This window comes from Flavobacterium ustbae, assembly GCF_003946915.1.
Lineage (GTDB): Bacteria > Bacteroidota > Bacteroidia > Flavobacteriales > Flavobacteriaceae > Flavobacterium > Flavobacterium ustbae.
Genome location: NZ_RPOC01000002.1, coordinates 230685 through 346027, shown reverse-complemented (window position 1 = coordinate 346027; position 115343 = coordinate 230685). Strand labels below are relative to the sequence as shown.

At 33.7% G+C, this 115343-nt stretch carries 107 protein-coding genes (1 of these 107 only partly in view); 65 read left to right on the top strand and 42 right to left on the bottom strand.

Annotation, left to right across the window (positions count from 1 at the left end; translation table 11 throughout):
- The first annotated feature begins 28 nt into the window (after positions 1–28).
- Positions 29–466: an acyl-CoA thioesterase gene (locus tag EG814_RS05460; protein ID WP_125719708.1), complete on the top strand. Its 438-nt coding sequence runs from the start codon at positions 29–31 to the stop codon at positions 464–466.
- Between the two features lie 95 nt (positions 467–561).
- Here EG814_RS05460 and EG814_RS05455 read toward each other — a convergent pair whose 3' ends face one another.
- On the bottom strand, positions 562–1254 hold the full coding sequence (locus EG814_RS05455; RefSeq protein ID WP_125719706.1) for a hypothetical protein: 693 nt from the start codon (positions 1252–1254) through the stop codon (positions 562–564).
- Between the two features lie 281 nt (positions 1255–1535).
- Here EG814_RS05455 and EG814_RS05450 point away from each other — a divergent pair, with 281 nt between their 5' ends.
- The 6 genes from EG814_RS05450 (at position 1536) to EG814_RS05425 (ending at position 6894) form a co-directional block, all read left to right on the top strand.
- On the top strand, positions 1536–2525 hold the full coding sequence (locus EG814_RS05450) for an alpha/beta fold hydrolase (RefSeq protein ID WP_125719704.1): 990 nt from the start codon (positions 1536–1538) through the stop codon (positions 2523–2525).
- Positions 2526–2682: 157 nt separating this feature from the next.
- Positions 2683–3072 carry a DUF1398 domain-containing protein gene (locus EG814_RS05445; protein ID WP_125719702.1) on the top strand — a complete coding sequence of 130 codons (390 nt, stop codon included), beginning with the start codon at positions 2683–2685 and terminating at the stop codon, positions 3070–3072.
- A 14-nt stretch (positions 3073–3086) separates the two neighbouring features.
- On the top strand, positions 3087–3944 hold the full coding sequence (locus EG814_RS05440) for a ThuA domain-containing protein (RefSeq protein WP_125719700.1): 858 nt from the start codon (positions 3087–3089) through the stop codon (positions 3942–3944).
- 3 nt (positions 3945–3947) lie between these two features.
- Complete coding sequence (locus tag EG814_RS05435) at positions 3948–4802, top strand: sulfurtransferase (protein ID WP_125719697.1); 855 nt, start codon at positions 3948–3950, stop codon at positions 4800–4802.
- 131 nt (positions 4803–4933) lie between these two features.
- Positions 4934–6166 carry an ATP-binding cassette domain-containing protein gene (locus EG814_RS05430; RefSeq protein ID WP_125719695.1) on the top strand — a complete coding sequence of 411 codons (1233 nt, stop codon included), beginning with the start codon at positions 4934–4936 and terminating at the stop codon, positions 6164–6166.
- A 116-nt stretch (positions 6167–6282) separates the two neighbouring features.
- A complete protein-coding gene (locus EG814_RS05425; RefSeq protein ID WP_235830915.1) occupies positions 6283–6894 on the top strand; it encodes a family 16 glycoside hydrolase in 612 nt (203 codons plus the stop codon).
- Between the two features lie 214 nt (positions 6895–7108).
- Here the strand turns inward: EG814_RS05425 and EG814_RS05420 are convergent, their stop codons facing one another.
- Positions 7109–8152: an RluA family pseudouridine synthase gene (locus EG814_RS05420; RefSeq protein WP_125719693.1), complete on the bottom strand. Its 1044-nt coding sequence runs from the start codon at positions 8150–8152 to the stop codon at positions 7109–7111.
- Positions 8142–8762, bottom strand: a complete 621-nt coding sequence (locus EG814_RS05415; RefSeq protein ID WP_125719691.1) for a PASTA domain-containing protein — start codon at positions 8760–8762, stop codon at positions 8142–8144. Before EG814_RS05415 ends, EG814_RS05420 begins: the two co-directional genes overlap by 11 nt.
- 308 nt (positions 8763–9070) lie before the next feature.
- Here EG814_RS05415 and EG814_RS05410 point away from each other — a divergent pair, with 308 nt between their 5' ends.
- From EG814_RS05410 to EG814_RS05390, 5 genes are all read left to right on the top strand, one after another.
- Positions 9071–10042, top strand: a complete 972-nt coding sequence (locus EG814_RS05410) for a D-alanine--D-alanine ligase (protein ID WP_125719689.1) — start codon at positions 9071–9073, stop codon at positions 10040–10042.
- A 179-nt stretch (positions 10043–10221) separates the two neighbouring features.
- Entirely contained in the window at positions 10222–10914 is a 693-nt protein-coding gene (locus tag EG814_RS05405; RefSeq protein ID WP_125719687.1) for a DUF421 domain-containing protein, read from the top strand.
- Between the two features lie 305 nt (positions 10915–11219).
- On the top strand, positions 11220–11678 hold the full coding sequence (gene coaD, locus EG814_RS05400) for a pantetheine-phosphate adenylyltransferase (RefSeq protein ID WP_125719685.1): 459 nt from the start codon (positions 11220–11222) through the stop codon (positions 11676–11678).
- 24 nt (positions 11679–11702) lie between these two features.
- Positions 11703–12275: a hypothetical protein gene (locus tag EG814_RS05395; RefSeq protein WP_125719683.1), complete on the top strand. Its 573-nt coding sequence runs from the start codon at positions 11703–11705 to the stop codon at positions 12273–12275.
- A gap of 81 nt (positions 12276–12356) precedes the next feature.
- Positions 12357–12935, top strand: coding sequence for a PhnA domain-containing protein (locus EG814_RS05390; RefSeq protein ID WP_111283621.1), 579 nt, complete (start codon positions 12357–12359; stop codon positions 12933–12935).
- 245 nt (positions 12936–13180) lie between these two features.
- Here the strand turns inward: EG814_RS05390 and EG814_RS05385 are convergent, their stop codons facing one another.
- Together EG814_RS05385 and EG814_RS05380 are read right to left on the bottom strand one after the other, a co-directional pair.
- On the bottom strand, positions 13181–13624 hold the full coding sequence (locus tag EG814_RS05385) for a hypothetical protein (RefSeq protein ID WP_125719681.1): 444 nt from the start codon (positions 13622–13624) through the stop codon (positions 13181–13183).
- A gap of 339 nt (positions 13625–13963) precedes the next feature.
- Complete coding sequence (locus EG814_RS05380; protein WP_125719679.1) at positions 13964–15328, bottom strand: DEAD/DEAH box helicase; 1365 nt, start codon at positions 15326–15328, stop codon at positions 13964–13966.
- Between the two features lie 399 nt (positions 15329–15727).
- Here EG814_RS05380 and EG814_RS05375 point away from each other — a divergent pair, with 399 nt between their 5' ends.
- Both EG814_RS05375 and EG814_RS05370 read left to right on the top strand, forming a co-directional pair.
- Positions 15728–17455, top strand: a complete 1728-nt coding sequence (locus EG814_RS05375) for a M14 family metallopeptidase (RefSeq protein ID WP_125719677.1) — start codon at positions 15728–15730, stop codon at positions 17453–17455.
- A gap of 280 nt (positions 17456–17735) precedes the next feature.
- Positions 17736–18098: a hypothetical protein gene (locus tag EG814_RS05370; RefSeq protein WP_125719675.1), complete on the top strand. Its 363-nt coding sequence runs from the start codon at positions 17736–17738 to the stop codon at positions 18096–18098.
- Between the two features lie 344 nt (positions 18099–18442).
- On the opposite strand, the gene EG814_RS05365 is transcribed toward EG814_RS05370, so the two are convergent.
- Positions 18443–19096: an NUDIX hydrolase gene (locus EG814_RS05365; RefSeq protein ID WP_125719673.1), complete on the bottom strand. Its 654-nt coding sequence runs from the start codon at positions 19094–19096 to the stop codon at positions 18443–18445.
- Between the two features lie 7 nt (positions 19097–19103).
- Between EG814_RS05365 and pyrE the strand changes: the two genes are divergently transcribed.
- Positions 19104–19751 (top strand): orotate phosphoribosyltransferase, encoded by a 648-nt coding sequence (gene pyrE, locus EG814_RS05360; RefSeq protein ID WP_125719671.1) that lies wholly within the window; start codon positions 19104–19106, stop codon positions 19749–19751.
- A gap of 152 nt (positions 19752–19903) precedes the next feature.
- Entirely contained in the window at positions 19904–20296 is a 393-nt protein-coding gene (locus tag EG814_RS05355; RefSeq protein ID WP_125719669.1) for an SRPBCC family protein, read from the top strand.
- A gap of 287 nt (positions 20297–20583) precedes the next feature.
- Here EG814_RS05355 and EG814_RS05350 read toward each other — a convergent pair whose 3' ends face one another.
- Positions 20584–21312 (bottom strand): biotin--[acetyl-CoA-carboxylase] ligase, encoded by a 729-nt coding sequence (locus EG814_RS05350; RefSeq protein WP_125719666.1) that lies wholly within the window; start codon positions 21310–21312, stop codon positions 20584–20586.
- 94 nt (positions 21313–21406) lie between these two features.
- Here EG814_RS05350 and rsfS point away from each other — a divergent pair, with 94 nt between their 5' ends.
- From rsfS to EG814_RS05310, 8 genes are all read left to right on the top strand, one after another.
- On the top strand, positions 21407–21778 hold the full coding sequence (gene rsfS, locus EG814_RS05345; protein ID WP_115886694.1) for a ribosome silencing factor: 372 nt from the start codon (positions 21407–21409) through the stop codon (positions 21776–21778).
- Positions 21779–21793: 15 nt separating this feature from the next.
- Positions 21794–23719 carry an ATP-dependent zinc metalloprotease FtsH gene (gene ftsH, locus EG814_RS05340; RefSeq protein WP_125719664.1) on the top strand — a complete coding sequence of 642 codons (1926 nt, stop codon included), beginning with the start codon at positions 21794–21796 and terminating at the stop codon, positions 23717–23719.
- A gap of 117 nt (positions 23720–23836) precedes the next feature.
- A complete protein-coding gene (locus EG814_RS05335) occupies positions 23837–24445 on the top strand; it encodes a lactate utilization protein B/C (RefSeq protein WP_125719662.1) in 609 nt (202 codons plus the stop codon).
- A 1-nt stretch (position 24446) separates the two neighbouring features.
- The gene (locus EG814_RS05330) at positions 24447–25337 is read left to right on the top strand and encodes a phosphatidate cytidylyltransferase (RefSeq protein WP_125719660.1); all 891 of its coding nucleotides are present in this window, start codon (positions 24447–24449) and stop codon (positions 25335–25337) included.
- A complete protein-coding gene (locus EG814_RS05325) occupies positions 25327–25980 on the top strand; it encodes a phosphatidylserine decarboxylase family protein (RefSeq protein ID WP_125719658.1) in 654 nt (217 codons plus the stop codon). Before EG814_RS05330 ends, EG814_RS05325 begins: the two co-directional genes overlap by 11 nt.
- Positions 25981–26250: an acyl-CoA-binding protein gene (locus tag EG814_RS05320; RefSeq protein WP_125719656.1), complete on the top strand. Its 270-nt coding sequence runs from the start codon at positions 25981–25983 to the stop codon at positions 26248–26250.
- Between the two features lie 8 nt (positions 26251–26258).
- Positions 26259–27038 (top strand): superoxide dismutase, encoded by a 780-nt coding sequence (locus tag EG814_RS05315; protein ID WP_125719654.1) that lies wholly within the window; start codon positions 26259–26261, stop codon positions 27036–27038.
- Between the two features lie 77 nt (positions 27039–27115).
- Entirely contained in the window at positions 27116–28174 is a 1059-nt protein-coding gene (locus tag EG814_RS05310; RefSeq protein ID WP_125719652.1) for a glycoside hydrolase family 130 protein, read from the top strand.
- 153 nt (positions 28175–28327) lie between these two features.
- Here the strand turns inward: EG814_RS05310 and EG814_RS05305 are convergent, their stop codons facing one another.
- The 4 genes from EG814_RS05305 to EG814_RS05290 form a co-directional block, all read right to left on the bottom strand.
- Entirely contained in the window at positions 28328–30187 is a 1860-nt protein-coding gene (locus tag EG814_RS05305) for an alpha-amylase family protein (RefSeq protein WP_125719650.1), read from the bottom strand.
- 70 nt (positions 30188–30257) lie between these two features.
- Entirely contained in the window at positions 30258–31334 is a 1077-nt protein-coding gene (gene gwsS / locus EG814_RS05300; protein ID WP_125719648.1) for a grasp-with-spasm system SPASM domain peptide maturase, read from the bottom strand.
- 149 nt (positions 31335–31483) lie between these two features.
- Positions 31484–32461: an ATP-grasp domain-containing protein gene (locus EG814_RS05295; protein ID WP_125719646.1), complete on the bottom strand. Its 978-nt coding sequence runs from the start codon at positions 32459–32461 to the stop codon at positions 31484–31486.
- 23 nt (positions 32462–32484) lie between these two features.
- Entirely contained in the window at positions 32485–32676 is a 192-nt protein-coding gene (locus EG814_RS05290) for a hypothetical protein (RefSeq protein WP_125719644.1), read from the bottom strand.
- A gap of 290 nt (positions 32677–32966) precedes the next feature.
- On the opposite strand from EG814_RS05290, the gene EG814_RS05285 reads away from it, so the two are divergent.
- From EG814_RS05285 to EG814_RS05255, 7 genes are all read left to right on the top strand, one after another.
- Positions 32967–34628, top strand: coding sequence for an OstA-like protein (locus tag EG814_RS05285; RefSeq protein WP_125719642.1), 1662 nt, complete (start codon positions 32967–32969; stop codon positions 34626–34628).
- Between the two features lie 236 nt (positions 34629–34864).
- Complete coding sequence (locus EG814_RS05280) at positions 34865–36058, top strand: aspartate aminotransferase family protein (protein WP_125719640.1); 1194 nt, start codon at positions 34865–34867, stop codon at positions 36056–36058.
- 264 nt (positions 36059–36322) lie between these two features.
- Positions 36323–37717 carry a tetratricopeptide repeat protein gene (locus tag EG814_RS05275; protein ID WP_125719638.1) on the top strand — a complete coding sequence of 465 codons (1395 nt, stop codon included), beginning with the start codon at positions 36323–36325 and terminating at the stop codon, positions 37715–37717.
- A 2-nt stretch (positions 37718–37719) separates the two neighbouring features.
- Positions 37720–38472: a shikimate dehydrogenase family protein gene (locus EG814_RS05270; RefSeq protein WP_125719636.1), complete on the top strand. Its 753-nt coding sequence runs from the start codon at positions 37720–37722 to the stop codon at positions 38470–38472.
- Positions 38473–38540: 68 nt separating this feature from the next.
- Positions 38541–39287: a lipid A phosphoethanolamine transferase gene (locus EG814_RS05265; RefSeq protein WP_125719634.1), complete on the top strand. Its 747-nt coding sequence runs from the start codon at positions 38541–38543 to the stop codon at positions 39285–39287.
- A 250-nt stretch (positions 39288–39537) separates the two neighbouring features.
- A complete protein-coding gene (locus EG814_RS05260; protein WP_125719632.1) occupies positions 39538–41517 on the top strand; it encodes a DUF349 domain-containing protein in 1980 nt (659 codons plus the stop codon).
- A gap of 206 nt (positions 41518–41723) precedes the next feature.
- Positions 41724–42143, top strand: coding sequence for an OsmC family protein (locus EG814_RS05255; RefSeq protein WP_125719630.1), 420 nt, complete (start codon positions 41724–41726; stop codon positions 42141–42143).
- 62 nt (positions 42144–42205) lie between these two features.
- Here the strand turns inward: EG814_RS05255 and EG814_RS05250 are convergent, their stop codons facing one another.
- Positions 42206–43474 carry a tetratricopeptide repeat protein gene (locus tag EG814_RS05250; protein ID WP_125719628.1) on the bottom strand — a complete coding sequence of 423 codons (1269 nt, stop codon included), beginning with the start codon at positions 43472–43474 and terminating at the stop codon, positions 42206–42208.
- Between the two features lie 35 nt (positions 43475–43509).
- The gene (gyrA, locus tag EG814_RS05245) at positions 43510–46155 is read right to left on the bottom strand and encodes a DNA gyrase subunit A (RefSeq protein WP_125719625.1); all 2646 of its coding nucleotides are present in this window, start codon (positions 46153–46155) and stop codon (positions 43510–43512) included.
- A gap of 258 nt (positions 46156–46413) precedes the next feature.
- Between gyrA and EG814_RS05240 the strand changes: the two genes are divergently transcribed.
- The 3 genes from EG814_RS05240 to EG814_RS05230 all read left to right on the top strand — a co-directional run bounded on the left by EG814_RS05240 (position 46414) and on the right by EG814_RS05230 (position 51089).
- Entirely contained in the window at positions 46414–48960 is a 2547-nt protein-coding gene (locus EG814_RS05240; RefSeq protein WP_125719623.1) for an ATP-dependent Clp protease ATP-binding subunit, read from the top strand.
- A gap of 141 nt (positions 48961–49101) precedes the next feature.
- Complete coding sequence (gene rimK / locus EG814_RS05235; RefSeq protein WP_125719621.1) at positions 49102–50469, top strand: 30S ribosomal protein S6--L-glutamate ligase; 1368 nt, start codon at positions 49102–49104, stop codon at positions 50467–50469.
- Positions 50470–50570: 101 nt separating this feature from the next.
- Positions 50571–51089 carry a DUF421 domain-containing protein gene (locus EG814_RS05230; RefSeq protein WP_125719619.1) on the top strand — a complete coding sequence of 173 codons (519 nt, stop codon included), beginning with the start codon at positions 50571–50573 and terminating at the stop codon, positions 51087–51089.
- Between the two features lie 12 nt (positions 51090–51101).
- Here the strand turns inward: EG814_RS05230 and EG814_RS05225 are convergent, their stop codons facing one another.
- From EG814_RS05225 to hutH, 4 genes are all read right to left on the bottom strand, one after another.
- Positions 51102–52094 (bottom strand): WG repeat-containing protein, encoded by a 993-nt coding sequence (locus EG814_RS05225; protein ID WP_125719617.1) that lies wholly within the window; start codon positions 52092–52094, stop codon positions 51102–51104.
- Between the two features lie 139 nt (positions 52095–52233).
- Positions 52234–53574 carry an inorganic phosphate transporter gene (locus tag EG814_RS05220; protein ID WP_125719615.1) on the bottom strand — a complete coding sequence of 447 codons (1341 nt, stop codon included), beginning with the start codon at positions 53572–53574 and terminating at the stop codon, positions 52234–52236.
- Positions 53575–53605: 31 nt separating this feature from the next.
- A complete protein-coding gene (locus tag EG814_RS05215; protein WP_125719613.1) occupies positions 53606–54250 on the bottom strand; it encodes a DUF47 domain-containing protein in 645 nt (214 codons plus the stop codon).
- 49 nt (positions 54251–54299) lie between these two features.
- Entirely contained in the window at positions 54300–55814 is a 1515-nt protein-coding gene (hutH, locus tag EG814_RS05210; protein WP_125719611.1) for a histidine ammonia-lyase, read from the bottom strand.
- Between the two features lie 645 nt (positions 55815–56459).
- Here hutH and thrA point away from each other — a divergent pair.
- The 8 genes from thrA (at position 56460) to EG814_RS05170 (ending at position 64959) form a co-directional block, all read left to right on the top strand.
- Positions 56460–58907, top strand: a complete 2448-nt coding sequence (thrA, locus tag EG814_RS05205) for a bifunctional aspartate kinase/homoserine dehydrogenase I (RefSeq protein WP_125719609.1) — start codon at positions 56460–56462, stop codon at positions 58905–58907.
- 165 nt (positions 58908–59072) lie between these two features.
- Positions 59073–59993, top strand: coding sequence for a homoserine kinase (locus EG814_RS05200; protein WP_125719607.1), 921 nt, complete (start codon positions 59073–59075; stop codon positions 59991–59993).
- 130 nt (positions 59994–60123) lie between these two features.
- A complete protein-coding gene (gene thrC / locus EG814_RS05195; RefSeq protein WP_125719605.1) occupies positions 60124–61413 on the top strand; it encodes a threonine synthase in 1290 nt (429 codons plus the stop codon).
- 251 nt (positions 61414–61664) lie between these two features.
- The gene (locus EG814_RS05190) at positions 61665–62423 is read left to right on the top strand and encodes a hypothetical protein (protein ID WP_206430286.1); all 759 of its coding nucleotides are present in this window, start codon (positions 61665–61667) and stop codon (positions 62421–62423) included.
- Between the two features lie 520 nt (positions 62424–62943).
- Positions 62944–63306 (top strand): hypothetical protein, encoded by a 363-nt coding sequence (locus tag EG814_RS05185; protein WP_125719603.1) that lies wholly within the window; start codon positions 62944–62946, stop codon positions 63304–63306.
- Positions 63306–63791: a hypothetical protein gene (locus EG814_RS05180; protein WP_125719601.1), complete on the top strand. Its 486-nt coding sequence runs from the start codon at positions 63306–63308 to the stop codon at positions 63789–63791. The genes EG814_RS05185 and EG814_RS05180 overlap by 1 nt, the downstream gene beginning before the upstream one ends.
- 125 nt (positions 63792–63916) lie before the next feature.
- Positions 63917–64348, top strand: coding sequence for a hypothetical protein (locus tag EG814_RS05175; protein WP_125719599.1), 432 nt, complete (start codon positions 63917–63919; stop codon positions 64346–64348).
- Between the two features lie 44 nt (positions 64349–64392).
- The gene (locus tag EG814_RS05170; protein ID WP_125719597.1) at positions 64393–64959 is read left to right on the top strand and encodes a hypothetical protein; all 567 of its coding nucleotides are present in this window, start codon (positions 64393–64395) and stop codon (positions 64957–64959) included.
- A gap of 355 nt (positions 64960–65314) precedes the next feature.
- Here EG814_RS05170 and EG814_RS05165 read toward each other — a convergent pair whose 3' ends face one another.
- Positions 65315–66085 (bottom strand): hypothetical protein, encoded by a 771-nt coding sequence (locus EG814_RS05165; RefSeq protein WP_164515277.1) that lies wholly within the window; start codon positions 66083–66085, stop codon positions 65315–65317.
- Positions 66086–66210: 125 nt separating this feature from the next.
- On the opposite strand from EG814_RS05165, the gene EG814_RS05160 reads away from it, so the two are divergent.
- Positions 66211–66798, top strand: a complete 588-nt coding sequence (locus EG814_RS05160; RefSeq protein ID WP_125719595.1) for a hypothetical protein — start codon at positions 66211–66213, stop codon at positions 66796–66798.
- Between the two features lie 21 nt (positions 66799–66819).
- A complete protein-coding gene (locus tag EG814_RS05155; RefSeq protein WP_125719593.1) occupies positions 66820–67326 on the top strand; it encodes a GNAT family N-acetyltransferase in 507 nt (168 codons plus the stop codon).
- Between the two features lie 322 nt (positions 67327–67648).
- Here the strand turns inward: EG814_RS05155 and EG814_RS05150 are convergent, their stop codons facing one another.
- The 3 genes from EG814_RS05150 to EG814_RS05140 all read right to left on the bottom strand — a co-directional run bounded on the left by EG814_RS05150 (position 67649) and on the right by EG814_RS05140 (position 70185).
- Complete coding sequence (locus tag EG814_RS05150) at positions 67649–68032, bottom strand: DUF3037 domain-containing protein (protein ID WP_125719592.1); 384 nt, start codon at positions 68030–68032, stop codon at positions 67649–67651.
- Positions 68022–68804 (bottom strand): HipA family kinase, encoded by a 783-nt coding sequence (locus EG814_RS05145; protein ID WP_125719590.1) that lies wholly within the window; start codon positions 68802–68804, stop codon positions 68022–68024. Before EG814_RS05145 ends, EG814_RS05150 begins: the two co-directional genes overlap by 11 nt.
- A gap of 535 nt (positions 68805–69339) precedes the next feature.
- On the bottom strand, positions 69340–70185 hold the full coding sequence (locus EG814_RS05140; protein ID WP_125719588.1) for an NAD(P)H-hydrate dehydratase: 846 nt from the start codon (positions 70183–70185) through the stop codon (positions 69340–69342).
- A gap of 445 nt (positions 70186–70630) precedes the next feature.
- Here EG814_RS05140 and gcvT point away from each other — a divergent pair, with 445 nt between their 5' ends.
- From gcvT to EG814_RS05105, 7 genes are all read left to right on the top strand, one after another.
- Entirely contained in the window at positions 70631–71713 is a 1083-nt protein-coding gene (gene gcvT / locus EG814_RS05135) for a glycine cleavage system aminomethyltransferase GcvT (protein WP_125719586.1), read from the top strand.
- 314 nt (positions 71714–72027) lie between these two features.
- Complete coding sequence (locus tag EG814_RS05130; protein WP_125719584.1) at positions 72028–74064, top strand: S41 family peptidase; 2037 nt, start codon at positions 72028–72030, stop codon at positions 74062–74064.
- 227 nt (positions 74065–74291) lie between these two features.
- Positions 74292–75005, top strand: a complete 714-nt coding sequence (locus EG814_RS05125; protein ID WP_125719582.1) for a YebC/PmpR family DNA-binding transcriptional regulator — start codon at positions 74292–74294, stop codon at positions 75003–75005.
- A gap of 125 nt (positions 75006–75130) precedes the next feature.
- Positions 75131–75334 carry a hypothetical protein gene (locus EG814_RS05120; protein ID WP_125719580.1) on the top strand — a complete coding sequence of 68 codons (204 nt, stop codon included), beginning with the start codon at positions 75131–75133 and terminating at the stop codon, positions 75332–75334.
- Positions 75335–75566: 232 nt separating this feature from the next.
- On the top strand, positions 75567–75785 hold the full coding sequence (locus tag EG814_RS05115) for a hypothetical protein (RefSeq protein ID WP_125719579.1): 219 nt from the start codon (positions 75567–75569) through the stop codon (positions 75783–75785).
- Entirely contained in the window at positions 75779–76015 is a 237-nt protein-coding gene (locus tag EG814_RS05110; protein ID WP_125719577.1) for a DNA/RNA non-specific endonuclease, read from the top strand. The genes EG814_RS05115 and EG814_RS05110 overlap by 7 nt, the downstream gene beginning before the upstream one ends.
- A 12-nt stretch (positions 76016–76027) precedes the next feature.
- Positions 76028–76738 carry a hypothetical protein gene (locus tag EG814_RS05105; RefSeq protein WP_125719575.1) on the top strand — a complete coding sequence of 237 codons (711 nt, stop codon included), beginning with the start codon at positions 76028–76030 and terminating at the stop codon, positions 76736–76738.
- An 86-nt stretch (positions 76739–76824) separates the two neighbouring features.
- Here the strand turns inward: EG814_RS05105 and EG814_RS05100 are convergent, their stop codons facing one another.
- From EG814_RS05100 to EG814_RS05085, 4 genes are all read right to left on the bottom strand, one after another.
- Complete coding sequence (locus tag EG814_RS05100; protein ID WP_235830914.1) at positions 76825–77718, bottom strand: LamG domain-containing protein; 894 nt, start codon at positions 77716–77718, stop codon at positions 76825–76827.
- A gap of 411 nt (positions 77719–78129) precedes the next feature.
- Positions 78130–79026 (bottom strand): LamG domain-containing protein, encoded by an 897-nt coding sequence (locus tag EG814_RS05095; RefSeq protein ID WP_125719573.1) that lies wholly within the window; start codon positions 79024–79026, stop codon positions 78130–78132.
- A gap of 342 nt (positions 79027–79368) precedes the next feature.
- Positions 79369–80409: a PLP-dependent cysteine synthase family protein gene (locus EG814_RS05090; RefSeq protein WP_125719571.1), complete on the bottom strand. Its 1041-nt coding sequence runs from the start codon at positions 80407–80409 to the stop codon at positions 79369–79371.
- 71 nt (positions 80410–80480) lie between these two features.
- The gene (locus EG814_RS05085; RefSeq protein WP_125719570.1) at positions 80481–82541 is read right to left on the bottom strand and encodes a S9 family peptidase; all 2061 of its coding nucleotides are present in this window, start codon (positions 82539–82541) and stop codon (positions 80481–80483) included.
- A gap of 144 nt (positions 82542–82685) precedes the next feature.
- Here EG814_RS05085 and EG814_RS05080 point away from each other — a divergent pair, with 144 nt between their 5' ends.
- On the top strand, positions 82686–83006 hold the full coding sequence (locus EG814_RS05080; protein ID WP_125719568.1) for a YbaB/EbfC family nucleoid-associated protein: 321 nt from the start codon (positions 82686–82688) through the stop codon (positions 83004–83006).
- A 763-nt stretch (positions 83007–83769) separates the two neighbouring features.
- Complete coding sequence (gene adhE / locus EG814_RS05075) at positions 83770–86469, top strand: bifunctional acetaldehyde-CoA/alcohol dehydrogenase (protein WP_125719566.1); 2700 nt, start codon at positions 83770–83772, stop codon at positions 86467–86469.
- 50 nt (positions 86470–86519) lie between these two features.
- Here adhE and EG814_RS05070 read toward each other — a convergent pair whose 3' ends face one another.
- The gene (locus tag EG814_RS05070; RefSeq protein WP_125719564.1) at positions 86520–87539 is read right to left on the bottom strand and encodes a threonine aldolase family protein; all 1020 of its coding nucleotides are present in this window, start codon (positions 87537–87539) and stop codon (positions 86520–86522) included.
- A gap of 151 nt (positions 87540–87690) precedes the next feature.
- Here EG814_RS05070 and prfB point away from each other — a divergent pair.
- The 8 genes from prfB (at position 87691) to hemN (ending at position 95577) form a co-directional block, all read left to right on the top strand.
- Positions 87691–88789 (top strand): peptide chain release factor 2 gene (prfB, locus tag EG814_RS05065; RefSeq protein WP_125719562.1). Its coding sequence is split into 2 segments (ribosomal slippage): positions 87691–87753 and positions 87755–88789, totalling 1098 coding nucleotides; the frame shifts between segments, so codons are not numbered across the junction.
- Between the two features lie 90 nt (positions 88790–88879).
- Complete coding sequence (msrB, locus tag EG814_RS05060) at positions 88880–89326, top strand: peptide-methionine (R)-S-oxide reductase MsrB (RefSeq protein ID WP_125719560.1); 447 nt, start codon at positions 88880–88882, stop codon at positions 89324–89326.
- A gap of 311 nt (positions 89327–89637) precedes the next feature.
- Positions 89638–90639 carry a UDP-3-O-(3-hydroxymyristoyl)glucosamine N-acyltransferase gene (lpxD, locus tag EG814_RS05055; protein WP_125719559.1) on the top strand — a complete coding sequence of 334 codons (1002 nt, stop codon included), beginning with the start codon at positions 89638–89640 and terminating at the stop codon, positions 90637–90639.
- 251 nt (positions 90640–90890) lie between these two features.
- Complete coding sequence (locus tag EG814_RS05050) at positions 90891–92519, top strand: acyl-CoA carboxylase subunit beta (protein ID WP_125719557.1); 1629 nt, start codon at positions 90891–90893, stop codon at positions 92517–92519.
- Positions 92520–92641: 122 nt separating this feature from the next.
- On the top strand, positions 92642–93064 hold the full coding sequence (locus EG814_RS05045; RefSeq protein WP_125719554.1) for a DoxX family protein: 423 nt from the start codon (positions 92642–92644) through the stop codon (positions 93062–93064).
- A 96-nt stretch (positions 93065–93160) separates the two neighbouring features.
- The gene (locus tag EG814_RS05040) at positions 93161–93508 is read left to right on the top strand and encodes a hypothetical protein (protein ID WP_125719553.1); all 348 of its coding nucleotides are present in this window, start codon (positions 93161–93163) and stop codon (positions 93506–93508) included.
- A gap of 107 nt (positions 93509–93615) precedes the next feature.
- Complete coding sequence (locus EG814_RS05035) at positions 93616–94092, top strand: hypothetical protein (protein ID WP_125719551.1); 477 nt, start codon at positions 93616–93618, stop codon at positions 94090–94092.
- Positions 94093–94212: 120 nt separating this feature from the next.
- On the top strand, positions 94213–95577 hold the full coding sequence (gene hemN, locus EG814_RS05030; RefSeq protein ID WP_125719549.1) for an oxygen-independent coproporphyrinogen III oxidase: 1365 nt from the start codon (positions 94213–94215) through the stop codon (positions 95575–95577).
- Positions 95578–95621: 44 nt separating this feature from the next.
- On the opposite strand, the gene EG814_RS05025 is transcribed toward hemN, so the two are convergent.
- The 8 genes from EG814_RS05025 to EG814_RS04990 all read right to left on the bottom strand — a co-directional run bounded on the left by EG814_RS05025 (position 95622) and on the right by EG814_RS04990 (position 104243).
- A complete protein-coding gene (locus EG814_RS05025) occupies positions 95622–96323 on the bottom strand; it encodes a sulfite exporter TauE/SafE family protein (RefSeq protein WP_125719547.1) in 702 nt (233 codons plus the stop codon).
- Between the two features lie 5 nt (positions 96324–96328).
- Positions 96329–96778, bottom strand: coding sequence for a FixH family protein (locus tag EG814_RS05020; protein WP_125719545.1), 450 nt, complete (start codon positions 96776–96778; stop codon positions 96329–96331).
- A gap of 12 nt (positions 96779–96790) precedes the next feature.
- Positions 96791–98209, bottom strand: a complete 1419-nt coding sequence (gene ccoG, locus EG814_RS05015) for a cytochrome c oxidase accessory protein CcoG (RefSeq protein WP_125719543.1) — start codon at positions 98207–98209, stop codon at positions 96791–96793.
- Between the two features lie 10 nt (positions 98210–98219).
- Positions 98220–99155: a cbb3-type cytochrome c oxidase N-terminal domain-containing protein gene (locus tag EG814_RS05010; protein WP_125719541.1), complete on the bottom strand. Its 936-nt coding sequence runs from the start codon at positions 99153–99155 to the stop codon at positions 98220–98222.
- 2 nt (positions 99156–99157) lie between these two features.
- Positions 99158–99352 carry a CcoQ/FixQ family Cbb3-type cytochrome c oxidase assembly chaperone gene (locus EG814_RS05005; RefSeq protein ID WP_125719539.1) on the bottom strand — a complete coding sequence of 65 codons (195 nt, stop codon included), beginning with the start codon at positions 99350–99352 and terminating at the stop codon, positions 99158–99160.
- 7 nt (positions 99353–99359) lie between these two features.
- On the bottom strand, positions 99360–101546 hold the full coding sequence (gene ccoN, locus EG814_RS05000; RefSeq protein WP_125719537.1) for a cytochrome-c oxidase, cbb3-type subunit I: 2187 nt from the start codon (positions 101544–101546) through the stop codon (positions 99360–99362).
- Positions 101547–101548: 2 nt separating this feature from the next.
- Positions 101549–101740, bottom strand: a complete 192-nt coding sequence (ccoS, locus tag EG814_RS04995; protein ID WP_125719535.1) for a cbb3-type cytochrome oxidase assembly protein CcoS — start codon at positions 101738–101740, stop codon at positions 101549–101551.
- Between the two features lie 115 nt (positions 101741–101855).
- Positions 101856–104243, bottom strand: a complete 2388-nt coding sequence (locus EG814_RS04990) for a heavy metal translocating P-type ATPase (protein ID WP_125719533.1) — start codon at positions 104241–104243, stop codon at positions 101856–101858.
- A 202-nt stretch (positions 104244–104445) separates the two neighbouring features.
- Here EG814_RS04990 and EG814_RS04985 point away from each other — a divergent pair, with 202 nt between their 5' ends.
- Positions 104446–105129, top strand: a complete 684-nt coding sequence (locus tag EG814_RS04985; RefSeq protein WP_125719531.1) for a Crp/Fnr family transcriptional regulator — start codon at positions 104446–104448, stop codon at positions 105127–105129.
- Here the strand turns inward: EG814_RS04985 and mazG are convergent, their stop codons facing one another.
- The 3 genes from mazG to def form a co-directional block, all read right to left on the bottom strand.
- Complete coding sequence (gene mazG, locus EG814_RS04980; protein ID WP_125719529.1) at positions 105130–105900, bottom strand: nucleoside triphosphate pyrophosphohydrolase; 771 nt, start codon at positions 105898–105900, stop codon at positions 105130–105132.
- Positions 105901–105999: 99 nt separating this feature from the next.
- Positions 106000–106500: a DUF5606 family protein gene (locus tag EG814_RS04975; protein WP_125719527.1), complete on the bottom strand. Its 501-nt coding sequence runs from the start codon at positions 106498–106500 to the stop codon at positions 106000–106002.
- A gap of 62 nt (positions 106501–106562) precedes the next feature.
- Positions 106563–107153, bottom strand: coding sequence for a peptide deformylase (def, locus tag EG814_RS04970; protein WP_125719525.1), 591 nt, complete (start codon positions 107151–107153; stop codon positions 106563–106565).
- 201 nt (positions 107154–107354) lie between these two features.
- Here def and EG814_RS04965 point away from each other — a divergent pair, with 201 nt between their 5' ends.
- The gene (locus EG814_RS04965; protein ID WP_125719523.1) at positions 107355–109577 is read left to right on the top strand and encodes an FUSC family protein; all 2223 of its coding nucleotides are present in this window, start codon (positions 107355–107357) and stop codon (positions 109575–109577) included.
- A gap of 40 nt (positions 109578–109617) precedes the next feature.
- Here EG814_RS04965 and EG814_RS04960 read toward each other — a convergent pair whose 3' ends face one another.
- The 5 genes from EG814_RS04960 to EG814_RS04940 form a co-directional block, all read right to left on the bottom strand.
- Positions 109618–111111 carry a malate:quinone oxidoreductase gene (locus EG814_RS04960; protein WP_125719521.1) on the bottom strand — a complete coding sequence of 498 codons (1494 nt, stop codon included), beginning with the start codon at positions 111109–111111 and terminating at the stop codon, positions 109618–109620.
- 126 nt (positions 111112–111237) lie between these two features.
- Positions 111238–111651 carry a Holliday junction resolvase RuvX gene (ruvX, locus tag EG814_RS04955; RefSeq protein ID WP_125719519.1) on the bottom strand — a complete coding sequence of 138 codons (414 nt, stop codon included), beginning with the start codon at positions 111649–111651 and terminating at the stop codon, positions 111238–111240.
- A 29-nt stretch (positions 111652–111680) separates the two neighbouring features.
- Entirely contained in the window at positions 111681–111959 is a 279-nt protein-coding gene (locus tag EG814_RS04950) for a type II toxin-antitoxin system RelE/ParE family toxin (protein WP_125719517.1), read from the bottom strand.
- The gene (locus EG814_RS04945; protein ID WP_125719515.1) at positions 111949–112191 is read right to left on the bottom strand and encodes a hypothetical protein; all 243 of its coding nucleotides are present in this window, start codon (positions 112189–112191) and stop codon (positions 111949–111951) included. Before EG814_RS04945 ends, EG814_RS04950 begins: the two co-directional genes overlap by 11 nt.
- 135 nt (positions 112192–112326) lie before the next feature.
- Positions 112327–112956 carry a PAS domain-containing protein gene (locus EG814_RS04940; protein WP_125719513.1) on the bottom strand — a complete coding sequence of 210 codons (630 nt, stop codon included), beginning with the start codon at positions 112954–112956 and terminating at the stop codon, positions 112327–112329.
- A gap of 267 nt (positions 112957–113223) precedes the next feature.
- On the opposite strand from EG814_RS04940, the gene EG814_RS04935 reads away from it, so the two are divergent.
- Together EG814_RS04935 and EG814_RS04930 are read left to right on the top strand one after the other, a co-directional pair.
- Positions 113224–114039 carry a 2,3,4,5-tetrahydropyridine-2,6-dicarboxylate N-succinyltransferase gene (locus EG814_RS04935; RefSeq protein WP_125719511.1) on the top strand — a complete coding sequence of 272 codons (816 nt, stop codon included), beginning with the start codon at positions 113224–113226 and terminating at the stop codon, positions 114037–114039.
- 162 nt (positions 114040–114201) lie between these two features.
- On the top strand, positions 114202–115343 hold the 5' portion of the coding sequence (locus tag EG814_RS04930; protein ID WP_125719509.1) for an LTA synthase family protein. 727 nt of this gene lie beyond the right edge of the window; only the first 1142 of its 1869 coding nucleotides appear in the window; its start codon is at positions 114202–114204; the stop codon falls past the right edge of the window.

Below are 115343 nucleotides of genomic sequence, written 5' to 3'. Positions count from 1 at the left end.
GGTTTTTCAATAAAATTTAAAATTAAAAATGGCTTCATTTACAAAAGAAATATCTTTCCGTTGGTCAGACCTTGACCCAAATTTTCACGTTCGTCACAGTGCTTATTACGATTTTGGTGCACAGCATCGTATCGAAATTCTAGAAGAATTGGGTTTAACTTTAAAAGTAATGCAGACACAAGGTTTTGGCCCTGTCTTGTTTAGAGAAGAATGCGTTTTTAGAAAAGAATTAAAACTTTCAGACAAAATATTCATTCATACCAAAACGTCAAAAATGAAAGCCGATGCTTCTCGCTGGTCAATCGTTCATGAGTTTAAAAGAGAAGACGATACACTTTGCGCTACAATTACGGTTGATGGCGCTTGGATGGATACAAAATTGCGTAAACTTGCTTCGCCAACACCAGAAATTGCAATTCAAGCTTTGAGTATTTTTCCAAAAAGTGATGATTTTGTCGGATTATAAACGATCATTATTTATCTCAAACTTATAAAAAATCCCAAAAACAAATTTAAAATTGTTTTTGGGATTTTTTATAAACTAAAGTTTAGCCGATTTTGTTATTGAAACTTTAATCCAAAATTTACTTTTTCGAAAGTTGTACTACAAGAAAGAGCAAAACGTCCAACATTTACAGTTCCGAAAATACCGCCAACCGACTGTCCAGAATAAAATCCTCCAGCTGAAAATCGGCGAACCTGATATTTTAGCGCAATGTCATTTACTCTCGAACTCAACTGTCCAAAAGCTATCACATTTGGAATAATTTCATAACTTCCAAAAACTTTGGGAACCAGTTTTTTGTAATAATCAAAACTTTCATCGGTTTCATAATCAATTATTGACGAATGCAGGTTTTCTAGATTTCCGCCAATGTAAGTGTTTTCAGAAAAATGCCATGAAATACTAAAACCTGTAAAAGTACCCTCATAACCACTCCTAGAATCTACATAACCTATGCCAATTGTAGCTCTAAATTTTTCGCAAATTTTTCCGATATAACCAACATAAGTTCGGTCAATTTCAGACTTATCGATTCCAGCGCCAAAAATCATGTCGTCTTCACACATCGTAAGTGCATACTGAAAATAAGCTGAATATTGATCTTCGTTTGCAGCGACAACACTCCGACCTTTGTCGAGATCGATGTTGGGAGAAATTAAGGTTGAGTTTATAACGGCGAAATCAAAAGTGTTGAGTTCTTGGGCAAATGTGGGGACAGTGAGCAGGAGCAAAAGTAGTGTCTTTTTCATAATACTATTTTTTAAGGCTTACAACATTATACCACTAAATTACAGACATTTATGCTCGTAATAAAAGAAGTTCTTTCAAGTGCTACATTACTCGTCAAAGTGCGTTATTTTCATAATCAGCTACATTTAATCGATAAAATTTCGATAAAAAATCGATTATTAGCATAAAAAACAATGAAATCAGCTGGATCGCTTTTTTTCTGATAATTTTAAGATTTTAAGCTTTGTTTTAATAGTGGTTCAGTTTAACTTTATAAATCATAAATGTAAAAGTGGTTAAAATGAAAATTCTAAAACTATTATGTATTCTAATTCCGTGCTTAAGTTTTGGACAGCAGGGAAATATAAAAGCTCTCGATATTAATTTAAGTAATTACGAATATCCTTTCCCTGTTCATTATATCGAACTGAGCAATCAGCGCCAGTACTTGAAAATGAGTTATATGGATATAATTCCAGAAAACTACAATCAGAAAAATATTATTCTGCTGCACGGAAAAAATTTCAATGGCGCTTATTGGGAAACCACTATTAAAGCCTTAACAAAAGAAGGTTTTCGCGTCATTGTTCCCGATCAGATTGGTTTCGGGAAATCGACAAAACCAGATAATCTTCAATATACCTTTCAGCAATTAGCCGAAAATACCAAAAAGCTTTTAGATCATTTAGGAATTCAAAAAACTACGGTTTTGGGACATTCGATGGGTGGAATGCTGGCAAGCCGATTTGCCTTAATGTATCCAGAAACTACAGAAAAACTGGTGTTAGAAAATCCGATTGGTTTAGAAGACTGGAAATTGGTTGTTCCGTACAAGCCTGTTGATTGGTGGTATGAATCGGAATTGAAACAGAATTACGAAGATATCAAAAAATACCAAATGGCAAATTACTATGACGGAAAATGGAACGCCGATTATCAAAAATGGGCCGAACTCGGAGCTGGTTGGACAACCGTGCCAGATTACGATCGAGTTGCTTGGAATTCTGCCCTTTTGTACGATATGATTTTTACACAACCTGTTTTATATGAATTTAAAAACATCAAATGTCCAACACTTTTAATTATCGGAACAAGAGATAAAACGGCTCTAGGAAAGCCGTTGGTTTCTGAAGAAGTAAGAAAAACAATGGGCAACTATGCTGAATTGGGTAAAAAAACACAGAAAGCAATTCCAAACTCAAAACTGGTAGAAATTCCAAACACGGGACATTTACCACATATCGAATCTTTTGATTCATTTATAAAATCATTAATCGTATTTTTGAAATAATATTTTAGCATACTTTTTTTTGCCACAGATTAAAAAGATTATACGGATTACAAATTGCAAAAAAAATCTTTTTAATCTTTTAATCTGTGGCAAAAAAATATTCTTAAAATTCTGAAGCAAAAAATCTTAAATCAATAATCTAAAATCTAAAATAAATATGTTTACAATCGAACAAATAAAAGAAGCGCATTCAAAAGTAAAAAGCGGTGCAGATTTTCCAAATTACATTCAGGATTTAATTATTCTTGGCGTTAAGGGTTATGATACTTTTGTACATGATGGCAGTGTTGTTTATTATGGGCTAAATAATTATACTGCAGAAGCAGAAGAAAAATATTCTGAGATTAAAGTCGCAGATTTTCCAAATAAAGAACTTTTTATCGAACTTTTGGTAAAACATCAGCATGGCGAAACCGATTATATGACTTTCTGTAATCACTGCGCACAATGCGGAATTGCAAAATGGCGAGTGGATATTATTGAAATGACTTGTACTTATTTTGACAAATCTGAAAATGAAATTTTGATTGAAAAAATTCCTAGCTAACTTTTGCAGCATTGATGACTATTTTTAACCAAAACCACCAAACCTTTTTCAAAAGAAGTTTTTTATTTTTTCTTTTAATTCTTTCTTTTTTTAGCTTTTCACAAAAGAAAAAAGAAAGTCCAAAATTTAAGGTTATTGCTTTTTATACCGCAAAAAACGATCAGGCGCATATTAGTTTTGTGCATGAAGCCAATAAATTCTTTCCGAAACTGGCCGAAGAAAATCATTTTCAATACGATTCAACCAGTAATTGGGATAATTTGAATGCCCGTTTTTTAGCCAAATATCAGGTAGTTTTGTTTCTGGACACACGTCCTGAAAAAAAGGAACAACGAGAAGCTTTCCAAAAATACATGGAAAATGGCGGCGGTTTTATAGGATTTCATTTCTCAGCATTTGCTTTAAATGATTCCAGTTATCCACAAAATTGGAACTGGTATCACAATACTTTCTTAGGTTCTGGCGAATACGGAAGCAATACTTGGCGACCGACTTCGGCAATTTTAAGAGTAGAAAATCAGCATCCAGTAACTAAGAATCTGCCTAAAACTTTTACCTCTGCTCCAAACGAATGGTATCGCTGGTCTAATGATTTAACTAAAAATCCAGATATTGAGATTTTACTCGCTATTGACGAATCTAGTTTTCCTTTAGGAACTGGACCAAAAGCACACGAAATCTGGCACAGCGGTTATTATCCTGTTGTTTGGACCAATAAAAAATATAAAATGCTGTACGTAAATATGGGACATAATGATATTGATTATGAAGGAGGAACCAACAAAACTTTATCATACACTTTTGAAAACAAAACACAAAGTCAGTTAATTTTGAATGCCTTGCTTTGGCTTGGAAACTCAAAGAAAAAATAAAAAATGTCTACAATTTCTCCCTTAATTAGTGTTCAAGAATTAATTGAATTAAATACGTCTTCAAAAATTATATTAATTGATGCTCGAGCTGGCGCAAATGCTTTTCAAAACTATCAAAAAGAACATTTAAAAGATGCTCGTTTTGTTAACTTAAATCGTGATTTAGCCAAAAATCCAGAAAATCCTGCAAATGGCGGAAGACACCCTTTGCCTTCTTCTGAAGAATTTTCAAACACGCTTTCTGCTTTAGGAATTTCACCTTCAGACCATGTTGTCGTTTATGATGATAAAAACGGATCAAATTTCGCCGCGCGATTCTGGTGGATGATGCGCGCCATTGGACATGAAAAAATTCAGGTTTTAAACGGTGGTTATCAATTTGCAATTCAAGCTAATTTTCCAACAAACTCTGGAATTGAAACTTTTGAAAAAGCAGTTTATCCTTCGCAGGAATGGAAATTAGCTATAGCCGATATAGAAGAAGTCGAAAAAGCCCGTAAAAGCGATGAAAGTATCGTGATTGATGTTCGTGATAAAAACAGATTTGATGGCTTGACAGAACCGCTGGATTTAATCGCTGGGCACATTCCTGGTGCCGTCAACGTTCCGCTTACTGAAAATTTAGACGAAAACGGATTATTTAAATCGACAGATGAATTGGCTGAAAAATTCAAAGCCGTAATTGGAGATATAAAATCAGAAAATACAATTGTTCATTGCGGTTCGGGCGTTACAGCTTGTCATACCTTGTTAGCAATGGATTACGCCGGACTTCCGATTCCGAAATTATATGTAGGTTCGTGGAGCGAATGGTCTAGAAATGACCGCGAAATGGCAGTGAAAAAAATTAAAAATTGAGAATTGCGAATTAAAAATTATTTCCAATCTTTATTGCTTTTGATCTGGCAAAAAATATAATGCAGACAAAGTCTTTTTAATTTTTAATTCTCAATTTTTAATTAAACTTAAAGTCAACATAAATAAAAAAAATGCAACACTGGGATATACTCTTATCAAATCAGGTAAATAAAAAAGCTTTTATAGACAATATATTAAACGGAGAAGCCAAAGGAGAATTAGCCGTTTTTAACAATCAAAAAGGAATTCTTTTCTCTGATATTTCCATAGAGAAATTTATCGAAAAAGAATTTCAATACGATAGCGTTGAAACTTCAAACAGACAATTACGAACTTTTTCTTCTGGAGAACGTAAAAAAGAATTTCTAAAATACTGCATCAGTCAAAAACCCGATTTTATCATTTTTGATAATCCGTTCGATCATTTAGATCAGGCTTCAAGAGTAATTTTAGCCGATTCATTAAAAGACTTAACGAAAGATATTGCCATTATCCAGCTTTTAAATCGCGTTGTAGACGTTTTAGAATTTGTTCCAAATAAAGCACAGATTACAGACAATACGTTTGAATTGCATCCGATTTCAAAAATCGAAAATCATTTCAAAACCTTAAACACCGCTTCGATTCCAAAGCCTTTAGAACCGCATTCTTTTAAAGAAGATACATTAATAAAACTCGAAAATGTTTCGGTAAGTTACGAAGAGAGAAAAATTCTGAACAACATTTCATGGACCATCAAACAGGGAGAATTCTGGCAGCTAATTGGTCCAAATGGTTCCGGAAAAAGTACTATTCTTTCTTTAATTACTGGAGATAATCCTAAAGGTTTTGGACAAGATTTATTTTTGTTTGGAAGAAAAAAGGGAACTGGAGAAAGCGTTTGGGAAATCAAAAAGCAAATCGGAATCTTTACGACTTCTATGACCGATTTATTTCAAAAAGGTCACACTTTGGAACAAATGATTCTATCAGGTTTCTTCGACTCAATCGGATTGTATACTGAGCCAACAACACACCAAAAAAATCTTGTAAACCAATGGTTAGAAGTGATCGAAATGACACATCTGCGTAAAAAACGCTTTATAGACCTTTCTATCGGACAGCAACGCGTAGCCTTAATTGTTCGTGCGGTTTTAAAACATCCGCCATTATTAATTCTAGATGAGCCAGTTGAAGGTTTAGATGACGAAAATGTAGATTTGGTAATTCAATTGATTAATACCATTAAACAAGAAACAAACGTCAGCATAATTTATGTTTCTCACAGAATAGAACAGGGCCTCGCTCCTACTTCTGTTTTCGAACTTTTACCTTCAGAAACGGGTTCTATCGGAAAAATAAAGTACCATTCAGAATTGAATTAAAAATAAGTTAAGCACATTTGTAGAGGCGCACTGCAGTGCGTCTCCGCAACCAATATCCACAATACATTAGAAGTACAGCAATGCACCTCTACAGAATACCGGAACCATACCAAATTATGATAAAGCAAATAAGCATTCCATTTATTTTTTTACTGTTTTTAAGTTCGTGTTCAAGCACGATATCCACTTCTAAAAAAGAATATATTTTACAGCATTCAAAAGAATTAAAATCAGATTGGACAATTAATTCTAAAGAATGGATTTTAAAAAATGACACCCTTACAGGAAAAGGTTCTCTTTCGCCTTGGGGAGTTTTGATATCCAAAAAACAGCTTCCAGAGAATTATGAAATAGATTTGAAAGTTAATATGACCAACGAATCTTTATTTGAAATAATGCTCCATTTGGATAAAGGAAAATACATAAGAACCTACCTATATCAAATCGACCAAAACATTGTAATTGGCGACGGAGTTTATGATAAAAAAGACGATTCGTACGGAAAAAGAGGTGGAAAAACGTTGTTTAGAAAACCAATGCAACTAGAAAATAACAAATGGTATTCGGTAAAAATCAAAGTGTTAAATAATCAATTACACTTTTCTGTAGACGATAAAACCTCTCTAGAATGTTCTCTGGAAAAAAGCAATCTAAACCAAAAAGGAAAATTAGGTTTCATAACCAACGGAGAAGTCAAAATAACCGATTTGAAAATCAAGTCTATATAAAAAATTAAACAATTCTGCTTTATAAAGAAACACAAGGCATATCCGTAGAGGTGCACTGGAGTGCGTCTCCGCAACGAATATCCGCAATACGTTAGACGCACAACAGTGCGCCTCTACAGAATATTGGAACGAATAAAATTACATTATAAACAAAAAGCTCCCCAAGGAGCTTTTTGTTTATTTATTTATAAGGTTAGACATAATTATCTAATTATTATTCCTCCTCATCCGTATTATGCGTTTTCACATAATTGCGCCATTTCTCAATACATTCTTTAAAATCATCTGGCAATTCCGTATCAAAACGCATCAATTCTCCCGTATTCGGATGAACAAAACCAAGCGTTTTAGCATGAAGCGCCTGACGAGGCAAAGCTTTAAAACAATTTTCTATAAACTGCTTGTATTTTGTAAAAGTCGTTCCTTTCAAAATCAAATGACCTCCGTAACGTTCGTCATTAAATAACGGATGACCAATATGTTTCATGTGTGCACGAATTTGGTGCGTTCTTCCTGTTTCCAGTTTACAAGAAATAAGAGTTACATAACCAAAACGCTCCAAAACTTTATAATGTGTAATGGCAGGTTTTCCTATTTCTGGATCAGCAAAAACGGCCATTTGCATGCGATCTTTTAAATGTCTTGCTAGGTTTCCTTCAATTGTTCCTGAATCAGCTGTAACATTTCCCCAAACCAAAGCAATATATTCACGTTCAGTAGTTTTAGCTTCAAACTGTTTCGCCAAATGCGTCATTGCTGCTTCCGTTTTAGCCACAACCAAAAGACCAGAAGTGTCTTTATCAATTCTGTGAACCAAACCTGGACGTTCGCTGCTATTCATTGGCAGATTATCAAAATGATGTGCCAAAGCATTTACCAAAGTTCCGGTATAATTTCCGTGACCTGGATGCACCACCATTCCTGGCTCTTTATTAATCAATAAAAGCGCATCATCTTCATAAACAATATTCAACGGAATATCTTCAGGAAGAATATGATTTTCAAACGGAGGATGCGACAACATAACCGTTATCACATCAAAAGGCTTAACTTTATAATTTGATTTTACTGGAATATCATTCACAAAAATGTTTCCATTAGTTGCCGCGTTCTGGATTTTATTTCGCGTGGCATTCGGAATCAAATACATTAAATATTTGTCAATACGTAAAAACGCCTGACCTTTAGGGACTTCAAATCTGTAGTGTTCAAATAATTCGTCTTCCAGATCTAAATTTTCTTCAATATTATTGTTCATCACTTGGAGTTTCTGCAGGCACTGCAGTACTATCTGTTGCCTGACTTTCATCTACATAACTTGCTTTTCCGTCTCCTAAAACTAAATCAATTTTAGAAGCTTTAAGCACACGATCTCCTACCTTTAAGTTTCTGCCTTTCAAACGCATTTCCAAAACCATATCTTTTCCAAGATTTGGAATATAGGTAATCGTTCCTGGCTCAAGTCCTAAAGCTTTTAAAGTTGGCACAGCCTCACGATATGTTTTTTCGATCAAATCTGGAATTTTCACAGAAGAAAAACCAGAAGCATTAATCTTGATATAAATTTTTCTACCCACTTTTACCTTCGTTCCCGGTAGCGGATCTTGCTCTACAACACTATATTTCGGATATTCACTTCTGTAATCAACACTATCCAATAGAACATAATCTAAATCTAGTTCATCCAATTTTTCCTCTACTTGTTCTTCGGTCAATTTAGACAAATTCGGAACCGCGATTTCGTGTCCGTGATCAGTCGTAAAAGTCAACCAATGCATAAATAAATAACCAATAGCCGCAATAATAGCAGCGGCAGCAAGCAATTGCAAGAAAAAAACTCGGCTTGTTAAATACTGACGTAAACTCATAAATTTATTTTTAATAGCGACAAAGATAAAGTATTTCGTTTCAAAAAAAATGATAATTTTGTTTTAAACATAGAACTCTTTGAATTTGGAATTTCAAAATTTGATTTTTATTTACAGGAGCTATTCCTGCTGTCGACTGTATTCCCGATTTAGAAAAACAAGACTTTTTAGCCGTAGTTTTTGTTAATCGGGAGATGCCGCTTCCATCAGGGCTAGGGCTCTCGGTTTCATAAGAACGAATAATTTTAACAATTCGTACAGAAACTTGAAACATTAAACTTGAAACAATTAAAAACTAAAAATATAAAATGAAAAATATTGCCATCATCATGGGCGGCTATTCCAGCGAATACAAAATCTCATTAATCAGCGGAAATGTCGTTTATCAATATCTTGACAAAACAAAATACAACGGATTTCGTATTCACATTTTTAAAGAAAAATGGGTTTATGTAGACGAAAACGACACTGAATTCCCAATCGACAGAAATGATTTTTCAGTAACTGTAAACGGTCAGAAAATCACCTTCGACTGTGTTTTCAACGCCATTCACGGAACTCCAGGCGAAGACGGTTTAATGCAAGCTTATTTCGAGTTAATCGGTCTGCCACAATCTTCATGCGATTATTACCAATCGGCTCTTACATTCAACAAAAGAGATTTATTATCGGTTTTAAAACCATACGGAATCAAAACGGCAATTTCCTATTATTTGAATAAAGGAGATAAAATAAACACAGCCGAAATCATTGAAAAAGTGGGATTGCCTTGTTTCGTAAAACCAAACAAAGCAGGTTCAAGCTTCGGAATTTCTAAAGTAAAAACAGAAGCTGAACTTCCAATTGCAATTGAAGTGGCGTACAAAGAAGACAACGAAATCATCATTGAAAGTTTCCTTGACGGAACAGAAGTTTCTGTTGGCGTAATCAACTACAAAGGCGAAGTTATCGTTTTACCAATTACAGAAATCGTTTCAGACAATGATTTCTTCGATTACGAAGCCAAATACGAAGGGAAATCGCAAGAAATTACTCCTGCGAGAATCTCTGATGAAATGACTAAAAAAGTAGGCGAAACAGCGAAACGTGCTTACGAGGTTTTAAAAATGAAAGGTTTCTCAAGAAGCGAATTCATTATCGTAAACGACGAACCGCACATGCTCGAAATGAACACTATTCCAGGCTTAACAACCGAAAGCTTGATTCCACAGCAAGCAAAAGCAGCTGGAATTTCATTAGAAGAATTATTCACAAATGCGATTGAGTTAGCTCTTTCTTAAAGCTACTAAGACACAAAGGCGCTAAGATTCTAAGGTTTTGGCGCCTTTTTAAATTAAATCTGCCGATCAAGGTTTTCATAATTTACAGATAACATTGTTGCACAACATAGAAATTACGATAAATTTCGAATAGCAAAACTTAGTACCTTAGTTACTTAAAACCTTAGCAACTTCAAAAAATGAAACAAATCTTCGAATGGAACCGAGTACTATTTAATGAACTTCCTGAAATATTCCTCTTTGAAGTAGTATTTCGTTCTACTGTAATGTTTATTATTTTGCTGCTAACGCTAAAATTAGCTGGAAAACGAGGTGTAAAGCAATTATCTATTTTTGAGACTGTAATTATCATAGCGCTTGGCTCTGCAGCCGGTGATCCGATGTTTTATGAAGATGTCGGAATCGTTCCTGCCATTATCGTTTTTGCCGTCATAATTCTTTTATATCGCGTAGTAACCTGGCTGACTGGAAAAAGCAAGAAATTTGAAGAATTCATAGAAGGAAAAACCGAATGCCTGATTAATGACGGGAAATTTTCATTGTCTTCTTTCAGAAAAGAAGCATTGGCTCAAGACGAGTTTTTTGCCGAGCTCCGCGTCAAATCGATTGAGCATTTGGGACAAGTAAAACATGCTTTTATTGAAACCAGTGGTGAAATAAGTGTCTTTTATTATAAAGATGAAGAAGTTGGTTACGGCCTTCCTATTTTACCATTATTGTTTGAATCAAAAAGCAAAATTATTCCAAAAGACGGCACCTATTCTTGTTCTTTCTGTGGAAACACCACAGAACAAAAAAAAGGTACGGCAACTTGCCAAGTATGCCAGAAAGAAGAATGGGTAGAATCTATAAATACGAAGAGAATTACTTAAATTTTAAATTCCAAATTCCAATCTTAAAAACAAAAACTTAGCAGCTTGGCAACTCAGAATCTCAGAATCTTAAATAAAAAACTTTGCGACTTCGTGCCTTTGTGGCATTAACAGTCAAAAGAAAAAACTTAGTAGCTTAGCAATTCAGAATCTCAGAACCTTAAATAAAAAAACTTTGCAACTTCGTGTCTTTGTGGCATTAACCGTCAAAAGAAAAAAACTTAGTAGCTTAGCAACTTCAAAGCTTAGAACCTTAAACAAATCTTAGTAACTTAGCACCTCAGAACCTTAGCACCTCAAAAAAAATGCGCAAAGCCATATTTCCAGGATCGTTTGACCCAATTACTCTAGGACACGAAGATATTATCAAAAGAGGAATTCCTTTATTTGATGAAATTATAATTGCAATTGGTGTCAATGCTGAAAAAAAATACATGTTTTCTCTTGAAGAGAGAAAGCGTTTCATCGAAGAAACTTTCAAAGACGAGCCAAAAGTTTCGGTTATCACTTATGAAGGATTAACAATTGATTTAGCAAAAAAATTAAAAGCTAATTTCATTTTAAGAGGCCTTCGCAACCCAGCCGATTTCGAATTCGAAAAAGCCATTGCACATACCAATAGAAAATTGTCTAAAATAGAAACCGTTTTCTTGCTGACAGCCGCAAGTACCTCATTTATTAGTTCGAGTATTGTGCGTGATGTATTGCGTCATGGCGGCGAATATGAAATGCTGGTTCCTGAAGCGGTTAGAACTATAAAGTAATTAATCATAAATCTTTCAAACCAAATGAATCTCTTAAAAATTACACTTACCTTTTTTTTATTTTCAATTTACACTACTTCTTCAGCACAAGAATATTTTAGTCAAATTGTCACAGTAAAAAATGACACTCTAGATGTAAAAATAAAAATTGATGCTTCGTCTTCTAATGTCAATCGATTATTATATGTACAAGACAAAATTTCGGTAATACATAATGGAGTCACATCAACCTATTTCCCAAAAGATTTAAAAAGTTTTAAAATTAAACTAGAAAAAGAGACAGTAAATTTCGAAAGTGTTGATGATTTAAGCTTTGCACAAGTTTTATACTCCAATAAAGTAAAATTATACAAAGTTTTAAATAAAATATCTCACAGTCATATTGTTCGATTATATGTTATAAAAAAACCAAATAATAGCAACTATTTCAAAATGCCAGCTATGGGGTTAAGCAGATTAATAACTAAAGATGCAATGCTGCCTGCAATTGAAGATTGTAAGCCTTCCTATGATAAAATCAAAAATGATGAAATTAAAATTAAAGACGAAAAAATATTAGTAGAATTCGTTAAAGATTATGAAAGCAACTGTTTTTAATCAAAAAGAAACTAATAAAGTACAACTTGCCTATCAGACAAATTATAAGTAATTTCGCATTTTCAAAATAAACAATAAATAATGAGCATCGAAAGAGAATTAAGCAAACGAAGCGGATCTAAATGTGAGCTTTGTGGTGCTGAAGAGAATTTAAAAGTTTATCAAGTTTTGCCAACTAAAAAAGGCGGAATTGACGAAGCTATATTAGCCTGTAACACGTGTATTGACCAAATAGAAAATCCAGACAACGTTGATTTAAATCACTGGAGATGCCTGAATGACAGTATGTGGAATGAAAATATTCCGGTACAAGTTGTAGCTTGGAGAATGTTAAGCCGTCTACGCGCAGCGGGCTGGCCACAGGAATTACTAGACATGATGTACCTTGACGAAGATACCTTAGAATGGGCAAAAGCAACCGGAGAAGGAGAAGATGATGAAAATAAACTGGTCCACCGCGACAGTAACGGCGTAGTACTACAACATGGCGATTCTGTAGTCTTAATTAAAGATCTTAAAGTAAAAGGTTCTAGTATGGTTGCTAAACAGGGAACTGCTGTTAGAAACATTCGTTTAGACCACGAAAACGCTGAATATATTGAAGGAAAAGTTGATGGACAGCAGATTGTGATTATTACACAGTATGTGAAGAAAATTTGATTTTGAGTTTCAAAGGTTCAGAGTAACAAAGAGACAAAGGCTACTTGTAGTTTAAAAACTTTGACCTTTGATAATACACCTAAACAAAAAAAGCTGTTCTATTAGAACAGCTTTTTTATTATATTTAGAGATAAGCTTAAAAACTTTGTCTCTTTGAACCTTTGTTGCTTTGAACCTAAAAAAGTTAGAGATAAGTTAAAAACTTTGTCCCTTTGTTACTTTGTATCTTTGAACCTTAAAGCAATTTATTTCTGGAATAATTTACTGATTTGGTCTTTTACGAATGGCTCAGAAACGTTGTTTGTAGCAGCATCTCTTTCTTTACCAGAAACCATAAATTGTACAGTCGCTTTATCTGGAACAACATTTCCTGTGTAGTGCAACCAAATGTAGTTGTTAGGTAACTCCAATTTGATATCGTACAACGGAGACGCTGTAAATCCGCCCATGATAATATTGTACAAAGAATTGTAAGCATTATCAATGTTTTTAAATGAAAATTTTCTCAAAGTAGAATCGTCATCACTTTGAATAATAGTGTAATACACTGTGTATTCGTCACCAATTTTCTGAATGTAATTGTTGTTTACTTTTCCTAGTTTTTCAACAGGAACTGTTTCTAGCACCTTAACTTGTGCAAACGAAACAAAACTAAAAAACAATGCGGCAAGAGTAATAATTTTTTTCATGTGGTATTTGGGGTTTACAATTTTACGAACACAAAAAAACACAGAAATATTGAAAAAACAGCTATCAATTCCTTATTTTTTCAACATAAAATTGTAAATTATAGTTACAAAAACACAAACAACTGAAATACAAATAATTGACTTTTAAATTCAAATAAAAAAATCCCAAATTCCAAAGTAAGCTCACTTCTCGTCTTATGTCTTCCAGAGCGGAGTCGAAGGACATGTAAAGTAACTCACTAGATGGATTTAGAGTGAGATCCTTCGACTCCGCTCAGGAAGACAAAATTTGCGATCAGAACTTCAATCAATCTAAAATCTAGAATCAGAAATCTAAAATTAATATCTCCCCTTCTTCTCCTCTTCCTCTTTCTTGATGACATTTCGGGCAACTTCAATTTTAAACTTTTTGCCTTTCATTTTTTCGTCTTTGATATTCTTCAGCAAATCTTTTACTTTATTAAATTTTACCGCAGCAAACGAAACAAAATCTTTTACTTCAATTAATCCTAAATCGTCTTTTTCTAATTTTCCTTTTTGAGAAAAGAAACCCACAATATCAAATTTATTCAGTTTCGTTTTCTTTCCGCCACTGATATAAATGGTTTGAAATTTTGGAGGCTGAGGCAGTGAAACTTTTCCTTCAACATCCAGAACATCCATTTCATAATCGATATAATCCAATTGTTTTTCACTTTCGTGAATGATAATATAAGCCGTTCCCGTTGCCTGCATACGCGCTGTACGCCCATTTCTATGCGTAAACTCGTCTTCTTTTAACGGCAAATGATAATGAATAACGTGCTTCATTTCTGGAATATCCAAACCTCTGGCAGCTAAATCTGTTGTAACCAAATAGCTGACACTTCCATTTCTAAACTGAATCAAAGCACGTTCACGTTCGTCCTGATCCATTCCGCCATGATAATACACCGAATAAATTCCTTTTTCGTTTAAAGTATCACTGATTCTTTCAGCAGCATCGCGATGATTACAGAAAATAATCGCCGATTCTGATTTTAAAGAACAAATCAGATTAAACAAACTCTGCAACTTATCTTTGCCAGGAGAAATCACCATTTTCATGGAAAGGTTGGCTTTTTCTTCTTCCTCTGGAATAAAATCTAAAGTAACCGGATTTACAACTCTGGTATATTTCGGAATTTCGATATCTGAAGTTGCTGAAACTAAAACTCTTTTGTTTACTTTGGGCAATCTTCCGATAATAAAAGACATTTGCTCGTGAAAGCCTAATTGCAACGATTTGTCGAACTCGTCTAAAATCAAAGTCTGAATTTTATCGGTTCTAAAAGTTTCTCTGTCAATATGATCTGCAATTCTTCCCGGAGTTCCAATTAACACCGCTGGCGGATTGCTTAAATTTTTAATTTCGGTGTCGATGGAATGCCCGCCGTAACAAATATTGACTTTGTACTTCGTGCCCATTTTCTTCCAAACCTGTTCGATCTGCAATCCTAATTCTCGTGACGGAACTAAAATAAGACATTGCACCGAAAGAATTTCTGGCTGCAACATTTCTAAAACTGGAAGCAAAAAAGCTAATGTTTTTCCAGATCCTGTCGGAGAAAGTAATAAAACATTGTTTTCGTTTAAAATGGCATCGTGTGCCATTTCTTGCATCTCATTCAGGCTCTTAATCCCTAAATTGGAAAGTATATCGTTGGATTGGTGTTTTTTATTCATTTTGCAAAAGTAGAGAAAATAGTTGGCAGTGTACACTTTTTTAGTGTTCAGGTTTATACCGTAGATTTTTGTTTCACGCAGATTTAAAAAGATTTAAGCAGATGACGCTAATATTTATTTCTCGCTCCCGATAGCTATCGGGATTACAGATCAAGCAGATAAAATCTAAATATCAAATAAAAAAAATCCGTAAAATCTGCAAAATCTGCGGGACACAAAACCACAAAGATTACATTTGACGCAGATTTAAAAAGATTTAAGAAGATTGTGCGAATATTTATTTCTCGCTTCCGATAGCTATCGGGAGCGTGAAACAAAATTATAGACAAAGCGAATCAAACTTCGATGATAAAACTTTAAACAAAAAAACTATATTTGAAAAGCATAAAAACCAAATCCATGAAACGTTTTACCATTCTATTTTCACTTTTCACTATCACTCTTTTCGCTCAAAACAATAAAAAATATGAGACTTTCTTCGAGAAAGGAAACGGAAATCAATCGGCAGATTATTATGAAACCATTCGTTATTTTAAAATGCTGGCCAATGATTTTCCAACGATTCAAGTGAAAGAAATGGGATTAACAGATTCTGGCGAACCATTGCACATGGTCACTTTTAATCCGGACGCAGCATTCGATTTTGATAAAATCCAGAAAACAAAAGCCGTTTTGTTTGTCAATAACGGAATTCACGCTGGAGAACCGGACGGAATCGATGCTTCTATGCAATTCTACAGAGATTTGGCAACAGGAAAAATGAAAGCGCCAAAAAACACGGTTTTGGTTTGCATTCCAGTTTACAATATCGGCGGCGCTTTGAACAGAAATTCGACAACGCGCGCCAATCAGGACGGACCAGAAGTTTACGGTTTTAGAGGAAATGCTAGAAACTATGATTTGAACCGTGATTTAATGAAATCAGATACGCGAAATACGAAAAGTTTTGTAGAGATTTTCCAAAAAATTAATGCTGATGTTTTTATCGACAATCACGTGAGTAATGGCTCTGATTATCAATACAAACTGACGTATATCATGACACAGCATAACAAACTCGGAACGGTTTTGGGCGATTATATGAACGAGGTTATGATGCCTGCTTTGGTGAAAGATCTACAAAACAAAAAAATCGAAACCACGCCTTATGTTGATTCATTTAAAGATACTCCAGACAAAGGTTTCGGGCAGTTTGTTGACAGTCCGCGATATACAACGGGTTATACTTCTTTGTTTAATACGATTGGTTTTGTCGTAGAAACGCATATGCTGAAAAAATATGCCGAACGTGTAAAAGTAACCTATGAGTATATGAAATCGACTTTGGATTTTACTGACGCCAATTATCTAAAAATCAAAGAACTTCGTGTAAAAAATCTGGAACAATTTCAACCAAAGAAAAAATACACGCTGCAATGGGAAATGGACAGCACAAAAGCAACCAAATTTACCTTTTTAGGTTACGAAGCGGGTTACAAAAAAAGCGACGCTACAACAGGCGACCGCTTATATTACGATAGAAACAAGCCGTATAAAAAAGACGTTCCGTATATTAAAGAATTCAAATCGCAGAAAGAAGTCGTTATTCCGTCAGCTTATATCATTCCGCGTGGTTATTGGAATATTATTGACCTTTTGAAAAACAATAATATTCAATTTTCGCAACTTAAAAACGATACCATTATCGAAGTTGAAAGCTACAGAATTGCCAATTTCAAAACCGTTCCATCTGCGTACGAAGGTCATTATTTACATAGAAACACGACAATAACTTCTAAGATAGTTAAAACCGCTTTCGCGAAAGGAGATTACGTTGTTTCAACAAACCAAAAAGGCGTTAAATATCTTTTAGAAGCTTTTGAACCAGAAGGTGTTGATTCGTTTTTTAACTGGAATTTCTTCGATGCTATTTTACAGCAAAAAGAACATTATTCTGATTATGTCTTTGAAGATTCTGCTGCAAAAATCCTAAAAGAAAACCCAGCTCTAAAAGCCGAACTGGAAACCAAAAAACAAAACGACCGCGAATTTGCTAAAAATCCTGAAGCGCAATTAAATTGGATTTATAAGAATTCTGTTCATTATGAAAAGGCTCATATGCAGTATCCTGTTTATCGAGTGCTTTGATTTTTTTTAACGCAGAGTACGCAAAGTTTTTTTGCTATTGATTGAGTTGAAGAAACGTTGGGGTCGCAAAGCTTTTACGCATAGAACTTTGACAAAGTTGAAATAGATATGTTATACTTTGCGGGCACGGATTACAAATCCGCGCTATCGGGTGAAACTGAAACATTTGAAAATAAAATTGGAGATAGTTTAGAGCAAATTCAACAAACCTTTAAAGATTTTAAGATAGATATGTCATTCGGTACAAAAAAAGAAAAACAAAGTAAAAAATTTAAGTAGTATGAATAAGAATCAGGGAATAGCAGTTGTGTGTTTTTTTGTATGTATGGGATTGCTAATTTTTTTTTCAAATAAGTATCAAGAAAAAAAAAACAATATGATTGAAGACAATAAATTTGTTACAGTTGCTAAGGTTTTTTATATTGAGCATAGAAGAGGCTTTACAGATGCAAGATTTTACTTTTACTACAATGAAAAAAGGTATGAATCTGGCAAGTATATTAAGAATTCAGGAGACATTTATTTAAGAAAGTTTTATAAAATTGCAATCGCGACTAATAATCCTGAGTATTGTAAAATATTTCTAGAAAAAGAAGTTAAAGATTCAATAGAAATTGCTAAAGCTGGTTTCAAATTTGATTAGTAACATTTCCAAGACTCATGCTGAAAAGCAATCTACCTTAAATAAATATACTGTTCGATTCTAATTATATAAAAAACGGCAACTTTTGTAAAGTTGTAGTTTTTTCCCCGCTAGCGCGAGCGTCCCGCTCGTGCACGCAACGAGGTCACGAGCGGGACGCTCGCGCCAGCAATAGCTTTGAAAAAACTGAAACTTGAAAACTAAAAACTCATGCATAGTTTGCACGCGTGAGGGATAGAAGCAAGCTACCGAAGTAGCGCGGATAGCCCGACTCCGATGCGATAAGAGGGCGTATATGCGTGTGGTATTTTGCCCTCTTATCGTATGGGGGGCACGCCCAAATATTAATTATTCGAATTTGGAGCCGATCGATAGGCAACGGGCGGTTCCATTTTTTCTGTTGGAGCTTTTTCTTCTTCAAACAATAATTTAATGTTTTCGTAGGAGTTTTTAAGTGCTTCTTTGATTTCTTCTGGATTTAGCCACGCCACTTTTTCAATGCCTTCTTCGGCTTGTCCGTGCGGAATTCCTTCAAAATCGGAGAACATTTCGAACCAATGGGTAATTTTGAGTTTGTATTTTCCGTTTCGTTTAAAAATGTGATAGGTTTTTTCTAGTTTTTTTCCAATTCTTAATTGCCCAACACCTGTCTCCTCTTCTACTTCACGCATGGCAGTATCTTCGATTTCTTCGCCTTTCTCGATTCCGCCTTTCGGGAGATCCCATTTTCCGTTTCTAAAGATAAATAAAACCTCGCCTTTCTTATTATACACCAAGCCTCCGCCCGCTTTGTTTACGGGAATTTTGGCTTTAAGGGTTTTCATCATTACACTTTCGTCGGGATGATATAGAATGGCTTTTTGAATTTTATTTTGAAAAATTTTTATAATAAGATGTTCTATATCAATACTCTCCAACAAGAACAATTGGAAATCTGTTTCTTTCGAGATTTCATTTGTCAAAAAAAGTGGTTTGTCGTTTACAAAAACTTTATACATTTGTACTATGATTTTTAATAAAGATACTGCCGAAAAAACAGCCGAATTGCTTTTGCAAATAAATGCAATTAAATTGAATCCCGAAAATCCTTTTACATGGGCTTCTGGCTGGAAATCTCCTATTTATTGTGATAATAGGCTAATTCTCTCATTTCCAAGCATACGAAATTATGTTCGTGATGAGTTTGCTAAAAACATTGAAAAACAATTTGGAAAGCCTGATGTCATTGCCGGCGTTGCTACAGGCGCGATTGGCGTTGGTATTTTGGTTGCCGAAAGTTTAGGTCTTCCGTTTGTATATGTGCGTCCGGAACCAAAAAAACATGGTAGACAGAACCAAGTGGAAGGTTTTTTACAAAAAGGTCAAAATGTTGTGGTTGTTGAAGATTTAATTAGCACAGGCAACAGCAGTTTGATGGCTGTAGAAGCTTTACGCAATGAAGGCGCTAACATTAAGGGCATGGCGGCGATTTTTACTTACGGTTTTGGTGTTGCTGAAGAAAACTTTAAAAATGCAAACATTGATTTGTTTACTTTGAGTAATTACGAAAACTTGTTAGACTTAGCAGTTCAAAAACAATACATTACAGAAGACCAACAGTCTACTCTATTAGAATGGAACGAGAGTCCGTCTACTTGGGGACAGGGGGAATAATTTTAGATTTCTGTTCTTTACGAACAAATTTTTGGAATTTGGAATTTAAAAAAATTGGAATTTATTAAAGTTTTAGCTTTGCGAACTTTATAAAACCTTGCATATTTAAAAAACTTTGCGCACTTTGCGTTAAAAATAAAAACAAAACTAATATGAACTTAGAAAGTCCAAAAGTTACAGTTCAGAAATCAGCTCAAGATTTGTTTGATCAATTGACTGACGTAAAGAATTTCGAAAAATTAATGCCAGACAACATCGCTAAATTTGAAGTGACTGGCGAAGACGCTTTTATTTTTGGATTGAAAGGGATGCCGGAAATCAAATTAAAAATGAAAGAAAAAGTAGCGCCAAATAAAATTGTTTTAGGTGCTGCAAGTGATAAACTTCCGTTTACGCTAACTTCAAACATTGACAGTGTTTCAGATTCTGAAAGTGCTGTTCAATTGTTTTTTGAAGGCGAATTCAACGCTATGATGGCGATGATGGTTAAAGGTCCAATCAGTAAGTTTATTGAAACTTTAGCAAATAATATGAACAAACTTTAATAATTATAAATTATTAATTGTGAATTATAAATGCCTGGCTTTTGTCGGGCATTTTTTTTGATTTATGGTTTTGTCACCAAGGCACTAAGTCACGAAGTTTTTTTTATTTGATGCTGAAAATTTCTCGCAAAGACGCAGAGTCGCAAAGATTCTTTTCTGTTTCACGCAGATTTTATTGATCTGAGCAGATTAAATTAGATTAAAAAAAAAATTAAAAAAACTTTGCGCCTCTGCGTCTTTGCGAGATTAAAAGCTTAGAATCGTAGCAACTCAGAACCTTAGAAGCTTTAATAAAGCATCTTAACTTCCTTGATTTCAAATTCTGCAACTGAGTCATCTTCGAGTAGAACTTGGAGCTTTCCAATTGGAGAAACCCCTTGAATAATTCCCATAAAATCTCGATTGTTATTGTCCCTAAAAGCTGTTGGAACTCCTTTTTTGAATAAAGAATTAAAGTAATCGTTCCAGAAAATTTCTGAGTTGGTTTTCCATAACAAGATCTTTTCTTTTAGCTTTTTGACAATTAAAACCGCCAATTCTTCTTTGTTGAAAGTTTTTTCCAAAATTACTGCCAATGAGGAAGCACTTGGCAATTCGCTAAAATCGGTCTGATTAACATTGATTCCGATTCCGACAACTGACACGATTCTGCCATCGCTTTTGATGGTATTTTCGATTAGTATGCCAACTAGTTTCTTATTGTATGACAGAATGTCGTTTGGCCATTTTATGCATATATCAGGAATATTTAACGATTTTAATGTTTCTGAAACAGCCAAAGAAGCTGCTACACTCAAGTTAAAAACTTCTTCATTGCTAAGGAGAAAATCTTTCACCAATACACTCATAGTTAAGTTTTTACCCGCTTCAGACTTCCATACGCCTCCTACTTGTCCTTTCCCTTTTGTCTGATTTTCAGCTGTTACGACAGTAAAATTCTCCAGTTCATCCTTACTTGCCATTGCTTTTAAGAAGTCATTTGTAGAATCTATGGCATCGAGTTTGATTAGTTTCATTAAATAATTTAAATAACTTAATTTAATATTTTGTTAAGGTTCAAAAATAATCACAAATTTTGGTAACTTTACAAATTCACATATAAAATAATTCATGGCGAAAAAGACGATTAATAATGATGTTCTACTGGCGAACATAATCAAAGGGATTGAGGAAGTAAAAGGAAATGATATCGATATTCTTGACTTAAGAGAAATAGATACAGCAGTATGCGATTATTTCGTGATCTGTAACGGTAGCTCAAATACCCAAGTAAATGCCATCGTAAACTCAATTCAAAAAACAGTATCAAAAGACTTAAAAGATAAACCTTGGCACGTAGAAGGAACAGATAATGGTGAATGGGTTTTAATGGATTACGTACACATTGTGGTACACGTTTTCCAGAAACATATTCGCGAATATTACAACATCGAAAGCCTTTGGGGCGATGCCAAAATAACTACAATCGAGAACAAATACTAAAGAAACTTTCATTAAATGGCTAAAGATAATAATCCAAATCCGAATAAATTTAAAATAAGTCCTTGGTTAATATATACCGCAATACTTTTAGTTTTTTTATTCATAAGTTTTGCCACAGGAGGATCAAGCTTAAGCGAACCTGCTCAATTAACTTCTTCTAAATTCAACACGCTTTTGGAAAAAGGCCAGATTGAAAAAGTTATTGTTTACAACAAAGCAGAAGCTGAAGTATATTTAAATGCTGCGGCTCTTAAAGACCCAGCAAACAAAAAAGTTGCTGAAGATATTTTCAAACAGCCAAACAAAGGTCCGCATTACACTTTGGAAATTGGTAATGATCAAATCTTTCAGACTAAACTAGAAAAAGCAGTTACAGAAGGAAAATTAAAAGATTTCAACTTTCTACAAAAAAATAACTGGAGCGATATCTTAATCAGCTTACTTCCTATCATCATTATTGTGGGTGTGTGGATTTTCATCATGCGTAAAATGTCTGGCGGAGGCGCTGGAGGTGGCGGACAGATTTTCAATATTGGTAAATCTAAAGCGAAACTTTTTGACGAAAAAACTGATATTAAAACTACGTTTAAAGATGTTGCTGGTTTAGAAGGAGCTAAAGAAGAAATTCAGGAAATTGTTGAATTTCTTAAAAACCCAGAAAAATATACGAATCTTGGAGGTAAAATTCCGAAAGGAGCTTTATTGGTAGGGCCTCCTGGAACTGGTAAAACTTTATTAGCAAAAGCTGTTGCTGGTGAAGCTCAGGTTCCATTCTTCTCTTTATCAGGTTCAGATTTCGTTGAAATGTTTGTGGGAGTTGGTGCATCTCGTGTACGTGACTTGTTTAAGCAAGCAAAAGAAAAATCTCCTGCTATCATTTTCATTGACGAGATTGATGCTGTTGGTAGAGCGAGAGGAAAAAGCAATATGTCTGGCGGAAACGACGAAAGAGAAAACACTTTGAACCAATTACTGACAGAAATGGATGGTTTTGGCACAAACTCTAATGTAATTGTTTTGGCTGCAACTAACAGAGCTGACGTTTTAGACAAAGCTTTAATGCGTGCAGGACGTTTTGACAGACAAATTTTTGTTGACTTACCGGATATCCGCGAAAGAGCTGAAATCTTCAAAGTACACTTAGCTCCTATCAAAAAAGTTGAAGGTCTTGATTTAGATTTCTTAGCAAAACAAACTCCAGGATTCTCTGGTGCTGATATTGCTAACGTTTGTAACGAGGCTGCATTAATTGCCGCTAGAAACAATAAAGCAGCTGTAGACAGACAAGATTTCCTTGATGCTGTTGATAGAATCATTGGCGGTCTTGAAAAGAAAAACAAAATCATTACTCCAGAAGAGAAAAGAGCAATTGCTATTCACGAAGCGGGTCACGCTACTGTAAGCTGGATGTTGGAGCATGCTGCACCACTTATAAAAGTAACTATTGTTCCTCGTGGGCAAAGTTTAGGAGCTGCTTGGTATCTTCCAGAAGAAAGACAAATCGTGAGAACAGACCAAATGTTAGACGAAATGTGTGCTACTATGGGAGGTAGAGCTGCAGAAAAAGTAACTTTTGACAGAATTTCTACTGGTGCTTTAAGCGATTTAGAAAAAGTAACACGTCAGGCTCGCGCAATGGTAACGATCTACGGATTGAATGATAAAATCGGAAACGTTACTTATTACGATTCAAGCGGACAAAGCGAATATAATTTCTCTAAACCTTATTCTGACGAAACAGCAAAAATTATTGACGCTGAAATTTCAGAATTAATTGAAGGTCAATATGAAAGAGCAATTCAAATTCTTGAAGAAAACAAAGACAAGTTAAATCAGCTTGCTGATATACTGATTGAAAAAGAAGTTATCTTTAAAGATGATTTAGAAAACATTTTCGGAAAACGTACTTGGGATAAAAATTTAGAAGAAGTAGTTTCATAAATAATTTACCAAATACGTAATAATTTTTTAAAATCTTAATTCAAAACACCCTTTTGAATTAAGATTTTTTTATCTTTGAACGTTTTCAATTAACATGTAAAGTATTTCATATAAAAAATGAATTTTTTCAAAAAAATATTTGGTTCCAGTGAATCCGCTTCTGACGAAGAACACGAAAGCGAATATGCAGGAACATCTTCTGCCCCGAATAGTCATTTGTCTTTAGATGAACAATTCATTTTTAATTTTAAGAAAAATGGAGGAAAGTTTCTATACTGTGAAAACGGACAGGAATTAGCAGAACAGTTTGAAAACATCTTAGAAGAAAATGATTGGTTTGAAAATGAAGTTTTGTGCTATGAGCCTGCTCTTTATAGTTTATTAGAAGAAAATAAATTATTCTATATTGCGCCTTCAAACCCTAAATTTTTATTAGCAAGCTGTGAAAATCTTATTGCTGATGAAGGTTCAATTCTATTTTCATCAAAACAAATTAGACAAAATAAACCAAACGAATTACCCGCAAATATTGTTATAATAGCAACTACGAGTCAAATCCTTCCGATGAAAAGCGATGGGCTAAGCGCTATTAAACGCAAATACGAAAGAGACATTCCTACTAATATCACTACAATAAAATATTTCGAAAAAGCAAAAGAAGAGGATTTTACACAATACGGAAGTGTTGCAAAGAACCTTTATTTACTGCTTTTAGAAGATCTTTAAGATGAACGAAACACTGAAGAGAACCATTTCTGGTGCTGTTTATATCGCTTTATTATTAACTTCGATATTGTTTTCTACAGAAAGCTTCATTACTCTTTTTGGTGTTTTCTTGATTATTACAATATACGAGTTTTCTAATATTGTAAACTTAAACAAAGTGTTTGCAATTCTATTTGGAATTTTAGTTTATTCTTCCATTATTCTTGTTAGTCATTACAACAAGCAGACGACTAAATTCTTAAATGACAATTTTAATTCTACTATTAGTTTAGAAACCAATATCAAACAACTGGATCTAGTTCTTCTTGCGGTTACAATTGTTGTTTCTATAAAGTGCATCATATTTTTATTTTATGACTCTGTTCAAAAAGTAAGCACTTCTTCAAAATATTTATATCTACTTGGATATATAACACTTCCTTTTATATTTATTGTAAAAATATCTTTTGGAACAAACAATTATAACCCGAAGATTATTTTGGGATTATTTGTCTTAATCTGGACCAACGACACTTTTGCTTATCTAGTTGGAAAATCAATGGGAAAACATAAATTATTTGAACGTGTTTCTCCCAAAAAAACAATTGAAGGATTTATTGGAGGTGCTGTTTTTGCTGCATTTGCTGGTTTCCTGATTTCTAAACTCTACATTCAGCCTAAACCTGAATTTAGCAACATGTCTATCATAATCTGGACTACAATTGCATTGATTGTAAGCATTTTTGGGACTATTGGAGATTTAATAGAATCTAAATTTAAGCGAATTGCCGGCATAAAAGACAGTGGTTCTATAATGCCAGGCCACGGAGGTATTCTAGATCGATTAGATAGTGTTATATTTGTAGCACCAATTATATTTTTATTTTATCAAATTTTATATTATGTTTCATAAAGAAGGAGGCCCATCCATTTTACTAGGTACTGTATTTACAGTAGCTGTACTTTTAATTGCTGATAAATTTATTGATATTGCATGGTTGAGAATGCTTGTTCAATTCGCAGCGGTTGTAATTTTGATTATTATTCTACAATTCTTTAGAAATCCAAAGAGAATTGCAGTTAGAGACATTGATCATATCCTTGCTCCCGTTGACGGAAAAGTTGTGGTTATTGAAGAGGTTTATGAAGGAGAATATTTTAAAGATAAACGTTTACAGGTTTCGATTTTCATGTCTCCAATTAATGTGCATGTAACTCGTTACGCGATGGACGGAATCATTAAATTCAGCAAATACCATCCTGGCAAATTCTTGGTTGCTTGGCATCCAAAAGCAAGCGAGGAAAACGAAAGAACTACAGTTGTAATTGAAAACGAAACTTTCGGCGCTATTTTATACAGACAAATTGCGGGAGCACTGGCACGTAGAATTGTAAATTACGCAAAAGAAGGAATGCAGGTTGTACAAGGAACTGACGCTGGTTTCATTAAATTCGGATCAAGAGTAGATTTATTTTTACCTTTAGGTACACCAATCAATGTAGAGTTAAATCAAAAAGCGATTGGCGGAAAAACAATTATTGCTACAAAAGCATAAATGGCAGATAAAGATTTAGATATGCGCTTTGCTAAAGCTGTGGAAATTGCTATGACAATGACTCAAGCTTCATTGCCGCAAGATGTGCAGTTAAGACTTTATGCTTTTTACAAACAGGCAACTTTTGGAACTGCTGTCTATAATCAGAATGGACATTTTGATTTAAGAGACGCTTTTAAAACGAATGCTTGGATGCAAATCAGTCATCTGTCTGTCGACGAAGCCAAAGAAAATTATATCGAAATCATCAATTCATTAACATCAAAATAAAAAACATTATGAAGAAAAACGTTGTTCTTTTTAGCACTTTAACTTCATTTTTACTATTATTTTCCTGTAAAGAAGACAAGCTGGTTGAAGTAGTTGAAGTTCCTCTTCCTACTAAAGAAGAAAAAATCACTATTGGTTCGCCAAACGATGTTAAAGCCGATCCGGGCTCTTTTGAAATGACAAAATTGCCTTTTAATTATGATGCGCTTGCGCCAGACATTAGAACTTTGACTTTAGAAACTCATTATTCTAAACATTATTTATCGTACACTAACAATTTTAACAAAGAGATTGTTTCGACTGAATATGAAAATATGCCAATTGAGGATATTTTGAAAAAGATGGATTTAAGTAATGCAAAGCTTCGTCAGAATGCTGGCGGTTATTACAATCATACGCTTTATTTTAATATTCTAACGCCAAAAGAGCAGACTCCAAAAGATACGCTTGCTGGTTCAATTGCTAAAGAATTTGGCTCTTTTAACAACCTAACCAATCAGTTTAAAGCACAGTCTGAAAAGCAGTTTGGTTCTGGATGGGTTTGGCTTGTTGTAGACCGATATGGTAAATTGCAAATTACCACAACAAATGATCAAGACAATCCATTAATGAAAAATGCTTTGATTCCTGGAACTCCGATTATGGGAATTGATCTTTGGGAACATGCCTATTATTTAGACTATCAAAACCGAAAAGGCAGCTATATTGATGCTTTTTACAATCATATCAATTGGGAAAAAGTAAACGAATATTACATCGAAGCGCTCAAAAAGGTTAAAAAAGTATAAAACAAAAAAGCTGATATAGAATTCTGTATCAGCTTTTTTTTATACCTTAATTATCTCATAAACAACAACAAAGAGATATGAAAGATATAGCAACACGTTTTATAGAAAATCCACTTTTAGCGCCTTCCGATTTACCGCCAAGTCGAGAAGGTTTAGAAATTACCTGTCTATTAAATCCCGGCGTATTCCAGTTTCAAAACAAAATCTGGCTGGCTGTAAGAGTTGCCGAAAGACCGAAGCAAATTGAAGACATTATTTCTTTCCCTGTATTAACAGAAACTGGAGCAATTCAGATTATCGAAATTTTAAAAAATCATCCTGAACTTATTGCTACAGATGCACGTGTTATAAATTATCAAGGGCTTGATTACTTAACGACTTTATCTCATATTCGATTATTGTGCAGCGAAGACGGAAAACAGTTTTATGAGCCAGAAGATTATCCGCATTTGGTTGGTGAAGGAATATTGGAAACTTTTGGAATTGAAGATTGTCGCGTTTCTTTAATTGAGGGTAAGTATTATCTAACTTTCACTTCTGTTTCGGACAATGGTGTTGGCGTTGGTTTACGAACTACAACCGATTGGAAGAATTTTCAAAAACACGGAATGATATTACCACCTCATAATAAAGACTGTGCCATTTTTGAAGAAAAAATAAACGGTTTGTTTTACGCATTACATCGCCCGAGCAGTGTTGACCTTGGCGGTAATTATATTTGGATTGCTTCGTCTCCAGATGGTATTCATTGGGGAAATCACAAATGCATTATCAAAACCAGAAAAGATAGCTGGGACAGTAAAAGAGTTGGTGCCGGAGCTGCACCAATAAAAACAGAATTAGGCTGGCTTGAAATTTATCATGGAGCAAATGATGCTCATCAGTATTGTCTGGGAGCATTTTTAATGGAACTTGATAATCCTACGAAAGTAATTTCGAGAACCGAAACACCAATTATGTTTCCTAAAACAAACTACGAATTAAGCGGCTTTTTTGGAAATGTAGTTTTCACCAATGGACATATCGTTGAACCTGACGGAGATACTTTAACCGTTTATTACGGCGCTTCTGATGAATTCGTCTGTGGTGCTACTTTTTCAATTAAAGAAATTCTTTCTCTGCTTAAAACAGTTTAAAAAATATTTAAAACACATAGAAACATAGATTTTGTGCAAAAAAAGAATACAAAAGAAACTAGTTTCAACACATAGATAACTATGTGTATTTAAACTAGTGAAACGCCTTTTATAAGTCTACTAAACTATGTTTCTATGTGTTAAAAATAATCTTTAATTCACTTCATAAATCAAAGATTCAGAAGGCTTTATTTTTACTTGAGCCACTCCTTCTCCATTTTTCACATTCAAATAGGTTTTATTTTGCAGATACAATTTATCTACTAAAACATAAGAACCGTCTTTTAAATTCCATTTTGAAATTACTTCAGAAGGAATTTTCAACTCAAATTGGCTTTCTTTTTCAGAAGAAAAATTAGCAATAACAATCAATTTCTGATTATCTGACCAGCGAACAAAAGAATATAGTAGCGGATCATACGCTTGATTTTGACGGTTTATAGACTGAATTTCTTGAAATTCTCCCATTAAGGCATCACTTTTAATTGTGAAATTCAATAAACGTTTGTAAAAGTCACGAAGCTGTTTTTCAGAATCCGAAAGCTGACCGCCATCAAATTTGCCATCATTCATCCAGCGCTGGTGATTTGGAACTCCGATATAATCAAAAATAGATGTTCTTGAGCGTTTTCCGAAACCTGCATCTTCATTCCCTGCCTCTCCTACTTCTTGTCCGAAATAAATCATGGTTGGTGAAGTGCTTATTGTTGCCGAAACTACCATTAAAGGTTTTCCTCTTTCTGGCGTTCCCGCAAATTCTGGACTTGCTAAACGCTGTTCGTCATGATTATCTAAGAAATGAAGCATATTATGCTCAATATCGGCCATTCCGTTCTGAATTTTTGTTAATTCGTCAGGCGAAGATTGTCCACGAATGATATCTTTCAACTTATCATAAGTTTCTACTTTATCATACAAATAATCCATTTTTCCTAAGCGAATGTAATTTCGGTATTCATTCGGATTATATACTTCTGCCAATAAAAACGCATTCGGATTTTTCATTTTAATGGAAGAGTTCATATAGCTCCAGAATTCATACGGAACCATTTCTGCCATATCATAGCGGAATCCGTCAACACCTTTTGAAATCCAATATAAGGCAATGTCTTTAAACTTTTTCCAAGAATCTGGCACGTCTTTATCTTGCCAAAAAGCAAAATGTTCTTGATACGATTTCTGATCGAAAACAGCTGGAAGTTCAGGAAAATCTTTAGTTCCGTCTGGACGCACACCATAATTTACTTTTACCGTTTCGTACCAGTCGTTTTGGTCTGGCTTGAATTTTCGAGATCCATTTCCTGTCCATTTTGCAGGATTTTCGTCAAATTTTCCATCAATCAATGGGTTTTTCTCTCCATTCAAAGGAACATCTCCATCTGGAATTTCAAAATGCTGATTCGGAATATAGTAGAAATTATTGTCTCGCTTGTATTCAACAGTAACATTATCATCTGCGCCAAAATCTTTTACGCCAGCAGGATTTGATTTTCCTTCATATTTTCTAGCGATATGATTTGGTACAATATCAGTAATCACTTTTAAACCTGCAGCGTGTGTACGTTTTATTAGAGCTTCAAATTCTTCTAATCGTTTTGTGGGATCTACAGCCAAATCTGGATTTACATTATAATAATCTTTTACTGCATAAGGTGAACCTGCGCGACCTTTTACCACTTCTGGATCATCATTAGAAATTCCGTATGCTGTATAGTCGCGCACCAGAGCATGATGCGGAACTCCAGTATACCAAATATAATTGACACCTAAATCTTTTATTTCGTGTAAAGCTTTATCTGTAAAATCATTAAATTTTCCAACACCGTTTTCTTCAATAGTTCCCCACGGTTTGTTAGCTGTATTTTTATTTCCAAAAAGGCGCGTAAAAACTTGATACACTACAACTTTCTTTTCTGTTGCAGCAGATTCTTTTGCTGTACTCATTTTTAAATCTTTTGTTTTACAGCCTGAGAAAACAAGCATTACTAATACTACAGAAAGTATCTTTTTCATAAGAACATTTAACATAATTTTGATACTATTTTTTTCTGTAAATAAACAGATCAAAGACCAAGTTAAAACATCATAATTTTGTTCCGTAGAATTCAATTGCTCTTTTTTTTAATGGATTCATACTCCAATCTTCCCAAGTATTTTGATAAGGATCATATCCGCATTTCAAAGGTTTAGAATAATGATCTTCAGGCTCCTCTAGATACGCTCGACAATCCATGCAAACATGCCTAAATTCACAATCCTTACATATGCTAACTTGATCTTTATTTAAATTCCAAAAAAAAATAAAATCAGGATTTCTAATAATGTCTTTAAAATTTGAGCTAGCTATATTGCCAAATTTTTTTTTCATCGATGGGCAGTTCTTGATATTACCACGGCTATCAATTGCGATTTTTTTGTTCAAACATGTATTATTATTTTGAGATTCTAAATAAAACTCCTCATTAAAAACAAAATTACATTTCTTTACAATTCCACAAGAAATTGGCATAATAAGTTTTTCTACTATAAAATCAAAGCTAAGATTATTAACATTATTTTGTAAATCGGAGATATTGTTATCACATGAATGAAAAATAACGTTTATATATTTCTGTATCGAGAGATTTTTTTTAATTAAGTAAGAGTACAACTCGTCACTAAAACTAATTACGAAAGAAATTTCCTCAATAAATGAATCATTTAACAATTCACATTTTTTTAAAACATTTTCCAAAACAGTAACAGAAATATCTGTACAAAATCTTATCTGTAAGTATTTTATTTTACAATCAATAATCTGTTTACAAATAATAGAACTAAGATTAAAATCATTCTCTAAATCAATTATAAGATAATTTATATCATTTGGTGAGGCGAATTCCCGATTATCGTATTCAAAATTTTGAAACTCTTTTAACGAATTACAATAAAAACCTAATTTATTATTTATCAAAAAATCAAGGTACTCTTCTAATATTTTTTTATTATCAAGTGAAATTTCTTGCAACATTTTTTCAATGTTTATACCTAAATTTGACGACAGTAAATCAAACAAGCTATTTGGTACAAACCTTATGAAATCCCTTCTTGAATCAAACATTAATGTTCGATTATAACCTTTTACGATTTTTACAGAACTAAATAATTTTAAATATTTCATAAAAGTGTATATGGTTTGTTTGATCTTACAATTACAACTTTTGTCTTAGAAATACTTTTATTGTCAGATAATAAAACTTGGCTCATGTTTTGTTTCTCGACCTTAATCCACTTTTGCAAACTTGTGACATTTTTTAAAGTTTTCATTTTTTACAATAATTTAGCAATTTCTTTTTCAATATTATAATTTCCATAATAACTAACATTATTAAAAACACCTAGAGGATTAATTTCCAAAAAATAGAAATTATTATCTGTAGAATATATCCAATCAACCGAACCACTATTTAAATTTAATAACGTAGCTAACTTAACAATCTTACTTTCTAAATCAGCAGGTATTTGAAAGTTTGTAATATGATTTGAATTAATAATTCTATTATCAATTATAGAATCTTGATTTTCCTGTGAAAATATTGCAATGGACCAAAATCTGTTTTTTATAAAAAATGTCCTAATTTCGTATTTTTTATCTACTTTAACTTGTAGCAGTGATGGAACAAAATTATCCGACATTTTTTCAAAAAGATTAATTTCCCTAGTATAATTGAGATACAAATCATCTTTCGAATAGAAAGGTTTTATCTCCCCAATAGATTTAGTAATTAATTGCTTCTTTTCGTGTAATAACCTACAAACGTTATCTTTCGAAGATGTAATAAAACTTTCAGGAATTTTTAATCCAATCTCATTCGCTAAAGTTAACACTTCCAACTTATTAACCTCATAATGAGCAATATTTCCAATTAAGCAAATTGCTTTTTTCTCTATTAGGAAGTGCAGAAAAAATCTTAGCTTGTTCCATTCATTTGCATTATAATCAATAATAAATTTACTTTCATCTTTATCTGTATTGATTTGATAATTTAAAGTTCCATTTTTGTAAAAAACACTACTTATAGAATGAAGGTTGATTTTAACGTTATTAATTTCAAATTCATAAAACTCATTTAAAAGATCGAAATTTACTTTATTTATATAACTATTCTCATCAATCCTGATAAATTCTTTTTCATAATACATAAGCCACTTACATATATTATCTGTAGATTGATCTTTTTGTCCATTTATTACTAATATCATATAAAATCCAAAAGATAATGAAAAAACAATTTCATGTCTTTTCATTATCTCGTTTAGATAAACTTATTTTAAACTGCTCTTACATTTGCATACTGAATGTGACCATTTCCAAAATCACAATCTGATGTATATGAAAGTGTTTGACTTCCATATGTAAAAGTACCTGCTCCAGTATTATCAACTGGCGGATAACCACCTTTAACACTCGTTAATTCATCATTATTTAATGAAAAATCTTTAAAGCTTTGTAAATCCTGCATAATTTTGTTTTTAAGTTATTTCTTACTCTTTTGAAGGTTTTTCAGCTACACCTCTTATTATCAAAACAATATTATCAAAAACATTTCTTACAAACAAGCAAAAAAAAAAAAAAAAACATATTAATTTTTTTTTAAATTTCTAGACAAATTCAGTAAATCATGGATAACAACAGGGGGGGATAAAAACTTTATGATTTTAAATTTCTCAGAAAGAAAATGATTTACCAAATTAATCTTAAATCACCTTTAAATTGTAACCTTTTTTATAAATTTGACAAAAATTTAATCAGTTGAAGAAATCACTCTTTTTCATATTTTGTTGTCTGTTTTTAAGTTCGCATTTAATTTCTGCACAAGCCAAAAAGAAGACGCAAACTCCTAAAACCATCATAGTCGAAAATGCTGATTGGTCGTCAGTCGATCAAAATGCTGTACCAGATGCTGTTTTACTATCAGGAAATGTAAAAATAACTCACGATGGTGTGGTTTTAACTTGCAATAAAGCCTATTTTTTTCAAAAAGAAAATTATCTAAAAGCATTCGGAAATGTACAATTAGTGCAGGGAGATACTTTGTTCTTAAATAGTAAATATGCCGAATACAGCGGAAATGAAAAAAAAGCTTTCGCTAAAGGAGATGCAGTTCTAACTTCTCCAGATGCCACTTTACGTACCGATACCATCAATTTTGATCGAAATATCCAAGAAGCATTTTACAATACTAAAGGAACAATTGTAAACAAAGACAATACTTTGGTAAGTAAATCTGGAAGATATTACGTGAAAGAAAAGAAATTCCAGTTTTTGACTGAAGTTACAATTACAAATCCAAAATATGTGATTAAGTCCAATCACTTGGATTATTATAGTAATTCTGGACATACGTATCTTCTTGGCCCTTCAACTATTACGAGTAAAGCCAATTATATTTATACCGAAAAAGGTTTTTATGATACGAAGAAAAATTTAGCACATTTTCTGCGAAGATCTTATATCAAATACGACGACCGACTTATAGAAGGCGATAGTTTATATTACAATCGAAATATTGAATTTGCATCGGCTACGCGAAATGTAAAAATTACCGATTCGATTAATAAAGGAATTGTAAAAGGACATTATGCAGAGCTTTATAAACTGAAAGATTCGATGTTTGTAACCAAAAGAGCGGTAGCGATTAATTTGGTTGAAAATGATTCGGTTTACATTCACGGAAAAAAATTATTGGTAACAGGAAAAGAGGGCGAGCGAATTCTGCGTGCTTTTAACAATGTTCGTTTTTATAAAACGGATATGAGCGGTAAATGCGATTCTATACATTCGGATTCTAAAATCGCTTTGACAAAATTGATCGGAAATCCGATTTTGTGGAATGGCGAAAACCAAATTACAGGAGATGTAATGCACTTAATTGGCGACAATACAACAAGAAAAATTGACTCTTTAAAAGTCCTCAATAATACTTTTGTTCTCTCCAAGGATACGCTCGGAACGGGTTATAATCAGGTCAAGGGACTCAATTTGTTTGGAAAATTCCGGGATGGAAAACTCCATGATGTTGATGTAATCAAAAATACTGAAGTCATTTATTATATGCGAAATGATACCAATGAACTAATCGGAATCAATAAAAATGTTAGCAGTAAAATCAATATGATTTTGGAGAATAATGCTATAGAAACCATTACTTTCTTCAATAAAGTTGATGGTGATATTTTTCCAGAAGACGAACTCCCAGAAAATGCTAGAAAACTGCGAGGAATGAACTGGCGAGGTGCCGAAAGAATAAAGTCGAAAGATGATATTTTTACCGATGAAGATAACGAACTGAATGAAAAACTGATTAAAGAAGGAAAAGAACAGGAAGAAAAAGGTAAAAATATTCCGCTAAAAGTCAGGAAGGAAACTTTGAATTACGACAAGAAGAATCCAGCTGCTAAGAGTAAGAAATAGTGGTCAGTGTACAGTTTTTTTTAGTGTTCAGCTTAAACTTAAATAAGTAAATACTGTACGCTAAAACCTTAGGATATTAGCAACTTTAAAAAAGTCAACCTAAGCATAAAGTAAAAAAAAAATTAGTATCTCAGAACCTTAGTGCCTTTGAAGCTTAAAAAAAAAGTTAACCTAAGCGTAAAGTTAAAAAACCTTAGATCCTTAGTACCTTTGCGACTTTGAACCTTTAAGAAAAAATGAATCCAGATTTTATAAAATACCAAGCGCAAACTTCTCCTTACCCACTCGGAATGGAAGTTTCGCATGCCATTGGCTCTTACATATACGACACAAACGATAAGAAATATTTAGATTTTGTTGCCGGAGTTTCGGCTTGCACTTTAGGACATCAGCATCCGAGAGTCAATCAGGCGATAAAAGATCAGTTGGACAAATATTCTCACGTAATGGTTTACGGAGAATATTCACAAAGTCCAGCCGTTCAATATTGTAAAATGATGGCTTCACTTCTTCCAGAATCTTTAAATAAAACCTATTTGGTAAATTCTGGAACAGAAGCGATTGAAGGCTCGCTAAAACTGGCAAAACGAGTTACAGGCCGTAGCCAGCTTATTTCTTGTCACAACGCTTATCACGGAAACACAATGGGATCTATGAGCGTTATGGGATTTGAAGAACGAAAACAAGCTTTCAGGCCTTTGCTTCCAGATGTTGATTTTATCACTTTCAACAGCGAAGAAGATTTACAGAAAATAACCACTCGAACTGCAGCCATTCTTTTAGAAACCATTCAAGGAGGAGCTGGATTTATTCAGCCAGAAAACAATTTCTTGGAGAAAGTTCGCAAACGCTGCGATGAGGTTGGAGCTTTAATGATTGTCGACGAAATTCAGCCTGGTTTTGGAAGAACAGGAAAACTTTTCGGTTTCCAAAATTATGACGTAGTTCCAGACATCGTTGTTATGGGAAAAGGAATGGGTGGCGGAATGCCTGTTGGAGCGTTTACAGCTTCTTCTGAAAAAATGGATCTTTTAACAGAAAATCCGAAATTAGGACATATTACGACTTTTGGAGGTCACCCTGTCATTGCGTCAGCTTGTTTGGCTACTTTGCAAGAATTAACTGAAACAAATTTAATGGCAGAAGCGCTTGAAAAGGAAAAACTCTTCAGATCACTTTTGGTACATCCTTTGATTACAGAAGTTAGAGGAAAAGGATTAATGCTTGCCGCGATGACAGAATCGGCAGATATTACAAACGAAGTCATTTTAACCTGTCAAGACAGAGGACTTATTTTATTCTGGCTTTTATTTGAAGGATGCGCGATACGAATCACACCACCTTTAACGATTTCTGAAGAGGAAATTAGAGAAGGCTGCGCTATTATTTTAGACGTTATGGATGAGATAATAAAAAAGAACAACAAATAGAATTCAAAATTATTTTGAGCGCAGTTTCAACAAAAACGACAGAAAATAATACTCAATTTATATTTCATTAAAATCTTTCTGCCTAAATAAAAAAAGAATAAAACTGAAGTTAATCCTTTAATAATAAAGGATATTTCTTCCTAAAATAGAATAAAAAACGCCATATTTTGTTAATTAAATTGTTCAAAACAATTAATTTCTTATCCTTACAACAATTATATGGTTGCCTAAATTTATAACAGGCTAATTTCAAATATACGAAGTATGCAATTAAGCAACGAAGAAGAAGATTATAACCTATCCCTATCCAAATTTGAGTCGATGTTAAAAACCAACAAAGTACTCTTTTTTGATTCTGAAGAATTCGAAGAAATAATTCTTCATTATTTAGACATAGGCAAGGCTAATTTAGCAAAAAAGGCCTTAAAACTTGCATTAGACCAGCATCCAAAATCTACAGGCTTAAAATTAGTACAAGTAGAAATGCTAGTTTATGATGACAAACTCGATATCGCTGAAAAGCTTTTGAATGAGTTGTACGCAATTGAACCCAACAACGAGGAAATCTACATCCAAAAAGCCAATATCTGTTCAAAAAGAGATCAGCATGAAAAAGCAGTTGAACTGTTAAAAATTGCACTTCAGTATACTGATGATTATGCAGATGTATACAATTTGATTGGTATGGAATATCTTTTTATGGATAATCTAGAATTGGCAAAAGAAAGTTTCATCAAATGTCTTGAAGAAGATTTAGAAGATCAGTCTGCGCTTTATAATGTAGTGTACTGTTTTGAATTTTTAGATCAAAATCAAGAAGCGATTGTTTATTTGAATGAATACATCAACAGAAATCCTTACAGCGAAATTGCTTGGCATCAGCTTGGACGTCTTCATTATGGCGTAAAAGAATATGAAAATGCTATTCGCGCTTTTGATTATGCAACGCTGATTGATGATGAATTTTTAGGCGCTTTTATGGAAAAAGCAAAAGCTTATGAGCGTCTGAAAAAATACAACGAAGCAATTGAAAGCTATAACAGAACTATCGAATTGGATGATGCGACTTCGTACGCGCTTCTTCGAATTGGAAAGTGTTATGAAAAACTTGGTAATTTAGCGAAAGCAATTCAATACTATAACCAAACGGTGCACGAAGATCCGCTTTTAGACAAAGGCTGGATTGCGATTACAGATTTTCATCTTCGCCAGAAAAACTATCAGAAAGCTTTGTTTTTTGTGAATAAAGCTTTGGCAATCGACAATCAGAATCGTTTGTACTGGAAAAGATATGCTACGATCAACAAACAAATGAATTTCTTTGAAGAAGCCGAATTTGGTTTTAGAAAAGCAGTTGAATTTGGAGATTACGCACTAGACACTTGGTTATTCTGGGTTGATATCCTTCAGTTTTTAGGTGAATTTGAAACGGCTATCCAAACTTTATTGCAAGCGACAGAATATTTTCCAGAAGAAAATGAAATCGAATATCGTTTGGCTGGATTGTATTTTATGATTCAAGACAACACAAAAGCTAAATTTCACTTAAGCAATGGTTTACGCCTAAATTTTGACAATTATATTTTAATAGAAGATTTGTTTCCTGTAGTTTGGGCAAAAAAAACAGTAAAAAATTATATAGAAAAACATCGTAAATAAGAATGGTTGATATTTTATTAAGAAGACGTTTTGGATTATTAGGACGCAACATAAGCTACTCTTTTTCAAAAGGTTATTTTACAGAAAAATTTAATAATGAAGTTTTTGCTGGCAACAGCTATGAGAATTTTGACATATCTGAGATTAATTATTTCACTGAGTTAATTAAAAACAATCCTGATTTAAAAGGATTAAACGTTACAATTCCGTACAAAGAACAAGTTATACCTTTTCTAGATAAACTATCAAAAAAAGCTGCTCTAATTGGCGCTGTCAATACTATCAAATTTACTAAAAGTGGCAAGTTAAAAGGTTATAATACTGATTATTACGGATTTAAAAAATCGCTAAAACCACTATTAGAACCACATCACAGAAAAGCACTTATTTTAGGAACAGGCGGAGCTTCTAAAGGTGTTGCTTTTGCTTTGGATGAATTGGATATTCCGTATACTTTCGTTTCTAGAGAAGCTAAAGAAAACATAATAGATTACGATTTGATTAATGCTACTACTTTTGACAATTTTCAAATTATAATCAATTGCACGCCAGTTGGAACAAGTCCAAATATCGAAGCTTGTCCAAACTTACCTTATGAGTTTTTTACAGAAAAGCACATTGCATACGACTTAATCTATAATCCGGCAGAAACTACTTTCTTACGAAAAGCAAAAGAAAAGGGAGCTGTAATTAAAAACGGGCACGATATGCTTATTTTTCAGGCTGAAAAAGCTTGGAAAATATGGAACAAATAAAATAAATAGCAAAAAATAAAATGTTAACGTATTTTTTGTATTTTTAATCCACTAAATAACAGGTGGTTATGAATAAAATACAATTACTTAGCATTTTATTTTTTTTGATTACCGGTAGGCTCTTTGCACAAGATACTATACCTAAAAATAGTCCTTTCTCTGAACCGCGCTACCATTATTTCCTCAAAACGCTTCTTTTTTTTGATGAATATCTAGACACAGACAATGGCTCTTTTAACACCACTCAAGTTCGAGTCTTACTTCCTGTGGGTAACAAAGCTTGGAATTTACGTTTTGATCTTCCGCTAATTTCTGCCAATACCAATTCGATAAACAAAACTGCTATAGGCGACGTTGGTATGGGAGTAAGTTATATACCGTTTATGAAAAATAATAACGGAATTGCACTACGTACTAGAGTTTATGGCAATACTGCATCTGACCCGAACTTTGGATCTGGAAAATGGGTCGTTATGCCTGCAGTAATTTACGGAAAGTATCTTTACCCCAAAAAGCTTTTATGGCTCTCTACGTTAGAATATCAAGCGAGTTTTGCCGGAGCAAATAGCCGCAACGATATAAGCGTCACAGTATTAGAAAATGTTGTTCTATACTTTTTTGGCAAAAACTGGATTGCAGCAGATGTAGCATTTCGTTATAATGATGTTTTGCAAGGTTTTCAGAATAATGCTTTCGTTGAATTTGGACGAAAAATTACACCTACCAATTTGGTTTACATTCATCCAAGTGCTGCTTTTGGAGGTCAAAAAACATACAATTTAGGTCTTGAAGCAGGAATTCTGGTTTTGTTCTGAATTTCATTTATACTACTTAAAGGCTATATATACTGCGATATTAAAACACATTGTCTAAAAAAAATAGCAATCCAAAATTTAAATTTATAATAATAAATCATCCTAAAATCGTTTAACCTATTTTCAAATGGTTCTCAATAATAAGAATTTGATCGTAAAAAGAGCATAAACAAAGGATTTATTTTGTATTTAGAAACACCTTTACTATCTTTCGCACTGTTTAAAATAAAAACCTTATACATTTTTAAAGATGTTAGAAGAAAAGAATGATAACCTGCATGAAGCAGACGGAAAATCTGGAATCGAAATAAATGATTCTGTAACAAATGAAGCAATTGAAATATCAGATTCTGAAATTTTGACCGAAGATCTAGTGTCAGAAACTGAAAATGAATCTGAAGAACAAGAAAATGCTCATCAAGAAGCATTAGATGTTATTACCAATTCAAATGCTGCTGAAAGTGAAGACGAAACGCTGAAGGAACGTCACGACATTCCTATGCAAGATTACAACACATTTTCGTTGGACGCTCTTGTTGATGAACTTAAAAAACTGGTTAATACAGATGCAGTGATGTCTGTAAAAGATCATATTGAAGAAATCAAAAAAGCTTTCTTGCTACAATATCATCATCTTATAGAGGAGAAAAAAGAAGAATTTTTAGCTTCTAATCCAGATCCAAATGAAGAGTTTGAATATCATCTGCCTCTAAAATCTAAATTTGACGAATATTATAATGTTTTTAGAGAAAAAAGAAATGCTCATTTTAAACATTTACAAACCAATTTAAAAACCAATTTAGAAAATCGTCTGGCTATTGTTGAAGAATTAAAAGAATTAATTAATCCGCAGGAAAACATAAAAGATACTCTTAAACATTTTAATGAATTAAGAGAAAGATGGAAAAATGCTGGAGCAATTCCGAAAGATAAATACAATCACGTTTGGAATAATTATCATTTTCACGTAGAAAACTTCTATGACTATCTTCATTTAGATCGTGAAGCTAGAGATTTAGATTTTAAACATAATTTAGAATTAAAGCAAAAAATAATAGCTCGTGTAGAAGAATTGGTAAATGATGCCGATGTAAATAAATCTTTCCGTGAATTACAGGATTTACACAGAATTTGGAAAGAAGAAATTGGACCTGTTTCTAAAGAGCATCGCGACACAATCTGGAATCAATTTAGTGAACTGACTAAGAAAATCCACGATAAAAGAGAAGTCTTATTTGAAAACCAAAGAGCAAACGAAGGCAGAAATCTTGAAATCAAAAAAGAGATTATTGCTAAAATCGAAACTCTTGGAACAGAAAAAGTAAATTCTCATTCGCAATGGCTACTACAAATTCAGAAAGTAGAAGATTTAAGAAATGAGTTTTTTGCTGCAGGAAAAGTACCATCTGAAGTAAATGAAGAAACTTGGGCCGCTTTTAAAACTGCTGTTAGAAACTTTAATGCCTTTAAAAATTCGTTTTACAAGGATATTAAGAAAGACCAAAACGACAATCTAAATAAAAAACTTGCTCTAGTTGCTAAGGCTAAAGAATTACAAGAAAGCACCGATTTTTCGGCAACAACTCCTGTAATGAAGCAGATCCAGGAAGAATGGAAACAAATTGGACATGTTCCTAAAAAATATTCAGATAAAATCTGGAAAGAATTTAAGGATGCATGCAACCATTATTTTGATAAGTTAAAAGAGCATAAGTCAGAAGAAAATGGCGAAGAAGTTGCTGCTTTTGATAACAAAAAAGCATATTTGGATGTTTTGAGAGCTTTCCAACTTACTGGAGATCACAAAACAGATTTAGATGCCATTAAAGCACATATTGAAGCTTGGAAAGCATTGGGCAAAGTTCCTTTCTCAAGAAGACATATCGAAGGAAAATTCAATAAAATATTAGATGCTCTTTTTGAAAAATTGAGTCTAAGCAAAAAAGAATCAGAAATGATGCGTTTTGCCAACCGTATTGACTCTTTATCTGATAGTAACGATACACGCAAATTAGATAACGAGAAAATCTTTATTATGCGTAAAATTGAAGAAGTTCAAAATGAAATTTTCCAATTAGAAAACAATATTCAGTTCTTTACCAATACTAAAAATGCTAAAAAAGAGAATTCAATTGTTACGGAAGTACGTAAAAACATTGCAATTCACAAAGAAAGTCTTGAGGTTTGGAAAGATAAATTGAAACAATTAAGAAACTTAGGACAGGAATAAATATAGAAAATTCCAAATTTTAAAAATTCCAAATTCCAATTGAATAAACGCAATTGGAATTTGGAATTTTATTTTTTTGTAAGTTTTAATTTCAAAGCTAACAAATTGATAAAGCTGAAATGCAAAATTTTAGGTATATTTGATAGATTACTACTATTTGATAATCACCTAATAACAAATCAATTATTAATTTTAATAGCTAAAAAATGAAATTTACAAGAAAAGCACACGCCAACTGGAAAGGAACCGGTATGGAAGGAACAGGAAAAATTAGTACACAAAGCACTACTTTAGATAATGCTCAACTTTCTTTTAAAACAAGATTTGCTGATGGTGTTGGGACAAATCCAGAAGAATTGGTTGCGGCTGCGCATTCGGGCTGTTTTACCATGCAATTAAGCTTTTTACTGAACGAAGGTGGTTTTACTGCAGATGATTTAACCACAGAAGCAACAGTAACTTTTGAAGACGGAACCATCACTTTAATTCATTTAGATTTAAAAGGTAAAGTTCCATCAATTTCTGCAGAAGAATTTGCTTCTACGGCAGCTAAAGCGAAAGAAATCTGTCCGATTTCAAAACTATTGAATACTACAATTACACTATCTGCTGAATTAATCAGTTAAAACCATAAAAAAACCATCAGCCCGCGGCTGATGGTTTTTTTATGGCTTTGAAACAAGAAGTATTACATTTTTGCTTTCAAAGCTTTAGCTTCAGCAGTCATTTCAAGAGCGCTGTAAACTCCAATTAGTGTTTTAGAAACATCCTCGTTTTTAGGATCTAACTCATTAGCTTTTTTAAGGTAAGGAATAACTCCTTTGAAAACAGCTTCTCTCTGTGCTTTTAAAACATCGTAACGTTTCATATCTTTAGCAGAAGTACCCAATTTGTTCATTTCGTCAATGATTGGTTTCTCAGCTTCCAATTTCAATGCTGCAAGATTCAAGTAAGCATTTGTATAGTTAGGATTGATTTCGATTGCTTTTAGATAATATTTCTCTGCATCAGCATTGTTTTTAGCTCCAGCACTAATTACTCCTAAGTTGAATACTAAATCAGCGTTGTTTGGATCTTTTTGTAAAGCCTCTCCAACTAATTGTTTGTATTTTTCGAAGTCTTTAGTTTCTAGGTACAAATTAGCTTCAGTCAAGATTAAAGAAGTATCTTCTGGGTTTGCCTTTCTAGCATCAGCGATTGCTTGCTTAGCATCTTCTGTACGCCCTTTTTGAACTAAAATCAACGCTAAGTTTTTATAGATTTCACCTCTTTTTGAAGGAACAGCTTCTGTTTTAGGTTTTTCGTGCGTTCCTAATTTAACAGCTAAATCTCTTTCTTTAGCATTAGCAAAATTATCATCGTTTCCGTTTGCTTTATTTGTAGCTAAATACGAAGTTCCTTTTCCAGAAAAGTTTATTTTTTTCAACTCTTCATACATAGGTAATGCAAGATCATAATCTTGTGAATTTACAGCTGTAGATGCTGCATAATACAAGTTGATAGTATCTTTTTTATCTAAACCATACGCTTCGTATAATTTTTTTGCCCCTTCTGCATTTTTATTTGCTTGTGTATCAGCAATTGCAGAATTAATCAACAATCCTTTGATGTTTGTAATTGATTCTGCTGCTTGAGTTGAATATTTTTGTTTTCCAGAAGCTTTTTCTACTTCAATTAATTTTTTGTAGCTATTTGCTGCAGCTAATAGATTTTTACTTTCTTCAACCTTTTTATTTGCTAGGTCAAGAAAAGCATTACCTTGAACAAAATAATACTGTGCCTGCTCTGCTTCTTTAGCATTTGCAACTAAGCTCTCAGCATCTTTTAGTATCGTAATAGCTCCTTGAGCATCACCACTTTTCAATGCCTTTTCAGCACTTTTAATTTGATCTTTTTGAGCAAACGTAGCTACAGAAATCAGTAACGCTGATGCTAGTATAACATATTTACTTTTCATAATAATATTTATTTGTATTTAATTTTCTCTTTTAATTATTCTTCAGATTCCTCTTCCTCTTCATCGGCATCTTCTTCATCCTCTACAACTTCATCATCAGAATCATCCTCATCCTCAACAACTGTGTCATCTTCTAAAACTTCCAAATCAGGCTTAATCCTTTCAATCCCAGATTCAATAACATTACCGTCTTCATCGACAACCACTTCTTCAACATCATCTTTCATTACAGTTGTAACAGCAGCAATAGAATCTTTTCCTTTTAGGTTAATCAATCTAACACCTTGAGTAGCACGTCCCATAACACGTAAATCTTCAATTGCCATTCTGATCGTTAATCCCGATTTATTGATAATCATTAAATCATCTGCATCTGTCACAGCGTTGATTGAGATTAAGTTACCTGTTTTCTCGGTGATATTAAGTGTTTTAACTCCTTTACCTCCACGGTTTGTAATTCTGTACACATCTTCTCCATCGTCATCAACTAATTTGGTACGTTTTCCGTATCCGTTTTCAGTTACAACAAGAATTTGTGATGTCGAAATATCATTTTTATCAACCGTAACCATTCCGATTACTTCGTCTTTATCATCTTTTAAGGTAATTCCACGAACTCCAGAAGCTGTTCTTCCCATCGGACGTGTTTTAGTTTCTTCAAAACGAACCAATTTACCAGATTTAACTGCTAATATAATTTGGCTTTCTCCGTTTGTCAATTGAGCACCAAGTAATTCATCACCTTCTTTAATTGTAATAGCAGCAACTCCATTTGCTCTTGGTTTAGAATATTTCTCTAAAGAAGTTTTCTTCACCTGACCTTGTTTGGTTACCATTACAAGATTGTGCGTATTGATATAGTCTTTGTCTTTTAAGTCTTGCGTACAAATGAAAGCTTTTACTTTATCATCACTTTCAATATTTACCAAGTTCTGAATTGCTCTACCTTTTGCGGTTTTACTTCCTTCCGGAATTTCATAAACACGCATCCAGAAACATTTTCCTTTTTGGGTAAAGAACATCATATATTGGTGATTAGTCGCAACGAACATGTGCTCTAAGAAATCCTGATCTCTTGTTCCGGCACTCTTCTGTCCAACTCCACCTCTATTTTGTGTTTTGTATTCTGATAAGTTAGTACGTTTGATATAACCTGCATGAGAAATGGTAATAACTACACTTTCATCTGCAATTAAATCTTCTATACTTACATCTCCTCCAGAATATTCGATTTTAGAACGGCGATCATCACCATATTTATCGCGAATTTCTGTAAGCTCTTCTTTTATCAAATCAATTCTTAAATTAACGTCTGCTAATAAAGCCTTCAAATGCTCAATTAACTTCATTAATTCTTCATACTCCGCTCTTAATTTATCTTGCTCCAGACCTGTTAACTGACGTAGACGCATCTCAACAATTGCACGAGCTTGAATATCTGATAATTTAAATCTTTCGATTAATTTCTCTCTTGCTTCGTCTGTGTTTTTAGACCCTCTAATTAACGCAATTACTTCGTCGATATTGTCAGAAGCAATGATTAACCCTTCTAAAATATGCGCTCTTTCTTCGGCTTTACGCAATTCAAACTGCGTTCTTCTTACTACTACATCATGACGGTGCTCAATAAAATAGTGAATCATATCTTTTAGATTCAACAATTGAGGACGCCCTTTTACTAATGCAATATTATTTACACTGAAAGAAGACTGTAACTGAGTGTATTTGTATAAAGTATTTAGAACTACGTTTGGCGTAGCATCACGCTTCAGGATGTAAACGATACGCATACCGCTTCTGTCAGACTCGTCACGAATATTGGCAATACCTTCGATTTTTTTATCGTTAACCAAATCAGCAGTACGCTTGATCATTTCGGCTTTGTTAACCTGATATGGAATTTCAGTAACGATAATACATTCTCTTCCGTCAACTTCTTCAAAACCAACTTTAGCACGCATTACAATACGCCCTCTACCGGTTTTAAAAGCTTCACGAACGCCCTCATATCCATAAATAATACCTCCCGTTGGAAAATCAGGAGCTTTGATATGAGTCATTAATTCATCTACTTCAATATCATTATTATCAAGATACGCCAAAGTACCATTGATAACTTCAGTTAAATTGTGTGGTGGCATATTAGTCGCCATACCAACTGCAATACCTGTTGCTCCGTTTACTAATAAAGTAGGAACTCTTGTTGGCATTACTTTTGGCTCATATATTGTATCGTCAAAGTTCAATTGAAAATCAACTGTTTCTTTTTCGATGTCGGCCATAATCTCTTCAGAAATTTTGCGCATTCTGGCCTCCGTATAACGCATTGCTGCAGGACTGTCTCCATCGACAGAACCAAAGTTACCCTGTCCGTCAACTAACAAATAACGCATACTCCATTCCTGCGCCATACGTACCATTGCATCATAAACAGAGGTATCACCATGGGGGTGGTACTTACCAAGAACCTCCCCTACGATTCTCGCAGACTTTTTGTGGGCAGATCTCGATGTTACACCTAAATCATACATTCCGTAAAGAACTCTTCGATGCACTGGTTTCAAGCCATCTCTAACATCAGGAAGTGCTCTCGATACAATTACTGACATCGAATAATCGATGTAAGCTGACTTCATTTCATCCTCTATGTTAATAGGAATTAACTTTTCTCCTTCAGACATAAGTTGTTATATTAAATAATTATATTAGTTATCAAAGCGTGCCAAGATACGTTTTTTTGAAATTTTTTCAGCTATTTCCTTACACTTATTTCAATGATTTATTAACAACTTTATTTTGGCTTTTAGTTAATAAATTAAGCGTTTTTTAACTGTTTTATTGTCTTTTTTTTCGTCTATTAGCTGACAGGAGATTCTGAAGGGTACGGTTTTTGTTTTTAAAACTGTAATTCACTAAATTTACAATACCAATTATATATTATGGATGATAATTTTTCACCAAGAGTAAAAGATGTTATTACGTACAGTAAGGAAGAGGCTCTTCGATTGGGTCATGACTTTATTGGTACAGAACATCTTATGCTAGGTATTTTAAGAGATGGTAACGGAAAAGCTATTCATATACTTAACAACCTAGCTGTCGATTTAGATCATTTACGCAGAAAAGTAGAAATACTGAGCCCAGCCAACTTGAGCGTTGAAGTAAATGCAGAAAAGAAAAACCTTCATCTTACCCGACAGGCCGAAAGAGCCCTGAAGACCACTTTTCTTGAAGCAAAAGTATTTCAAAGTTCATCGATAAGCACGGCACATTTGCTATTGTGTATCTTACGAAACGAAAACGATCCAACAACCAAGCTATTGAATAAACTGAAAATAGATTATGACGTAGCTAAAGAACAGTATTTAAATATGACTCCAAACGAAGAAGAATTCTTAGAAAACTTGCCAAGAAACGAATCGTACAATGACGATTCAGGACAAGATGACAGTCTTAAAGAAAGCAGTTTTAATAATCCCGCCAATAAGTCAAACAAAAAATCTAAGACACCAGTTTTAGATAATTTTGGGAGAGATTTAACAGAAATGGCCGAGGAAGGAAAACTAGATCCAGTTGTAGGACGCGAAAAAGAAATTGAACGTGTTTCTCAAATTCTAAGCCGTAGAAAAAAGAACAATCCGCTTCTTATTGGAGAACCTGGAGTTGGTAAATCTGCTATTGCAGAAGGACTTGCTTTACGTATTATCCAAAAGAAAGTTTCTCGTATTCTTTTCAACAAACGTGTTGTAACTCTAGACTTGGCTAGCTTAGTTGCCGGAACAAAATACAGAGGACAATTTGAAGAAAGAATGAAAGCCGTGATGAACGAGCTGGAAAAAAACGATGATATTATTCTTTTTATTGATGAAATCCATACTATTGTAGGTGCTGGAGGAGCAACAGGCTCACTTGATGCTTCAAACATGTTCAAACCTGCTTTAGCAAGAGGAGAAATTCAATGTATTGGCGCTACTACTCTTGATGAGTACAGACAGTATATTGAAAAAGACGGAGCTTTAGAAAGACGTTTCCAAAAAGTAATTGTAGAACCAACTTCTGTTGAAGAAACGATTGCAATCTTGAACAACGTAAAAGACAAATACGAAGATCACCATAACGTAACGTATACGCCAGAAGCTATTGAAGCCTGCGTTAAACTGACAAACAGATATATGTCTGAGCGTTTCTTACCAGACAAGGCGATCGATGCAATGGACGAAGCTGGTTCTCGCGTGCATATTACTAACATTGATGTTCCGAAACAAATTTTGGATTTAGAACGTCAGCTGGAAGAAGTGCGCGAAATGAAAAATATGGTTGTTAAAAAACAAAAATATGAAGAAGCAGCCAAACTTCGCGATGATGAAAAACGTATTGAAAAAGATCTAGCTTTAGCTCAAGAACAATGGGAAGAAGATTCTAAAAACAACCGTATTGAAGTTACAGAAGATAATGTAGCCGATGTTGTTTCAATGATGACTGGAATTCCTGTAAACAGAATTGCGCAAACAGAAAGCAACAAATTGGCACATTTACCTGAATTAATTCAGAATAAAGTAATTGGGCAAAATGAGGCAGTTCTAAAAATTGCACGTTCTATTCAGCGTAACAGAGCTGGACTTAAAGATCCAAACAAACCAATTGGTTCGTTTATTTTCTTAGGGCAGACTGGTGTTGGTAAAACACAATTGGCTAAAGTTTTAGCCAAAGAATTATTTGATTCTGAAGATGCTCTTGTTCGTATAGACATGAGTGAATACATGGAGAAATTTGCGATCTCTCGTTTAGTTGGAGCGCCTCCAGGATATGTTGGATACGAAGAAGGAGGTCAATTGACTGAAAAAGTTCGTAGAAAACCATATTGTGTGGTTCTTTTAGATGAGATCGAAAAAGCACATCCAGATGTATTCAATATGATGCTTCAAGTTTTAGATGATGGATATTTGACAGATAGTTTAGGTCGCAAAATTGACTTTAAAAACACTATCATTATCATGACATCTAATGTTGGTGCGCGTCAGTTAAAAGATTTCGGACAAGGTGTTGGATTCGGAACAGCTGCAAGAACAGCTCAAGCTGATGAAAACTCAAAAAGCATTATCGAAAACGCTTTGAAGAAAACTTTTGCTCCTGAATTCCTAAACAGAATTGATGACGTAATTGTATTTAATGCATTAGAAAAAGCTGATATTGATTTGATTATCGAAATCGAATTGAAAAAACTATATTCTCGTATTGCAGAGTTAGGCTACAAATTAAGTTTAACTGACAAAGCAAAAGCATTTATCGCTGAGAAAGGTTTCGACAAACAATTTGGAGCACGTCCTTTAAAAAGAGCAATTCAAAAATATGTTGAAGATTTGTTAGCTGAAGAAATCATTACTTCGAAAATACATTCTGGTGATGAAATCTGGATGGATTTAAAAGAAGATTCTCAAGAATTATCTGTTGAAATTCATAAAGCTGAAGAACCGACTAATCAATAAATTAGTCAAAAATTATAACACTAATAACTTGCCCGTTACGTTTTCATAACATAACGGGCATTTTTTTTTGTAAAAATCACTATCTTTAGTAAAAGCAAATAGCTATTTTTGAATTTTAATACTATAATAAAGAAACAATATATGCTTCAAAACAAAGTCATTTTAGGCAGCGAAGAATGGTGCTCATTTCCAGAACTAGGAATCCCGACAATCAAGGCTCGTGTGGATTCTGGCGCTAAAACTTCGGCAATGCACGCATTAAACATAGCTCCTTTTATAAAAAATGATGCCAATTGGGTTAAATTTGATATTAATCCGATTCAGAATAATATTAAAACTATTATTCACTGCGAAGCTCCGCTGGTCGATAAGAGAATTGTGAAAAGTTCTAGCGGTTTTAGAGAGCATCGCTACGTCATTCAGACCAGTTTAAAAATTGGCGATGCAAAATGGCCTATCGAAATGACTTTAACCAATCGCGATTCTATGGGTTTCAGAATGCTTTTAGGGCGCGAAGCTATGAGCGGAAGGGTTTTGGTAGATCCAGAACAGAAATACCTATTAGGACAGCCTACAGCAGAATCACTTAAAGAATTATATCAGAACTCTGAAAAAGCAAGTTCTGGCTTAAGAATTGGTGTTTTAGCCAGCAATCCAGAGCTTTACAGCAATAAAAGAATTATGGAAGCCGGCGAAATGCGCGGACACGAAATGCATTTTTTGAATATCAAAGAATGCTATATGAAATTGGATGCCAAAACTCCAGAAATTCATTATAGAGGCGGAAAGATTTTAAATCAATTTGATGCTATTATTCCGAGAATAAGACCGAGCATTACATTTTACGGCTGTGCGCTTACCCGTCAGTTTGAGGCTTTGAAGGTTTTTTGCTTGAATTCGGCAACTGCTATTACGCAATCTAGAGACAAACTATATTCCTTACAGTTACTTTTAAATAGCGGTATCGACATTCCGACAACGGGATTCGCCAATTCTCCGCTTGATACAGACAATTTAATTAAAATGGTGGGCGGTTCACCTTTAATTGTAAAATTATTAGAAGGAACGCAAGGAAAAGGCGTTGTTTTAGCCGAAACCAAAAAAGCTGCAGAAAGTGTTATTAATGCTTTTAAAAGTTTAAATGCTAACATCTTAGTTCAGGAATTTATTAAAGAAGCCAACGGAAAAGACATTCGTTGTTTTGTGATAGATGGAAAAGTAGTTGCAGCAATTCAGCGTGAAGCTATGCCAGGCGAATTTAGAGCTAATATTCACCTTGGTGGAACGGCTTCTGTTATCAAAATAACTCCTGAAGAGAAAAAGATCGCCATAAAAGCCGCGAAAGCAATGGACTTAAAAGTGGCCGGAGTAGATATTATTCGCTCTTCTAAAGGCCCGCTATTATTAGAAGTAAACTCTTCTCCAGGCCTTGAAGGAATCGAAGGCGCAACCAATAAAGATGTTGCCGGAGAAATGATTAAAGCGATTGAAAAGAATTTCAAATTATAATTAAGTTCATTTAAACTTAATTCAGCATAAATATTTTAGCAGCTTTGTCAAAGTTTTAAAACTTTGACAAAGCTTTTTTATTTAACTTTAAAATAAAAAATATGGCTTTTCCCTATCTAGATATTGTTTTAAGAAGTATCGCTGTTTATTTTTTCATGACAATTGCTTTGAGAGTATTCGGCAAAAAAGAGCTTTCCCAATTAAACACCGCCGATGTAATTCTGATTTTACTTATTAGCAATTCCGTTCAAAACGCTATGGTTGGCCCAGACACAAGTTTAATTGGAGGCTTGGTAGCCGCTTTGGTTTTATTCATCATCAATTACATTATAAAAAAACTGATCCGCAGATATAAAACTATTAGCGATTTACTATTAGATAAACCTCAAGTTCTAGTTCATGATGGGAAATTAGACTTTCAAACCTTAAGCAGACTCGATATTTCTGACGAAGAATTAAAAGAAGCTATGAGAGAACACGGCATCGAATATTTCAAAAATATAAAACTGGCCATGCTCGAAATTGACGGAACAATAAGTATTATTTCTGAAGATCAAAAAAATCTAAAACAGACGCATTATAAACGCAAGCATAATCGTAAAAACCTTCAAAAGTCTTGATACGGTATGCGATTAATTTTTAATAACCCTAACAGCTGCCATTCCATCAATAAAATTATCTGCTTTATCGTATTTTGGTTCAACAATTTCTTCGCCTTCTTTATTAATAAAACCGTATTTTCCATTTAGTTTAATTGCTGCAATTCCATCTTTAAAAGATTCGATCCAATCATATTTAACTGGAGAAATTTCTTTTCCTTCTTTATTAATCAGACCGTATTTATTATTCAATTTCATTTGAATCAGGTCATTATTTACAACCATGAAATCATATTTTACTGGCGCTATTTCTTTTCCTTCATTATCCAAAACGCCATATTTATCACCTAGCTTTACAATCGAAACACCATTCATAAAATAAAAATTCATATCGTACTCAACAGGAATTACCATTTTACCATCTTCATTAATCACTCCGTATTTACCATTAGATTCTACAATTGCAACGCCTTCTTTAAAATTCTGCACACGATCGTATATTGGTGGAATAATTTCTTTTCCGATCTGATCCACAATTCCATATTTAGCATTCAATTTTACAACAGCAAATCGATCCGAAAAATTACTTATCTCCTCATACTTTGGATTAATCTCATCACCTACAACATCTATAAATCCCCATTTTTCATTCTTTTTTACGGCAATTATTTCTGGAGACAACGTTTTTGTTTCTTCATATTTTTTAGTCAACAACACATCAGATGATTTAACCAAATAGTGTGGCTTGGTATTTTTATTATTGATTATAATCCAACTTTGTTTGTTTATTATCTTATCATTCGTACAGCGAACAACTTCTTTGCCTGTTTTGTCGACTAAACCAAATTTACCATTGAGCTGCACTACAGCAAAACCATTTATAAATGTCTCAAGACCGTCATACTTGCAAGGAACTATCTCTTTACCAGTTTGATCTACAAAACCATATTTAAAAGATGTATTATTAGATTGAGCAAAACTGTTTTGTACAGCCAGCAATAAAAACAGCAGGATTAATTTCTTCATACTAAAATATTAACTTCTTCAAAAATCGACAAAATATACTGTATTTACAAAAGCTTTTGTCGTTTCATTTTAAAACAAATTAAAATAAAAAAACCGATTTCAGATTGAAATCGGTTTTATATATTGGAATATGATTTATTTAAATAAACACACTTAAAATAAAGTAAACTAAACCTGCTAATAAAGCTGAAATTGGAATAGTCAAAATCCAAGCCCAGATTAAACTTACGGTAACTCCCCAGCGAACTGCAGAAACACGTTTTGTTAATCCAACACCAATAATAGATCCTGTAATGGTGTGTGTTGTACTTACTGGAATTTTTAAGTGTTCTGTAAAGTAAAGTGTTAAAGCTCCCGCAGTCTCTGCTGCAACACCTTCAAACGAACTTACTTTTGTGATTTTAGATCCCATTGTTTTTACAATTTTCCATCCACCGCTTAAAGTACCAGCTGCAATTGCAGAATAACATGCCAACGGAATCCATCCTGGCATAACACCTTTAATTCCAGCATCTTCATTTGGTAAAACCACATCAAGCCATTCAGCCATGTGTACACCTGGATTTGTATTGATATAAACTGCTACAGCTGCAGCAATAATACCCATTACTTTTTGAGAGTCATTTCCTCCGTGACCTAAACTAAATGCCGCAGAAGATAACAATTGCATTTTCTTTAAAGCAGCATCCGCCTGATGAAGATTTAAACTGCTGAATATTAAACAAAATGCACTAACAGTTAGAATAATAAAGGCTACTAAAAACCATTTAATATTATGAGAATCAAACACTACGCTCCAAAAATGAGATTCAAAACGAGGTTTACCATGCTCTAAAATTTCTTCGTAAGAAACCATTTGGTAGTATACGAAAACAATCGTAGCGATCATTAAAGCTACAGTAAAGATTTTAGGCCAAATATTTTTACGAGAAGCATTTAAAAGCCAGATCGAAATTAAATAAGAGGCTAATGCTCCAATTAATGGTGCCAAAACAATAAACGCAATAATGATAAGAACCCCAGACGGCATTCCGCCATCTTTTCCGGCTTTATACCAGCTTACAATTTCATACCAATAATGTGTTGCGCCATCTTCTCCAACATATCCAGAAAAACCATGAACTGCGATAGCATGCGCTACAGCCGCTCCAGCAAAACCTCCAATAAGTGTATGCGAAGAACTTGAAGGAATTCCTAACCACCAAGTCAATAAATTCCAACAGATTGCGGCAATAACTCCGGCTAAAATTACAACTAGGTTAATTTCCATGGTATGCGCTGTTTTAGCAACAGTATCCGCAACACCAAATCCGAAAACCCAATAAGCCAGAAAGTTAAAAAATGCTGCCCAGACCACGGCCTGAAAAGGTGTCAAAACCTTTGTAGCAACAACAGTCGCTATAGCATTTGCCGCATCATGAAAACCATTGATGTAATCAAAAATTAAGGCTAATACTATAATTAATATAAGTAGCGTCATAAAATTATAACTTCAGATTGAAAAAATTGAATTAAGAATGTTTTACAGAAATAGATTCTAGTATGTTCGCAACACTCTTACATTTGTCTGTTGCTGATTCTAAAACAGATAATACTTCTTTATATTTAATAATATTTTTAGCATCTGTTTCGTTTTCAAAAATTTCAAAAACTGCTTTGTTATATACGTTATCAGACTTGTTTTCTAGTTTGTTGATTCTAGCACAAGCTTCTTTAATAACATTGATATTCTTTAAGTTGCTCAACTCTTTTACCGCACTGTCAATGTTTTGACAAGCTTCAAGATTGATTTCTGTCATCTTTCTGATAGATTTTGTAATCTTATCTACTTGATACAGTTTCATACGGCTTGCAGCTCCGTGAAGGTAATCTGCAACGTTATCAATAGAAGTAATTAAAGTGTGGATGTCTTCTCTATCGAATGGAGTAATGAAATTTCTACTCAATTCTAAATTGGTCTGACGTGTAATGTCTTCTCCTTTTTGCTCTAATTCGTCAATTTTTTGAAAAAGAACTTCTCTTTCCTTTAATGGTAAATTTACAGCTTCGTGTAAGTTAGAAGCTAATTCAATTAAATTGCTTGAAGCTTCTTCAAAAAGTGGAAAGAATTTTTTGTCTTTCGGCACTAAAAATTGGAAAATACTGTTTATTGACATTGTTTTATTTTTGATAGCGCAAAATTACCTTCAATAACACGTTTCAGTGTTAAGCCATTGTTAACAAATCGTTTTCAATTTGAAAACTCTTTAAAAATAAAACCGTATTTTCTATGTCATTATGTAAGATTCTATCTTCTTTTACCAAAGGCACGATTTCTCTGTAGCTATTCAAGAACATTTCGATAAAATCGCTCGATTTTAGTGGCTCTCTATATGCAATTGCCTGTGACGCATTTAATAATTCTATTGCCAAAATACGTTCTAAATTGTCTAAAATTCGTAAGGCTTTTGTAGCACCGTTTGCTCCCATGCTTACATGGTCTTCTTGGCCGTTGCTAGAGACAATACTATCAATACTTGCCGGAGTTGCCAATTGCTTGTTCTGACTTGCGATACTTGCCGCTGTGTATTGCGGAATCATAAATCCTGAATTCAATCCTGGATTATCTACTAAAAAGGCAGGAAGATTACGCAATCCTGAAATTAATTGATACGTTCTTCTTTCAGAAATGCTTCCTAATTCTGCCAAAGCAATTGCCATAAAATCAAGCGCTAAAGCCAAAGGCTGTCCGTGGAAATTTCCTCCAGAAATAATCTGATCGGCTTCAATAAAAATATTAGGATTATCGGTAACCGAATTGATTTCTGTTTTGAAAACTTTTCGAACATAATCAATGGCGTCTTTTGAAGCGCCATGAACTTGCGGCATACAACGGAAAGAATACGGATCTTGTACGTGTTTCTTTTCTTGAGTGATAATTTCGCTTCCGTCCAAAAATTCAGTAATGCGTTGTGCGGTTACGATTTGCCCTTTGTGCGGACGAATATAATGGATCAATTCATTAAAAGGTTCGATTCTTCCGTCAAATCCTTCCAACGAAATAGTTCCGATTAAATCGGCTAGATACGAATATTTGTAAGCTTTAATTAAAATATGCGCTCCATAAGCACTCATAAACTGCGTTCCGTTTAATAAAGCCAAACCTTCTTTTGACTGCAAAACGATTGGTTCCCAGTTAAAATGTTCTAAAACTTCGGCAGAAGCTACTTTTTTTCCTTCAAAAAGTACAATTCCTTCACCTATTAATGGCAAAGACAAATGTGCCAAAGGAGCTAAATCTCCAGAAGCTCCAAGTGAACCTTGCGTATAAATAATAGGCAGAATATCATTATTATAAAAGTCAACTAAACGCTCCAGTGTTTGTAACTGAATGCCAGAATGTCCATAACTTAAAGATTGGATTTTCAGCAAAAGCATCATTTTCACAATCTCAGCTGGAACTTCTTCTCCTGTTCCGCAAGCGTGTGATTTAACTAAATTTTCCTGAAGTTTAGATAAATTTTCATTAGAGATTTTCACACTATACAAAGAGCCAAAACCAGTATTGATTCCATAAATTGGCGCTGTGTGCGATGCCATTTTTTTATCTAAATAATCACGGCATTTCTGAACATTGACTTTAGCCTCTTCAGACAATTCTAATATTTTATTCTGACTTAGAATTTCTTGTAAGGTTTCTAAAGTAATAGTTTCTGAACTTATATAATGGATCTCTCTCATGATGATTTGAAATTTTAAACGCCAAAATTCAACAAATCAATATTAAAAAGCAAAAAATTATCACAATAATTAAGATTTTAACAAAAGCCATTTAAATACTTTAAATTTCTTTTTGAACTAAAACTTTGTCTTTCGTTCCATTTTTAGATCATTTTGAATTAAAATTCAGTCTTTTGAACGGATTAAATCTTTAAAAACTACATTCCAAAATATATCAAAACATCAATTTAACATATCCTCTTTTAACAAATGCTCAATATTAAATTACGCAGATTTGAATTATTAAAATATTCGTAAAAAAGCTTTTCAAGTTTTTAACTCTTATAAAAAGCTGTACTTTTGAAAAATCAAAAATGAAAAGTAACAGCATAAAATATCATTCTACAATTATTACAGCTCAAACACGAGTTGCAATTGCTGCTACCATTATTTCTACTACAACAACTACTACCCCTTAGGGGTATACATTTTTACATATAATCCAGGTTGTCTATACTTTTTTCGCAAAAGAAGAAAGTTAATGGATACATAGAAAACATTTACAAAAAGAAAAAAAAACAATAGTAACCGTTTTCAGTTTCAGTTCACAGTCTATAATCTTTGAACCTTAGCAACTCAGAACCTTTACACCTAAGAAAAAATAAAATGAAAGTATTAAAATTTGGCGGAACTTCTGTAGCCAATGCTCAAAATATAAAACTCGTTCTCGAAATTGTTAACCAAAAAGCAAAACAAGACCAATTGGTCGTTGTTGTTTCTGCTCTTAGTAAAGTAACCGATTTATTGCAATCCGCAGCCGCAAAAGCAGCCGCAAACGACGAAAGCTTTAGAGAGGTTGTAGCCGAAATTGAGAAAAAACACCTTGATACTTTAAAAGAACTGATTCCGGTGAGCGAGCAAAGCAGTCTTTTAAGTCATGTAAAAAGAATCATCAACCATTTAGAAACTTTACTGGACGGCTGTTTTCTTTTAGGCGAATTGTCTCCAAGAACAGCTGATACTATTTTAAGTTTCGGAGAATTACTTTCTTCATTCATTATCGCTCAGGCATTTCAGCAATCTGAAAAAGAGGCTGTATACAAAGACAGCCGCGAATTAATAAAAACGGATAATAATTTCGGAAAAGCTGCTGTAAACTTCGAAGTTTCAAATCAGCTGATTAAAGAATACTTTGCTCAAAATAAAGCAAAAATCAATATCCTGCCTGGATTTATTGCACAGACAATTGACGGAATCACTTCGACCCTAGGACGTGGAGGATCTGATTATACTGCTGCCATTATCGCTGGAGCAATCGACGCAGAACAATTGGAAATCTGGACAGATGTAAACGGAATGTTTACGGCAAACCCGAAAATTGTAAAACAAGCGCAGCCAATTGCAAATATCTCTTACCAAGAGGCAATGGAATTGTCGCACTTTGGAGCAAAAGTTTTGTATCCGCCCACAATTCAGCCCGTTTTAAGAAAAAACATTCCGATTTTAATCAAAAATACTTTTGAGCCAGAAGCAGAAGGAACTTTAATTTCTGATGTGGTTTTATCAAAAGATACTGTTGTAAAAGGAATTAGCCATATTGATCATATTTCGCTTGTAACACTTGAAGGTCCGGGAATGATTGGAGTTGCGGGTTCGTCTAGACGTTTATTTGAAGTATTATCTCAGGAAAAAATCAACGTAATTTTTATTACTCAGGCTTCTTCTGAACATTCAATTTGTATCGGAATCCTGAATTCTGATGCCGATAATGCCGAAGCTGCGATCAACAAAGCTTTTGAAATCGAAATTTCGCAGAACAAAATCGATCCTTGTTATGTAGAAAAAGATCTTTGCATTATTGCTTTGGTAGGTGAAAACATGAAAAATCACCAAGGTTTAAGCGGAAGAATGTTCAGCACTTTAGGAAAAAACAACGTAAACATTCGTGCGATTGCGCAAGGAGCTTCTGAACGTAATATTTCGACTGTAATTAACGAAAGAGACGTTAAAAAAGCGTTGAATACCTTACACGAAAATTTCTTTGAAGAAAACACTAAACAGCTGAATTTATTTGTAATGGGAGTTGGAAATGTCGGTGAAAAATTCATCGAACAGATTCACAATCAGAGAAAATTCTTAAAAGAAGTTTTAAAAATTAACGTTCGTGTAATTGCTTTATCAAACTCTAGAAAAATGATTTTTGATGAAGACGGAATTTCTCTTAAAAATTGGGATGCCGCTTTAAGCGAAGGTGAACCAGCAAGTATTGAACAATTCATCAAAAAAGCGAAAGAATTGAATTTACGTAACAGCATTTTCGTAGATATCACTGCAAACGCAACAGTTTCTGAAGCTTACGAGAAATTCTTAAAAGAAAGTATTGCCGTTGTAACTTGTAACAAAATTGCGTGTTCTTCTGCTTACGACAATTATAAAAAATTGAAAAACTTATCTCGTCAATACAACGCTCCATTTTTATTTGAAACGAATGTTGGTGCGGGATTGCCAATTATAGATACTGTAAAAAATCTGATTGCATCTGGAGATAAAGTGCATAAAATCCAAGCGGTTTTATCGGGAAGTTTGAACTTTATTTTCAACAATTTTGACGAGAATAATTCTTTCCACGATGTCGTAAAAGAAGCGGGAGTTCAAGGTTTCACAGAACCAGATCCGAAAATCGACTTAAGCGGAATTGACGTGGCACGTAAAATCCTGATTCTAATTCGCGAAAGCGGTTACGAAATGGATATTGACGCTATTGCAAACGAATCGTTTTTACCAGCTGAATGTTTAGCAACAACAAACAATGATGACTTTTTTGCTTCGTTAATCAAACACGCTTCTCATTTTGAAAACATTTATAAAGAAGCTTTAGCAAAAGATTCAAGATTGAAATACGTAGCGCAATTCGAAAACGGAAAAGCAAGCGTTGGTCTTCAGTTTATTCCAAAAGATCATCCTTTCTATAATTTAGAAGGAAAAGACAATATCGTGCTTTTCTACACCGATCGTTACGTAGATCAGCCTTTATTGATCAAAGGAGCCGGAGCCGGTGCAGCCGTTACCGCTTCAGGAATTTTTGCTGACGTCATCCGTATCGGGAATGTGTAATATTATTGGCCACTAAGACACGAAGGCGCTAAGTTTTTAAGTTTTTTAAGCTCAGAAACTAAAATCTTAGAGCCTTTGCAATAAAAAATCTTAGTGTCTTTGAGCCTTCGTGGCAAAAAAAACAAAACTTTGTGACTTTGTGCCTTCGTGGCAAAAACCAAAAATATGGAAATAAAACTTTTTTGTCCTGCAACTATCGCCAATCTCTCATGCGGATTTGACGTTTTGGGACTTTGCTTAGACAATGCGGGTGATGAAATGATCGTTCGAAAATCAGATCAGAAAGGCGTTCGTATTACTAAAATCGTTGGTGCCGATTTACCGCTTGAAACCGAGAAAAATGTTTCGGGTGTGGCGGCTTTAGCGATGTTAGCGACTTTGGATGAATTGGATTTTGGTTTCGAAATCGAAATCTATAAACATATAAAAGCTGGAAGCGGAATCGGAAGCAGTGCGGCAAGTTCTGCCGGAGCAGTTTTCGGAATCAACGAATTGTTAGGAAGACCATATTCTCGTAAAGATTTGGTTCAATTTGCGATGCAGGGCGAAAAACTAGCCAGCGGAAATGCGCACGCCGACAACGTTGCTCCTGCCCTTTTAGGCGGATTCACTTTGGTAAGAAGTTATGCTCCGCTAGATATTATCAGAATCGACAGTCCGGAAGAATTATTCGCAACGGTGGTTCATCCGCAGATTGAATTAAAAACTTCTGACGCTCGTTCGGTTTTGAAACAAAATGTTTCCCTAAAAAGCGCCATCACGCAATGGGGAAATGTAGGCGGACTTGTCGCAGGTCTTTATACCAAAGATTACGAATTAATTGGACGTTCGCTTCATGACGAAATCGTTGAACCTCTTAGAAGTGTTTTGATTCCAGGTTTCGACCAGATCAAAAAAACCGCTTACGAAAACGGCGCTTTAGGTTCTGGAATTTCAGGTTCTGGTCCGTCGATTTTCGCTTTAAGCCGAGGAAAAAACACCGCCGACCAAATCGCCAAAGCCATGAGTGAAGTTTACGAAAAAATGAATTTACCGTATGAAATTCACGTTTCGAAGATTAATCCAGACGGTGTAAGAATTCTTTAATAGTAGTACTTAGTCGTTAGTCCCTAGTCCTTAGTCTGAAAGCTAAAGATTAAACTAAATACTAAAAAACTAAGCACTAAACAAAAAAAACTAAGGACTAAGGACTAAAAATCTAAGAACTAAAAAAACAATGAAATACTACAGTTTAAACCATAATGCCCCAAAAGTTTCTTTTCAGGAAGCTGTAATACAAGGATTAGCGAGTGACAAAGGATTATATTTCCCCGAAAGCATTACGCCACTTGATCCTTCATTTTTTGATAAAATCGAAAGTTTAAGTCACGAAGAAATTGCTTTTGAAGCGATTAAACAATTCGTAGGCGACGAAATACCAGAAGCAAAACTAAAAGAAATCATTGCCGAAACTTTGGTTTTTGATTTCCCGGTTGTGAAAGTCGAAGATGGAATCTATTCGTTAGAATTATTCCACGGACCGACAATGGCTTTTAAAGACGTTGGAGCGCGATTTATGTCACGCTGTTTGGGTTATTTCAACAAAGACAAAAAAGACGCTAAAAATACCGTTTTAGTAGCAACTTCGGGCGATACGGGCGGAGCCGTTGCAAGCGGATTCCTGGGTGTTGACGGCGTAGATGTTGTCATTTTATATCCGTCTGGAAAAGTGAGCGATATTCAGGAAAAACAATTGACTACTTTAGGGCAGAACATTAAAGCACTGGAAGTTGACGGTGTTTTTGACGATTGCCAGGATATGGTGAAAAAAGCGTTTTTGGACGAAACTTTGGCGCACAAAAACCTGACTTCGGCAAATTCTATTAATATTGCGCGCTGGTTGCCACAGATGTTTTATTTCTTCTTTGCTTACAAAGCGTTGAAGAGCCAAAACAAACCATTGGTTTTCTCTTGCCCAAGCGGAAACTTCGGAAATATCTGTGCCGGAATTATGGCAAAAAAATTAGGTTTGCCAATTGAGCATTTTGTAGCGTCTACAAACGTAAACGACACCGTACCAAGATTCTTAGAAAACGGAAAATACGACCCGAAACCTTCTAAAGCAACAATCTCTAACGCAATGGATGTTGGAAACCCAAGTAACTTTATTAGAATTCAGGAATTATACAATAATGATTTAAAAGCTTTCGAAAAAGATTTCTCTTCTTACAGCTACACAGACGAACAAACTCTTGAAGCCATGAAGAAAATCTACAAAACCGACGGTTATATCGCAGAACCTCACGGCGCTGTGGGTTATTTAGGTTTGAAAAAAGAGCTTGAAAAATTTCCTAATGCCCTTGGTATTTTCTTAGAAACCGCTCACCCAATTAAATTCTTAGACGTTGTTGAACCAGCGCTAGGAATTACGCTTCCGATTCCAACACAGATTGAGAGTGTTATTAATGAGGAGAAAGTTAGTGTGAAGATTGAGACTTATGAGGAGTTGAAAGAGTTCTTGGGGTAACTCTTAATTATATATCAAACGACTGAAAATTATTTCAGTCGTTTTTTTATCCAACAATATCTATTTTTCAAACAAGAAATTTCATTTTAATTATTTGACACAAATTAAAAATTGGCAAGAAAAATACATATATTTGAAAAGTAGGAAAAACAAAAATAGATCTTCGCATATCAATCTGACTTAATATGCATGAAGGTTTCTCTAGCCTATAAATTAGCAGATGAAGTATAAAAAGTATTTCACAATAAATAATGAACGATAGAATTCACAAAATTGAAAACGATGTACAGGATAGAAACTCTTATGCATGGAAAAAACTTTGCGAATATGTAGACAAAGTTGCCTACGAAAATAGAGAAGAATTTTCGCCATTCGATGAGCTTGGAAAAGAACTATTTTCTCAAATTCATACTTTACCAGAGAGTATATCAAAACTTAAAAAAGTAAAAAAGGTTTGGCTTTATGGAAGCAAATTAAAACGAATTCCGCCTGAAATTGGACAAATGGAATCACTTGAATACTTCGATCCATACACTTCTTATAACTTACATTGGTTTCCTTATGAAATTAGTAACTGTAAAAAACTAAAAGACAGTCGTGTAAGCACAAGAGCATTATTTGGAAACTACAAGAACCGAATGAGATTTCCTTTACTTACACATAATCCTGTTAGATACTTTGGAGATACTCTAAAATGTAGTATTTGTAATAAAGAAATCACTTATCAGCAAACAAATCAACTTTGGATAACTCTTCGTGTTGGGACAGACACTTTACCTTTACTCACTAATTTGTGTTCAAAGGAATGTGAAGACAAACTTCCTCAACCTGAAATTGGTTACGTCCACTTTGCACATAAAGGTGGGGCTGACTTAAAACAGCCGACAAATAAAGAATGGGAGAAACTTATGCAACAAAAGCAAGAGCAGCAAAAACAAAAAATTCAAAACGATAGTACACAAAAAGAAGAACCAAAACTATTAAGACTAATAAGAAAAATATGGGAGTGATAAAAATTTCTCTCAGCTAGCGCAAGCGCTTGCAAGGAAAAGTAAAAAAGTTTTACTTGAAATACCCGTTAGCGCAGATTTGCAATCTGTGCCCGTATAGTTGAATAAGCGCAATAGTTTAAGAGTTCAAAATAATTATTTCTTATTCATTTTCTAAGTCTGCACAATTCTTTGTCAAACTAAATAAAAGTAAAGTATAAAACTAAACTTTTTGTTTTTTGAGTTGTTAAAAGAATTACTTTACGGGCACGGATTGCAAATCCGCGCTATCGTTGCGGAGATAGATCTGCGCGATCGGGAACTTATGAGGAGTTGAAGAGTTTCTTGGGGTAAAAAACATATAAAGAATGATTAAAGCGAGTAAAAGTATTTTTACTCGCTTTTTTTATTGTATTACCATTAATTATTTTGAATTAATAAGTAAAAATATCCAGTACGGAAATCCATAAAAAATGGCAAGAAAAAATACATATATTTGAAAAGCAAGCAAACGAGTTAATAATAAACTTAAAAACCAATAATGAACTTAGAAGAACAAACTGAAAAATATGTAATAAAACTTATTTCCTTCAAATTTAAACCTGCTGTAGTTATTGGAGCGGAATATAATGGTAAGCGTGTTTTCTCGTATAGTAAGCCTTGTGATTCTAATATGAGAAATTCTTTGAGAAATAAGTTAAGAGAATTAGGTGATTTATACATCCAAAAAAATGGAAAGGGAAATCCAATTGGTAATTGTGCAGAAGTTAATGTCAGCCAAAAACTAATGATTGGAAATTCAACTATCCCTTTAGATAAAATAATATTTTCAACTCCAATTAGACCAAGAACAAAACAACCTGTTCCGATTTGCGATAATTGTAAACACACATTTGATAAATAATGAGTTACACAGTACTTGAACAATATAGTAGAGATATTGATTACTATATTTATAACGTTACATTGGGATTATTACATTTTGCCTCTGCAGGAGGAAGATTACCAAGAGTAATTGAGGCAAATGATATTGCAAATGAGCAATTACATGAAAATATTTCACAACTTCCATCTGATTTTAAATATATTACAAATCCTAATTTAAGTGAAATACTTGGATTAAATCAGTTACAATTAGAATCATACCTAACTGATTTTGTTGAAATTGCTAAAAAAGGAATATGCTCATTTGATAAAACTAATATTAATAATCCAGAAGACCAAACTTATCATTTGGTAGCTTGGCCTGAAAATGAAAGTGATAAGTTTTGGTGGCCATTTGATCTTCCCTTTCAAACTAATATCAATAATATTATTCTAAATAGATCAAAAATACCTTTTAGTGAAAATCCAAAAGAAAATTGGACATTTACATTGAAACTTGACTAAACTATAATGATGATACTTGCCTTCTTTAGAGCGATCGTCCCGCTCGTGAACGTAAAGTAAATCAAACCATTAAGCGAGCATAAGCGAGATACTCATGCTAGCACAACATCGAAAGACATCCAAATATGTGTATCTATCTAACATCGAAAGAAAAATTAAATTATAAGAATGCGGAGCACATTATTTCAGCTGGCTTAGGAGGAAAACTTAAGTTGCCTTTAGGGTATGTCAGCGATGAATTCAATAATATAATTTCTAAATCTGAGCAAGAATTTTTACGATCATCAATCATTTCTCTTCCGAGGCAAATTTCTGGACCTGGTAAAAGAGGAAGTCTAAATCCTAAAAGAGAAACAAAGTCCAAAATTTCAGTTTTTAGCGAACCTACGAAAGGTGAATGTTTTTCACTTGGTTATATTCAAATGAATAAACCATTTGAAATTCCTCATGTAATATTTAATCAAATCACTGGAGAAGTTATTTTTAATTTTCCAAAACAAAATTCTGAAGAAGAATTAAAGTTCTTTTTGAGAATATATCAAAAGCTAAAAACTTAAAAACTAGATTTATTAAATTTGCAACGCTTGAAAAGCATAAATTCATGTTGGGAATTAAAAGCGGAATTGAAGAAAATTATTCATGTTTTATTGCCAGTTATGATGGTAAAACCAATCCTTTCACACAAACTTTGGTAAGTGAAATTTCTAATGCTTTAAATAACTCGATTAGTCCGGTATTAGTAACTTCTCAAGTCAGAACACATCAATCAGCTAAAATAGATTCGAATTATTACAGATGTTGCGCTAAAATTGCTTTTAATTTTTTAGCCTTTTGTTCAGGGAAAGATTTCGTGCTAAATTCAAAATTCAATCCATTAAGAGATTGGATTGTTAATGGTGGTAAAAATGAATTTGTACACATTCTACATCCAAACAAAACCTCTACACTTAAATTTCCAGAAGATTCACATCAAATTATAATTTTTGTGCTTGATGGAAATTTAGTTGCAAGTGTTAAACTCTATGACAACTTCAATAATTTGGTAATACTATGCAGAAATTTTGATAAAAAATTTACGATCCAAGGACTAATTTGTGATTGGAAAAATGAGAAAGAATATGAATTTTATGAATATATCGCGTCATCAATTAAAGATGCTCCCCGCTAGCGCGAGCGTCTCGCTCGTGACCGCAAAAATAGGCAAAAGTGAACACTGAAACGGGCACGAGCGGGACGCTCGCGCTAGCATACGTGGAAAACAAATTTTTATTTTTTAGTCCCCCGCTCTACGAAGTATTGCGATCGCTGTGCGAAGTCTCCCGACTTTGCACCCGTTCCAATTGGACATAAAGCATCTATATTGGAAAGGAATATAGGTGCGAGTACAAAGTCAGGAGACTTCGCACAGCATAGGGTCCCCGCTAGCGCGAGCGTCTCGCTCGTGAACGCAAAGATTGGCAAACGTGAATATTGAAACGGGTACGAGCGAGACGCTCGCACTAGCATACGTGGAAAACAAATTTTTACTTCTTCGTCCCAACCAAATACAAAATCTTCGCAGGCCCGGATTTTACTTTTCCAACTTCCCAATTAAAACTTTCTTTATTATTAAGCTTAGAAATCAATTCGTTCATTTCATCAACAGAATAGGTTCTTAAAGACGAAACTACGCCATCCCACAAAACCAAAAGCGGTACGATGGGAATGAGATACGTAAAAATGATTCTGCCAATTTTAAACGGTCTGATAAAAGGCGTTGTCAGCAAAACACTAATCGGCGAAAAGATCATCGCCACAATACTCGGAACGCTTCTCTCCTGCCCTTCAAAAATTGCAATCGAACTGTTGCTGTCAATCGCATTCTGCAGAATCTGCTGTGCGTCTTTGGGTTTAAAATGATGAAAAGACAAGAATTGAGTTCTTAGTCCGTTGAGGTTTTGGGGAACGTTTCTCGCATCGACAGAAGTTTTGATGAAATCGAAATTATCAGCTTGTTTTTTCGTGTGTTCAAAAGCAGGAATGTTCGGGTAATAATCGGTAAGCAGAATTTTTAAATCGGGATTGTTTTTTCGCAATTCATTGTTCAGCCAAATCAGTCCGCCACCGCCACCCGAAGCAAGATCAGTAATCTGATTGGTTTGGCTTTCTTTTAAAGCTTTTTCAATTATGGGAACAATTCCTCGGTACAGCGCAGTTTTATTAGAAAGAAACTGCAAAAAGTCGGTCATGTAATTTCTAATGAATTCCCGAAGCCATTGCTGATCTTCAAACTCGAATAAATGTATTCTGCTCATACTTTATTGATTTTCGATTTAATACAAATTTCAATATTTTTTTTCAGATATTTCCTTAAAATTTCAGCATCTGCTGATTACTTTTTTTTGTAGTTTAGTTTTAATATTAAACTCAAAATAAAACCATGAACAAAATATACATTTTATTTTCGTTAATTGCTTTAACATCTTGCAAACAGGAAAATACAAACATCAAAGAAAATGAAGAACCAAAAGCATTGCAGGAAGAAGGCATAGGCTTAGGAAGATTTAAAAGCAGAGATAATTTAGTAGATAATTTATATCAGGAACTTGTAGATAAATCTCCCAAACTAAAAGCTTTAGAAGATGAATTGCACGCTTTAAATCCTAGAGATACTACTGCTATTTTTCACAATTATGATAATAAATCTTATAATTATTATGGTTCTGCCAAAGGTCAAATGGAAGGTATTAGAGACAGTATACTAAAAAAGAAAATTAAAAGTTTAATAGATAAAAGTTCAGACCAATATGGCTCTCAAAAAGCTGAATTAGAAAGTCTGGTGTCGACAATTGACGAGAAAAGAACTGAAATAACTAATTATCATACGGCTTTAAAAATTGTTTTAACCCTTCCTCTTATAGAACAATATCAAAAAGAAAATCTTCCAGAAAAATCTCCTTTTGAAAAAGTAATTGAAAAAGAAAATCAATTGCTTGAAAAAGTAAAACAAAATACTCCAAATTATTAATTGGACAACATATTATAACACATGATTACAAAAGCATTACTCGAAGACATTCCAGCATTAGTAACCTTAATTAATTCGGCTTACCGAGGCGAAACGTCTAAACAAGGCTGGACAACCGAAGCGCATTTACTAGAAGGAAAAAGAACCGACGAACCCGAAATGACCGATATTTTCCTTGATCCTAAAAATACAATACTCAAGTTTACTGAAAATGATAAAATTATTGGTTCGGTTTTATTGGTTGAAAAAGAAAAGCAATTGTATTTGGGGATGTTAACGGTTTCGCCAGAACTTCAAAACAGCGGAATCGGGAAAAAGCTTTTAGCCGAAGCCGAAAATCATGCTCAATCTTTGGGTTTATCGAGCATTGTTATGACGGTAATTTCGGCTCGTGAAGAATTGATTGCGTGGTACAAACGTCATGGTTATGCAGATACGGGAGAAAGAGAGGCTTTTCCGGAAAGCGAAATTCATGTTACGATTTCTGATACGCCTTTGGAGTTTATATTTATGGAGAAAAAGGTTTGAAGTTATGTCACAAAGATTCGCAGAGAATTACACAGAGATTCGCAAAGTTTTTTTTAATCGCGCAAAGTCGCGAAGACGCAAAGTTTATTAGTACGGTTACCGTATAGTTTGTCATCCCGACGAACGAGGGATCTCCGCGACAATATTCTACAAAGATTAACAATACTTTGCAGAGTTACTTGCGGAGATCCCTCGTTCCTCGGGATGACAAAAATGAGAATATAAATCTGTGAAAGAAAACTTGGCGTCTTTGCGACTTTGCGAGATTCTTTTAAGCACCAAGCTTAAATTATCTTATATAACTTATATGGTTTAAAAAACATCACAAAACAAGCTCCTCAAACAATCGATGAATAGTTTTCTCCAAATCCTGACACAAACCCGGATGAGGTCTTGAGGTTTGAATTGCAGAACTTCGAATGGCCGTTAACCATCGAAAACGTTCCGGAATTTCGAATTCAGCGATTGGACCGCCGTCTTTGGCTCCGTTGGCGATTTTTTGCAATGACGTTAAATTACATTCTAATTGTTCGATGTCAAAATCGGCAGAAAGGGCTTGTATTCTTTCTTTATTTAAATGAAAAAGGACTTTTATAAATTTGGCTCTTTTGCAAAACAAAATGATTCCGATATTTAGGAATTCTTCGCGCTCTACCCTTGGCACAACACGAATCACAGCATATTCGTATAAGTGATTATCTTGCATTTTTCGCCTGATTTACAAATATTTCTGAATTGGCTAATCGTGTTTTTAAAAACTGTAAATACACATTTCTTAAATTTTCCGGAGTTTCATCTGCATCTTCCCACTGCAGCCAGTCTAACGGAATCGTATTTACAATTTCTTCTAAAATTTCTGGAGTTAAAATCGCTTTAAACTCGGCATCAACTTCTTTTAAAAGTGACGCTTGTGGCAATAAAACGTGATCTTTTATCAACGCAAACGGACTTTTAGCGTGCTGTTCCCAGTTGTTCCAGGAATGATGAAAATACAAACACGCTCCGTGATCGATCAGCCATAATTCTTTATGCCAGATCAGCATATTGGTGTTTTTGAATGTTCTGTCAACGTTCGTAATATAGGCGTCTAACCAAACGATTTGCGAAGCTAGTTTGGCATCGACAGTCGTTACGGCAGGATCAAAAGTAATTGCGCCAGATAAAAAATGTAGCGCCAAATTTAATCCCTGACTTCCTTGCAGTAAATCTTGAATTTCTTCGTCGGCTTCGGTTCTTCCGAAAGCTTCGTCGAGATTGGCGAAAACTAATTCTGGCAGTTGCAGTTTTAAGGCTTTTGCGATTTGTCCGCCTACTAATTCGGCGATTAATGCTTTTACGCCGTGACCGGCTCCTCTGAATTTTAATACGTATTTAAAGTCGTCATCGGCTTCTGCTAAGGCTGGTAAGGAACCGCCTTCACGCAGTGGCGTTATGTAACGCATGACGTTTACTGTTCTTAGATCGAAGTTGTTTTTCATTTTTTTTAAAGGTTCAAAGATGCTAAGGTACTGAGTTGCTATCCCGAAGCTTCGGGACTAATCTTTGACATTACAAACTTAATAAATTTAACCGCAAGGGACGCTAAGGTTTACGCAAAGAGCGCAATTTTAAACCATATAAGTCATATAAGAAAATTTAAAAAGAACTAAATAAATCACGCAAAGTCGCGAAGTTTTTGTTTTTATGCTAGGAGCGCAATTTTAAACCATATAAGTTATTTAAGAAAATTTAAGCAGAACTAAATAAATCTCGCAAAGACGCGAAGTTTTGGTTTTGCCACAGATTAAATGGATTAAAATGATTTTTTTATTTCACACTCCCGATAGCTATCGAGATTTCAAATTAAAGCAGATTAATTAAAAAATTATCTGTTCAATCTGCTTAAATCTTTTTAAATCTGCGTGAAATAAAACTTTGCGTCTTTGCGACTTTGCGAGATTAAATCGTCTAGTATTAAAAAAAACTTTGCGAACCTTGCGTTCCCGATAGCTATCGGTATTGCGTGCTTTGCGGTTAAGCTAAACTCAGAAAAGCTTTTCCTAAATACTTAATAATCGTCGAAGCTGTAAAAGACTCATAACCAAATTTTGGTAATGCCAAATCTGCTGTTAAACCGTGGAGGAAAACCCCGATTTTAGAAGCGTATTTAGGTTCGTAACCTTGTGCCAAAAGGCTCGTCAGGATTCCGGTTAAGACGTCGCCGCTTCCTGCTGTGGCGAGGGCTGCGTTTCCGCTTGTGTTTTCGTAAACTGATGTTCGGTTTATAATGTAGGTCGGTGCGCCTTTCATGACGACAATGACTTTGTATTTTTCTGAAAATGCGATTGTTTTCTGGAATTTCTCGGATTCTGAATTCCATTTTCCGATTAAGCGTTCTAATTCTTTTAGATGCGGTGTGAGAATGGTGTCTTCGGGAACTAATTCTAACCAAGAAATATTTTCTGAAATAATGTTTAAAGCATCGGCATCTAAAACTAATGGTGCTTTGTTTACTCTTAAAAATTCAAATAAAGCTTTTTGTGTGCCGAGTTCTTTTCCTAGACCAGGACCGATTCCGATGGCTTGCGGAATTAACGGAAGATGAATATTGGTGATGAAATTGGTATTTTCATCGGTTACGGTCATAACTTCCGGAATCGAGATTTGAAGGATTTGATAACCGCATTTTGGGATGAAAGTCGTTACGAGTCCGCAGCCTGTTTTTAGGCAGGATTTTGAGGCCAAAACTGCTGCTCCTATTTTGCCGTAACTTCCCGCAATAATAACGGCGTGACCTTGTGTTCCTTTGTGTGCTTTGGAATCTCTAGGTTTATAGAGTCTTAGAATTTCTTCTTTGTCGATTAAATACGGTTCTTTCATTTTTTTATTTTTTTTAAGTCCCAAAGATTTTTTAAGCTAATGCTTGTCTTTTTTAATCGCGCAAAGTCGCAAAGACGCAAAGTTTTTTCTTCTTTTTTATAAGGTCTTTCGTAGAAAACTTTGCGTCTTCGCGTCTTTGCGAGAAATTTTCAGCACTACAAATTAAAGTTACATAAAAAATTGAAATACTAATTCTTCTTTTTGAAACCGTGTACTCTAGCCCAGATTGAAGTGAAAAGCCCGGAGTAAAAAAAGCAAAAGTTTCTTGTTCTAAAAAAGCGACCAAAGGAAGCTCTTTTTAGAGCATTAGAAACTTTGCTTTTTTTATGAGGACTTGTAACGAAAAGCTGGAATAGCTCCTAATTATTGCGAAATTTATAATTTAAGACATTCTAATTCGATATTTTTTGAATAAATTTGCAAAACAATTTTATAAAACAACACAATGAAAAATACTGCGCTTACGCACATACATGAAGGTTTAGGGGCTAAAATGCTTCCTTTTGCGGGTTATAATATGCCTATTACTTATGAAGGGGTTAATGCTGAACACGAAACAGTTCGTAACAGCGTGGGAGTTTTTGACGTTTCGCATATGGGTGAATTTTTGTTGACGGGTCCAAATGCTTTGGCTTTGATTCAGAAAGTGACTTCAAATGATGCTTCTACTTTGACTGTTGGAAGAGCGCAATATTCTTGTCTTCCAAACAACGAAGGCGGAATTGTGGACGATTTGATTATTTATAAAATGAAAGAAGAGCAGTATTTACTGGTTGTAAATGCTTCGAATATTGAAAAAGACTGGAACTGGATTTCATCTCACAATGATCTGGGTGTTGAAATGAAGAATATTTCTGATGATTACTCTCTTTTGGCAATTCAGGGACCAAAAGCGGTTGAGGCTATGCAGTCTTTGACTTCTGTTGATTTGTCTGCTATTACGTATTATCATTTTGAAGTGGGTGATTTTGCAGGAATCGAACATGTAATTATTTCTGCTACAGGATATACTGGTTCTGGCGGATTTGAAATTTACTGTAAAAACAATGAAGTAGAACAAATCTGGAACAAAGTATTTGAAGCTGGAGCATCTTACGGAATTAAACCTATTGGTCTTGCTGCACGTGATACTTTGCGTCTAGAAATGGGATTCTGCCTTTACGGAAATGATATTAATGATACTACTTCTCCACTTGAAGCTGGTTTAGGATGGATTACAAAATTCACAAAAGATTTTACGAATTCTGAAGCGCTTAAAAAACAGAAAGAAGCTGGCGTTACAAGAAAATTAATTGCTTTTGAAATGCAGGAGCGCGCGGTGCCAAGACATGATTATGAGATTGTTGATGCTGACGGAAATGTAATCGGAATTGTAACTTCTGGAACTATGTCGCCTTCTATGAATAAAGGTATTGGCTTAGGGTATGTTACTGTTGCAAATAGTGCTGTAGATAGTGATATTTTTATCAGAATCAGAAAAAATGATGTTCCTGCTAAAGTGGTAAAACTGCCTTTTTATAAGAAATAATTCTTTTTAGATTATAATTGAATGCGTTGCAGCGAAAAGTTGTGACGCATTTTTTTTGCCACGAATTACACGAATTTCCGCTAATTTTTTTGCCACAGATTACAGAGATTAAAAGGATTATTAAAAAAATCTTTCTAATTCTTTTAATCTGTGGCTAACTAAAATAAAAATTAGTGCGAATTCGTGTAATTCGTGGCAACTCTCAAATATGTATTTTATAGTAAAAAACCTTTTTGTCGTCGATATTTAAAGGAATTACTGTTTTTTGTAAAAAAATTAGTGTAACTTTAATCATGAACCATGAATTTCCATTTATGAAAAAGATTTCACTACTCCTTTTTTTGCTGACATCAACTCTCTCTTTTAGTCAGAACAGCGCAGAAACTTGTGAAATATTAAACAAAATAAATGCGCTTATTCAAGCTGAACATTTAAGGCCAAAACCAGTTGATGACAGCTTATCTGTGTTTGTTTTTGACAACCTGATTAATGAACTTGATCCTTCTAGAAATATCCTTTTTAAGAGCGAATATGACGAATTAGCTCAGAAATACCGATATAATCTAGATAATCTGATCCTTAAAAACGATTGCAGTTTTCTTTCCGATATAAAAGCACAATATGTAAATGGCCTTTTGCGTACTAAAAAAGTTTTAGAAAAGATTCAGACGCTTCCGATTGATTATATAAAAAAAGATACTATTCGTTTTTATAAAAAATCTTTTGCTTTTTATCTAAAGGAAGAAGATCTGGAAAAGGTTTGGACAAAGAAGCTACGCTATCAGATCTTGGATGATATTGCTGAAATGAGTAATAATTTAGATTCTTTAAAAACCAATTTTAAATCGATTGAACAGGTTTCTAAAAATCAAATTCTGACGAATGAAATTTGCCGTTTTAGCACGTTAATAGACTCTAATACTAAACTAGAAGAGAAACTTTACAATTTCTTCTGCACCTATTTTGATCCGCATACGGCTTATTTTAGTGACGATTCTAAAACGAGTTTTGTTGCCTCATTATCAAAAGAGCATTTGTCGCTTGGAATGACGGTTAACTTAAATGAGAAAAACGAAATCATTATTGATGAGGTAGACCCAAACGGACCTGCGTATCAAACGGGTCAGATAAAAAAAGGCGATCAGATTATTTCTATTTCCAATCAGAAAGAAACTCTTCAGGTTTCCTGCGCTTCTTTAGAATCTATTTCAACGATGATTTTGTCTGAAACCAACAAACATATTACACTTACTTTAAAACGCAACTCAGGTAAAAGTTTTGATGTTTACATTGAAAAACAAGTCATGAAGGATGAGGAGAATTCGGTTTTTAGTTTCATCATTGGTAAAAATAACAAAGTTGGATACGTCAAAATTCCGAGCTTCTATGCAGATCTTGATGGCAATAGTAGAAAAGGATGTGCAGATGATGTTGCGCGAGAAGTTATAAAACTGCAGAGAGATAGTATAAAAGGACTTGTTATTGATCTTATTGACAATGGTGGCGGCTCTATGGAAGAAGCTATAAAACTGGCCGGAATGTTTGTTGATCATGGTCCGCTTTCTATTGTAATTGACAGCAAGAAAGAAAAATCGGTTATTAATGACCCTCTCAGAGGCGTTATATACAGAGGCCCAATTGTGGTTTTAGTCAATAGCAATACGGCGTCGGCAAGCGAGTTTTTCTCTTCTATTATGCAAGATTATAACCGTGCACTTTTGTTAGGAAGCAATACGCTCGGAAAAGCGACGATGCAGACTATTCTTCCGCTTGAAGAAGAAAAAAATACAGATTACTTGAAAATTACAATTAATAAGTTTTACAGAATTACAGGCAAAAGCCATCAATTTATTGGGGTAAAACCAGATGTGGTGCTTCCCGAATTCTACGAAGATGTTTATCAAAAAGAAAGTGATTTTCCGACGGCGATTAAAAATGATAGTATTGAACCTTTCTTAAAATACAAAACGTATGTTAAACGAAATTTGATCGATAAAATTGCAGCTAATAGTTCTGCGAGATTGTCTGACAATTACTTTTTTAACAATATTAAAAAGATCAATCTTAAAATAGATCAGCTTGTAAATAGCCCAAAGGCTGAAATCCCGATGACATTAGACTCCGTTTTTAAGCAGAAAAAAATTCTGAATACGCTTTGGACAGAGATCAATACTTTTAATGACGAAAATAATCCGCTGGATGTTTATAATTCGAGTGTGAATCAGTTTCTTCTGGGCGCCTATCCGAATGAGAAAACGATTAACCAATATCAAATGGATAATCTGAAAACAAATCCGTACCTGAACGAAGCCGTAAATATCATTAATGATTTTAATGGAGGGAGTAAGTGATTTTAGTCCCGATAGCTATCGGGATAGATTTTAGATTTTAGATTTTAGATTTTAGATTTTAGATTTTAGATTTTAGATTTTAGATTTTAGATTTTAAAAAAGCTTCGCTTTTTTTTGGAATTTGGTCCCGAGGCTTCGGGATAAAAATTGGAATTTATTTTTTTTATTTTGTTTTTGTAAAAATTAGGAAAACCGTATTTTTGCATCACAAAAACTAAAAATTAGAAATGGGAAGAGCGTTCGAATTTAGAAAAGGAAGAAAAATGAAACGTTGGTCTGCAATGGCCAAAACATTTACCAGAATTGGTAAAGATATTGTAATGGCTGTTAAAGAAGGCGGACCAAACCCAGACGCCAATTCTAGATTAAGAGCTGTTATACAGAATGCAAAAGCCGCAAACATGCCTAAGGACAACGTGGAGCGCGCGATTAAAAATGCAAGTAATAAAGATACTGCCAACTATAAAGAAATTTTGTTTGAAGGTTATGCGCCTCACGGAATTGCAATCTTGATTGAAACTGCTTCTGATAACAATAATAGAACGGTAGCTAATATTCGTAGTTATTTCAACAAATGCAACGGAACAATGGGAACTCAGGGTTCTGTTGAATTTATGTTTGATCATACTTGCAATTTCAGAATTGCAAAAGATGGTATAGATCCTGAAGAATTAGAATTGGAACTTATTGATTTTGGTGCTGAAGAGGTTTTTGAAGACGAAGACGGAATCTTAATCTATGCTCCTTTTGGAAGTTTTGGTGCTATCCAAAAAGAATTAGAAAACAGAGGTCTTGAAATTTTATCTTCTGGTTTTGAGCGTATTCCGCAAATCACTAAAGAATTAACTGAAGCGCAAATCGCTGACGTTGAAAAACTAATCGAAAAAATTGAAGAAGATGATGACGTAATGAACGTTTATCATACTATGAAAGAAGAATAATCTTTCTATAAAATATATTTTAAAAAGCTCTTGATTTTTCTGGAGCTTTTTTGTTTTAGTGAACTTACGCTTAATTCAAATAAAAAATTATATTTGCATCACCTCAAAATAAATTTAAACTAAAAATGCAAACATCTAAAATCACACGAATTGCTGTAGTTGTACTAGTTCTTTTGTTCTTAGTATTAAGCGTAATCAGTTGCAGTACTCATGTTCACACTCAAAACCCACCAAGTTCTGGTAAAAAAATACCTCCTGGGCAAGCTAAAAAAATGAACGGAGACAAAAGTGCAAAAGGGTACGCTCCTGGCCAGCAGAAAAAAAGATAATTTACAAGCCTTCTGAATTTCAGAAGGCTTTTTTTATATCAATATAGTTTTAACTTAGCATTTATAAGATGCTAAGTCATATCTACTGAAAAAAGCGGCTTGGTAAATACTAATAATTAGATTTTTTTTAAATGGAAGTAAAAACTCTTCAAAAATATTTAGGGATTGCGGTTCATTTTATTTATTATCATCATCATAGATTGAATAATGAAAAAGTATTTGAAGATGATTATTGGGAGCATTATTAGAAATAGGAACCTTGGAATATTGGGAAATGTTATATAAATGTCTTGGCTTTGCTTTAACTCAAGATGATTATTGTTTATCAATAGTTGATTCCCCTTTTAAAGAGCGTTATTCTGAGGCTGATATCAAATTGTTTTTCGAGAAATTTCACAATTATTTAAGAGGAAGTTTGCAAGTTAAATTTGATGATCTTACTCCATTATAAATTATTTTTCTCAAAACGCTGTGCAAAATAGAGCCGGTGGAGACTGGTATAAGATGGAAACTTCTATTTCTGATTTTAAAAGAGCAAATCCTAATAAAAAAATAAAAGTAGAAATGGAATTTTATTTCGATGGAACATCAAAAAGACCAACATCTACTAGAGTAGATGTTGGTCTTTTTGATGGCGTTAAAGATAACACACTAAGTAAAAGAGCAATTACTAATCCATAAAACAAAAGCTAAATGAAAGAACAAGAAATAGTTAAAGCATTCTATGACTACTACAAGGAATTTCCTTACGATACTTTAGAAGTAAAATTTATTTTTACACTTGGGGGAAGTTATGATATTTATACGTTCTATTATAAGGACAATAATAAAAATGAAGGCACTTTAGATGGAAGAGAGCTTTATACTTATGAAAGACAAGTTCATGAATATTTTGAAACAAAAATTGATTCAATCGATCAATTTAATATAGTATTATATACAATTAAAGAAGATGGTTCATATTCTATCTCCTGTAAATGGGAAAGTGAAAATGCAAATCAAAATCTATTAGATTATGCTGAAGTTTTCTATCGTTGGGTAAACGATAGAATGATGTCAATGATTTTTGAATTTGAAAAAGATAACAATCTTGTTCCTACTCAATATGATTCAGATGGCGATTTAGAATATCTAAGTTCATGGGATAGTGGTATATTTACTTTTCATATTAATGAAAAAAATAATTTAGAATACAAAGTGGTTCTCACACAAGATGGAAAAGAAAGAATTCTAGATCTTCCCTTAAAAGATTATTTTGTAGAAGGAATATTAGACCATTATTTAGTAACTAATAATGAACTTTCTAATGAATGGAAACCTTGGAATACTATGATATTAAAATCTAATCATAATGATATTCCTCATTATAAAAGAGGAGAATTTGTAAGCTATATTCTTGAATAATTCTCCAAACATATTAAGCTCATGCTACCAAACAAAGCCTTCCGAAAATTATCAGAAGGCATTGTTGTTTAAAAAACCTAAAAATCTTATTTCTTAGCAGAAGTATTTATAACCTTAATCAAATAAGTCCCTTCCGGTAAATCACTAATATTAGAAGCATTGGCACTCATTATTTGTCTTCCCTGCGAGAAAACCTCAACAGTTTTACCACTTTTACTAGTTTCGACTGCAGCAGCAGGTGCAGATGTTTTCACGGGTGCTGTAACCGCTTTTTTCTGAGTATTAGAAGCTGAAACTGGTATTGTCTGTACTGCAGCACCATTTGGTTTTGAACTATTGTAAGCCTCCAAAACCTGTTCGTCTGTCATAGCAACACTGTATAATCGCAAATCGTCAATATCTGCATTAATACTTGTGGAGGTATTTAGTTTTCCTATATTTAAAATATAACCTTTTGCCGAACGCTGAATTCCTTCTACAGACTTTAATAAAACACCATTTCGGTAAATTTTAGAAACATTTCCGTCAAAAGTAACACTATAAAAGTACCAAGTTTCTTTTGCTAATGGCACAGAAACTACTACATTATTGTTATCTCCCCAGCCTACTAAACTGACATCAGAATTTCCTCCTGATACTGGTTGCTGTGCCAATCCAAAATATTGTCCGTTTATGGCGGCACCATATCCAAAAATATAATTCGGAATATTGATAGCATTAAATTTTACCCAAACTGATATTGTTTTTGGCTTATTATCCTGCGGAAGCTCGCCTACTACTGCTTGATAAGCTTTGTTTGTGAGTCGTAAGGCACTTTTAGGGCTTCCCATTCTATCGTTTACAAAAAGTGGGGTACCTAAAAAAGAAATAGAATTGTCGGCACTGTTTAGATTTCCGTTGAATTTAAATTCCTGCACCGGATTTTGTGCATTGGCAGTTAAAAAATTTACAAACATTAAAGTGAGTAATATTTTTTTCATAGTTATAACTTTTATCAGAATGTTTATTTTAAGGCAAATAGAAATTGATTGTTAAATTGAAATACTTTAGATTTTTCAATTCTAAAATTTCATTTATTATTTTTAGAAATTTTGTTAAAACTATAATTTAAATTCATCACAACCAAGTAATTCTTACATCCAAATACATAATTCTCACAAAAAAACTTTTTCAGTCAAATAGCATTCCGTTTGAAATACTCTAAACCTAATCTGGGCTATTTTAAAGGTTTTGACTTCAGTAAAATCAATTCCATATCAAATCGATTTTATATTAATCTTGCAATAAAAAAAGCCTCCTGATACAGAAAGCTTTTCTTACTATTCCAAAAAACCAATTGCTTGCGCAATAAAAAAACTAACTAACATTTAAAACAAACTAAAAAAGATCTTTTATTTTGAGGTAATTTTTTTTGACGGAGTGCTGGTAATTTTTAATAAATAAGTCCCTTCAGGAAGATCGTTTATATTCGTGGCATTACTTCCTACAATTTTTTCTCCTTGCGAATAAATTTCAATTTTTTTTGTCATTCCACTAACATCGCTTGTGGTAATAATCGTTTCATTTGCAGTCTTTGATTTAACTACAGTTTTTGACTTCGTTTCAGCAGGAGCTTTTACTAGCAAATCATTGCCTTTTTCGCTTTCATATAATTCTTTTACCTGATCTGGAGTCAAAGCCACATTATAGATCTTTAAATCATCTATATCAGCATTTATTCCTACCATAGTATTGATTTCTCCCAATCTAAAAATATTTCCGTTAGTAGATCTTGTCATTCCTTCCAGAAACTTTAATAATTTACCATCGCGATAAATTTTAGAAGTAGTACCTTCGTAGGTGATGGTATAATTGTACCAAATGCTCTTCTCCAGCGGTGTAGATACAATAACATCATTTGAAGCTCCCCAGGCAGCCAAACTCAGATCAGAGTTTGAAGAAGTAGTACCTTGTTGTAATAAACCGCAATATTGCGCATTTAAAGCATTTCCGTAGCCCCAAATATAATTCGCATTGGCAATATCATTGAATTTTACCCAAATACTAATTGTTCTTGAGCTTTTTCCTTGAGGCAAATTATCAATTACAGCTTCTAGAGCTTTATTATTTAATCGCTGAGCTCCTTTTATAGCTCCTGCTCTATCTGCTACAAAATTGTTGGTGCCAATAAATGATATTGTATTTGCAGTATTATTTAAAGTGCCATTAAAGTTAAATTCCTGAATCGGTGTTTGTGCATTCGCATTCAAAAAACTTACAAACAATCCTGTTAGTAGTATTTTTTTCATAATAGTAGATTTTAGGGATTAATAACTATGTTATTTTATATCGCTAAACTATATTTTTACTACTTGGAGCTAAAATTTTTCCGACAACTTACCAAAATACTCGTTCAAATAACGTTTTTTATGCATTTTGTCCGTTAAGTAATTTTTATATTTTTCATTGTTATTATTAAAAAATTAAATTAAAAATATCTTAAACAACAATTTCTTACGTATAAATACGGCATATTCAATAAAACGATAGATTTTAACTTTTGAAGAAAACTGAAAGGAGATGATATTAGGAAATAAAAAAACTCCATCCGAAAATACGAATGGAGTTTGTATATTTTGAAAAGTATTTTATTACTTTACGAATTCAATTTTTTGAGCTTCTTCTTCATTAACACTATCAAAGAAACCTTGCTCGTTCATCCAGTCATCGCTGAATACTTTACTCATGTAACGAGAACCATGATCTGGGAAAATCGCAATAATATTACTATCTTTTGTAAATTCTCCTTCTTCTGCATATTGCTTGATAGCTTGCATTACTGCTCCAGAAGTATAACCAACAAATAAACCTTCTTTTCTAGTAATCTCTCTTGCAGAGTGAGCACTTTCTTCGTCGGTTACTTTCATGAATTTATCAATAATATCAAAATCTGTAGCAGACGGAATCAAGTTTTTACCAAGACCTTCTATACGGTAAGGATAAATTTCTTTACTATCAAATTCTTTTGTTTCATGGTATTTTTTCAAAACCGAACCAAAAGCATCTACACCTAGAATTCTAATATTTGGATTTTTTTCTTTTAAGAATTTTGCAGTTCCAGAGATAGTTCCTCCTGTTCCACTGCATGCAATAAGATGCGTAATTTGTCCTTTTGTTTGTTCCCAAATTTCTGGACCTGTAGTGTTGTAGTGGGCATCAATATTTAATTGGTTGAAATATTGATTAATGTAGACTGAACCTTTTGTCTCTTCGTGCAAACGTTTTGCTACATTATAATAAGATCTTTCATCATCTGCAGAAACGTGAGCCGGACAGACATACACTTTGGCGCCTAAACTTCTCAACATGTCAATTTTGTCCTTAGATGATTTTGAACTTACCGCTAAAATACAATTGTAACCTTTAATAATGCTTACCATTGCTAAACTAAAACCTGTATTACCAGATGTGGTTTCTATAATGGTATCTCCCGGAGATAGAATTCCTTTTCTCTCGGCTTCTTCAATAATATATAATGCTATTCTATCTTTTGAGGAATGACCTGGGTTGAAAGCTTCTACCTTTGCGTAGAAATTTCCTTCTAACTCTTCGGTAATTTTATTTAGCTTAATAAGGGGGGTGTTTCCTATTAACTCTAAAACATTATTATAAGCAGTTATTTCTTCTTTCATAAAAAAATAGTTAATCAAAGGCATTTTCAAATTAACCTTGATAGGTTGCAAATTTAACAAAAAATTTCTAATTAGCTTTTAATTTTTTCTAAATCTAATAAAAAACTAAATTCCTTTGCTAAGTCTTTTAAAGCCTCAAAACGTCCCGAAGCCCCGCCATGACCTGCATCCATGTTCGTATCTAAAAACAAAAGTTTATTATTTGTTTTTAAATCTCGCAATTTTGCAACCCATTTAGCTGGCTCCCAATATTGTACCTGCGAATCGTGTAATCCAGTGGAAACATACATATTAGGATATTCCTGCGCTTTTACGTTATCATAAGGCGAATACGACAACATATAATCGTAATATTTTTTATTGTTAGGGTTTCCCCATTCGTCATACTCTCCAGTTGTAAGCGGAATACTATCATCCAACATTGTAGTAATTACGTCTACAAAAGGCACCTGAGCAATAACTCCGTTATACAATTCGGGAGCTTCATTTACAATTACTCCCATTAAAAGTCCGCCAGCAGATCCTCCTTCTGCATACAAATGTTCTGGAGAAGTAAACTTTTGGTCAATTACAAATTTAGAGCAATCGATGAAATCTGTAAAGGTATTTTTCTTTTTTAACAGTTTTCCGTCTTCATACCATTGTCTTCCTAAGTCCTCGCCTCCTCTAATATGGGCAATGGCGTAAACAAATCCGCGGTCTAAAAGCGATAATCTTGTCGATGAAAAATAAGTATCCATTGTAATTCCGTACGAACCGTAAGCATAAAGCAGCAATGGGTTTTTACCATTTTTCTCCAACCCTTTTTTATAAACCATAGAAATTGGCACTTTTACACCATCTCTTGCTGTTGCCCAAACTCTTTCTTCTACGTAATTGTTTTTATCAAACTTTCCGCCTAAAACCTCTTGCTCTTTTAAAATCGTTTTGGTTTTAGTCTTCATATTAAAATCAATTATAGAAGACGGCGTTGCCAATGATTGATAGCTGTAACGCAATATATCGGTATCAAAATCTACATTGGTTGTCGTGTAGGCATTATAAGTCTCACTGCCAAAAGGAAGATAATAATCTGGTTCATCGTTCCAAGGCATGATTCTAATATGATTCAATCCATTTGAACGTTCTTCTACAACTAAATAATTCTTGAAAATCTCTATATCTTCTAACAAAACATCTTCTCTGTGCGGAATAAGATCTACCCAGTTTTTCTTTCCTGTTTTATCTTCAGGCGTTTTCATTAATTTAAAATTAGTCGCCTTGTCTTTATTGGTTAAGATATAAAATGAATCTTCGTAATGAGAAATACTATATTCTAATCCGCGAACACGTGGCTGAAAAACAGTAAATTCTCCTTCTGGATTATTAGAATTCAAAATTCTATATTCGGTTGTCAAAGTACTTCCGGAACCAATAACAATATATTTTCTCGATTTTTCTTTACTTATCGACACATTAAAAGTATCGTCTACTTCATTATAAACCAAAACATCACTTTCTGAATTGGTATTTAATTTATGTTTAAAAACTTTATCAGCTCTTAAAGTTGTCTGATCTTGTCTAACATAAAAAATAGTATTGTTGTCATTTGCCCAAACCGAAGCACCAGTAACATTTTCTATTTTATCTGCTAAAATTTCACCTGTTTCTAAATTTTTTATTTGAATAGTATAAATTCTTCTACCAACAATATCTACTCCAAAACTTGCAAATTTGTTGTCTGGACTAATACTTAAACCTCCTAATTTGAAATAAGCATGTCCTTTTGCCATTTCGTTACAATTAAAAAGAATTTCTTCTTCTGCAGAAAGGCTTCCTTTTTTTCTAGCAAAAATTGGATAATCCTGACCGGTTTCGAAACGCGTTATATAAAAATATCCATTATAGAAATAAGGAACAGAAGAATCGTCTTCTTTAATTCTTCCTTTCATTTCTTCAAACAAATTTTTCTGTAACTCTTTCGTATGAGAAGTCATATTCTCATAATAAGCATTTTCTTGATTTAGGTAATCAATTACTTCAGAATTTTCGCGGTCATTTAGCCAAAAGTAGTTGTCAATCCTAGATTCTTTGTGTTTTTTTAATGTTTTTGGTATTATTTTAGCCTTTGGGGCCGATATATCATTTTGCATTGATTAAGCATTAATTTTTAAATATGAAGACGCAAAAATAGCACAAACCCAATAGAACAGAATTAATTTTTTCTTAAATTATTCTATTGAATTCACACAGCAATATAGTAATTTTGTCTGAAATAATTTAAAAAATCAACAAAAATGGATTTAATGGGAATGATGGGTAAACTTAAAGAGACCCAGCAAAAAATTGAAGATACAAAAAAGCGTCTTGATACTGTTTTGATTGATGAACAAAGCGCTGACGGATTATTAAAAGTTACTATTACAGCTAGTCGAAAAATAAAAACAATTTCTGTTGACGATTCTCTATTAGAAGACAAAGAGCAGTTAGAAGACTACTTAATCGTAACTTTAAACAAAGCCATAGAAAAAGCTACAAATGTAAACGAAAGAGAATTAGACGCTGTAGCCAGAATGGATATGCCTTCTATTCCTGGAATGGATAATCTTTTTAAATAAAATTTACTGCTATTTAGGTAGAATTTTGAGCTTCAAAAAATTCAATAAAACGTACTTTACGACCTTTTTTGTTTTTTTTTGAAGCTCATTTTTTGTTTACAAGACTATTTTCTTTAATTAAAATATTTTTTTTAGGCCCTTTTTTTTCATTTTTAATACTTTTTACATCGAAAAGTAAATTAAAATCTGTTAAAATTTCTCGCAAAAAAATCACTTTTCGCATAATTACTATTGCATATTGTCTGTTTTTTTGCTTTCAAAAAATGTCAAAATTCATTCTTTTTATCTCATTGAATAGCGCTAAATAATGCAGATTATTTTTTGTTGCTAATAACTTCTTCAATCGAGATAGTTCTACAGATATGCATTTTTTAGCCACCTTCTTTTTACAAATTTCCCAACTTTATTTCTCCCATAATTTTCTGTGATAATAGGAGTTTTTTTCCTTTCTAAAAAACGTAAAATATTAAAAATCAGAAGAAAACGTTTGCGTAGATTTTTCAGTCATTCCTGACAAATATCAGTTTTATTCTTTGAATAAGTCTTGAAATTTGATACAGATCAAAACCAAAAACAGAGTTGTTTTAATAAAAAGCATCAAAAAAATGACTGTTTTTTTTGTGCAGAAACATCTTTACACCAAAAAAGATTTCCAATCTGCTGCTAAACGCTTTTCAAAAATAAGCGTCAGTTTTTTTAGGTGTCATTTAGAATTAAAACAACAAGATTATTCAATCAAAATATTAATATAAATCTAATTATTATGAATGAGAAAACTGTAAAACCGAATGAAATTGAACACAAATTGGCAGATAAGAACAATTTTAGTTCAGCAAAAGATTCTAATAAGGAAATTCAAAAATTAGACGCTATTGCACACGTTGACGAACTTGCTAAAAAAGCTGCAAAAGCGCTAAAAAAATTCCTAGAACTTAATCAAGAACAGGTAGATCATATTGTAGCAAAAGCATCTGTGGCTGCGATCGACCAGCACGGTAAACTTGCTCTGCATGCCGTTGAAGAAACTGGACGCGGTATTTTTGAAGATAAAGCCACAAAAAATATGTTTGCTGCAGAAAATGTTACCAATAGCTTAAAGAATCTAAAAACGGTTGGGATTATTGGCGAAGATCATTTATCTGGAATTGTCGAAATTGCAGAACCTGTTGGGGTAATTTGTGGTGTAACTCCAACTACAAACCCTACTTCTACTACAGTTTTTAAAGCTCTAATTGCTTTAAAAACTCGTAATCCAATTATTTTTGGTTTTCATCCATCAGCTCAGCAATGTTCTAAAGCTGCGGCTATTGTGGTACGAGATGCAGCAATAGAGGCTGGAGCACCAGAAGATTGTATTCAATGGATCGAATATCCGTCTGTAGATGCTACTAACTCTCTTATGAACCATCCTATTATTTCGACAATTTTAGCAACTGGAGGAAATGCAATGGTACGCGCCGCTTACTCTTGCGGTAAACCTGCGCTGGGTGTGGGAGCCGGAAACGTTCCTGCTTATATAGAAAAAACAGCTAATATAAAACAAGCTGTCTATGATATTGTTCTTTCAAAATCGTTTGACTGGGGCATGATCTGTGCTTCTGAACAGGCTGCAATTATAGATAAAGAAATTTACGAAGAAACAAAAGCAGCCTTTAAACGTCATCATGTTTATTTTGCAAATGAAAATGAAAAGGCAAAACTGGAAGAACTTATGTTTGGCGTAACAGCAAAAGGAATAAACTGTGCTGGCGCAAAACTTAATCCAAATATTGTTGGAAAATCACCTCAATGGATTGCAGAACAAGCTGGATTCTCTGTTCCCGAAAATGTGGTTACTATTGCTGTTGAAGTATCTGAAGTTGGCGAAAAAGAACCTTTAACACGAGAAAAACTATCGCCTGTTTTGGCTGTTCTAAAATCAAACTCAACCCAAGAAGGCATAAAATTATCTGAACAAATGGTTGAATTTGACGGATTAGGACACTCAGCCGCAATTCATACTAAAGACGAAAAAATCGCCAAAGAATTTGGAATAGCGGTCAAAGCCATCCGAGTAATCTGGAATTCTCCCGCTACTTTTGGAGGTATTGGTGATGTATACAACTCCTTTATTCCTTCTTTAACTCTTGGCTGCGGATCGTATGGAAGAAACTCAGTGTCAGGAAATGTCGGAGCTGTAAATTTAATTAATATTAAACGAATCGGAAGAAGAAACAATAATATGCAGTGGTTTAAAGTACCTTCAAAAATCTATTTCGAGCCAAACTCGATTCAATATTTAAAATCAATGCCAAAGCTAGAAAAAGTTATGATTGTTACCGATACAAGCATGCTCAAACTTGGTTTTGTACAAAAAGTTATCGACGTATTAAATCGTCGCGAACACAAAGCAGATGTAAGGATTTTTTCTAATGTTGAGCCAGATCCTAGCATAGAAACTGCAAAAGCGGGTGCCGAAACTATGGTAGAATTTCAGCCGGATCATATTATCGCTATCGGAGGAGGATCTGTTATGGATGCTGCCAAAGTGATGTGGCTTTTATACGAACAGCCGAATGCCTCTTTTGATGATGTAAAACAAAAATTCTTAGACATTCGTAAACGCGCTGTAAAAATTCCGGCACTGGGACAAAAAGCCAAAATGATTTGTATACCAACAACCTCTGGAACAGGTTCTGAAGTAACACCTTTTGCGGTAATTTCAGATCATTCTGTTAACAAAAAATATCCGCTGGCAGATTATGCTTTTACGCCAACTGTTGCCATAATTGACTCAGAATTAACCAAAACCGTTCCTGCTTCTATCACCGCAGATACAGGTATGGATGTTCTTACCCATGCAACAGAAGCATATGTATCTATTGTTGCCAATGATTATACAGACGGACTGGCCTTGCAGGCTATCAAAATGGTTTTTCAATATTTAGAAAGAACTTATCTCAATGGTAAAAACGATGACGAGGCACGAGATAAAATGCACAACGCATCTACAATTGCCGGAATGGCTTTTGCCAATGCTATGCTCGGGATTTCACATTCTATGGCTCACAAAATTGGCGGAATGTTCCATACTCCCCACGGACGAACTAATGCAATTTTACTTCCTTATGTAATTAAATATAATGGTGAGGTTCCTGGAAAACTTTCGGTTTGGCCTAAATATGAAACTTACAAAGCCGATCAAAAATATTTTGAAATTTGCCAAGTATTAGGACTTCCTGCAAAGGGACCTAAAGATGCTCCGCAGATTTATGCTCAGGCATGTTGGGATTTAGCTAAAAAAGTGGGAATAAAAATGAGCTTTAAAGAGCAAGGAATTGACGAAAAAGAATGGCTTGCAAAATTAAACACACTTGCCATCAACGCTTTTGAAGATCAATGTACTCCTGCAAATCCACGTTTACCTTTAATTAAGGACATGGAAGAAATTATGCGAAAAGCTTATTACGGAGAAAAAATTTAATTATTATCTAAATTATCCAAAACCGCCCATAAAAGGCGGTTTTTTTATGATTAAAACTTAGAAAGCGTATCAATTACATACGTATGCATCACTTCTTTATAATCTAAGTGCGTCACGATACGAAGTTTATTATGTCCTAAAGAACTTATCAGAATATTTTTCTGTTTTAATTTTTCGATTAACAATTGGTCACTGTAACCTTCTGCAAGCGAAAAAATCAAAATATTAGTTTCTACAGGTTCTATTGATGCGATCCAAGGTTTTGTGCTTAAGATTTTGGCAATTTCTTTTGCTCTGCGATGATCTTCTGCCAATCTTTCAATATTATGAGCCAAAGCATATAATCCAGCTGCTGCTAAATACCCAACTTGACGCATTCCTCCACCTAATATCTTCCTGATTCTCAACGCTCTGTGAATGTCAGCTTTACTTCCTAAAAGTACAGAACCAATCGGAGCGCCTAATCCTTTAGACAAACAAACTGAAATAGTATCGAAAATTGCTCCAAACTCTCTCGGATTCTGTCTTTTAGCTACCAAAGCATTCCAAATTCTTGCTCCATCCAAATGAAACTTCAAATTATTAGCGTCGCAAACTTTTTTTATTTCTCTTAAATCTTCTAATTCATAACATGCACCGCCTCCTTTGTTGGTTGTATTTTCTACACAAACCAAACTTGTCAACGGACTATGGTAAAACTCAGGATCATTGATCGCAGCTTTAACTTGCGCTGCTGTTATCATGCCTCGGTTTCCATCTATCAGACAGCACGAAACACCGCTGTTAAAAGAAACACCTCCACCTTCATAATGATAAACGTGAGCATATTTATCGGCAATTAATTGTTCTCCAGGCTGCGTATGAAGTTTAATTGCAGTCTGGTTTGCCATAGTTCCAGACGGAAAGAAAAGACCAGCTTCCATACCAAAAAACTCTGCTGTTCTATTTTCCAATTCAATCACCGTTGGGTCCTGTTTGTATACATCGTCGCCAACATGAGCGTTAAACATATACTGCAGCATTTCATAAGTAGGCTTTGTTATGGTATCGCTGATTAAATTTATTTCCATATTCTAAAAACTATATCTTATTTTTGTATGCAAAATTACGTATTACAAATAGTTATTCTCAGCAAGTTTAATAAAATTTAACTCGCAAGTTTCTATAGACCAAATTAACGTAATAATTCTAAAAAACATATAAAAACCTATTAATTAATTTATGACAACAGCCGAACAAGTAAAAGGTATTGTGGAGCGCCTTGGTGCGTTGAGGAGGTATCTTTGACGTTGATGCCAAGCTTATCGAAATTGCAAACGAAGAAGAAAAAACTTTTGCTCCTGATTTTTGGAACAATCCAAAAGAAGCAGAACTTATTGTAAAAAATCTTCGAAATAAGAAAAAATGGATTGAAGATTATGACAAAGCTGTCTCTCTTACTGAGGAATTACAGCTGGCGTATGATTTTTATAAAGAAGGCGAACTATCTGTTGAAGAACTAGATGAACAATACAATGCAGCACAATCGCATATAGAAAACATCGAATTCAAAAACATGCTTTCTGACGAAGGAGATAGTTTAAGTGCCGTTGTACAGATTACGGCCGGAGCCGGCGGAACGGAAAGCTGTGACTGGGCAGGAATGCTGATGCGTATGTACATGATGTGGGGCGAAAGTTATGGTTATAAAATCAAAGAACTTAACTTTCAGGAAGGCGACGTTGCGGGAATTAAAACCGTAACTTTAGAGTTCGAAGGAGATTATTCTTTCGGATATCTAAAGGGAGAAAACGGAGTTCACAGATTGGTTCGTATTTCGCCATTTGACAGTAATGCTAAACGCCACACCTCTTTCGTATCTGTTTACGTTTATCCGTTAGTTGATGATAGTATCGAAATCGACATTAACCCTGCCGATATCGAAATTACAACTTCTCGTTCGAGTGGTGCTGGAGGACAAAACGTAAATAAGGTAGAAACTAAAGTTCAGTTAGTTCACAAACCGACTGGAATTCAGATTCAATGTTCTGAAACACGTTCACAGCAAGATAACAGACAGCGTGCTATGCAAATGCTTCGTTCTCAATTGTATGAAATTGAGTTAAAGAAACAGCAAGCACAACGTGCAGATATTGAGGCTGGGAAAATGAAAATCGAATGGGGTTCACAGATTCGTAATTATGTTATGCAACCTTATAAATTAGTTAAGGATGTTCGCACAGGATACGAAACAAGCGATGTCGATGGCGTGATGAACGGAAACATTGATGCTTTCTTAAAAGCCTATCTGATGATGATGGGTCAAAAGGAAGAGGAATAGTATTTAGTGGTCAGTCCCGAAGCATCGGGATAGTGGTCAGGCGCAACAAACTTGAAACCTGAAACTTTTTTTAAACAAAAAACAAAAGTTATGATAAAATGGGCAGATGTAATTCATTTTACAAATAAAGGAAATCCGACTCCAGATAAAAAAGTGGAGAAAACGGAGGAAGAATGGAAGCAAATTCTAACTCCAGAAGAATTTCAGGTGACACGTTTAAAAGGAACAGAAAGATCTTTCAGCTCCGAAATGTGCAGTTTATTTGAACCAGGAATTTACGAATGTAAATGCTGCGGAACATTATTGTTTGATGCCAGCGAAAAATTTGAATCTGGAACAGGATGGCCGTCTTTTACACAACCTGTAAAAGAAAATGCTGTTGGATATCATGCCGACAGATCGCACGGAATGATTCGTGTTGAAGTCACTTGTAATGTCTGCGAGTCTCACTTGGGACATATTTTTCCTGATGGTCCGCCTCCAAGTGGTTTGCGTTATTGTATTAATGCTTTATCTTTAAATAAAGTAAAAGAATAGACTAACATCACTCTATACAAAAAAGCGATTCTCTTAAAAAGTGAATCGCTTTTTTTTGTCTTAAATAAAAATTACAAATTATTAATAATCAGCACTTTTTAAAATTAACAAACAGATCTATAAGAAAATAAATACTAAATAAAAAGACTAAAATATAAAAAAATCAAAACTTTAATAGGTAGAATGTTAATTTTGTAATATTCGAACTGTTATTTTAAATATTTTTTAAAAAACGTCAAAACAACAATTTGTTTATTCAAATCTTATTCATTTTATTTGGCAAAAATTAACCCTAAATCTATTTAGCTAAATTGACGAAATCCTATTCAATTCAAGAAATTAACGAAATAATAAATGGCGTAATTTATGGCGCAACAACTCAAAATATAACCGCTACTGAGCAGCTTGAAAAGGCTACAACTTCAGAAATTTCGTTTATAGGAAACAAAAAATATGAAAAATACTGGTTAGCTTCCAATGCTTCTGTAGCTGTTGTTAACGAAGACATTTCTATAGAGCCTGGCGAAAATCGCGCCTTCATTAAAGTAAAAAATGCCGATTTGGCAATGTCTCAAATTTTAGCCCTTTTTGCTCCACCCGCTCCTCTATTTCGCAATGACATTCACAAAACAGCCATTATTGATGAAACAGCCATTATTGGCGAAGGTGTCAAGATTGGTCCAGGATGTTATGTAGGTCCAAAAGTTGAAATTGGTGCAGGTTCAATATTATATCCAAATGTTACTATTTTAGATGAATGTACCATCGGAAGAAATACAACGATTTGGTCAGGAGCAGTTATACGCGAGCGTTGTCACATCGGAAATGACTGCATCATTCATCCAAATGCTACTATTGGCGCTGACGGTTTTGGCTTTAGACCTTGTACAGAAAAAGGGTTGGTTAAAATTCCTCAAATCGGAAATGTAATTATAGGAAATTGTGTAGAAATTGGAGCCAATACTTGTGTCGATCGCGGTAAATTTAGCTCTACGATTCTTGGAGATGGCTGTAAAATAGATAATTTAGTTCAAATTGGGCATAACAGTAAATTAGGCAAGTTTTGTATTATGGCTGGAAATAGTGGCCTCGCAGGATCTGTAACATTAGGAAATGGCGTTATAATTGGCGGCAGTGCTTCTATAAAAGACCATACAACAATTGGCGACGGTGCTGTAATTGGTGCTGGATCGGGCGTGACAGGAGATGTGACTGCGGGAAAAACAATGCTGGGATATCCAGCTGTTGAAGCTCGTGATGCTTTAAAACAATGGGCAATTTTAAAAAGAATGGTTTGTGATTCAAAGAAATGATCTAAGGTTCTAAGGTTCTAAGGTTCTAAGGTTCTAAGGTTCTAAGGTTCTAAGGTTCTAAGGTTCTAAGGTTCTAAGGTTCTAAGGTTCTAAGGTTCTAAGGTTCTAAGGTTCTAAAAAAAACTGAAGCTTTGCTTCAGTTTTTTTTATGACTTTTGTCAAAATTCTTATTTTCAAAATAATCTTATCCCTTTTATTTCAATTGATTTTGTAAATTAGCCACTACTATTTTACAAAATCAATATTCTATCATGGATTTAAACTTCAATAAAAACGAAGATCACAATAAATTACTTCTTTCTGATTTAAAACAAAAATTTGCCAAAGTAAAATTGGGCGGTGGAGAAAAAAGAATCGAAAAACTGCATGCTGAAGGCAAAATGACCGCTCGAGAAAGAATTGCTTATTTATTGGATGAAAATTCTAAAAGTATTGAAATTGGCGGATTTGCAGGCGAAGGAATGTATCTAGAACATGGTGGCTGTCCTTCAGGCGGCGTAGTAGTTAAAATTGGTTATATAAAAGGAAAACAATGTATTGTTGTAGCCAATGATGCAACGGTAAAAGCCGGTGCCTGGTTTCCTATAACCGGAAAGAAAAACCTTCGTGCTCAAGAAATCGCAATGGAAAACCGACTACCTATCATTTATCTTGTAGACAGCGCAGGAGTTTATCTGCCAATGCAGGATGAAATCTTTCCAGACAAAGAACACTTCGGACGAATATTTAGAAACAACGCCCAAATGAGCAGCTTAGGAATTACCCAAATTGCTGCCGTTATGGGAAGCTGTGTTGCTGGAGGCGCTTATCTTCCTATCATGAGTGACGAGGCTTTAATTGTTGATAAAACGGGTAGTATTTTCCTTGCAGGAAGCTATCTGGTAAAAGCTGCAATTGGCGAAACTATTGATAATGAAACTTTAGGCGGAGCCACAACACATTGTGAAATTTCAGGCGTTACCGATTATAAAGCAAAAGATGATAAAGATGCTTTAGACAAAATCAAAAATATTGTAGACAAAATTGGTGATTTTGACAAAGCAGGCTACAACCGAATAAAAGCAGAAAAACCAGCTTTAGAACCAAATGATATTTACGGAATACTGCCAAAAGCCAGAACGGAACAATATGATATGATGGAAATCATCAAACGTTTGGTCGATAATTCAGAATTTGAAGCTTACAAAGAAAGCTACGGTCAATCTTTAATTACAGGTTACGCTAGAATTGATGGCTGGGCAGTCGGAATTATTGCGAACCAAAGAAAAGTGGTAAAAACTAAAAAAGGTGAAATGCAGTTTGGTGGTATTATTTATTCTGACAGTGCCGACAAGGCCACACGCTTCATTGCCAACTGCAATCAGAAAAAGATTCCGCTAGTATTTTTACAAGACGTTACAGGATTTATGGTAGGTTCAAAATCTGAACATGGTGGCATTATAAAAGATGGTGCCAAAATGGTAAATGCGGTCAGCAATTCTGTTGTTCCGAAATTTACCGTAATAGTTGGAAATTCTTATGGAGCAGGAAATTATGCCATGTGCGGAAAAGCGTATGATCCTAGACTAATTTTTGCTTGGCCAAGTGCCGAACTTGCCGTAATGGGCGGAACTCAAGCTGCAAAAGTACTGGCTCAAATTGAAGCTTCTTCGCTTAAAGCGAAAGGAGAAAACGTCGATGAAGAGAAAGAAACAGAACTATTCAACAAGATTAAAGCTCGTTACGACGAACAGACTTCTCCGTATTATGCCGCTTCAAGACTTTGGACAGATGCCATTATTGATCCATTAGAAACTCGTAATTGGATTTCTATGGGAATCGAAGCGGCAAACCACGCTCCTATTCAAAAACCATTTAATTTAGGAGTTATTCAAGTTTAGTGATTTAAGAATTCTCAAAAACACGTTAAATAAAAAGCAAAAAACTAATTTTCAAGGTGTTAAAAATAAATATCTGATTAAAAATTAGTACCTTAGTATATAATTTTTAATCACACAGCATCATGGAAAATGTAAAAAGTTTGAATAAATGGGCAAATTCGCACACTTATTTACCAGTTGATTTAGTACGTATTGTTTTGGGTGGATTTTTATTTATGAAAGGAGTCTCTTTCGTCACCAATATTCAATACCTGCATGATTTAATTTCCCCGATTGACAAGTTTGGAGGAGGTATGTTTATGCTGCATTACATTGCTCCAGCTCACATGATTGGTGGTATAATGATTATTTTCGGCCTTTTGACCAGATGGGCAATCGCAGCTCAATTACCAATTTTATTCGGTGCAGTCCTTGTTAACTTTATGGGACAAATGCACTCTGAAAGTTTAATTCTAGCATTAGTCGTTTTATTAGTCTGTATATTCTTCCTCTTTTATGGAAGCGGCAAACATTCTGCAGACTATTATTTTAAAATGCAACAATAACCTCTCAAACCCCAGTCTAAACTGAGGGCTTTTTTTGAGTGTTAATTAATTCTATAAAATTTCTTTAATTGCGTTTTATGACTTAAATTCGCCGTCATGAATTGGATTCATAAAACCGTTATTTTTATTACGCTCTTACTTGCGGGATTGTTTGCTTATCAAGCGAACCAGACCTCTGTAAGCGTAATTGAAACGGAAAAGTCGGACACCAATTTTGGCAAAGACATTCTCGATTCATCAGCATTTATTCAGCCTCAGGGCAGCTATCAGTTTGTAGCAAACATCAAAACTAATCCGATTGGAATAATTAAATGTTTTGATACACTTTTGCCGCTAATACCACAGCATCAAACCGTTACAAACACTACAGCTTATACTAAACTCTTTACAACTCAATGTAAAAAGGTTTCAGTCATACTCTATGCTTTCCATTTTTTCTGGTAAATAAATACTTGATTTTCATTTGAAGATTTATTCTTCACTTATCTAAGAAACCGTTTTCAATCTGAGAACCGTTTATCTCTATCATTTATTTATTTCATTAAAACATTATGGAAACTACTACCACAATTATGGGTATTGTGATTCTAATTATTGTCGCTATCCCAGTATATTTTTCTGCACGTTCGTCTGCAGCAAGCAAATCAAGAATTCTAAACATCAAAAAAAGATTCAATCCAACTCATCCAGAAGATTTTGATTTGACAGAATCAATCAATAATAAAACCTTAACGATTGATCAAAAAAACAATAAGTTCATTTTAATGAATTTCAATCCAAATCAGCAAGAATCAACTTATGTGGATTTAAATACAATTGCATCATGCAAATTAATTCCAACAACAGATGCTGGTTCTGACACAATTATTAAAATTGATTTTGAATTTCAAGAAAAAGGAACTTCAAAAAAAATAATAATTCCATTCTATGATTTTGATGACGATCGTATTAAACAAATCAGCGTTTATCAAGATCATCAGTTTGCGAAAAAATGGCTTAAAATCATCCAAGATTCTATATCACGTTAGTTATTTAATTCAATAAAAGAGGCTCAATTTGAGTCTCTTTTTTTTTACAAGTTTTATGACATTTGTCATTTTATGTCTTAGGTTGAAGTTTTAATTTTGAGGAAAACTAAATCCGTCGTTATGAAAATTTCTTTGACTCAAAAATACAATGTCCCAGGTCCAAGATATACTAGTTATCCGACAGTTCCTTATTGGAATGAAGCTGGCTTTACAACAGAAAAATGGATTACTACTTTGAAAAAATCATTTTCTGAAAGCAATTCAAAAAACGGAATCAGTTTATATATTCATCTTCCTTTCTGTGAAAGCATGTGTACTTTTTGCGGATGCAATAAGCGCATTACCAAAAATCACTCCGTTGAGGAAAAATACATTCAGGCTGTTCTAAAAGAATGGACTATGTATTGTAATTTACTATCCGAAAAACCAAAAATTAAGGAAATACATTTAGGCGGAGGAACCCCAACTTTCTTTTCTAAAGAGAACTTAGAAAGTCTTATTAACGGAATTTTCGATCATGCAGTAAAAGCAGAAAATCATGAATTTAGTTTTGAAGGGCATCCAAATAATACAACTTACGAACAGCTTAAAAAATTATACGATTTAGGATTTCGTCGCGTAAGTTTTGGAGTTCAGGATTATTCGGCTACGGTTCAAAAAGCTATCAATAGAATCCAGCCTTTTCATAATGTTGCTAAAGTAACCTTTTGGGCAAAAGAAATTGGCTATACTTCAATTGGACATGACATCATCTTTGGACTTCCTTTTCAAACCATAGAAGATGTAATTGATACGGTTGAAAAAACAAATTCATTAAAACCAGATCGATTAGCTTTTTACAGCTACGCACACGTACCTTGGATAAAAGGAAACGGACAACGTGGTTTTAACGAAGAAAATCTCCCAAAAGATGCTGAAAAAAGAAAACTATACGAAACTGGGAAAAAACTTCTTATACAAAACGGTTATCACGAAATTGGAATGGATCATTTTGCATTAGCAGAAGACAGTCTATATAAAGCCGCTCACAACGGAAATTTACACAGAAACTTTATGGGCTACAGCGCCTCAAAAACTCAAGTGATGATTGGTCTTGGTGTTTCCTCCATAAGTGACAGCTGGTACAGCTTTGCGCAAAACACAAAAAGCATCGAAGAATACTATGAAATTTTAGAATCAAATCAACTTCCTGTTGTAAAAGGTCATATTTTAAATGATGAAGATCTTATCATTAGAAAACACATTCTCAATTTAACGTGCGAATTGGAAACTTCTTGGACCGCAGAACATTTAAGTTTTACTGAACTCCCAGAAGTTCTAAATGCTTTACAAGAAATCGAAAACGACAACTTAATTGTTATTGAAAATAATAAAATAAAAATTACAAAAGAAGGAAGGCCTTTTGTCCGTAATATTTGTATGGCTTTTGATTTACATCTAAAAAGAAAGTCACCGGAAACAAATTTGTTTTCGATGACTGTCTAAGGGTAGTTAGTTTTAAGTTTAGTTTAGTTTAGTTTAAGTTTTACTTAGTGACAGTTTGGAGTCTGTTGCACAAATAAGCTCATATTTGAAGGAGAAATATACGGAATTCCTAATCCTAGTCCTCGAAGGATAAATAATACTCCAATTATAACTGCTACATACGGAATTGCCTTTTGAATTTTATTTCGAAATGGCAATCGCAATAATGTATTCACATAAACAACAAAAGTCATTAGTGGAATAGTTCCTATTCCGAATAAAAACATGTAAAGAATACCATAACTTGCGCTTTGCATTGCAATTGCTCCAAATAAAGCTACGTACACCATACCGCATGGTAAAAATCCGTTTAACAGACCAATTGTAAATAAAGATTTGTAGCTCTTTTTTTTAAACTGGCCTCCAAGATTGGTTTTAATCTTTGAAATGATTTTGTAAACAGGTTTAGAAAAATTATACTGAGCAAATTTCTTTTCCGGAATCAAAACTACAATAATCATAATTACTCCGATAATTATGGACATTTTTTGCTGTAATCCCGCAAGAAAGAAACCTCTTCCGAGTAAACCAAATATTAGCCCAATTATAGAATAAGCAGCTAATCGCCCGAAATGATAGGTCATAATCTGCGTTACCTTTTTGGCTTCATTTTGCCTGTCAACAGGAAGCATCATAGCAATTGGTCCACACATTCCAACACAATGCAGACTACTGATTAAACCCAAAAAGAAAGCTGAAAATAACATTTTATTTAGTTTACGTAAATAACTTCTTTAGTAAGATATTTTTTGCCTTCATACTGCCACTCCATGTTAACATCCCAACGCCCTTTTAATAATTTTTTCTGCGGAATAATTATTTCAGAATTGGTTAAAGCAATTTGAGTATTAAAGTCAAATTTTTTATTTGATGGTCTATACAATTGAATATTCCCTTTCACTTTATCACTTTCAAATCCTGCAGGAAAAGTTACAGCTACGCCGTTATCTGTATATTTAATTATTGGCTTATGTTGCAAATCATGTGCATTTTGAATTCTGGCCATTTCTTCCTGAAAATGTGTATCGTGTTTGTAATATTCTTCTACAACCAAATCGTTATCGTATTTAGAATTTGACTGCACTTCAAAAACAAAATATAATATAAATGTCATAAACAATCCAAATGCAATGACAATTCCAGTTCCCCAATTAAATTTCATAATCTAATAATTTTAGTTAAAACTTCGTGGTCCTAAGAAATTTGTAGTTGTTGTTTCCAGGAGTTCAGAACCGTTATAAACTCCTATTTTTACTTTTGTTTTATCACTTTCTAATAAAACTTCCTCTATTTCGATAAACAATGTACCTTGAGAAATTCCTTCTTTATTTATTTTAAAATGTTTCTTTCCGACATTTTTTATTTCTCCCTTCTGATCAATTAATTCAAAATGAATATCGTTGTAATCTTTCATTGTTTTATTTACAATTTTATAAGTGTAAACATTACTGATTTTTTCCCCATTATGCTGAAATAACTGACCTGGCAAACGTAAAATTACTGCCTGAACATTTGTTCTTAAAAACAGCATTCCAACAAAAATACTCAATAGAATAAAGAGAACTGCTGTATAACCTTTCATTCTTGCTGTAAACTTGAAAGGCTCTTTTTTTACAATTTCGTCCTCAGAGGCATAACGAATAAGACCTTTTGGCAATCCTACAGATTCCATAATATGATCACATTCATCAATACAAGCTGTACAGTTTGTACATTCCAGTTGTGTTCCATTTCTAATGTCAATTCCCATTGGGCACACATGAACACACTGAAGACAATCTATACAATCTCCTTTACCTGTTAATGCTCTATCTTCTTTTTTATTAAATTTTGCACGGCCTTCTTCTTTTTCACCTCGAACAAAATCGTAAGCAACATTTATAGATTTATTATCTAAAAGAACTCCTTGTAATCTTCCGTATGGACAAGCAATTATACACACTTGTTCGCGAAACCATACAAAAACAAAATAGAAAACACCAGTAAATATTAGCAATGCGATAAAATTGCTTGATTGCTGTATTGGTCCTTGCTCAATCATTAAGAATAATGTGTCGCTTCCTACCAAATAAGCCAAAAAGACATTTGCAATAAGAAAAGAGATTAAGAAGAAAATAAGCCACTTGGTTACTCTTTTTCTAATTTTTTCGGCATTCCATTCCTGTCTTGCCAAACGGGTCTGAGAACCTCTGTCTCCATCAATCCAATATTCGATTCGACGAAAAACCATTTCTAGAAAAATAGTCTGCGGGCAGATCCAGCCACAAAAAATTCTTCCAAAAACAACAGTAAATAAAAGTATAAATACAACGCCGATAAGCATTGAAATCACGAAGAGATAAAAATCCTGAGGCCAAAAAGGAAATCCAAAAATATTAAAGCGACGTTCCATGATATTGAACATCATAAATTGGTTTCCATTTATTTTTATAAACGGATTTATGAATAAAATTGCCAACAAAACATAGCTGACAATTTTTCTATAATCATAAAATTTACCAGACGGTTTTTTAGGAAATATAAATTTTCGTTTACCACCTTCATCTATCGTTCCAATGGTATTTCTAAAAGCTTCGTCTGGTAAATTTGACATGATATTCTAATTATTTTTTAACTTCTGTGGTATCTTTTGCAGTTGCAGCGGCATCGATTTTAGGAGCACTATCGTCTACCCAAACCTCCCCTTCTGCATCCTTAGGATCTTTTGGATTACTTCCTTGTAAAGACAGAATATAACTTGCTACTTTTTGTATCTCTTTTGGTTTAAGAGTTCCTTTCCAAGCAATCATTCCTTTTCCGTCTCTACCTCCATTTGTGATGGTATGGAAAAGATTTTTAATACCTCCACCTAAAATCCATTTATCATCTGTAAGGTTTGGTCCAATCTGACCTCCCCCGTCGGCACGGTGGCATGCTGCACAATTAGTTGTAAAAATTGTTTTACCTTCATCTAAGCTTGGCGCATCAGTTAGTAAAACAACTGTTTTTTCGTCCATTAAATCTGGCGCTGTTTTCATGTATTCAGCCACATCAATTTTTGCTTGAGCTAATTCTTTTTTTAGCTCCATCTCTTGATCGTCAGCTCCTAAAACGTCATAACGAACCACATAAATTACTCCAAAAATGATACAGATATAGAACAGATACACCCACCAAGGCGGTAAATTATTATCCAGCTCTTTGATGCCGTCATAATCATGATCCATCAACAAATCGGCTTCTTTTTCAATTGGTTCCGATTTAGTCAATTTATGCATTAGGTTTTTAAACCAAGTGCTTTCTTTGAAACTTAAACTTTCTTCAAGTTCTTTTTGTGCTTTTTCTTCTGGCGTTAGCAATTGATACATTACTCGATTTACAGCACTAAGAGTAATTTCGATAGCAATCAAAATGAAAAGAAATGCAAATAAAAAAACCGATATCATTGGGTACTTTATAAATGCTGGCCTGTCGCCCGAGTCAACAAAATACTCCATCAATCCGAAAACGATGAAGAAAATCACTGGTACTCTAACATATACTGGGAAAAACTTTTTCATTTTTATCTATCTTTTGCAATTACACTAAGTCCTTCATCTAAAGGTATATTACTCATTTCTTGAATTTTTTCTTTTCTATAAGAGAATACCCAAATACCTAATCCTACGAAGAATAAGAAGAAAATTAAGAAGGAAATAATCGGGTAAACTTCTATACCCGATATGGTTTCCATATTGTGTTTTATTTGTTCAAACATAATGCTGTTATTTTGAAGTTTCTTTTACTTTAATATCAGTACCAAGTCTTTGTATATAAGCAATCAGCGCCACGATTTCTCTTTCATTCATTGGAATGAATTTTTCGCCTTTTGCTGCTGCTTTTTTACGGCTGTCTTCATAACTCTTAACAAAATCAGGATCGCTTTCTAAACTTTTCTCAATCTTAACAGCCTGTTCTCTTAAACTTTTCTGTGCATTAGCAACATCTTCTGCAGAATATGGCACACCTAATGAAATCATTGCCTGCATTTTCTTTTGAGTCAATGAAATGTCCATCGGTTTATTATCGAATAACCATTTGTAACCTGGCATAATAGATCCCGCAGATGTACTTTGCGGATTCCACATGTGGTTAAAATGCCAATTGTCATTATATTTACCACCTACTCTTAATAAATCTGGACCTGTACGTTTTGATCCCCATAAGAATGGATGATCATAAACAAATTCTCCAGCTTTTGCTTGAACTCCATAACGCTCTACCTCACTTCTAAATGGGCGAACTGATTGAGAGTGACATCCAACACAACCTTCTCTGATATATAAATCACGTCCTTCAAGTTCCAGTGGTGTATATGGTTTTACGCTAGAAATAGTCGGAATATTTGATTTCACCATTATCGTTGGAACAATCTGAATAATACCTCCAATCAAAATAGCAATCGTAGCTAGTATTGTTAACTGAATTGGTTTTCTTTCTAACCAAGAGTGGAATTTTTCTCCTCTTACCCTACTACTGCTGATTCGTTGTAAAGCTGGAGCCTGAGCCAATTCATCTTCGATTGTCTGACCTGCTTTTACAGTCATAATAATATTATAAACCAATGTAAACATACCAATCAAATACAAACTACCTCCAATAGCTCTCATCCAATACATTGGCATAATAGCAGTAACTGTTTCAAGGAAGTTTCCATAAGTTAACGTACCATCTGGATTAAACTGTTTCCACATAGAAGCTTGTTGAAAACCAGCTACATATAATGGAATTGTATATGCAATAATACCTAAAGTACCAATCCAGAAATGGAAGTTTGCTAATTTTTTAGAGAACAACTCTGATTTTGTCATTCTTGGAATCAACCAATAAATAATACCAAATGACATAAAACCATTCCAAGCTAAAGCTCCCACGTGTACGTGCGCTACGATCCAGTCCGTGTAATGCGCAATGGCATTTACATTTTTTAAAGATAACATTGGCCCTTCAAAAGTTGCCATACCGTAACCAGTAATCGCTACAACGAAGAATTTTAAAACTGGTTCTTCACGAACTTTATCCCAAGCACCTCTTAAAGTTAAAAGACCATTGATCATACCTCCCCAAGACGGAGCAATTAACATTACTGAGAATGCAACACCTAAATTTTGAGCCCAGTTTGGCAATGCAGAATATAATAAGTGGTGTGGTCCTGCCCAGATATAAATAAAAATTAAAGACCAAAAGTGAATGATAGATAATCTATAAGAGTAAACAGGTCTATTTGCAATTTTCGGTACAAAATAATACATTAATCCCAAAAACGGAGTTGTAAGAAAGAAAGCAACTGCATTGTGTCCGTACCACCATTGCACAAGCGCATCTTGTACACCAGCGTAAACAGAATAGCTTTTTAAAGCTGAAACTGGAATTTCAATATTGTTAAAAATATGCAGTACCGCTACTGTAACAAATGTTGCTAAATAAAACCAGATTGCCACATACAAGTGACGCTCTCTACGGCGCAGCATTGTACCAATCATATTTATTCCCATTACCACCCAAATCAAAGCGATTGCAATGTCAATTGGCCATTCTAGCTCTGCATATTCTTTAGAAGAAGTATAACCTAACGGAAGTGTAATTGCAGCAGCGACAATGATTAACTGCCATCCCCAGAAATGAAGATTACTAAGAAAATCGCTAAACATTCTGGCTTTTAGCAATCTTTGCAGCGAGTAGTACATACCCGCAAAAAAGGCATTACCCACAAAAGCAAAAATAACTGCATTGGTGTGTAAAGGTCTTAAACGGCCATAACTAAGCCACGAAATCCCATCAGTGATGTTGGGAAAAAGGTACATTACCGCTAAGGTAAGCCCCACTAACATACCAACAACACCAAAAAGTATTGTGGCGTAAATGAATTTTTTTACAATTTTGTTGTCGTAATAAAACTGTTCCATTTCCATAATTATACTTGTTTTTCTTCGATTGGTAAATTATTATTTTGGGAATTAATTTTGGTTTCGTCGTCGAAAAGGATTCTGACTGAAGGCGTATAATCATCATCATACTGTCCAGATTTAACAGCTGCGATAAAGGCAATAAAGAAACAGATTGCCACAAAAATACTTACTGAAATTAATAGATAAATAACACTCATACCTTAAATTTATTTTAACAAAATTAATTCGTTAAGGGCGCATAAAATATGATAATTATCATATACAAAAAGATATGTTAAATTTACAAAAAATATATTCTTGAACAACTAAAAATCATTCTAAATTTCTGCTACTGAAATAGTTAGACATAAAAGTTACAAAACTCACAATCGTAATTGTACTCAATGGCATAATAATCGCCGCAACTAGCGGAAGTAGATTTCCCGTAACTGCAAAGGCAAGCCCTATAACGTTGTAGAGAAGAGATAACCCGAAGCTCATTTTTATGATAAAAATGGCCTTATGCGAAAGCTTTAAAAAGTAGTTTAGCCGTGAAAATTCTGCCGCATCTAAAATGGCATCGCAGGCAGGCGAAAAGACATTGACATTTTCTGATATAGAAATTCCAACGTTACTTTGAGCCAATGCCCCAGCATCATTTAGTCCATCCCCCACCATCATTACATTCTGACCTTTTTCTTGAAGTTTTTTTATGTACTCCAATTTTTGTTCTGGTTTTTGATTAAAAATCAATTCAGTACCTTTTGGCAAGATAGCCTCTAGATTTGACCTTTCGCCATCATTGTCGCCCGAGAGCACTTTGATTTGATAATCTTTACTCAAATCAGCAAAAAGCTTTTCTAAGCCCTCTCTATACTGATTTTGAAAAGTATACTTTCCTAAGTAAACTTCTCCAATTTTAATATGTAATGCTGTTTTTTCGATTTCTGAACCATCTGGAACTATATCATCGACAAATTGCCCTGAACCAATTTTAATTTCCTTTCCATCTACAGATGCCAAAAGTCCTTTTCCGGTAATTTCCTGAAAGTTTTCTATAGCTGCACGCTTACCTTCTGGCAGAAAATCATAAAGCATTCGGCTCAAAGGGTGATTTGATCCTCGCAATACATTCTTAATCACCAGAATATCTACATCAGAAATAAAATTTCCTTCGTAAATTATATTCGATTTTTTGTTCGTCGTGATTGTTCCTGTTTTATCAAAAACAATAGTATTGACTTTAGCAAGCTGTTCAATTACAATAGCATTTTTTAAATAAAATTTCTTCTTGCCTAAAATTCGCAATATGTTTCCAAACGTAAATGGAGCTGTAAGAGCCAATGCACATGGGCATGCTACAATTAGTACCGCTGTAAAAACATTAAAAGCAGTATTAGCATCAATAAAAATCCAATAGCCAAAGCCTGCAAATGCAATTAATAGTAAAATTGGCGTAAAATATCGGCTTATTGCATCTGTTATGGTTTTGTGTTTCTGATCTACTTTTTTCTGAAAAATTTCGTTACTCCATAATTGAGTTAAATAACTCTGCGAAACCGAATGCAAAACTTCCATTTCGATTACTTTTCCAATCTGCTTTCCTCCTGCAAATACTTTATCTCCAGATTTTTTAGTAATCGGTACTGCTTCTCCTGTCACGAAACTATAATCTATTTCTGCGCTTTCGCTAATTAAAATTCCATCAACCGGTATCAGTTCTTGGTTTCTAATTAATAATCGATCTCCCTTTAAAACATCATAAATAGCAACGTTTTCTTCTGAAGCATCTTTGTTTATTTTGGTAACAGCAATTGGGAAATAGGATTTAAAATCCCTTTCAAAACTTAAAAAACTATAGGTTTTTATTTGAAACATTTTTCCAAGAAGCATAAAAAACACCAAACTTGCTAAACTATCAAAAAATCCTGGACCGTGATCCATAACCATATCATAAGTGCTTCGAATAAACATTACAATAATTCCTAAAGCAATCGGAATATCTATATTTAGCATTCTAGTTCTAATGCTATGATATGCCGAAATATAATAACCGCTTGCTGAGTATAAGAAGCTTGGCAATGCTAAAAGAAAAATGAGTAATCTGAAAAATGGTTTGTAGCTATCGAGCCAAAACTCTTTCATTTCAAAATATTCTGGAAATGAAAGCAGCATGATATTTCCGAAACAAAAAAATGCGACACCTAATTTATAGGTAAGACTTCTATCTATTTTTGCTTTTTCGGTTCCGTAATTTTCTAAACTAATATAAGGTTCATAACCGATCGAACTCAAGAGATAAGCGATTTCTTTTAAAGAAACCACCTCTGAATTAAAGGTAATTCTAACTCTTTTTTCGGGAAAATTAACCTGAGAAATACTGATTCCAGGCTGTAGGCGATTAAGGTTTTCTAATATCCAGATACATGAACTACAGTGGATATGAGGAATATTCAGTGAAACAATTGATGTGTTTCCTTCCTGAAATTCTAATATTTTTGAAAGTATGGCTTCATTTTCTAAAAAATCATACTTTCCTTTAATGTCTTGCGGTGTGGCACCCGGAGACTTTTCAAAATCATAATAGGATGTTAGATTATTGCTGCTGAAAATTTCGTAAACTGTTTTACAGCCTGTACAACAAAACTTCTTATCATCAAAATCAATTTCTTCATTTTGTTCAATAGATAAACCACAATGAAAACAACTTTGCTCCCTCATAAACTTGTTTTTATATGCCGCAAATTTCCAATTAAAGCACAATTATTAAGATGATAATTGTCATATAATATTGAAATTGAATTCTAAATTAATAAAATAAAATAGCCTAAAATAAAGTTCGTTTTAATTTATAATAATTTTACGATATAATACTGGCTAAAAACCTTAAATATGCTTATTTTTGCAGCAAACAACTATTGTCATGAACAAATGTGATCAATGCATAGTACGCCAGCTAAGCTCTTTAAAAGCACTTAATAAAGACGAAGTTATTAAATTGGCCAGCAGTAAAACCTCTTATAAAATTAAAAAAGGTGAAGCCATTTTTGAAGAAGGCGAAGTGACTAATGGAGTTTTCTGTATAAAAGATGGTGTTGGCAAGCTTTCTAAACTGAGTGCAAACGGAAAAGATCAAATTGTAAAGCTGGTAAAATCTGGAGAACTTCTTGGACAGCGTTCTATGATTAGCAACGAGCCAGCAAACTTAACGGCAAAAGCAATTGCTGACATGGAAGTTTGTTTTATTCCTAAAACAGAAATCATAAATTTCTTTAATAATAACAATCAGTTTTCTTTAAATCTGATGCAGTCTGTATGCGAAGATTTGAAAGAATCTGAAAACGAAAAAATCGCCTTAGTTCAAAAAACAGTAAAGCAAAGACTTGCTGAAACTTTACTGCATCTTCATGATGAATTTGGCGAAGATACCGATAAAACACTAAGAGTGCAATTGACAAGAGAAGAACTTGCCGGCATTATTGGTACTGCCACAGAAAGCTGTATTCGTTTATTGTCTGATTTTAATAAGTTGGGATTAATTGAATTAGTCGGTAAAAAAATTATGCTTAAAGATATTCGCGCTCTAAAAAAATTAGCCGATAATTAATTAAAGCTTTTTAGCTTCATTCCAGAAAACATCCATTTCTGTTAGCGTCATATCCATCAATGGTTTTCCTAATTCATTTGCTTTACTTTCTAAGTATTGAAAGCGTTTAATAAACTTTTTATTGGTTCTTTCTAAAGCATCTTCTGGATTTACATTTAAGAATCTCGCATAATTGATCATAGAAAACAAAACATCTCCAAACTCGTCTTCAATTTTATCTTGATTTCCGGTTTTTACTTCGTCTTGTAATTCTTGCAGTTCTTCCTGTACTTTATCCCAAACTTGATGAGGTTCTTCCCAGTCAAAACCGACACCTTTTACTTTATCTTGAATTCGGCTTGCTTTAACCAATGCAGGAAGACTTCTTGGAACTCCTTCTAAAACCGACTTTTTACCTTCTTTCAGTTTTAGTTTTTCCCAATTTTGTTTTACTTCTTCTTCATTTTCGACCTTTACATCTCCATAAATATGAGGATGACGATGAATTAGTTTTTCGCAGATTTCATTGCACACATCAGCAATATCAAAATCGTTTGTTTCGCTACCAATTTTAGCATAAAAAACAATATGCAACAATAAATCTCCCAGTTCTTTTTTTACTTCATTTAAATCATTGTCCAAAATAGCATCGCCCAGTTCATAAGTTTCTTCGATTGTTAAATGTCTTAAGGTCTGCAGAGTTTGTTTTTTATCCCACGGACATTGCTCACGAAGTTCATCCATGATATTTAATAATCTTTCAAATGCTTTTAACTGGTTTTCTCTGCTCATTTTGAAGTTCTTTTGATTTAAACTCGATTCTGTAAAAGTAAAAAATCCTGTTGAGTAAAACATCTCAACAGGATTTTAAATTTTGAATATCTAAAAATATTATTCTTCTTTTTTAGTTGCCGCTTTTTTTGCCGGAGCTTTTTTAGCAGCTGGAGCTTTTTTAGGTTTTTCTTCAGCAATTGGAGCTTCTTCTTTTGGCTCCTCAACTGCAGGAGCTAAATCTGTTACAAGCCCTTTAGCTTGAAGTGTATTGTACCAGTTTAATACTTTTTTAATATCTGAAGGATAAACTCTTTCTTCATCATAATCTGGAAGAATTTGTTTGAAATAAGCAGACAAAGTAGCATTATCTTCTTTGTGAGAGATAGCTTGTCCTTTATTTTCTTTAACGGCAATCTGCTGCATTACTTCAGTTAACGGTTTTTCACCTTCATAAGTATAAATCGAAATTTCAGACAATAAACTTACATTGCTTTTTAGATTTACAGTAATCTTCTTTCCATCAATTAATGATTCCGCCACAAAACCTGTACGAGTTTGTACTTTTAATTCGTATAACCCTGGTTTTCCTGAAATGGCTAAAATTTTCGCTAAATTCATTTTTATTAAAATTAGTATTAAGAATTTGATTTATTTTTTGTTTCTAAATAGTATTAGAAAACTTATCTTGCTTTTTTAGCAGCAAAAAATTTCATTCTATATTCCTGAAACGTTTTTCCTTCGGTAATATTTTTCAATTTCTTTTGGATTAAGCGTTTTTTTAGAGATGAGATTTTATCTGTAAATAAGATTCCTTCAATATGGTCGTATTCGTGCTGGATCACTCTTGCGATTAATCCGTCAAATACTTCCGTTTTCATTACAAAATCTTCTTCACAATATTCGATTGTCACAGTTGGTTTTCTGTAAACGTCTTCACGCACATCAGGAATACTCAAACAACCTTCATTAAATCCCCATTCTTCTCCTTCTTCTTTAACGATTTTAGCATTGATAAAAGTCTTTTTAAAACCTTTCAAATCTTTTTGTTCCTCTGAAGGCAGATCCTCATCATCACTAAAAGGCGTTGTATCTATAACAAACAAACGAATTGGCAGTCCAACCTGCGGTGCTGCAAGTCCCACTCCATACGCATTGTACATCGTCTCGTACATATTTGCGATCGTTTCTTTTAGATTTGGATATTCTGGTGTAATATCCTGCCCTACTTTTCTTAAAACAGGATCACCGTATCCTACAATTGGTAAAATCATTTGTTTTTGTTTATGTTTTATGTGCTTCAAAAAACAGAATTAAAGTTCTGATATTTCAGCTGGCAAAAATAGTAAAAAATAGTCAATGAATAATTCTTATACGCCATTATATCATATTTTTTACAAGCTACTAAAAATCTCAGCTATAATTATGCCAAAATCACTCCTACAATTCTTATCTTTGTTAGTAAACCTTTCTTTATGATTGATAGAATTTCAAAATTTACAAACAGCACTTCATTTCTTAATGCCTCTAAAGTAACTATTGCTTCTGTTGTACCTGTTTTAGTTTTAAATTTTTTAGGTCATTTTGAAATTGGCTTTACTATTGCACTTGGTGCTTTTTATACCTATCCCAGCGATATTCCGAGTTCTCTCGGTCATAAAATAAAAGGGTTAATCGCGGCTTCTTTTATTGTTTCTGGGGTTAATCTTTTGGTTAATCTCGTTTATCCGTATCCTTTTTTATTTTACATCTTTTTAGGTTTTCTGCTGTTTTTATGTTCTATGATTTCAGTTTACGGACAGCGCGCAACTTTAATCTCTTTCTCTGCATTATTATCAATTTCTCTGTCTTTTGGGCATTTACATGAAGGTTGGGAAGCTTTTCAATATTCTGGTTTTATTTTTATTGGAGGAATTTTATACCTTATAGTATCTCTTGTTTTTCATTTTGTACAACCTTATAAATATGTAGAATTACAAATTGCAGAAGGAATTAAACTTACTGCCAAATACCTTAAATTAAGAGGTGATTTGTGGAGTCCAGAAGCTAACAGAAGAGCCATTATAGAAAAACAATTGGCCTTGCAGGTTGAATTAAATCTTATTCACGAAGATTTAAGAAAAATGCTGATTGGCAATCAAAATGCATCTGGAATTACGAGCCAGAACCGAAAAATGCTTTTAGTTTTTATCACTTTAGTTGAAATTCAAGAACTTGCGCTGTATACTTCTTTTGACCACAGTAAAATTCATGAAAAATTTGCTGGACATCCTGATGTTTTAAGAACTTATCAGAATGTGGCTTATAAACTGGCTTCGACTTTAAAAAAACTTTCAAAAAATGTGAGTCATATAAGTGTTTATGTAGACAAACACGATTTGAAAAATGAATTGGACGCTCTTGAATTTGCCATTTTTGATTATGAAAAAAGATTAGGAAAAGAAGAAGCGGCAGAAGGTGTTCTAATGCTGACCAATATGCTAAAATACGCCAAAAACCAAGTTGGAAAAATCAAAACTATCCAACGCGCGCTTTCTTTGGCAATGCAGTCTTATAAATTGAAAGATAAAGATAAGGAGCTTGAAAAATTCCTTACTCCGCAATATTATCCGATTCGAACTTTAATTGAGAATCTTAGTTATTCTTCTTCTATTTTCAGGCACTCGATACGATTGACTATCACTATTCTAATTGGCTTTTTTCTCGGGCAAGTACTGCCATTTCAAAACGTATATTGGATTCTGCTGACCATTGTAGTAATTATGCGTCCTGGTTATGGCTTAACCAAAGAGCGATCTTACAATAGAATGTTCGGAACTGTTTTGGGAGGAATTTTAGCCTTCGGAATTGTTTCTATTATTCAAAATCACGTTGCACTGAGTATTTTCTCTATTATATGTATGCTTCTTGGAATTTCATTTACCCAAATTAATTACAAAATAAGCGCAACATTTGTTACGATGTACGTGGTGTTTATTTACGGAATTCTGACACCAAACATTAATGAGGTAATTCAATACAGAATATTAGATTCGCTTGCTGGAGCTATTTTAGCTTTTATTGCTAATCAGTTTTTATGGCCGGCCTGGGAATTTATCAATACGCCTATACATATAGAAAATTCGATTCGTGCCAACAGAAATTATCTCAAAGAAATTGCTGATTTTTATAATAAAAAAGGAGAAGTTCCAACTTCTTACCGTCTTGCTAGAAAAAATGCTTTTGTTGAAATAGGAAATCTAATGACATCCTTTCAGCGCATGATGCAAGAACCAAAATCGAAACAGAAAACAATGCCTTTGGTTAACAAATTGGTCGTTTTAAATCACTCACTATTATCCGCTTTGGCATCGCTGTCGACTTATATTCAGTCGCATCAAACTACTTCTGCCTCAGATTCTTTCAATTATATAATCAAGACGATTCTTGCCAATCTGGACCATTCTATTTCTATTTTAAGAAATGAGGTTATTATACAAGATACTTTTTTTGAAAAAGAAGATGTGACTTTACAGTTTGAAGAACTTAAGCGAAAACATTTTACGCGCTTGGCCGAAGATGATGATCTCGATAAGGAAACACGTCAAGCTAAAATGCAAGAAGCTCAAATGGTTATTGAACAATTAATTTGGATGAGCAATCTGGCAGAAAAAATTCTAAAAAACACAACCGACCTAAAAGCAACAAATCCAGATTAATTCATCTGGATTTGTTTTTTATATTCAATTAAGGAGAAGCTTATTTTAATTTTAAAACTTCTGCTGTTTGTTTTCTAAGTTCTTCTAAAAGTTCTGGCTTATCATTTAAAGTCTGACCGTAAGAAGGAATCATTGTTTTTAATTTTGCTTGCCACTCAGGTGTTTTAACTTGATTTGTAAAACATCTGCTGATTAAATCAATCATAATTGCTACAGCTGTAGAAGCTCCTGGAGAAGCACCTAATAAAACAGCTAAAGTTCCGTCATGCGTATTGATTACTTCTGTACCAAACTCTAAAACTCCGCCTTCTTTTTCATCTTTCTTAATAACCTGAACACGTTGACCTGCCTTTTCTAATTTCCAATCTTTTGAGCGCGCAGTTGGAAGATATTCGCGTAAAGCTTTCATTCTGTCTTTTGGAGACTGACGCACCTGCTCGATCAAATACTTTGTTAATGGAATATTGTGATATCCAGCAGCCAGCATCGGAATTAAATTGTTACGTTTAATAGACAATGGCAAATCTAAATAAGAACCATTTTTTAAGAAACGAGTTGAAAATCCTGCAAACGGTCCAAAAAGAAGCGCTTTTTCTCCATCGATTACACGTGTATCAATATGTGGAACAGACATTGGAGGAGCTCCAACGCTTGCTTTTCCGTAAACTTTTGCCTGATGTTTAGCAATTACTTCTGGATTTGTACATTTCAGCCATTGTCCGCTTACCGGGAAACCTCCATATCCATTACCTTCAGGAACATTCGCCTTTTCTAATAAAGGTAGAGAACCTCCTCCTGCGCCAATAAATACAAATTTAGTATAGGCTTTACGAGTTTTTCCGGTTGATAAATCTTTAATTTTAATTCTCCAAGATTTATCCTCACGCTGTCTTAGTTTTTTAACTTCATGGTTAAAGAACAAAGAAACGCCGTCTAATTTTCCTAAGTAATTGAACATACTTCTTGTTAAAGCACCAAAATTAACATCGGTACCAATTTCCATATATGTTGCAGCTAACTTTTCATCAGCATTTCTTCCTTCCATTACCAATGGCATCCATTTTTGAAGCTGTTCAAAATCGGTACTGAAAGTCATATCAGAGAAAATCGGGTTGCTTTGCAACGCCTCAAATCTCTTTTTTAAATAATCTACGTTTTTATCTCCCCACACAAAACTCATATGAGGTACGCTTTTAATAAAATTATCCGGAGACGGCACTTTATTTTGCTGCACTAAGTAAGACCAAAACTGGCGAGAAATCTCGAATGATTCTGCAATACTTATTGCTTTTTTAGGATCTATGCTACCGTCTGCCTTTTCTGGAGTATAATTCAATTCACAAAAAGCAGAGTGTCCGGTTCCTGCATTGTTCCAAGCATCAGAACTTTCGGCTGCGGCAATATCTAATCTTTCGTAAATTTCAATTTTTATATCTGGTTGTAATTCTTTCAAAATTACTCCGAGAGTGGCACTCATTATTCCAGCGCCAATGAGTACTACATCACTATTTGAACGTATGGTTTCGTCAGGCATAACAGTATTTTTATTTAAAGTGCAAAGGTACTTTTTTAATTGCAAAAAAAAACTAATTTTTACATGATAAAAGTTAGGATTTTCTAAAAACCATTAAATTATAAATAAAAAATACGACGAACAGCGTTATTTTTTTGCGGAAAGATAATCTTGAAGCAGAATTGTGGCAGAAATTTCGTCTATCAAACTTTTGTTCTGACGCTGCTTTTTACTTAAACCGCTGTCGATCATAGTTTGAAATGCCATTTTTGAAGTAAAACGCTCGTCAACACGAATAACTTTCATGTCTGGAAAAATATTTGAAAAGTGAGTCACAAAGCCCTTAATCACAGAAGCACTTTCAGATGGAAGTCCATTCATTTGTTTTGGTTCGCCAATCAAAACCGCTTCGACTTTTTCTTTAGCAAAATAATCTTTTAAAAAGTCAATTAAAGTATGGGTCGGAATAGTTGTTAAGCCCGAAGCAATAATTTGCATTTCGTCTGTCACTGCAATTCCTGTACGTTTTTGTCCGTAATCTATTGAAAGGATTCTTGGCATTTTGTTTTGTATTTAATCAGCAAATTTATCTAATAAAGACGATGTTTCAATATACCCAGAACATGTACTAAATCTAGTTCCAAATCAATCTTTATAATCGTTGTGTATCCTTTAAAAACACAATCCCGATAATTACTATCATCAAAATATATAGATTTTTTAAAATGAAAAGGATTTAGAAGATCTTTTTTTAAATGCTTTAATAAATCATTTTTAAATTTCCTCGCCGCAATAGGTTTGTCTTTTGCTATGAAGTTAATTATTTCTTTTAAATCATTGTTAAATTCAACAGTTAATTTAATCTTCATATTTTTTTATAGTATCCTCCAACAACATATCCAACTCTTCAAACGTACTATACTGAGCAGTTTTATTGTCAATTTTAACAGCTCTTTCTCTTAAGATTTCTTTATTTCTCTCAAAATCAGAATCCTCAAAATCGTCTTCAACAATTCTCAATTCCTCAGACGAAAATTCACTAAGTAACTTTAGAATTTTCTCTTTAATCTCTGGCTGAAACTCTAATCTTATCGCTTCCATAATTCTGTAAGTTAAAACACAAAGATAGACTTTTCTACATTGATTTCTTGAAGTTTTAACAAACCATAAAAAATCCGCCTTGAAAGATTCAAGACGGACTTTATCCAAATATTCAAACCTAAAAAATAACTCAATTTATCTCCCGAACAATCTACTGAAAAAACCTCTATGTTCTTCTTCATCTGCATCCTCTTCTTCTGTGTAAGTTGCAAACTTAGATTGCGATTTTTCGTGTTCAAAAATCAACTCCTTAATATACTCAACATAAGTTCTCTTTTTCTCTTCTAAGAAACCTATCAAGTACTTTTCGCTAAATTCAATTCCGCTTGCCGCCTCTATCTGTAATAATTTTTTATACAAAGGCTCAATATGCATCGCAATTACTTCTTGTGGCACAGCTTGCCTTCTTGCGAAGTAATTTACAATAACATCATTTTCATCTCTAGCGATTTCAAAATCTGTAATTACCCAATAATACCTTCCAGACTTTGCAAGATTTTTTACAATAGCGTGAAAGTTTTTTCCGTTTTTAATATTCTCCCAAAGCACTTTAAAAATTACTTTTGGCATATCCGGGTGACGTATGATATTATGAGGCTGCCCCATTAACTCATAGTCTTCGTAACCACAGACATCTACAAACACTTCGTTGGCATATTCTATAATACCGTAGGCATTTGTTTTACTCATAATAACCTGAGTTTTATCCCAGCTTACTTCTTTATCTATAATTACTCTGTTTTGAAGGTGATTTTCTTGATTCATATTTTACTGCTTATATGATTTATTTATGGAATGGAATGGAATGCTGATCAACACTGCGAAATTAGTCCGAAGAAAAAACACAAAGCCTGACTTTTGTCATATTTTGACATAAAAAAAACTTTTAAAGGATGTTTTATAAAATCATTATCTTAATACGTTTACTTATTTTACAAATAAGAAACAAAAAGTTAAACCTGTAACATTTTCAATTAGTTTTGCTTTTTTGCATTTCTACAAATACGTTATCTTTGCCAAAAAATTAAACGTATGAATTCTTTACAGACTATAATTGAACAAGCTTGGGAAAACAGAGCTTTATTGCAAGAAACTACAACTACTGATGCCATTAGAGAAGTTATCGAATTGGTAGACGCAGGAAAATTACGTGTTGCTGAACCAGTTGGTGACAAATGGCAGGTAAACGAATGGGTTAAGAAAGCGGTTGTAATGTATTTCCCGATTCAAAAAATGGAAACATGGGAATCTGGTATTTTTGAATACCACGATAAAATGTTGCTAAAAAGAAATTATGCTGAAAAAGGAATTCGTGTGGTGCCAAATGCTGTTGCTCGTTACGGCGCTTACATTTCTAGCGGTGTAATCTTAATGCCAAGTTATGTAAATATTGGTGCTTATGTTGACGAAGGAACAATGGTTGACACTTGGGCAACTGTAGGAAGCTGTGCTCAAATTGGAAAAAACGTACACTTAAGCGGTGGTGTTGGTATTGGTGGTGTTCTTGAGCCATTGCAAGCTGCTCCAGTTATTATCGAAGACGGCGCTTTTATCGGTTCTCGCTGCATTGTTGTTGAAGGTGTTCACGTTGGAAAAGAAGCCGTTCTTGGAGCTAACGTATGTTTGACAGCATCAACAAAAATTATCGACGTTACTGGTGATGAGCCTGTTGAAATGAAAGGTTTTGTTCCTGCTCGTTCTGTGGTAATTCCAGGAAGTTATACTAAGAAATTTGCTGCTGGCGAATTCCAAGTTCCTTGTGCATTAATTATTGGTACTCGTAAACCATCTACAGATTTAAAGACTTCTTTAAACAATGCACTTCGTGAGTATGATGTTGCTGTTTAATCAACGCTTATAAAATATATTTGTAAGAGGACGTATAATACGTCCTCTTTTTTTAATAAAACCAAAAAATCTTACAAATACATAAAAGTAAGAAAATTATATTAAATTTGCGCACTAAAAAAATCTCTAAAAAAAAAGAGTCTTAATATTCGCATACATTTAATGAAAAACTACACATCTAGCCTAAAATTATTTCTTTATAGATACTTTTTAATTTTTATACTTTATCAAATTTGTAATATTTTATTTTATAGTTTAAACTCTCAATACTTTGATAGTATAGCAATAAAAGATATTTTAGGAAGCCTTTTATTTGACTTTTCAGCAATTTCGTATATTACTTTAATTTTCTTGATTGCACATGCGATTCCTGGAAATTTTAAATATCGTCGACTCTATCAGACTACTTTAAAAATTTCTTTCTTTACCCTTAATCTTTTGTTTATTGCATCAAATCTTATAGATATTGTGTATTTCAAATTTACAGGAAGAAGAAGCACATTTAGCATGATTACTGCAAAAGGAATGGAAAAAGAAGCATTAGGATTGCTTTTTTCTTTTATAAAAGAATTTTGGCACATCCCTTTATTATTTATCATCCTCAGTATTGCTTTTTGGAAATCAATACCTGATTTTAAAAATAGAAATGAAATAAAAAGATTTACATCAGAAAAGTTCTTAAAACAATCTTTTTATCTTCTCACCTCCGTTTTTTTACTCTTAATAATTGCTCGCGGAGGATTTCAAAAAAAACCTCTCAGAATTGTAGATGCAGCTAAATATAGTTCTCTAAATAACGCTCCACTTATTTTAAATACACCTTTTTGTATTCTAAAAACAATATCACAAAAGGAAGATATTGAGAAAGCTAATTATTTCAATAAAAACGAACTTGATTCTATTTATAAACCAGTTCTATCTTTTAAAGAAACAAAATCAACTAATAAAAAAAATGTTGTAATAATTATTCTGGAAAGCTTTGGTCATGAAAACATTAGCAAAAAGCAAACACCTTTTTTAGATTCTTTAATAACCAAATCTTATTATTTTAAGAACGGATTTGCTAACGGAAAAGTTTCTATCGATGCAGTTCCATCGATTATTTCCAGCATACCCAGTTTAATGAATAATTCTTTTATAATTTCTAGTTACTCTTTAAATAAAACAAATAGTTTATCTAAAATTCTTAAAAAAGAAGGATATAGCACTTCTTTCTTTCACGGCGCTTTTAACGGAAGCCAGAATTTTGATCAATATACAAAAGCCGCAGGATTTGAAAAATATTACGGCAAAGATGAATATGT

Coding starts and splice junctions, on each gene's coding strand:
- EG814_RS05010 (WP_125719541.1), bottom strand. CDS start 99,155: ATGAAAAAGTTTTTCCCAGTATATGTTAGAGTACCAGTGATTTTCTTC.
- EG814_RS05190 (WP_206430286.1), top strand. CDS start 61,665: ATGAACGATAGAATTCACAAAATTGAAAACGATGTACAGGATAGAAAC.
- rsfS (WP_115886694.1), top strand. CDS start 21,407: ATGGCGAAAAAGACGATTAATAATGATGTTCTACTGGCGAACATAATC.
- EG814_RS05275 (WP_125719638.1), top strand. CDS start 36,323: ATGCAATTAAGCAACGAAGAAGAAGATTATAACCTATCCCTATCCAAA.
- EG814_RS05430 (WP_125719695.1), top strand. CDS start 4,934: ATGCAACACTGGGATATACTCTTATCAAATCAGGTAAATAAAAAAGCT.
- EG814_RS05180 (WP_125719601.1), top strand. CDS start 63,306: ATGAGTTACACAGTACTTGAACAATATAGTAGAGATATTGATTACTAT.
- EG814_RS05450 (WP_125719704.1), top strand. CDS start 1,536: ATGAAAATTCTAAAACTATTATGTATTCTAATTCCGTGCTTAAGTTTT.
- EG814_RS05445 (WP_125719702.1), top strand. CDS start 2,683: ATGTTTACAATCGAACAAATAAAAGAAGCGCATTCAAAAGTAAAAAGC.
- pyrE (WP_125719671.1), top strand. CDS start 19,104: ATGATTTTTAATAAAGATACTGCCGAAAAAACAGCCGAATTGCTTTTG.
- EG814_RS04940 (WP_125719513.1), bottom strand. CDS start 112,956: ATGAATCAAGAAAATCACCTTCAAAACAGAGTAATTATAGATAAAGAA.
- EG814_RS05215 (WP_125719613.1), bottom strand. CDS start 54,250: ATGTCAATAAACAGTATTTTCCAATTTTTAGTGCCGAAAGACAAAAAA.
- hutH (WP_125719611.1), bottom strand. CDS start 55,814: ATGAGAGAGATCCATTATATAAGTTCAGAAACTATTACTTTAGAAACC.
- EG814_RS04935 (WP_125719511.1), top strand. CDS start 113,224: ATGAATTCTTTACAGACTATAATTGAACAAGCTTGGGAAAACAGAGCT.
- EG814_RS05005 (WP_125719539.1), bottom strand. CDS start 99,352: ATGTTTGAACAAATAAAACACAATATGGAAACCATATCGGGTATAGAA.
- EG814_RS05310 (WP_125719652.1), top strand. CDS start 27,116: ATGAAAGATATAGCAACACGTTTTATAGAAAATCCACTTTTAGCGCCT.
- coaD (WP_125719685.1), top strand. CDS start 11,220: ATGCGCAAAGCCATATTTCCAGGATCGTTTGACCCAATTACTCTAGGA.
- EG814_RS05330 (WP_125719660.1), top strand. CDS start 24,447: ATGAACGAAACACTGAAGAGAACCATTTCTGGTGCTGTTTATATCGCT.
- EG814_RS05090 (WP_125719571.1), bottom strand. CDS start 80,409: ATGAAAGAAGAAATAACTGCTTATAATAATGTTTTAGAGTTAATAGGA.
- EG814_RS05410 (WP_125719689.1), top strand. CDS start 9,071: ATGAAAAATATTGCCATCATCATGGGCGGCTATTCCAGCGAATACAAA.
- adhE (WP_125719566.1), top strand. CDS start 83,770: ATGAATGAGAAAACTGTAAAACCGAATGAAATTGAACACAAATTGGCA.
- EG814_RS05250 (WP_125719628.1), bottom strand. CDS start 43,474: ATGAAAAGTAAATATGTTATACTAGCATCAGCGTTACTGATTTCTGTA.
- EG814_RS05365 (WP_125719673.1), bottom strand. CDS start 19,096: ATGTATAAAGTTTTTGTAAACGACAAACCACTTTTTTTGACAAATGAA.
- EG814_RS05165 (WP_164515277.1), bottom strand. CDS start 66,085: ATGAGCAGAATACATTTATTCGAGTTTGAAGATCAGCAATGGCTTCGG.
- EG814_RS05140 (WP_125719588.1), bottom strand. CDS start 70,185: ATGAAAGAACCGTATTTAATCGACAAAGAAGAAATTCTAAGACTCTAT.
- EG814_RS05395 (WP_125719683.1), top strand. CDS start 11,703: ATGAATCTCTTAAAAATTACACTTACCTTTTTTTTATTTTCAATTTAC.
- EG814_RS05265 (WP_125719634.1), top strand. CDS start 38,541: ATGAATAAAATACAATTACTTAGCATTTTATTTTTTTTGATTACCGGT.
- EG814_RS05460 (WP_125719708.1), top strand. CDS start 29: ATGGCTTCATTTACAAAAGAAATATCTTTCCGTTGGTCAGACCTTGAC.
- EG814_RS04985 (WP_125719531.1), top strand. CDS start 104,446: ATGAACAAATGTGATCAATGCATAGTACGCCAGCTAAGCTCTTTAAAA.
- EG814_RS04965 (WP_125719523.1), top strand. CDS start 107,355: ATGATTGATAGAATTTCAAAATTTACAAACAGCACTTCATTTCTTAAT.
- EG814_RS05105 (WP_125719575.1), top strand. CDS start 76,028: ATGAAAGAACAAGAAATAGTTAAAGCATTCTATGACTACTACAAGGAA.
- EG814_RS05020 (WP_125719545.1), bottom strand. CDS start 96,778: ATGAAATTTAATTGGGGAACTGGAATTGTCATTGCATTTGGATTGTTT.
- msrB (WP_125719560.1), top strand. CDS start 88,880: ATGATAAAATGGGCAGATGTAATTCATTTTACAAATAAAGGAAATCCG.
- EG814_RS05325 (WP_125719658.1), top strand. CDS start 25,327: ATGTTTCATAAAGAAGGAGGCCCATCCATTTTACTAGGTACTGTATTT.
- EG814_RS05185 (WP_125719603.1), top strand. CDS start 62,944: ATGAACTTAGAAGAACAAACTGAAAAATATGTAATAAAACTTATTTCC.
- EG814_RS05405 (WP_125719687.1), top strand. CDS start 10,222: ATGAAACAAATCTTCGAATGGAACCGAGTACTATTTAATGAACTTCCT.
- thrA (WP_125719609.1), top strand. CDS start 56,460: ATGAAAGTATTAAAATTTGGCGGAACTTCTGTAGCCAATGCTCAAAAT.
- EG814_RS04960 (WP_125719521.1), bottom strand. CDS start 111,111: ATGCCTGACGAAACCATACGTTCAAATAGTGATGTAGTACTCATTGGC.
- EG814_RS05305 (WP_125719650.1), bottom strand. CDS start 30,187: ATGAAAAAGATACTTTCTGTAGTATTAGTAATGCTTGTTTTCTCAGGC.
- gyrA (WP_125719625.1), bottom strand. CDS start 46,155: ATGTCTGAAGGAGAAAAGTTAATTCCTATTAACATAGAGGATGAAATG.
- EG814_RS05200 (WP_125719607.1), top strand. CDS start 59,073: ATGGAAATAAAACTTTTTTGTCCTGCAACTATCGCCAATCTCTCATGC.
- EG814_RS05170 (WP_125719597.1), top strand. CDS start 64,393: ATGTTGGGAATTAAAAGCGGAATTGAAGAAAATTATTCATGTTTTATT.
- EG814_RS05255 (WP_125719630.1), top strand. CDS start 41,724: ATGAAATTTACAAGAAAAGCACACGCCAACTGGAAAGGAACCGGTATG.
- rimK (WP_125719621.1), top strand. CDS start 49,102: ATGCTTCAAAACAAAGTCATTTTAGGCAGCGAAGAATGGTGCTCATTT.
- EG814_RS05335 (WP_125719662.1), top strand. CDS start 23,837: ATGAATTTTTTCAAAAAAATATTTGGTTCCAGTGAATCCGCTTCTGAC.
- EG814_RS05375 (WP_125719677.1), top strand. CDS start 15,728: ATGAAACGTTTTACCATTCTATTTTCACTTTTCACTATCACTCTTTTC.
- gcvT (WP_125719586.1), top strand. CDS start 70,631: ATGAAAAATACTGCGCTTACGCACATACATGAAGGTTTAGGGGCTAAA.
- EG814_RS05425 (WP_235830915.1), top strand. CDS start 6,283: ATGATAAAGCAAATAAGCATTCCATTTATTTTTTTACTGTTTTTAAGT.
- EG814_RS05100 (WP_235830914.1), bottom strand. CDS start 77,718: ATGAAAAAAATATTACTCACTTTAATGTTTGTAAATTTTTTAACTGCC.
- EG814_RS05040 (WP_125719553.1), top strand. CDS start 93,161: ATGAATTGGATTCATAAAACCGTTATTTTTATTACGCTCTTACTTGCG.
- EG814_RS05175 (WP_125719599.1), top strand. CDS start 63,917: ATGTGTATCTATCTAACATCGAAAGAAAAATTAAATTATAAGAATGCG.
- EG814_RS05295 (WP_125719646.1), bottom strand. CDS start 32,461: ATGAAAAGACATGAAATTGTTTTTTCATTATCTTTTGGATTTTATATG.
- EG814_RS05220 (WP_125719615.1), bottom strand. CDS start 53,574: ATGACGCTACTTATATTAATTATAGTATTAGCCTTAATTTTTGATTAC.
- EG814_RS04990 (WP_125719533.1), bottom strand. CDS start 104,243: ATGAGGGAGCAAAGTTGTTTTCATTGTGGTTTATCTATTGAACAAAAT.
- EG814_RS05085 (WP_125719570.1), bottom strand. CDS start 82,541: ATGCAAAATGATATATCGGCCCCAAAGGCTAAAATAATACCAAAAACA.
- EG814_RS05225 (WP_125719617.1), bottom strand. CDS start 52,094: ATGAAGAAATTAATCCTGCTGTTTTTATTGCTGGCTGTACAAAACAGT.
- mazG (WP_125719529.1), bottom strand. CDS start 105,900: ATGAGCAGAGAAAACCAGTTAAAAGCATTTGAAAGATTATTAAATATC.
- ccoG (WP_125719543.1), bottom strand. CDS start 98,209: ATGTCAAATTTACCAGACGAAGCTTTTAGAAATACCATTGGAACGATA.
- ruvX (WP_125719519.1), bottom strand. CDS start 111,651: ATGCCAAGAATCCTTTCAATAGATTACGGACAAAAACGTACAGGAATT.
- EG814_RS05260 (WP_125719632.1), top strand. CDS start 39,538: ATGTTAGAAGAAAAGAATGATAACCTGCATGAAGCAGACGGAAAATCT.
- ccoS (WP_125719535.1), bottom strand. CDS start 101,740: ATGAGTGTTATTTATCTATTAATTTCAGTAAGTATTTTTGTGGCAATC.
- EG814_RS05415 (WP_125719691.1), bottom strand. CDS start 8,762: ATGAGTTTACGTCAGTATTTAACAAGCCGAGTTTTTTTCTTGCAATTG.
- EG814_RS05150 (WP_125719592.1), bottom strand. CDS start 68,032: ATGCAAGATAATCACTTATACGAATATGCTGTGATTCGTGTTGTGCCA.
- EG814_RS05155 (WP_125719593.1), top strand. CDS start 66,820: ATGATTACAAAAGCATTACTCGAAGACATTCCAGCATTAGTAACCTTA.
- EG814_RS05120 (WP_125719580.1), top strand. CDS start 75,131: ATGCAAACATCTAAAATCACACGAATTGCTGTAGTTGTACTAGTTCTT.
- EG814_RS05240 (WP_125719623.1), top strand. CDS start 46,414: ATGGATGATAATTTTTCACCAAGAGTAAAAGATGTTATTACGTACAGT.
- ftsH (WP_125719664.1), top strand. CDS start 21,794: ATGGCTAAAGATAATAATCCAAATCCGAATAAATTTAAAATAAGTCCT.
- EG814_RS05160 (WP_125719595.1), top strand. CDS start 66,211: ATGAACAAAATATACATTTTATTTTCGTTAATTGCTTTAACATCTTGC.
- EG814_RS05035 (WP_125719551.1), top strand. CDS start 93,616: ATGGAAACTACTACCACAATTATGGGTATTGTGATTCTAATTATTGTC.
- EG814_RS05355 (WP_125719669.1), top strand. CDS start 19,904: ATGAACTTAGAAAGTCCAAAAGTTACAGTTCAGAAATCAGCTCAAGAT.
- EG814_RS05045 (WP_125719554.1), top strand. CDS start 92,642: ATGGAAAATGTAAAAAGTTTGAATAAATGGGCAAATTCGCACACTTAT.
- EG814_RS05080 (WP_125719568.1), top strand. CDS start 82,686: ATGGATTTAATGGGAATGATGGGTAAACTTAAAGAGACCCAGCAAAAA.
- EG814_RS05050 (WP_125719557.1), top strand. CDS start 90,891: ATGGATTTAAACTTCAATAAAAACGAAGATCACAATAAATTACTTCTT.
- EG814_RS05440 (WP_125719700.1), top strand. CDS start 3,087: ATGACTATTTTTAACCAAAACCACCAAACCTTTTTCAAAAGAAGTTTT.
- EG814_RS05385 (WP_125719681.1), bottom strand. CDS start 13,624: ATGAAAAAAATTATTACTCTTGCCGCATTGTTTTTTAGTTTTGTTTCG.
- EG814_RS04950 (WP_125719517.1), bottom strand. CDS start 111,959: ATGAAGATTAAATTAACTGTTGAATTTAACAATGATTTAAAAGAAATA.
- EG814_RS05125 (WP_125719582.1), top strand. CDS start 74,292: ATGGGAAGAGCGTTCGAATTTAGAAAAGGAAGAAAAATGAAACGTTGG.
- gwsS (WP_125719648.1), bottom strand. CDS start 31,334: ATGAAATATTTAAAATTATTTAGTTCTGTAAAAATCGTAAAAGGTTAT.
- EG814_RS05145 (WP_125719590.1), bottom strand. CDS start 68,804: ATGAAAAACAACTTCGATCTAAGAACAGTAAACGTCATGCGTTACATA.
- hemN (WP_125719549.1), top strand. CDS start 94,213: ATGAAAATTTCTTTGACTCAAAAATACAATGTCCCAGGTCCAAGATAT.
- EG814_RS05455 (WP_125719706.1), bottom strand. CDS start 1,254: ATGAAAAAGACACTACTTTTGCTCCTGCTCACTGTCCCCACATTTGCC.
- EG814_RS05435 (WP_125719697.1), top strand. CDS start 3,948: ATGTCTACAATTTCTCCCTTAATTAGTGTTCAAGAATTAATTGAATTA.
- EG814_RS05390 (WP_111283621.1), top strand. CDS start 12,357: ATGAGCATCGAAAGAGAATTAAGCAAACGAAGCGGATCTAAATGTGAG.
- EG814_RS05070 (WP_125719564.1), bottom strand. CDS start 87,539: ATGGAAATAAATTTAATCAGCGATACCATAACAAAGCCTACTTATGAA.
- EG814_RS05370 (WP_125719675.1), top strand. CDS start 17,736: ATGAATAAGAATCAGGGAATAGCAGTTGTGTGTTTTTTTGTATGTATG.
- EG814_RS04945 (WP_125719515.1), bottom strand. CDS start 112,191: ATGGAAGCGATAAGATTAGAGTTTCAGCCAGAGATTAAAGAGAAAATT.
- EG814_RS05025 (WP_125719547.1), bottom strand. CDS start 96,323: ATGTTATTTTCAGCTTTCTTTTTGGGTTTAATCAGTAGTCTGCATTGT.
- EG814_RS05095 (WP_125719573.1), bottom strand. CDS start 79,026: ATGAAAAAAATACTACTAACAGGATTGTTTGTAAGTTTTTTGAATGCG.
- thrC (WP_125719605.1), top strand. CDS start 60,124: ATGAAATACTACAGTTTAAACCATAATGCCCCAAAAGTTTCTTTTCAG.
- def (WP_125719525.1), bottom strand. CDS start 107,153: ATGATTTTACCAATTGTAGGATACGGTGATCCTGTTTTAAGAAAAGTA.
- EG814_RS05230 (WP_125719619.1), top strand. CDS start 50,571: ATGGCTTTTCCCTATCTAGATATTGTTTTAAGAAGTATCGCTGTTTAT.
- EG814_RS05350 (WP_125719666.1), bottom strand. CDS start 21,312: ATGAAACTAATCAAACTCGATGCCATAGATTCTACAAATGACTTCTTA.
- ccoN (WP_125719537.1), bottom strand. CDS start 101,546: ATGGAAATGGAACAGTTTTATTACGACAACAAAATTGTAAAAAAATTC.
- EG814_RS05320 (WP_125719656.1), top strand. CDS start 25,981: ATGGCAGATAAAGATTTAGATATGCGCTTTGCTAAAGCTGTGGAAATT.
- EG814_RS05380 (WP_125719679.1), bottom strand. CDS start 15,328: ATGAATAAAAAACACCAATCCAACGATATACTTTCCAATTTAGGGATT.
- EG814_RS05270 (WP_125719636.1), top strand. CDS start 37,720: ATGGTTGATATTTTATTAAGAAGACGTTTTGGATTATTAGGACGCAAC.
- EG814_RS05130 (WP_125719584.1), top strand. CDS start 72,028: ATGAAAAAGATTTCACTACTCCTTTTTTTGCTGACATCAACTCTCTCT.
- EG814_RS05420 (WP_125719693.1), bottom strand. CDS start 8,152: ATGAACAATAATATTGAAGAAAATTTAGATCTGGAAGACGAATTATTT.
- EG814_RS04975 (WP_125719527.1), bottom strand. CDS start 106,500: ATGAATTTAGCGAAAATTTTAGCCATTTCAGGAAAACCAGGGTTATAC.
- EG814_RS05290 (WP_125719644.1), bottom strand. CDS start 32,676: ATGCAGGATTTACAAAGCTTTAAAGATTTTTCATTAAATAATGATGAA.
- EG814_RS05315 (WP_125719654.1), top strand. CDS start 26,259: ATGAAGAAAAACGTTGTTCTTTTTAGCACTTTAACTTCATTTTTACTA.
- EG814_RS05280 (WP_125719640.1), top strand. CDS start 34,865: ATGAATCCAGATTTTATAAAATACCAAGCGCAAACTTCTCCTTACCCA.